We start from the raw sequence: 92,446 nt of genomic DNA on the forward strand, positions 1-92,446 counted from the left end.
GCGCATCGCACCCGGTCCCGCATCGGCCGACGGCATCGACGCGCTGCGCGCGAAGGCGGCTGCCGCGCGCGCGCCGCTGATCCTCGCGGGCGGCGGCGCGCTCGACGCGTCCGACGACGTGCGGTGGCTCGCCGAAGCACTCGATGCGCCGGTCGTGATGACGATCAACGGTCGTGGCGTGCTGCCGCCCGCGCATCCGCTCGGCATCGCGTGGTCGGCGTCGAGCGACGCGGTGCGCGCACTGATGCGCGACAGCGACCTGATCGTCGCGCTCGGCACCGAGCTCGGGCCGACCGATTACGACCTGTATGCGACGCGCAGTTTCTCGATGCCCGCGCGGCTCGTGCGGATCGACATCGATCCACAGCAGCTGTGCCGCAATGCGGTGCCCGCGCTGCCGTTGCTCGGCGACGTCGGCGAAACCCTGCGCGCGCTGCGGCGCGTATGGCCCGGCGACGCGAGCGCCCGTGCGGATCGCGACGGCATCGAACGCGCGACGAGGTGCCGTGCGGCGGCGCGACAGGAACTGAACGACGAAATGCACCGCGATCTCGCGCTGCTCGACAGCGTGCGCGACACGCTGCCCGATGCGGCGATCGTCGGGGATTCGACGCGCATCGTCTACGCAGGCAACGTCGGCTTCGCGGCGCCGCGCCCGCGCAGCTGGTTCAACGCGTCGGTCGGGTTCGGCTCGCTCGGCTACGGGCTGCCGGCCGCCGTCGGCGCGAGCCTCGGCGATGCGTCGCGGCCGGTGGTCTGCATCGCCGGCGATGGCGGATTCCAGTACACGCTCGCGGAGCTCGGCACGGCGGTGCAGCATCGTGCGCGCGTGATCGTCGTGCTGCTGAACAATGGCGGATACGGGGAAATCAAGCGCGCGATGGTCGATGGCGGGGTCGAGCCGGTCGGCGTGGATCTGCATACGCCGGATTTCGTCGCGATCGCACGGGCGTATGGATGGGGCGCGCAACGCGTCGAAGAGGGCGCTTCGCTGGCCAGGGCGCTCAGCGAAGCGGCGGCGCATGACGCACCGTATCTGATCGAGATTCGCGCGCGCTGAAAACGCGAACGGCCTCGCCATGCGAGGCCGTCGAGTGCGCCGCCGGGTTGCCGGCGGCGATGCTGCGTCATGCCACCGGCGCGCCGCGTTACGCGCGCTTGCGCGCCGTCTTCGGCGGCGGCAGGAACGTATCGACGATGCGCAGGCAGCTCGCCAGCGCGTCTTCCGCGGTAAAGGACGTCGGGTCGCGCGCAAGTTCGAGCCAGAACCCGTCGATCACGGCCGTCAGCGTCAGCGCGGCGAGATCGCTGTCGACGGTCCCGCCACGCACTTCCGCGATCTGGTCGAACAGTTTCTTCAGGGCTTGTCGGTAGCCGGCGTACAGCTCCTTGTGCGCCTTGCGGATCACCGGGTCGCTGTGGGCGACGCTCCAGAAGCCGAGCCACACCTTCACGTTCTTCGGCGCGAACACCGGCGCGGCGAAACACACCTTGATGATCGCGTCGAGCTTGTCCTCGGGGCCGGTTGCGTTCGCGGCCGCCGCGCGCGACACGTCGAGCAGGTCGGCCGCGAGCCGCTTGTAGGTCTGCGCCATCAGTTCGTCTTTCGACTGGAAGTGATGGTTGATCAGCCCGCGCGACACCTTCGCTTCCGCGCAGATGCGGTCGATCGTGGTTTCCGAATAGCTGTAGCGCGCGATGCAGCGCATCGTTGCGTCGATGATCGATTGCTGCCGCACCGCGGGCGTTTCGCGGATACCGCGGCCGCGGGTCTGAACCGGTGCGCTGCCAGGAGTCTTTTTCACGGAGTGACCTTACGGAATCGTCATGGCACCGATTATAGGGGAGTGTCGGACGCTTGTTCAATTACACCATCGAAAGCGGTGCGGAACCCGCGAAAACCCTTGCTCCAGGATGCTTGAAATCTGTTGAACCACCGTTCAACAGCGCCTATACTCGACTCCGCATGAGGTTGGTCGGCCATTCAACAAGACGCCGCGGTCCCGCACGGGACGGGCATGAGAATTCGACACAGGAGACAGCATGTTGGCGCGGGTGGAGAGCGTGAAGGCGGCCGTCGAGGCGCGCGTGCAGGTGACGGACCTGCACAAGCGGTTCGGCGAGCTGGAGGTGTTGAAGGGCGTGTCGCTGAGCGCGCGCGAAGGCGAAGTGATCTCGCTGATCGGCGCGAGCGGCTCGGGCAAGAGCACGCTGCTTCGCTGCATCAACCTGCTGGAGACGCCGACCCGCGGACGCATCGTGGTCGACGGCGAGGAGATCGGCCTGAAGGTCGACCGCAAGGGTCGCACGGTGCCGACCGATCCGCGCCAGGTCGAGCGCATTCGCACGCGGCTCGGGATGGTGTTCCAGAGCTTCAACCTGTGGGCGCACCGCACGGTGCTCGAGAACGTGATCGAGATGCCCGTGCACGTGCTGCGCGAACCGCGCGCCGAAGCGATCGCGCGCGCCGAGCAGCTGCTCGAACGCGTCGGCCTTGCCGACAAGCGCAACGTCTATCCCGCGTTCCTGTCCGGCGGCCAGCAGCAGCGCGTTGCGATTGCGCGCGCGCTGGCGATGCGGCCCAGGGTGATGCTGTTCGACGAGCCGACGTCCGCGCTCGATCCGGAACGCGTCGGCGAAGTGCTGAAGGTGATTCGCGATCTCGCGTGCGAAGGCCGCACGATGATTCTCGTCACGCACGAAATGGCGTTCGCGCGCGACGTGTCGAACAAGGTGCTGTTCCTGCACGAAGGGCGCGTCGAGGAGAGCGGCACGCCGGCCGAGATCTTCGACGCGCCGCAGAGCGAACGCTGCCGCCAGTTCGTCAACGCACATCGGCAACGCCACTGAACCGCGGGCGCGGCCCGCGCGTGCCAGTACGGCCGGCCGCCCCGATCCCTATCTTTCCTGCAAGGAGTCCGACCATGAAACGCGTCGCACGCAGTCTGCTGTGCCTGTTGAGTCTCGTCCTCGCGGCGCTCGCGCCGTTCGGTTCCGCGCACGCGTCGTCGGGCGTGCTGCGCTTCGGGGTCGCGGCCGAGCCCTATCCGCCGTTCCTGATGAAGAGCCCGACGGGCCAGTGGAGCGGCTTCGAGGCGGACCTGATCCGCGCGCTGTGCGACCAGATGAAGGCGAAGTGCGAGATCAAGGAAGTCGCGTGGGACGGCATCATCCCGGCGCTGCTCAGCGACAAGATCGACGTGATCTTCAACTCGATGTCGATTACGCCGGAGCGCCAGAAGGTGATCGCGTTCTCGCGGCCGTATTACGAGACGCCGGGCACCTTCGTCGGCGCGAAGAACCAGAAGCTCACGCTGACGCCGGACGGGCTGAAGGGCAAGGTGATCGGCGTGCAGGGTTCGACCGCGAACGCCGAGTTCATCAAGATGGCCTACGGCAAGTCCGCGACGGTGCGCCTGTACAACACGCAGGATGACTGCAACGCCGACCTCGTTGCCGGCCGCATCGACACGATGTATCTCGACCAGCTCGGCATTCTCGATTTCCTGAAGTCGAAGGACGGTTCGGCGTTCGAGCTGAAGGGCCCCGGCAGCGTGAAGATGGACCCGGCGATCTTCGGCTACGGTGTCGGCGCGGGGATGCGCAAGGCCGATGCACCGCTCAAGCAGCAGATGGACCAGGCGCTCGAGCAACTGCATGCATCAGGCAAGTACGCACAGATCGCGAAGAAGTATTTCCCGATCGACCTCTGGCCGCACTGATCGAGCGCACACGGGCGTCACGCACGGACGAGGAGGCGGCATGGACGGTTGGGGATGGGTGAGCTACCTGGGCATGGACCCGGACGGCTGGGGCGTCGCGCTCTTGCAGGGCGCGGGCGTGACGCTCGAGATTTCGCTCGGCGCGTTCGTCGTCGGCATCGTGCTCGGGCTGCTGGGTGCGGCCGCGAAGCTGTCCGGCGTGCACGTGCTGGAGCGGCTCGCGCAGGGCTACACGACGCTGTGCCGCGCGGTGCCCGAGCTGCTGCTGATCCTGCTGCTCTACTACGCGGGCACCGATGCCATCAACCTGCTGATGACGGCAGTCGGCGCCGGGCCGGTCGCGGTCAACGGCTTCGCGGCGGCAGTGATCGTGCTCGGCATCGTGCAGGGCGCGTATGCGGCCGAGATCATCCGCGGCGCGATCCTCGCGATCCCGTACGGGCAGATCGAGGCGGCGCGCGCATTCGGCGCGCCACCGTCGCTCGTGTTCCGCCGCGTGACGTTGCCGGCGATGGCGCCGTATGCGCTGGCCGGCTTCACGAACCTGTGGCTGATTCTCGTGAAAGACAGTGCGCTGATCAGCGTGGTCGGCTACAGCGAGCTGCTCTACACCGCGAAGCAGGCGGCCGGGTCGACGCGCGAGTACATGCACTACTACCTGATGGTCGCGGCCGTGTACTTCGCGATCACGTCGTTGTCCGGCATGCTGTTTCGCGAGATCGAGCGGCGTTTCGGCCGCTGGATGCCGGCATCGTGAGCCACGCCGGGTCTTCTCACGTCTTTTTCGACCGAACCGGATCAACGTCATGGATCTGAGCGTACTGTCTTCCTACGGATCGCTGCTGCTGATTGGCGTGCTGACCACCGTCAAGCTGCTCGTCATCTCGGCCGTGTTCGGCTTCGCGCTCGCGATCGTCGTCGCGTTCGCGCGGCTGTCGGGCAACCCGGTCGTCGCGCGCGTCAGCAAGGCTTTCACCGAAGTGATACGCGGCACGCCGCTGCTCGTGCAGATCTACCTGATCTACTACGGCGTCGGCTCGCTGTTCGCCGGCTGGCCCGCGCTGCGCGACAGCGTGCTGTGGCCGTTCCTGCGCGACGGCTTCTGGTATGTCGCGTTCGCGCTGGTGATCAGCGTCGGCGCGTATGTCGGCGAGGTACTGCGCGCGGGCCTGCGCGGCGTACCGAAGGGCGAGATCGAGGCGGCGCGCGCGATGGGGATGCGCCCGTCGATGATCGCGCGGCGCGTGTGGCTGCCGCGTGCGATCCAGATCCTGCTGCCGACGCTCGCGGGCGAGACGGTGATGCTGCTGAAATCGACCGCGCTCGCGTCGACGGTCGCGGTGATGGACGTGCTCGGCGCCGCGAACTACATCCGCGCGCAGACGCTGCGGACCTACGAGCCGCTGCTGGCGATCGCCGTGATCTACGTCGTGCTCGCGTTCGTGATCGAACGCGCGTTCGGCCGGCTCGAGCGGCGTGTGCCGGTACGCATGCCGCGGTGAACGAACCCTTGAAGATGCGGCGGCCGCTCGGGCGCCGCGCGACGGAGAACGCATGAACTATTCGAAGCTGGTCGATCGCCTGCAGGGCAAGCGCACGACTGCATGGGACATTCATTACGCGGCACAGGCGGCCGTCGCGGCGGGCGAGCCGGCGATCATCCTGAGCGTCGGCGATCCGGATTTCGCGACGCCCGACGTGATCGTCGAGCGCGCGGTGACCGCGCTGCGCGGCGGCGATACGCACTACAGCGAGGTGCGCGGCCGTGCGGAGTTGCGCGCGGCGATCGCGCGGGAGCATGCGAAGGCGTCCGGGCAGGCCGTCGGTGCCGAGCACGTGATCGTGACGGCCGGCGCGCAGAACGCGCTGTTCGCGATGGCGATGTGCCTGTGCGAGACGGGCGACGAGGTGATCGTGCCGGAGCCGATGTACCTGACGTACGAAGCGAGCGTGCGCGCGTCGGGCGCGACGCTCGTACCCGTGCCGGTCGATGCGTCGCGCGGCTTTCATCTCGACTTCGACGCGCTCGAAGCGGCCGTGACACCGCGCACGAAGGCGATCTTCTTCGCGACACCCTGCAACCCGACCGGCGTCGTCTTACCGCGCGCCGATCTCGAACGCATTGCGCAGCTCGCCTGCGAGCGGGATCTGTGGGTCGTGTCCGACGAGGTCTATGCGGAACTGACGTTCGAGCGCGACCTGGTCAGCATCGCGTCGCTGCCGGGGATGGCCGCGCGCACGGTGACGATCGGCAGCCTGTCGAAATCGCATGCGATGCCCGGCTGGCGGGTCGGCTGGGCGATCGGCCCGGCCGAGCTGATCGAACACGCGGAGCGGCTCGCGCTGTGCATGCTGTACGGGCTGCCGGGCTTCATCCAGCAGGCGGCCGTCACCGCGCTCGACAACAAGGCCGCGATCGTCGCCGACATGCGCGAGCTGTACCGGTGCCGCCGCGACCTGGCCTACGCGCGCCTGCGCGACGTGCCGGGGCTGCGTTGCCTGCTGCCGGAAGCCGGAATGTTCATGATGGTCGACGTGCGCGGCACGGGGCTCGATGCGCACGCATTCACGTGGGGATTGTTCCGCGCAAAGCAGGTCGCGCTGCTCGACGCGAGCGCGTTCGGCGATACCGCGTCCGGCTTCGTGCGCTTCGGCTTCGTCGTCGACGATGCGAAGCTGGCCGACGCATGCGAGCGCATTGTGGCATTCGTCGCGAGCCTTGGCGCGGATTCGCACGCAGTGTCGTGATGGGCAAGCCGAACCCGAGGGAGGACGGACGATGATCGAGGCGCTGGCATGGCAGGTGCCCGGCGACAGCGGGCAGCCGCTCGCGATTCGCGCGTGGCGGCTGTCGGGCGGCGACGGGCCGCGCGTGCATCTGCAGGCCGGCGTGCATGCGGACGAGATCGCCGGCATGCTCGTACTGCACCGCTTGCTCCCGCAGCTGTGCGCGGCGCACGATCGCGGCATGCTGCGCGGCACGGTGACGGTAGTGCCGCAGGCGAACCCGCTCGGGCTCGCGCAGTTCCGGCAAGGGCGGCTGCTTGGCCGCTTCCACGATGCGACGCAACGCAATTTCAACCGGCATTTCCATGAATCGGCCGCGGCGCGCCGGCCCGCGACGACATTCGCCGCCTGGCAGCGCACGTTGTTCGACGCCGCGTGCGGCGCCGATATCGTGCTCGACCTGCATACCGATTCCGAAGCGCTGCCGTACATGTACCTGCACCGCGATCTGTGGCCGGCCAGTCGCGATCTCGCGGCCGCGCTCGGCGTCGACGTCGCGATCCTGTGGGACGAGGACGACGACGGCGCGTTCGAAGGTGCGATCGCCGCGCACTGGGCGCGCAACGGCGGCCTGCGCGAGCGGCTCGTCGCGACCGTCGAGCTGCGCGGGCAATCCGACGTATCCGATGTACTCGCCGAGCGCGACGCCGACGGCGTGCTCGCGTTCCTGCGTGGCCGTGGCGTGATTGCGGAGCCTGTCGACGCGCACGACTGGCAGGGCGAGGCCGTGCCGATCGCGCACATGGAGACGGTGCTCGCGCCGGTGTCGGGCGTGCTCGTGTACGAGCGCGAACTCGGTGCGACCGTCGACGCGGGCGAGCGCATCGCGCGGATCGTCGCGCATCCGGGCATGCCCGGCAGCGAGTACGTGCTGGTCGCGCCGCAGGCCGGACGCATCGTCACGCGCAATCGCGAGCGGCTGGTCGCGCAGGGCGACGTCGCGCTGAAGCTGACGGGCTCGCGGCCGTCGGCGGGATGGTCGGGCGGCGCGCTCGATCCGTGATCGACGCTGCGCGCGACTATCCGCTTATTGAGAACTATCGAAATATTGCGTCCGGACTAACCCGCATCGCTGCGCCGAAATGACGTCGACGATACGGCGCGCCCCGCGCAGGGGCGCGTACACCCATCAAGCATCTCGCTTCCGACAGCGGCGCTACGCCCCGTACCGCTAGGGAAAACCATAGTGCCCGGGAGGCCGCCCTCGAAAGATCGAGTAAGCGCGCAGTCAGCTTCGCTGTTCAGAATCGCCGAACTCATTCAAAAAGCAAACCAGGAGACAGGCGATGCATGATGGGTTGGTGAAAAAGATCGAAGCGCATCCGAAGTATGCGCAGCTCAAGCGACGGCGCAATACGCTCGGTGTCTGCCTGACCGTGCTGATGCTGATCGTGTACTACGGCTACATCGCGCTGATCGCATTCGACAAGTCGTTCCTCGCGAAGCCCGTGAGCACCGGCGTGACGAGTGTCGGCGTACCGGTGGGCATGGCGGTGATCGTGTTCACCGTCGTCATCACGGGCATCTACGTGCGCCGCGCGAACAACGAATACGATCAACTGACGCAGGACATCTTGCAGGACGTCGCCCAATGAAGAAGACACTTTCGATGACGCTGGTCGCGCTGCTGGCCGCGCTCGTGTGCGGCGTGGCCGTCGCGGGCGGCGGCGATGTCGGGCAGACCGCCAAGCAGGCCACCAACACCACGGCCATCGTCCTGTTCGCGCTGTTCGTGGCCGGGACGTTGTGGATCACCAAGTGGGCGGCGTCGCGCACGCGTTCCGCCGCGGATTTCTACACCGCCGGCGGCGGCATTACCGGGTTCCAGAACGGCCTGGCGATCTCGGGCGACTACATGTCGGCGGCATCGTTCCTCGGCATTTCCGCGGCGGTGATGACGTCGGGCTACGATGGCCTGATCTACTCGATCGGCTTCCTGGTCGGCTGGCCGATCATCACGTTCCTGATGGCCGAGCGGCTGCGCAACCTCGGCAAGTTCACCTTCGCCGACGTCGCGGGCTATCGCTTCGAGCAGGGGCCGATCCGCAGCTTCGCCGCGATCGGCACGCTGGTGGTGGTGGCGTTCTACCTGATCGCGCAGATGGTGGGCGCGGGGCAGCTCATCAAGCTGCTGTTCGGTCTCGACTACTGGGTGGCCGTCGTGATCGTCGGTGCGCTGATGATGGTCTACGTGCTGTTCGGCGGCATGACGGCCACTACCTGGGTGCAGATCATCAAGGCGTGCATGCTGCTCGCGGGCGTGACCTTCATGGCGATCATGGTGCTCGCGCAGTACGGCTTCAGCCCGGAGGCGCTGTTCGCCCATGCCGTGGAAGTCAAGACCGCGATCGCCGCGAATGCCGGCAAGGCGCCGGACGACGCGACCCGGATCGGGCTGTCGGTGATGTCGCCGGGCGGGTTCATCAAGGATCCGATCTCGGCCATCTCGTTCGGCATGGCGCTGATGTTCGGCACCGCCGGCCTGCCGCACATCCTGATGCGCTTCTTCACGGTGCCGGATGCGAAAGAGGCCCGTAAATCCGTGTTCTGGGCCACCACGTGGATCGGCTACTTCTACGTGCTGATCTTCATCATCGGCTTCGGTGCGATCACGCTGGTGCTGACCAATCCGGAACTGGCCGACGTGGCCAAGGGCGTGATCAAGGGTGGCGCGGGCACGGCCAACATGGCCGCGGTGCTGGTGGCCAAGACGGTGGGCGGCGACGTGTTCTACGGCTTCATCTCGGCCGTGGCGTTCGCAACGATCCTGGCGGTGGTGGCCGGGCTCACGCTGTCGGGTGCGTCCGCGGTGTCGCACGATCTCTACGCGACCGTTTTCAAGAACGGCAAGGCCAACAGTGCCGACGAGCTGAAGGTGTCGCGCATCACGACGCTGGTGCTCGGCGTGATCGCCGTGCTGCTGGGCATCGCGTTCGAGAAGCAGAACGTCGCGTTCATGGTGTCGCTGGCGTTTGCCGTGGCGGCATCGGCCAATTTCCCGGTGCTGTTCCTGTCGATGATGTGGAAGGGCTGTACCACGCGTGGCGCGGTCATCGGCGGCTTCCTCGGGCTGGTTTCGTCGGTGGGGCTGACGATCGTGTCGCCGTCGGTGTGGGAGGCGACGCTTGGTTATCCGAAGGGTTCAGCGTGGTTCCCGTACACGTCGCCCGCGTTGTTCTCGATGACGATCGGCTTCGTGGGCGTATGGCTGTTCTCGGTCCTCGACACGAGCCTGCGCGCGAAGGCGGAGAAGGGCGCGTTCGCCGCGCAGCAGGTGCGTTCGGAAACGGGGCTGGGGGCGACGCGCGCCAGCAGCCACTAACCGGTCGTTAGCCGCTTCCGCCCGCCCCGGGGCCGACGATGCAGCCCATCGCATCGTCGCTCCCGGGGCGGGCGGAATCGTTTTCATCCGTCCGTCGAATCACGCTCCGGCAATAAAAAATCGCGAATTCGACTGAATTCGTCGATAATGCGCAAACGTTTTACGAAAGCCCGATTGCGGCTAATCAGCGGATTAAATAAATAAAAATAAAATATCCGAACCTGGAATTCAAAGGCCGCGCAGGACCGCCGGTCGAAGCCTCGTGGCACGAGGTTAACGGCAGATCCCGGCAATACTTTAGGGCGCTTTCGTCACAATTATTCATTTCATTTTTATCAATGAATGAATGATTTTCGGTCATCGGAGCGTCATACACCATCCCCGATAATTCGGCGCTCACATTCTTTCAATAGACCAAACGGCGATCGAAGCCGGATCGCTGCGGGGAGCTGTACTCATGACCATCCGTCATCGCATTACGCTGCTAGTCGTCCTGACGTTCTTCGCGCTGTCCGCGATCGGCATCTATGCCGTGTACCAGACGCGCAAGAGCGCATCCGAGGTACGCCAGGTCACCCAGGGAATCGTGCCGAGCGCGCTCGCGTCGGCGGATCTCGTCGCCGATGTGAAGAACATCCAGATCGCGACGATGACGCTCGTCTATGCGCCCGACGCGAATACCGCCGCGCAGGCGCGCGACGAGCTGAAGGCGAAGCAGGGCGCGCTGCGCGCCGCGCTCGACGGGCAGGCGAAGTCGGCGGTCGGCCAGGCGCAGGTCGGGCTCGTCTCGCAGGCGAAGGAGAGCGCTACGAACTATTTCGCGGCGATCGACGACACCGTGAAGATGAAGGCCGACGGCAAGCCCGAGATGGCGCAGGCCTACCTGTTCGCGAACGTCGCGCAGTATCGCGACGAACTCGAAAGCATCGTCGACACGCTGCGCGTCGAGAAGAACCGCCAGAAGGACGACGCGATCAGCGCGCTGAACGGGATGCTGTCGACCACGGCGACCGCGATCGCGGGCGTCGCCGGCACGGTCATCGTGCTGCTGACCGCGCTCGGCCTGCTGCTGTATCGCCAGATCACGCGCCCGCTGATCGGGATGCAGACGGCGATGAGCGAAATCGCGACGAGCCAGGATTTCACGCGCCGCGTGCCGGTGGGCCGGATGGACGAAATCGGCCATTCGATCGTCGCGTTCAACGGGATGATCGAGAAGATCCAGGAGAACTCGGCGCAGCTCAAGCAGAAGACGGCCGACATCCAGGCGATGCTGCAGAACATGCAGCAGGGGATCCTGACCGTCGTCGAGGGCGGCGTCGTGCATGCGGAGTATTCGGCGTACCTCGAAACCATCTTCGAGACGAACGACATCGCGGGCCGCGACCTGATGGCGCTCGTGTTCGACGACTCGAACATCGGTTCCGACGCCCGCTCGCAGGTCGATGCGGCCGTGCACGCATGCCTTGGCGAAGACAGCATGAACTTCGAGTTCAACGAGCACCTGCTCGTGAACGAAGTCGCGAAGCGGATGCCGGACGGCCGCGACAAGTGGCTCGACCTGAGCTGGTCGGCGATCACCGACGAGACCGACACGGTCGTACGCCTGATGCTGTGCGTGCGCGACGTGACCGAGATTCGCGAGCTGACCGCGCAGGCCGGCGAGCAGCAGCGCCGCCTCGAGATGATCGGCGAGATTTTGTCGATCAGCCAGGACAAGTTCCACGACTTCGTGCACAGCGCGAAGGGCTTCCTCAGCGAGAACGAGCGGATGATCCGCCAGCACGAGCGCGCCGATCACTCGATCGTCGCGGCGCTGTTCCGCAACATGCACACGATCAAGGGCAATGCGCGCACGTACAGCCTCCAGCACCTGACCAACATCGTCCACGAAGCGGAGCAGGCGTACGACTCGCTGCGCCGCGCGGACGGCGGCCCGGAGTGGAACCGCGACGCGCTGATGGACGACCTGGCCCGCGTACGCGACGCGGTCGAACATTACGCGACGATCAACGCGGTCACGCTCGGCCGCAGCGGCGAAGCGGTGCAGGGCGACGACTTCCTGATGGTCGAGCGCGCGCACATCAGCGAGAGCCTGCGCGTGCTCGACGGCGCCGATCCGGCGAATGCGTCCGACTGGCACGCGGCCCGGGATGCCGTGCGCCGCATGCTGAGCCAGCTCGGCACGCAGGGCATCGGCGATGCGCTCGGCGGCGTGATCGAGTCGCTGCCGTCGCTCGCGGCCGAACTCGGCAAGCCGGCGCCGGTCGTGCATATCGACAGCCACGGCCACCGCGTGCGCAGCGAAATCGCCGCGACGCTGAAGAACGTGTTCATGCACCTGCTGCGCAATTCGATGGACCACGGGATCGAATCGTCCGACGAGCGGCGCGCGGCCGGCAAGGCGGCGTCCGGCACGATCGACATCGCGGTCGGCGTGGGCGGCGGCGAGCTGTGGTTCGTGCTGAGTGACGACGGCCGCGGCCTTGCGCTCGACCGGATTCGCGGCATCGCACGCGAGCGCGGCTGGATCGACGCCGACCACGACGCGGCGCTGTCCGACGAAGAGGTGGCCGAGCTGATCTTCCGGCCGGGTTTCTCGACCGCGCAGACGGTGACCGAAGTGTCGGGGCGCGGCGTCGGCATGGACGCGGTGCGCAACTTCCTGAAGCGCGACGGCGGCGACATCGCGCTGCGTTTCACCGACGATCGCGTCGGCGCGCCGTATCGCGCGTTCGAGACGATCGTGTCGCTGCCGGCCCGCTTCGCGGCGGACGGTGCCGCCCAGGGCGTCGTGCACGAGCGTGCGCACAGCGCGGATATCGGCGCGGCGGAGTGACGACGTGATCGTGCAGGCGTGGATGATCCAGATGGCCGCCGCACTGGCGGGCGGTGTCGTCGTCGCCATCGTGGCGGCGGTCGTGTTTCGCGTGACGCGCAAGCGGCTCGTCGCGGCGCTCGAGCGCGATGCGGCGCAGTTGCGCGGCGCGCTCGCCGCAGCCGATGCGCGCATCGCAGACGTGAAGTCGGCGCATGCGGAGGCGGCCGACGCATGGGCGCAGCGCGAGGCGCAGCTCAAGGATGCGCTGGCGCGCGAGACGTCCGCCGCCGGCACGCAGCGCGACGCCATGCAGGCGCTGTCGGCCGATCGAACGGCGCTCGCGCAGCATGCAATGAAGATCGCCGACGAAGCCGCGCGCCTGCGCGGGCTCGCCGGCACGTTCGAGCGCTGGCACGAGCAGATGATCTCGCTGACCACGCAGAACCAGGACATGCGCGCGAAGAACCAGGAGCTGTCGGCGATCGTCGCGCACGTGTCGATCGTGTCGCTGAACGCGTCGATCGAGGCCGCGCGCGCCGGCGCGGCCGGGCGCGGTTTCTCCATCGTCGCGAGCGAGGTGCGCGGGCTGGCCGCGCGCTCGCAGCAACTGTCGAACAGCTATCGCGACAGCCTGAACCGCAACGATCTCGTGACGGCCGCGACGTTCCAGGACATCCAGGCCGGCGGCAAGATGATCACGGCCGCGCTCGCGACCGTCGAGACGCTGGCCGGGCAACTGCACGCGCGGATCGAAGGAGGCGCGGCGTGATCAGCGCGCAGGCGAAAGCGGGCTTCGAGCGGATTTTCTTCGACGCGGCGCGCACGCGGCTCGCATCCGGCGGCGCGTGCGACATCCGGCCGTCTGCCGGCCCCGCACACGACGGGCGGGATCACGCGCCCGCGAAGTCGCGCACGAAGCCGACGGTGCCCGAGCATGTCGCGGTGCTGACGATTTCGGCGCTGCATTTCCGCCTGCTGCTCGCCCTGCGCTTCAGCGACGACGACGCGACGCGCCGCTATTTCGCCGGCGCGACGGCGGGCACGAGCAGCCAGCGGCCGTTGCCCGAAGCATTCATGGAAGTCGCGAACCTGTGCTGCGGCGCGATCAACCAGGCGCTGACCGTGCCGTTTCCCGACCTGGGGATGTCGACGCCTTGTCTGCTGAGCGGATCGAGCATCGACTACCTGCCCGCGCTGGCGCCGAATCACGTGGCCGCCTACGACCTGACGCTCGATGGCGACGTGCGGGTCGGCGCGACGCTGTGCGTGTGCGCGAACGCGCCGGTCGATTTCCATGTGCCGGAAACGGCCACGGTGGATACCGGCGGCGAGCTCGAACTGTTCTGACCGACCCTGACCGACCATGAGGAAACCTTGAGATGACCTTGGATAAACCCGTCAGCAAGGTGCTCGTACTCGACGACAGTCGCGCGCACGCCGACGCGATCAAGCGCTTCTGCGACGAGCACAACCTGGTCGGCCTGACCGTGCGGCGCAACCGGCTGCTGAAGGTGCTGCGCTCGAACATCGACCTCGGCGCGATCCTGCTGGCCGAGGATTACGGCGGTTCGCCGGCCGAGAGCGCGATCATCGCGACGCAGATCGATGCGCTGCGCCCCGAGCTGCCGATCATCCTGCGCCGCGAATCGCTCACATCGCGCGACGGGCTGCCGGAGGCGCTCGCGCGCGTCGCATGCGCGGCCTACGTCGCGGACGACATGACGCCGCTCAAGCGCGCGATCGACGAATACCTGTTCGGCCGCGACTACCCGAACGCACTCGTGCGCGGCATCTCGGAGATCACCGAGGCGCGCATCGACAGCCTGTTCCCGGGCATGACGATCGAGCACGAAACGCCGTGCATCGTGCGCGACCAGATCATCTTCGGCGAAGTGTTCAGCCTGATCGCGCTCGAGAGCGCGTGGTGCCGCGGCTACATGCTGCTGCAGACGAGCGAGCAGCCGCTGCTCGACATGATCGGCGGCACGCGCGAAGACGGCCGCGCGCCGGATTTCCGCGACGTGAACAACGTGCTCGGCGAGCTGACCAACCTCGTCTGGGGCGCGTTCAAGAACCGCTATCTCGGCGACGCCGAGGCGCTGGCGCGCCACACGGTGCAGGTGCCGCTCGTCGTCAATCACAAGCAGAAGTTCATCTCGTTCGGCGGCGATTGCCCGCAGCTCTGCTTCAAGTACCGGATGACCGATCCGGCATCGGGGCGCTCCGTCTGTCTCGACCAGCGCTTCGTGTTCAGCCTGAGCTGGTCGCCGGAGGATTTCCGCGAATCAGTGCAGGACGTGGGGCCGATGGTCGAATCGGGTGAACTCGAACTGTTTTGAATACTGAAGTCAGCAACAAGGAAAGGAAGGGGAATACGACATGGCAAAGATTCTGGTGGTCGACGATTCGGGCACGGTGCGCGACGAGGTCGCGGGCTTCCTGCGCAATCACGGGCTCGACGTCGCGACGGCCGTCGACGGCAAGGACGGGCTCGCGAAGCTCAAGGCGACGCCCGGCGTGCGCCTCGTGATCAGCGACGTGAACATGCCGAACATGGACGGCCTGACGATGGTCGAGAAGATCCGCGGCGAACTGGCGAACGCGACGGTCAACGTCGTGATGCTGACGACCGAAAGCAGCCCGGCGATGAAGGAGCGCGGCAAAGCCGCCGGCGTGAAGGGCTGGATCGTGAAGCCGTTCAAGGGCGACGCGGTGCTCGACGCGCTGAAGAAGCTCGCGGGCTGACGCCCGTCGGGCCGCGGCGCACCCGCGACCGCCCGCGCATTCAGCGCTGCGGTTCGGGTTGCGCGGCTGCCGCACCGCCGGAAGCGGCCGGCACGCGTGGCGCGGGCGTCTGCCATTGCACGACGATCATCCCCGCGAAGATCAGCGCGACGCCCGCGATGCGGCCGGGTGTCGCGAGCCGCTGCGCGAGCCCCATCAGCCCGTAGTGGTCGATCAGCAGCGACGCGAGCATTTGCCCGGCGACGACGCAGACGATGAAGGTCGTCGCGCCGAGCCGCGGCGTCAGGATCAGCGCGAGCGTGATGTAGATCACACCCGCGAGGCCGCCGAGCCACATCCACAGCGGGCGCTGCAGCGCGTCGCCGACGAGCGGCGCGTTCGCCCGGGTGGCCAGCAGCACGGGCAGCACGGCGAGCAGGCTGACCGTCAGCGACGCGACGCTCGCCCACAGCGGGTGGCCGAGCGCGCGCCCGAGCGCGGCATTGCTGCCGCCTTGCAGCGGCACGAGCGCGCCGGCGACGAAGGCCGCGACGGTGAGCGGAAGGGTGGCGAAGGACAGGGAAGTCGTCATCTTGGTCGGTCGTGAAAGGATGTTGAAATGATTGTTGTCCATTAAGATCACGAATGGAAATTCGTTCTTCGGATGCTTCATATTCCTTCCATGAATAATCTGGCGCGTATCGACCTGAACCTGCTCGTGACGCTGCACGTGTTGCTGAGCGAAAAACACATCTCGCGTGCCGCCGTCCGGCTGCACCGCAGCCAGCCGGCCGTGAGCCACGCGCTCGCGCGGCTGCGCGAAATCTTCGACGATCCGTTGCTCGTGCGGCGCGCGGGCCGGCTCGCGCTCACCGCGCGTGCGAACGAACTGGTCGAACCGCTGAACGACGTCCTCGGCCGGCTCGGCGCGCTGATCGAGCCGCCGGCGTTCGATCCGTCCGCGGCCTCGCGCGTGTTTCGCATCGCGATGTCCGACTACGGCGCGCGGATCGTGCTGCCGGCGCTGGTGAAGACGCTGCGCGCCGACGCGCCGGGCATCGAGCTGATCGTGTCGCAGGCCACGCGCGAGGCGATGCGGATGCAGCTGATGGACGGCGAGGTCGATCTCGCGCTCGGCGTGCTGCCCGCGATGCAGCGCGACCTGCACGCGCAACCGCTGTTCGTCGAATCGTTCGCGTGCGTGGCCGATGCGAGCCGCCTACCGCGCCGCGGCGAACTCGCGCTCGATGCGTGGCTCGCCCGGCCGCATGCGCTCGTCGCGATGCGCGACGGGATGGACAACGAAGTCGATCGCGCGCTCGCGCGGCTACGGCGCGAGAGGCACATCGCGGTGATCCTGCCGTTCTGGGGTGTGGCGAACGACCTGATTGCCGGCACCGACCTCGTGCTGACCGTCGCGCGGCGCAACCTCGACCGCGTGCGCGACGATGCACGGCTGCGCGTGTTCGAGCCGCCGTTCCCGATCGATGCCTTCGAGTTCGCGCAGCACTGGCACGAGCGCCGGCACGGCGACGCCGCGCACATCTGGCTGCGGCAGACGATCGCGCGCGTCGCGAGCGGCGGGTAGCCGCGCGGGGTGGCCGGCGGGGCGCGCACGCAATTTACAGCGTGCCGCGATCTCCGTATCCTGCCGGATGCCGAGGGCGGCGTGCCTGCGCGACCTGCACAGCACGCACGGCATCCACAACAATCAGGAACGGGACACCTTCCCATGGCAATCAGGATCGATCGGGCGGCGCTCGTGCGCGCCGCATGCAACGGCCCGTATGAAGGCGTGACCGACGAAACGGGGCGCGGTGTGATGTACCGCTGCAAGACGCAGTCGAAGATCGACGTGTCGTTCTATCAGTCGCGTCCTTGAGGTGAACGGAATGGTATCTGGATCCGGCCGCACCGACGCGCAGCAGACGGAAACGCTGATCGCGAAGGGCGTCGTCTTTACCGTCGTCGGTACGTGCCTGCTGATCGGCGCTGCCCTGTACGCGCAGTCGACGCGCGAATTCCTGCGGACGTCGGTCGTCGTGCCGGGGCGCGTCATCAAGCTGAACGCGGGCCCGCATCATCCGGAGATCGCGTTCACGACGCTCGCGGGTGAGCACGTCGAATACCCGCAGGGCGGCGAGGTCAGCGTGGAGGATGGCGCGACGGTCGAGGTGCGCTACGCACCCGATGCGCCCCATATGACGGCGCGGATGAATACGTTCGGCGCGATCTGGGGTGGTGTACTGACCTTCGGCGGGATGGGCGCCGTCTTTTTCCTCGTCGGCGCCAGTCAACTGCGCTCGGGCGTGCGCGCGTGGCGCGGCGGGCGCAAGCGGACGTGACCGTGTGAGCCTGCTGCACCACGACTGGACGTCGCACGGAATGTGGAGGAGCATTTCATCACCACGGTGCCGGGAACGTGCACGCATCATCGCCACGTATTCGTGCCGCATCGAATCCTGCCGAACCCCATCGAGCGGAACATCATGAAATCCGATCAAGAGACTGCCGAGCCGATCCTGTTGCGCGACGCGCACGACGGCGTCGTCACGCTGCGGCTGAACCGTCCGCAGCAATTCAATGCACTGTCCGAGGCGATGCTGGCGAGCCTGCACGATGCGTTCGAGTCGCTGGCTGCCGATCCGCACGTGCGCTGCGTCGTGCTGGCCGCGGAAGGCAAGGCGTTCTGCGCGGGACACGACCTGCGGCAGATGCGCAGCAAGCCCGAACTCGATTACTACCGCACGCTGTTCGCACAGTGCAGCCGCGTGATGCTCGCGATGCGCGCGTTACCGGTGCCGGTGATCGCGCGCGTGCACGGCATTGCGACGGCGGCCGGCTGTCAGCTCGTCGCCGCGTGCGACCTGGCGATCGCGGCCGACACCGCGCGCTTCGCGGTATCGGGCATCAACGTCGGACTGTTCTGTTCGACGCCGGCCGTTGCGTTGAGCCGCAACGTCACGGCGAAGCGCGCGTTCGACATGCTCGTGACCGGGCGCTTCGTCGACGCGGCAACGGCCGCCGCGTGGGGCCTCGTCAACGAGGCCGTGCCCGAGGATGCGCTCGATGCGGCCGTTGCGCGCAAGGTCGCGGAGATCGTCGCGAAGAGCCCGGCCGCGGTGCGGTACGGCAAGCAGATGTTCTATCGCCAGCGCGAGTTGCCGCTCGACGAAGCCTATGCGTATGCGGGCGACGTGATGGCGCGCAACATGATGGAGGAGGACACGGGCGAAGGGATCGACGCGTTCCTCGAGAAGCGCAAGCCGACGTGGCGTTCGTAGTGCGTCACTGGCGGAGCGTGGCGAGTGAAGCGGAAGGGGCGTCACCCACGCCTTTCGCTCACACTGAAATGCAAACGGGCCGCCCGAAGGCGACCCGCAACCGAAGCGCACGTCAGGCGCCGCAACAGCGTGTGCGTCGCCGCTTCTCCGCCGGTCAGCGCCCGTAGCTCCCGGTCCGCAGCGTCGGCTGCTCGCTCGACGCACCCGGCGGCACGATCACGACCGGCACGCGGCGCGCGAGCGCGCACATCAGCTCGTAGCCGATCGTGCCGCTCGCTTCCGCCACGTCATCCACCTTCACCTGGTCGCCCCACAGCTCGACACTCGACCCGATGCCCGCGTTCGGGCACGGCGTGAGATCGACAGTCAGCATGTCCATCGACACGCGGCCGACGACGCGCGTCATCACGCCGTCCACCGCGATCGGCGTGCCGGTCGGTGCGTGGCGCGGATAGCCGTCCGCATAGCCGCACGCGACGACGCCGATCCGCATCGGCCGGTCGGCCGTGAAGCGGCGGCCGTAGCCGACGGTCTCTTCCGGCGACAGCGTCTGCACGCCGATGATCTTGCTCGTCAGCGTCATCGCGGCCATCAGCGGCGTATCGGCGATATCGCGCGCCGCACCCGTCGGCGATGCACCGTACAGGATCGTGCCGGGCCGCACCCAGTCGCGGTGCGCACGCGGATGCCACAGCACGGCGGCCGAATTCGACGTCGAGCGCTCGCCCGGAATCCCCGCCGTCGCCGCATCGAACTGGTCGAGCTGCCAGTCGACTTCGCCTTCGTCGGCGTTCGCGAAATGCATCATCAGCGTGATCTTGCCGATCGACGGCGCGCTCGCCGCGCGCTCCCATGCGGCACGGAAAACGGCGGGGCGGTAGCCGAGCCGGTTCATCCCGGAGTTCATCTTGAGCTGGATGTCGATCGGCTGCTGCGGCTTTGCGGCGATCAGCAGGTCGAGCTGCTCGTCGCAGTGCACGGCCACCGTCAGGCGGTGGCGATCGGCCAGCTCGACGTCGGCCGGCTCGAAGATCCCTTCGAGCAGCAGCACGGGCTTGTCCCAGCCGAGTTCCCGCACGCGCACGGCTTCGTCGAGATCGAGCAGTGCGATGCCGTCGGCGGCAGCGAGGCCCGGGTAGATCCGCTCGATGCCGTGGCCGTACGCATCGGCCTTGACCACGCCCCACACGCGCGATTGCGCGGCGGTGCGGCGGATGAAGTCGAGGTTGTGGCGGATGGCGTCAGGGCGGATATGGGCGACGATGGGACGGGGCATGGCGATGTCTCGGATCGGATGTCGTTCGGCGCGCGTGGCGGCGCGGGTTCGGCGGCCGGGCGCGACAACGCGCCGGGCCAGTGTTGAGCGCTATCTTATTGGTGTTCGACCAGTTTTAATTAACGTTTTTGTCGATGATTTGGTGGAAATTTTGGTGTCGAACCCGGTGCGTCGCGGCAGTCGACGGGCCGCGTCGCCGAGTCTCCCGTCTAGAAAACCGGTGCGCGAACAGCACGACGCAATGCTAAGCTCTCGGCGATCTTGTCATTGCTCAATGTAATCATAAAGGAGGAGACTTTTGATGACGACGTCCCAGCTGTGCCTGTTCATCGTGGCGCTGTTGCCGTTCCCGATGACGTTTCTCGCGAAGGCCCGCAAAGGCTACGACAACCGCACGCCGCGCGACTACCTGGCGAAGCTCGAAGGCTGGCGCGCCCGCGCGCAGGCCGCGCACCAGAACGCATGGGAGGCGCTCGCGCTGTTCACGGCCGCGCTGGTGGTGGCATGGCACAACGGCGCGAACGTGCATCGCGTCGACCAACTGGCGATGGCGTTCGTCGCGATCCGCATCGTCTACACGCTGATGTACCTGCTGAACTGGGCGTCGCTGCGTTCGCTCGTGTGGTTCGGCGGGATGGCGTGCGTGGTGGCGTTGTTTTTCGCTGCGCCGTAAGCGGCGCATGCGGGCGAGGCCGGTGCGTTACTTGCCGGTCGCGCCGCCCGTGCCGCGCACGAGACTGTCGTTGGATGCGGGCGCAACGATCGGGCCCGTGATCGGCGTTGCTTCCGCGTCCGCGTCCGCTTCGGCTTCGGCTTCGGCTTCGGCTTCGGCTTCGCGGCGCAGGAACGCGATCAGCGGATCGAGCAGCCGGTGCCGCGTCGACGGGTTGCGGCGCAGCACGAAGCGCCACGACGCGGCGCGTTCGAGGCCCGGCCTCAGTGGCACGAGGCGCCCGCTGCGCAGCTCGGGCTCGATCAGCGGCGCGCGGCCGAGCGCGATGCCCGCGCCGCCGACCGCCGCGCCGATTACCTGGCTGAAACTGCTGTAGCGGACGATCTTCGTCTCGAAGTCGCCCGGCAGGCCGAACTCGGCGGACCAGTTGCGCCAGTCGATTTCGGGGCTGTTTTCGTGCATCTCCTGAAGCAGCCGGGAGCGGCACACGTTCACGGAGGCATACGGATGCAGTTCGGGGCTGCATACCGGGAACACCGTTTCCTGCAGCAGGATGTCGTCGTCGGCCTGCAGCCGGTGCGCGGGCACGTGCACGATCGCCAGATCGACGCCGCTGCGCGCGAAATCCGGTTCGTCGTCGAGCACGACGGCATGCAGCGGCGTGTCGGGATGAAGTGACGAGAATTCCGCGAGGCGGCGTGCGAGCCACATCGCCGAAAACGGCGCGTTGGCGGATACGGTGAGCCGTTGCGCGGTGCCGCGAATCTCGGCACAGGCGTCGGTCAGCCGCGACAGCGCAACGCTGACAGCCGGCAGCAGGCGGGCGCCGGCCGGCGTGAGGCTGATGCCGCCGAGCCCCGTGCTGCGTTCGAGCAGCCGCGCGCCGAGCGATTCCTCGAGTGCGCGAATCTGGTGACTGACTGCGCTCGTCGACACGTTCAGCTCCGCCGCCGCGCGCGCGAACCCGCCGAGGCGGACGGCCGCCTCGAAAGCTCGCAATGCGCTGAGGGGAGGGAGGTGCGACATGCGGGGTATTGTAGTTGACTCAACACCCGTTGAAAAATCATCTTTTGCCGCGCACGGGCCGCGCGGGTAGCCTCGATCCGGTCAACAAAAAACATCATCGGACACGACCGGAGGGCTTCATGTATTTCGACCGACGACTATGGGCAATGATGGCGGGACTGCGCTGGCGGGTGGCCGCGGCCGTCGCGCTCGGCCTGCTCGCGATGGGTGTCGGGATTCTGCGTTTCGTCTTTCTCGGCCGCGTGCTGGCGCTGGTCTTTTCCGGCGCGCCGGCACGCAGCATCGGCGAAGCCGTCGTTGCAACGGCGGCCTGCGTGCTGCTGCGCGCGTGGCTCGACCATCGCCGCACGGTGCTCGCGCAGCACACGGCCGGGCGCGTGCAGGCCACGTTGCGCGCGCGGCTGTTCGACCGGATCGCCGCGCTCGGCCCCGCGTGGTTCAGCGGCGAACGCACGGGCGGCGTGATGCTGGCCGTCGTCGATGGCGTCGAACAATTGCAGACCTTTTTCGGCACCTACCTGCCGCAGCTCGTGATCGCCGCCTGTGCGCCGGTGATGATCTTCGCGGTGCTCGCGTGGTGGGACGTGCCGACGGCCGCGATCCTGCTGGTCGCCGCGCTCGTCACGCTCGCGTTGCCGCAGCTCGTGCATCGCGCCGACAAGCGTGCGGCGCTCGCGCGCTCGGCCGCGTTCAAGGCGTTCGGCGAGGAGTTTCTCGACGCGGTGCAAGGCTTGCCGACGCTGAAGGCGTTCGGGCAAAGCACGGCATTCGGCGCGAAGCTGGCCGCGAAGGCGCGCGCGCTGTCCGACAGCACGTTCTGGGTGCTCGCGCTCGGCCTGCTGACGCGGCTCTTCACCGATCTCGGCACCGGCCTCGGCGCGGCCGCCGCGATCGCGGTCGGCGCGTGGCGCGTGCGGCACGGCGACATGAGCCTCGAGGCGCTGCTGATCGTGCTGATGGCCGGCAGCGAAATCTTCCGGCCGCTGCGCGACCTGCGTTCCGTGCTGCACCAGGGGATGATCGGCCAGTCGGCGGCGAATGCGATCCACGCGCTGCTCGACGCGGATAGCCATGCACCGGCCACCGACGCGCCGCGTGTAACGGGACTGCGGCCGGAGATCGCGTTCGACGCCGTCAGCTTCGCGTATCCGGGGCGTCGCGCGGACGCGCATGCGGCACTGAGCTTCTCGGTTCGCGAAGGCGAGACGGTGGCGATCGTCGGATCGAGCGGCGCGGGCAAGTCGACCATCGTGCGCCTGCTGCTGCGGCAGCACGATGCGCAGGGCGGCGCGATCCGCATCGGCGGCCGCGACGTGCGCACGCTCGATGCCGGCCAGGTGCGCGAGATGATCGCGGTCGTCGCGCAGGATGCGACGCTGTTCGACGGCAGCGTGGCCGACAACCTGCGGCTCGGCCGCCCCGACGCGAGCGATGCGGACATGATCGCCGCCGCGCGCGCGGCCAACGCACACGATTTCATTGCGGCGCTGCCCGACGGCTACGCGACGCGCATCGGCGAACGCGGACTCATGTTGTCGGGCGGCCAGCGCCAGCGCCTCGCGATTGCCCGCGCGCTGCTGCGCGATGCGCCGATCCTGTTGCTCGACGAGGCGCTGTCGTCGGTCGACGCGGAGAACGAAGCGCTGATCCAGCAGGCGCTCGACCGGCTCACGCGCGGGCGGACCACGCTCGTGCTCGCGCACCGGCTGTCCAGCGTGATCGGCGCCGATCGCATCCTGGTGCTCGACCAGGGGCAGGTGGTCGACGAGGGCACGCACGCGGCGCTGATCGCGCGCGACGGCCCGTATCGCCGGCTGATGGGGCCGCAACTGGAAGCGGTCGCCGAATCGGTCGGTGTGGCGGCGACGGCCGGCGCGACCGCGCGCGCGTCGTCGGGCCCGCAGGTGCGGCCGTTGAACGACGATGCGGCGGAGATCGGCTGGCCGGAAACCCTGCAGACGCTGTTGCGCTTCGTGCGTCCGTGGACGGGCAAGGTCGTGCTGACGGTGCTGTTCGGGATCGGCCGCGTGCTCGCGTTCATCGGCGTCGGCGTGATCGGCGCGCTGGTGGTCGGTGCGGTACCTGGCGGCCACGTGAGCCCGACGCTCGTCACCGCGCTGCTCGTGATCGCGCCCGTGGCGGCCGTGCTGCACTGGCTCGAATCGTGGCTCGCGCACGACATGGCGTACCGGCTGCTCGCGGAAATGCGCATCGCGCTGTTCGCGACGCTCGAGCGTCTCGCGCCGGCCGGGCTGCTGCGCCGTCGTTCCGGCGATCTCGTGTCGCTCGCGACGCAGGACGTCGAGACCGTCGAGTATTTCTATGCGCACACGCTGGCGCCGGCGTTCGTCGCGGTGCTCGTGCCGGCTGCCGTGCTGGTGCTGCTCGCGTCGGTTGCCTGGCCGCTCGCGCTCGTGCTGCTGCCGTTCCTGCTGTGGGCCGGGCTCGCGCCGGTGCTGGCGCGGCGCGACGTCGACCGGCTCGGCACCGGCGCGCGCGAAGCGCTCGGCCAGCTCGGCGCGCACCTGACCGAAACGATCCAGGGGCTCGCGGAGCTGACCGCGTTCCAGGCCGTTGCGCGCCGGCGCGCAGCGTTCGTGGCCGAAGTCGACGCGTACCGCAAGCAACGCGCAAAGCTGCTCGACGATCTGTCGGCGCAAAGCGCCGCGCTGGAAGTCGCGAGCGGGCTCGGCGGGCTGGTCGTCGCGGCGCTTGGTGCGCTGCTGTGCGCACGCGGCTGGTTTCCGCGCGAGTCGTTGCCGCTGCTGGTGCTGGTGGCGGTGGCCGCGTTCATGCCGGTGGCCGAAATCGGCCAGGTCGCGCGCCAGCTCGCCGACACGATCGCATCGACGCGCCGCTTGCGTGCGCTGGAGAAGGAGCCGGTGCCGGTGACGGACGGCACGCATGCGATGCCTGCCGATTCGGCGGTGCGTTTCGAGGCCGCGTCCTTCACGTACCCGGGCCGCAGCGTACCCGCGATCGACCGCGTGAGCTTCGAGGTGCCGCCCGGCAGCACGGTCGCGCTGGTCGGTGCGTCGGGCGCCGGCAAGTCGACGGTCGCGAGCCTGCTGCTGCGCTTCTGGGATCCGCAGCAGGGCCGCGTGACGCTCGGCGGCGTCGACCTGCGCGACCTGCGGCTCGACGACCTGCGGCAGCACATCGCGCTGGTTGCGCAGGATACCTACCTGTTCAACGACACGCTCGAAGCGAACATCCGGCTCGCCGCGGGCGATGCGTCCGACGCGGACGTGCAGCGCGCGATCGACCATGCGGCGCTCGGCGACTTCGTCGCGCGGCTGCCGGACGGACTCGCGACGCGCGTCGGCGAGCGCGGCGTGCAGCTGTCGGGCGGCCAGCGCCAGCGTGTCGCGATTGCACGCGCGTTCCTCAAGGATGCGCCGGTGCTGATCCTCGACGAAGCGACGTCCCATCTGGACACGATCAGCGAGCAGCAGATCCGCGCGGCGCTGGAAGACCTGATGACGCAGCGCACGTCGATCATCATCGCGCACCGGCTGTCGACCGTGCGCAATGCCGACCTGATTCTCGTCATGGAGCACGGCGGCGTGATCGAGGCCGGACGGCATGCGGACCTGATGGCGCGGCAGGGCGCGTATGCGCGGCTCGTGTCGCATCAGGCGAGCGGGGTGGCGGCGTAAGCGACGCTGCATCGGAGGCGCGCGGCCGGCCGGCGGGGCCGCGCGCATTCCGCAACATGCGTTGAACCGCGCCGGCGATTGCCGGCGTTGCGGGGGCGGCCGCACCGGCACGGCACGACGCCGCGCCGAAGCGCCGACGATCCGCGCCGACAAACGCGCCGACAAACGCGCGGCGGCGGCAGTTGTCCGGCCAGTCGCGCCGTCATGCTCCTCTCGCGCGTGATGTGCCGTTGACGGCAAACCCTCCCGGCCAGTCCCCAGTCACTGCCAACTGCCCATCAGACGCCGCCGTCGGCCGGCGCAGCGCGACCCAGCCCGGCCGCTTCGCCCCGGAGCCGCTTTCCCTTTCCTCCGATTTATCCGCCCCGCGCGCCGCGGGTTTGTCTCGATGCATTTATCCGTTGCGGACTTTTTTGTTGTCGTAGTATCGCCATTGACAACACTTGTTGCACTACGGTCTAATTCGACATCGCATGTTGCGGTGCGGCTTGATGTCGTCGTTCCGCCGGCCGGCTGGCCGGTCACATCGCTCAATCATGCGGAGAGAAACCATGAGTCGCCGTTCCTTCCTGAAAGCCGTCGCGGTCGTTGCCGTGCTCGGCGCCAGCCTCGCGCACGCGGATACCAAGACGCTCGTCGTCGGGACCGACACGTCGTTCATGCCGTTCGAGTTCAAGCAGGGCGACAAGTACGTCGGCTTCGATCTCGACCTGTGGGCGGAGATCGCGAAGGACCAGGGCTGGAAATACACGATCCAGCCGATGGATTTCGCGGGCCTGATCCCGGCGCTGCAGACGCAGAACATCGACGTCGCGCTGTCGGGCATGACGATCAAGGAGGAGCGGAAGAAGGCGATCGACTTCTCCGCGCCGTACTACGACAGCGGCCTCGCGGCGATGGTGCAGACCGGTAACACGACGATCAAGTCGATCGACGACCTGAACGGCAAGGTGATCGCCGCGAAAACGGGCACCGCGACGATCGACTGGATCAAGGCGCACCTGAAGCCGAAGGAGATCCGCCAGTTCCCGAACATCGACCAGGCCTACCTCGCGCTCGAAGCCGGCCGCGTCGACGCGGCGATGCACGACACGCCGAACGTGCTGTTCTTCGTGAACAACGAAGGCAAGGGCAAGGTGAAGGTCGCGGGCCAGCCGGTCAGCGGCGACAAGTACGGGATCGGCTTCCCGAAGGGCAGCGCGCTGGTGCCGAAGGTCAATGCGTCGCTCGTGAAGATCAAGGCCGACGGCCGCTACGCGCAGATCTACAAGAAGTGGTTCGGCGCCGAGCCGCCGAAGATGTGAGCGTGACGCCGCAACAGTGCGCGGCCGAGTGGCCGCGCCGGTCTTGATTCGAACGGGGAGCGACAAGTGAATTTCGATTGGTCGGCGATCTGGGCGGCGTTGCCGGACCTGATGGACGGGGTCCGGTTGACGGTGTTCATCGCATTTTTCGGGCTGGTGGGCGGCTTCATCGTCGGGATGGTCGCGGGCATGTTCCGCGCATACGGACCGAAGGCGATGAACGTGCTCGCACAGGTTTATATTGAATTGATTCGCGGCACGCCGATCGTCGTGCAGGTGATGTTCCTGTATTTCGCGCTGCCGCTGCTCGCGCATATCCGCATCGACGGCCTGACGGCCGCGATCATCGCGATCACGGTGAATTCCGGCGCGTATCTCGCGGAAGTGGTGCGCGGCGCGCTGCTGTCGATCCCGAAGGGGCTGACGGAAGCGGGGCTCGCGATGGGCCTGTCGATGCCGCGCGTGCTGCTGAAGATCGTCGGGCCGCTCGCGTTCCGGCGGTTGATTCCGCCGCTCGGCAACCAGTGCATCGTGAGCCTGAAGGACACGTCGCTGTTCATCGTGATCGGCGTCGGCGAGCTGACGCGCAAGGGACAGGAAATCATCGCGGGCAATTTCCAGGCGGTCGAGATCTGGAGTGCGGTGGCCGTCATCTACCTGATACTGACCGGCGTGATGACGCTGACGCTTCGGCTCGTTGAAAAGCGCATGAGGATTCTATGAGCATGATCGAATTCCAGAACGTGTCGAAGAGCTTCGGCCATGTGCCGGTGCTGAAGAACATCGACCTGAAGATCGACGCGGGCGAGGTGGTCGTCGTGGTCGGCCCGTCGGGCTCGGGCAAATCGACGATGCTGCGCTGTATCAACGCGCTCGAGAAAATCACCGGCGGCGAGCTGCTGGTCGACGGCCAGAGCGTGCGCGGCAACGCGACGACGATCCGCAACATCCGGCTCGAAGCCGGCATGGTGTTCCAGCAGTTCAACCTGTTCCCGCAAATGACCGCGCTCGAGAACGTGATGTTCGGGCCGATGCAGGTGCGCGGCGCGTCGCGCGCCGACGCACGTGACCAGGCGATGGCGCTGCTCGACAAGGTCGGCCTCGAATCGCGCGCGAATCATTACCCGTCGGAGCTGTCGGGCGGCCAGCAGCAGCGCGTCGCGATTGCGCGTGCGCTCGCGATCCGGCCGCGGCTGATGCTGTTCGACGAACCGACGTCGGCGCTCGATCCGGAATTGCGCCACGAAGTGCTGAAAGTGATGCAGGATCTCGCGACCGAAGGCATGACGATGATCGTCGTCACGCACGAGATCGGCTTTGCGAAACGGGTCGGCACACGCTTGCTGTTCATGGATCAGGGCGGGATTGCCGAGGACGGCCATCCGGTCGACCTGATCGACCGGCCGCCGACGCCACGCCTGAAGGAATTCCTGAAACACGTGTCCTGAACGAAACCGAAATACCGACATGCCGCTTTCCCTTTCCCCCGTCATCGCCGGCGCGCCGTTCGACATCGGCGTGCGCCTCGGCGAGCTCGCCCGCCCCGTGTTCGACGAATACATGCAGCAGAGCAGCGCGTGGCAGGCCGTGCGCCGCTGGCGCGGCCATCCGTTCGTCGCCGCGCTGCGGCAGGCTGCGCTGGCCGCGTATCCGGATCTCGTCGCGGAGCTGGACGGGATCGCGGCGGGTGTCGGCTGGCCGGCCGAGGACATCTTTCTGTGGAACTGCCGTGGCGAGCTGATCCACAACGCGCCGGACGGCTGCACGACGCTTGCCGCGCGCGACGCGGCCGGCACGCGCTGGATCGCGCACAACGAGGACGGCGATCCGTACCTGCGCGAGCGCTGCCTGCTCGTCGACGTGCAACCGGCGGGCAAGCCCGGCTTCATCAGCTTCTATTACCCCGGTTCGCTGCCGGGCCATACCTTTGCCGCGAACCGCGCGGGCATCGCGCAGGCGATCAACAACCTGCGGATCCGCACGCCGGCAGCGGGCGTGCCGCGGATGATCCTCGCGCGCGCGGTGCTCGATGCGACGTCGCTCGACGCGGCGGCCGACGTGCTGCGCGGCCATGCGCGCGCGAGCGGCTTTCATCACACGCTGGGCGCGACCGGCGATGCGCGGCTGCTGAGCATCGAGGCGAGCGTCGCGCGCTGTTCGGTGGTCGACGTCGCGCGGCTTACGGGGCATGCGAACCATCTCGTGCACCCGGGCTGCGACGCGGAAGCGCAGATCGTCACGCAATCGTCGGCCGACCGCCAGCGTCGCGTCGATGCGCTCACGCCCGCCATCGACGCGATCGACGAAGCCGCGCTGCTGCGCGTGCTCGGCGATCGCGCGCCGGAAGGGCTGCCGATCTACCGCGACGATCCGGCCGACCCCGACGACGAGAACACGCTGGCCACCGCCGTGTTCGCGATCGGCGCGGCATCGATCGATTTCACCGTTCACCAACATGGCACGCAGCGTTTCGCGACGCGCATCGTGCCGTCCGGACGCGCGCACGACGCGTCCTGATCCATGAGGCAACGCATGACGACCGTTTTCCATCGCGCTCCGCGCGCCACCTTGCCCGTTGCCGTCGCAGGCGACGGTATCGAGATCATCGACTCGACCGGCAAACGCTATATCGACGCGTGCGGCGGCGCGGCCGTTTCGTGTCTCGGCCACAGCAACCAGCGCGTGATCGACGCGATCAAGCGGCAGGCGCAGCAACTGGCATACGCCCATACGTCGTTCTTCACGACCGACGTGGCCGAGGAACTGGCCGACCGGCTCGTCGACGCCGCGCCGGCCGGCCTCGAACACGTGTATTTCGTGTCGGGCGGCTCCGAGGCGGTCGAGGCCGCGCTGAAGCTCGCGCGCCAGTATTTCGTCGAGAAGGGCGAGCCGCAGCGCCGCCATTTCATCGCGCGACGCCAGAGCTATCACGGCAACACGCTCGGCGCGCTCGCGATCGGCGGCAATGCGTGGCGGCGCGAGCCGTTCCTGCCGCTGCTGATCGAGGCGCACCACGTGAGCCCGTGTTATGCGTACCGCGACCAGCAGGCGGGTGAAACCGACGAAGCGTATGCGCAACGCCTGGCGGACGAACTCGAGCAGAAGATCGTCGAACTCGGCGCGGAAAACGTCGCGGCGTTCGTCGCGGAAACGGTGGTGGGCGCAACGGCCGGCGCGGTGCCGCCGGTCCGCACGTACCTGAAGAAGGTTCGCGCGGTGTGCGACAAGTACGGCGTGCTGCTGATCCTCGACGAGATCATGTCCGGGATGGGCCGCACGGGCTACCTGTACGCGTGCGATGAAGACGGCGTCGCCCCCGACCTGCTGACGATCGCGAAAGGGCTCGGCGCGGGCTACCAGCCGATCGGCGCGACGCTCGTCAGCGACCGCATCTACCGGACGATCGTCGACGGTTCGGGTTTCTTTCAGCACGGCCACACGTACCTCGGCCATGCGACCGCATGCGCGGCCGCGCTCGAAGTGCAGCGCGTGATCGCCGAAGAGCAGCTGCTCGACAACGTGAAGGCGCGCGGCGAGCAACTGCGCGCGTCGCTGCGCGAGCATTACGGCGCGCATCCGCATGTCGGCGACGTGCGCGGCCGCGGGCTGTTCGTCGGTGTCGAGCTCGTCCGCGATCGCGACAGCAAGGCGACGTTCGATCCCGCGTTGAAGCTGCATGCGGCGGTGAAGCGCGAGGCGATGCAGCGCGGCCTGATGGTGTATCCGATGGGCGGGACGATCGACGGCGTTCACGGCGATCACATCCTGGTCGCGCCGCCGTTTATTTGTACCGCGCAGCAGATCGATACGATCGTCGAGCGGCTGTCGGGCGCGATCGGTGCGGCGCTCGCGTCGGCCGGCGCGTGACCGCATTCATCGAACCTAGTCCGGACTTCGCCATGACCAACAGATTGCCTCCGTTCGATCCCGCATCGGCCACCGATGAGCAGAAGGCCGTGCTGGCCGACATTCTCAATGGCCCGCGCGGCAACCTGAACGGGCCGTTTCTCGGCTGGATCGCGAGCCCCGAGCTGGCTCAGCACGCACAGAAGCTCGGCGCGTTCTGCCGCTATCGCACGGGCCTGCCGCTGCGCCTGTCGGAACTCGCGATTCTCGTGACGGCCGCGCGCTGGCGCTCGCAGGCCGAGTGGCACATCCACCATCCGATCGCACTCGAGGCGGGCGTGCCGGCCGCGACGGCCGACGCGATCCGGCGCGGCGTCGCACCCGCATTCGAGTCGGACGACGATGCGCTGATCCATGCATTCGCGAGCGAGCTGTACGACACGCGGCGCGTGAGCGATGCGACGTTCGCGCGTGCGCAAGCGCGCTTCGGCCACGAGACCGTCGTGAATCTCGTTGCCTTGCTCGGCTACTACGCGCTCGTCGCGATGACGCTGAACACGTTCGGCATGCGCGCGGAAGGGCAGACCGAATTGCCGTTTCCGGAGTGATCCCCGTGCGTTGATCGTGCGGGAACAGTGGAGGCGATACGTCTGACGAATGGGTTGCCGACCTGTTCCGGCACAATGCAACCAAATGTATTCATGCGGGATCGACGGCCGATCGCCGCGTATGATGGCTTGTTCACGTCGACATGAGCGGTGAGCAAGCATGACGAGTACCCGCAAGACCTTGATGATCGCCGGTGGGCTCCTGGTAGCCGCGGCCGGCACTGCCTACGTGATGCTCCTGCGTGCGGATCACCGCGCGATCGAAGATGCCGGCATCGGCGATTCGGCCGCGCCCGTTGCCGCGGCGCCCGCGGGCAACGATCACGCCGTGCAGGGCGCCATCGCGCCGCCGGCCCCGGCCGCCGCAATGGCACCGAAACAGGCGGCTGTCGCGCCGTCGCCACCCGCACCGGCGCCTTCTGCGCCGGTCGCCACCGCGCGCGTCAACGCAGCGCCCGCCGTGCCGGTCGTCAGCGACAAACCGCAACCGGTGACGAAGCCGGCCGCACCGCCGCCGAAGGTCAACGTCGTGACCGTCGATGCGCAGGATTCGACCCCATCTTCGCCGCCGCCGGCCGCCAAACCCGTGCAGCAGGCCGCACCTGCACCCGCACCCGCGCAGGTCACGCAACGCGCGTCGCGCAAGCGCGACGGCCTCGAACGCCACGCGGCCGCAGCACCCTTCGCAACGAAATCCGAAACGCCGGAGACCGCCGCGCTCGTCAGGGAGTCGGCGAAACTCGACCCGTCGTTGCCGCCGCCGTCGATGTCATCGGTGTCGTCGATGCCGGCGAGCACCGGTTCGTACCGGCAGGGCGGTTCGTCGTCCGGCGCGAATCCGGTGGCGGCCGCGATGACCGAGCAACTGGTCAGGCAGTCGAGCAGTTTCAAGTCGACGGCGCCTGCGCCAGCGGACGGCGGCCCGACCGCGACCAAGTAACCGCGAACGCCTTCGGCATAAAAAGGGCCCCGCACGCCGACCAAAGCATGCGGGGCCAAGAGAGACAAACTGTTGTGCCGACGGGCTGACGCGCGTTACGCGGCGACGGCTTCCTCGGCCTGGGGCTGCGCGGCGGCAACCGGTGCAACGTCCTGACGAATCAGGTGGTCGAACGCGCCGAGCGATGCCTTCGCGCCTTCACCCACGGCGATCACGATCTGCTTGAACGGCACCGTCGTCACGTCGCCGGCCGCGAACACGCCCGGTACCGACGTCGCGCCGCGTGCATCGACGACGATCTCGCCGTGCTTCGACAGTTCGACCGTACCCTTCAGCCATTCGGTGTTCGGCACGAGGCCGATCTGCACGAACACGCCTTCGAGATCGATGCGCTGCGTGGCACCCGAGCGCAGATCCTTGTAGACGAGCCCGTTCAGCTTGCTGCCGTCGCCGGTCAGCTCGGTCGTTTGCGCCTGCGTGACGATCGTCACGTTCGGCAGGCTGCGCAGCTTGCGCTGCAGCACTTCGTCCGCACGCAGTTGCGCGCCGTATTCGATCAGCGTGACGGCCTTCACGATGCCGGCCAGGTCAATCGCGGCCTCGACACCCGAGTTGCCGCCGCCGACCACCGCGACGCGCTTGCCCTTGAACAGCGGGCCGTCGCAGTGCGGGCAGTACGCGACACCGCGGTTGCGGTATTCGCGCTCGCCCGGCACGTTGATTTCACGCCAGCGCGCGCCGGTCGCGAGGACGATCGTCTTCGCCTTCAGCACCGCGCCGTTCGCGAGGCGGATCTGGTGCACGTCGCCCGGAATCAGCGCGTCGGCGCGCTGCACGTCCATGATGTCGACGTCGTACTGCTTCACGTGCTGTTCGAGCGCGGTCGCGAACTTCGGCCCTTCGGTTTCCTGCACCGACACGAAGTTCTCGATCGCCATCGTGTCGAGCACCTGGCCGCCGAAACGCTCGGCGACGACGCCCGTCGCGATACCCTTGCGCGCCGAGTAGATCGCCGCCGCCGCGCCTGCCGGGCCGCCGCCGACGATCAGCGTATCGAACACCGGCTTGGACTCGAGCGACTTCGCGGCACGTGCGCTGGCGCCCGTATCGAGCTTCGCGAGGATTTCCTTCACGCTGCTGCGGCCCTGGCCGAACGACGCGCCGTTCAGGAACATCGTCGGCACGGCCATGATCTGGCGCGACTCGACTTCACCCTGGAACAGCGCACCGTCGATCGCGACGTGACGGATGCGCGGGTTGATCAGCGACATCACGTTCAGCGCCTGCACGACTTCCGGGCAGTTCTGGCACGACAGCGAGAAATACGTCTCGAACGCGTAGTCGCCGTCGAGTGCGCGGATCTGTTCGATCACGTCGTCGTCGAGCTTGATCGGATGGCCGCCCGTCTGCAGCAGCGCGAGCACGAGCGACGTGAATTCATGGCCCATCGGGATGCCGGCGAAGCGGATGCCGGCCGGCTTGCCGGGCTCGCCGATCGAGAACGACGGCTTGCGCTCGGCGTCGTCGCGGCGTTCGGTCACGGTCACGCGATCCGTCAGCGACGCAATCTCGTTCAGCAGCGCCAGCAGTTCCTGCGATTTCGCGCTGTCGTCGAGCGAGGCGACGAGTTCGATCGGGCGCGTGATCTTTTCGAGGTACGCTTTGAGTTGGTTCTTGAGATTGGCGTCGAGCATGGCGTTTCGGATTCCGTATTAATGATTCTGGTCGGGCACGTCGTGCCGGAGGAGGGCGCGGGCCGCATGCCGCGGCGGCCCGTCATCGGGAGGCTCGCGCGCCTCGTGCGAGGCGCGCGGCGCGATCGTCAGATCTTGCCGATCAGGTCGAGCGACGGGATCAGCGTTTCCGCACCCGGCGTCCACTTCGCCGGGCACACTTCACCCGGGTGCGCCGCGATGTATTGCGCCGCCTGCACCTTGCGCAGCAGTTCGCCTGCGTCGCGGCCGATGCCGTTGTCGTGGATTTCGCACAGCTTGATCTCGCCTTCCGGGTTGATCACGAACGTGCCGCGCAGGGCCATCCCTTCTTCCTCGATCAGCACGTCGAAGTTGCGCGACAGCGTGAGCGTCGGGTCGCCGATCATCGGGTACTTGATCTTGCCGATCGTGTCCGACGTGTCGTGCCATGCCTTGTGCGTGAAGTGCGTGTCGGTCGACACGCCGTAGATTTCGACACCCAGCTTCTGGAATTCCGCGTAACGGTCGGCGAGGTCGCCCAGTTCGGTCGGGCAGACGAACGTGAAGTCGGCCGGGTAGAACACGACGACGGACCACTTGCCCTTGAAGTTCTCTTCCGAGACGGGCACGAAATCGCCATTGTGGTAAGCGGTTGCCTTGAACGGCTTGATTTGGGTGTTGATGATCGGCATCTGGACAATTCCTTTTCGTCAGTGGTGAGTGGAGTGTTGCCAGTATCCGGGTTCACCCTGAGCTTGTGAAATTGCTTGTTTCAATCCGGGGCATCGGGATTTTCTATCTGCTTCCGGCCCTTGATTGGGTGGGGCGGGCGCCGAAGGTGATTCGGGCGGCACGGGCTGTACGTGCCTTCACCATTCCGAGCGGAGGTCCTCCTGGCTGGCGATCTCGCGCCCCTTCCATAGACCGAACACATTGTTGACAAGTGTGTGTTCGTGTCGCGCGATATAGGCGTCGATTGCGTCGCCGATGATCTCGGCGGGGGAGCGGTTCTTGTTCGCCGCGATGATGGTCAACGCGGCATGCTGGTCAGCTGACAGGTCGACCGGGATTGTGCTCATGGCAACCTCCGTTACTCGACGAGTCATCATCGCTATCCGGCCCTGCAAACGCAAGATCGCAGCCGATCCGGAGCGAATGCCGATTCCCGGTTCATAGGCGGGCATACCCCCTCAAATCCCCGCCATCTTCCTCAACCACGTCGCCAGCCGCCTCGCCCCGTCCGGCATGTCCGCGTCCTCGCGCGTGCACAGGTAGTAATCACGCCCGTCGTCGAGCACGTGATCGAACAGCTTCACGAGCTCGCCATTCGCCAGCTCGCGCTCGACCAGCGGCGCGCGCAGCAAGGCCGCGCCGAGATCCGCGCGCGCGGCGCTCAGCGTGAGCTGGCCGTCCTCGAACATCGGCCCCACCGCATGCGACACATGCTTCACGCCCGCGCCCTGCAGCCAGTTGACCCACGTACTGCGATCCTCGTCGTGCACGAGCGGGGCGCGCGCGAGATCGGCCGGCGTGCGGAACGGCCCATGGCGCTTCAGGAACGACGGGCTGCACATCGGCACCATCGCGCCCGGCAGCAGCCGTTCGCAGCGGTAGCCGGGCCAGTCGCCGGTGCCGAAGCGGATCGACAGGTCCGATGCATCGCTGCGGTAGTTGCGGTGATGCGCGTACAGCACGGTCACGTCGACGTCGGTGTTTTCGGCCAGGAATGCGTGCAGCCGCGGAATGAACCAGCCGATGCCGAGCAGCGGAATCAGGCTGACGGTGATCTGCCGCAGCGACGAGCGGTCGCGCACGAAGCGCGTCGCGCTGCGCAGCACCGAGAACGCGGCGCTGATCGAGCGGTAGTAGTCGCGGCCTTCGTCGGTGAGGGCGAGCAGCCGGCCCTCGCGCACGGTCAGCGGCGTCTGGATGAACGCTTCGAGCAGCTGCAGCTGATGGCTGACCGCCGACGGCGTGATGTCGAGCTCGCCCGCCGCCGCCGTGACCGACCCGAGGCGTGCGAACGCTTCGAACGCACGCACCGCGCGCAGCGGCGGATCGTGCGGCAATTGTTCGATATTTTTCATGTGTCGAATTTTATCGAAAAGTCAGGGTAAGCGACAACATGAAAATACCCTGTATTTACAGTGATGTAGGTTAATGTGTCGGGAACGGCATAAGCATCCAACAATTGGGTATTTGGGGTTTAGGTGCTCAATATTTAATATTTTTCATGTTTTGATCCGATTCACCGATCCCCGCACATGAAAATCGCTTTTATCCACGCCAGTCTCGCATTCTCGGCGGCCGCCCTGGTCGCCTCCGTTCCCGCGTTCGCGCAATCCGCGCCGCAGACGATCCTGATCGGTCTCGCCGCGCCGCTCACCGGCCCGTCCGCGCGGATCGGCAAGGATCTGCAGAACGGCGCGCAACTCGCGATCGACGACGCGAACGCGAAGCATCCGACCATCGGCGGCAAGCCGGTCGTCTACAAGCTCGTCGCGGCCGATGATCAATCCGATCCGCGCACGGCCGTCGCGGTCGCGCAGCAACTCGTCGACAAGCACGTGATCGGCGTCGTCGGCCACTGGAACACGGGCTGCAGCGTGCCGGCGTCGCGCGTCTATCGCGATGCGGGCATCCCGCAGATCGCGCCGGCGTCCACCGGCCATCAATACACGCAGCAGGGCTACGCGACGGCCTTCCGCATCATGGGTCACGACGATGCGGGCGGCAATTTCACCGGCGCGTATGCGGTGAAGACGCTGAAGGCGAAGCGCATCGCGGTGATCGACGATCGCACGTCGTTCGGCTCGGGGCTCGCCGACCAGTTCATCAAGGGCGTGGAGGCGAACGGCGGCACGATCGTCGATCGCCAGTACGTGAACGACAAGACGACCGACTTCAGCGGCGTGCTGACGGCGATCAAGGGCAAGCGCGCGGATCTCGTGTTCTTCGGCGGCCTCGATGCGCAGGCCGCACCGATCTCGCGCCGGATGCGCCAGCTCGGCGTGAACGCGCCGCTGCTCGGCGCGGGCGGCTTCGTGAGCCAGACCTTCCTGTCGCTTGCCGGCAAGGATGGCGACGGCGTGACGGCGCTCGAGCCGGGCCTGCCGCTCGACCGGATGCCGGGCGGCAAGGCGTTCGACACGCAATACCAGGCGCGCTTCCGCGCTCCGATCGAACTGCATGCGCCGTTCGCGTACGACGCGGCCGCCACGCTGATCGCGGCCGCGCAGAAGGCCGGTACGACGCAGCCGGCGAAACTGGTCGCGGCGGTGCGTGCGATCGACCGGCCCGGCGTGACGGGGCGGATCGCGTTCGACGCCGAAGGCAACCTGAAGGATCCGGCCTTCACGATCTACCAGGTGCGCGGCGGCAAGTGGAGCGTCGTCGACGTGCTCGGCGGCTCGCGCACCGCGACCAAGTAAGCGACCCAGCGCGACACAGCGCGAAACAGCGATAAAACGACGAAGACGATCCCCATGACCGAAGCCACCCAGACATCCGCCGCCGCACCCGAGGACACGCGCCTCGGGATCCTCGCGCGGCGCCGCATCGAAGCGGAAATCATCAAGCCGATCTACGAGATCATGAAGCGCGAGTTCGGCGCCGAGCGCGCGCAGGCCGTGATTGCGGAAGCCGTGCGCGGCGCGGCGGTCGACGCCGGCCGCACGTTCGCCGCGCAGGAGCCTGGCGGCACGAGCGTGAAGTCGTTCATCGCGCTGCAAGTGTTGTGGGAGAAGGACGATGCGCTCGACGTCGAGGTGCGGCGCGCGGACGACGCGCATTACGACTACGACGTGCATCGCTGCAGCTACGCGGAGATGTATCACGCGATGGGGCTCGGCGAGATCGGGCACCTGCTGAGTTGCGCGCGCGACAGCTATTTCATCCAGGGCTATGCGCCGGACATCGCGCTCACGCGTACGAGCACGATCATGCAGGGCGGCAAGCGCTGCGATTTCCGTTACGCGCTGCAGGCCGCGCCGGAGAACGGCGATGCGTGACGACGACACGATTGCTGAAAGCGTGAGCGCGCCGCGCGTCGACAGCGACCGCCTGTGGGCGTCGCTCGACCGGATGGCGCAGATCGGTGCAACACCGAAGGGCGGCGTCTGCCGCCTCGCGCTGACCGATCTCGATCGCGCGTCGCGCGACCTGTTCGTGCAATGGGCGCAAGACGCCGGCTGCACGGTGCGCGTGGACCAGATGGGCAACGTGTTCGCGCGCCGCGCGGGGCGCAACCCCGACGCCGCGCCGGTCATGACCGGCTCGCACGCCGATTCGCAGCCGACGGGCGGCCGCTACGACGGCATCTACGGCGTGCTCGGCGGGCTCGAAGTCGTGCGCGCGCTGAACGACGCGGGCATCGAGACCGAGCGCCCGATCGACGTCGTGATCTGGACCAACGAGGAGGGCTCGCGCTTCGCGCCGGCGATGGTGTCGGCCGGCGTGTTCTCGGGCGTCTATACGCTCGAATACGGGCTGTCGCGCACCGATAGCGCAGGCAGGACGATCGGCGAGGAACTGGCGCGGATCGGCTACGCGGGCGCCGAGCCCGTCGGCGGCTATCCGGTGCATGCGGCGTACGAACTGCATATCGAACAGGGCGCGATTCTCGAACGGGCCGGCAAGACGATCGGCGTCGTGACGGCCGGGCAGGGGCAGCGCTGGTACGAGGTGACGCTCACCGGTGTCGACGCGCATGCGGGCACGACGCCGATGGAATTCCGTCGCGATGCGCTGGTCGGCGCCGCACGGATGATCTCGTTCGTCGAAGTGCTCGGCCGCCGTTATGCGCCGTACGCGCGGGCGACCGTCGGGATGATCGAGGCGCGGCCGAACTCGCGTAATACCGTGCCGGGCGGGTGCTTCTTCACGGTCGAATTCCGCCACCCCGATGACGCGGTGCTCGACGAGCTCGACGCGACGCTTCGCGCGGAACTCGCACGTGTCGCCGACGAAACGGGCCTCGGTGCGCAGGTCGAGCAGATCTTCACGTATGCGCCGATCCCGTTCGCGCCGCGCTGCATCGACACAGTGCGTGATGCGGCGCAGGCGCTCGGGCTGTCGCACATGGATATCGTGTCCGGCGCCGGTCATGACGCGTGCTATGTCGCGCGCGTCGCGCCGACGGGGATGATCTTCGTGCCGTGCGTCGACGGGCTGAGCCACAACGAAGCCGAAGCGATTACGCCCGAGTGGGCGGCGGCGGGCGCCGACGTGCTGTTGCGTGCGGTGCTGCGGAGCGCGCAGGAACGCTGAGCCTGAGGGAGACGGTCGTGGTCCGGCGCGAGGGTGTTCGCCGGGCCGGGCCGCGTCGCGTTCCGCCTGACGTCGCGCACGCCCGGTTCGCGTCAGCCCGTCGGCGATTGCCGATCGATGTATCGCCGCATCACATGGAACGCAATATCGGTGCGCCCCGGCATCGTGATCGTCGCGTCATCGGCTGCGAAGCCGAGTTTTTCATAGAACCGGTACGCGGATTCGCGTGCCGTACACCACACGAGTGCAGCCCCGTGTGCTTCCGCGTGCCGTACGCACACCTGCACCAACAGACGCCCGAAGCCCATGCCACGGACGGCAGGGTGGACGGCCATTCCGCGAAGCCGCCATGCCGGTCGCGCAGGATCGTCGTCGCGCACCTCCTCGCAGAGCGACGCGACGGCGACGATGCCCGACGCGTCGCGTACGCCGACGTGCAGCGTCGTCGGCGCATGGTCGCCGGCCAGCGCGCTCGCATCCAGATCGCCATTCAGCAGGATCATCGCGCGGAGCGGGTGCGTCTGCGCGGCATCGATCGGTGCGATGGTGAACAGCGTGTCGCCTGACGTCATCAACGTTCCTTGAGTCATTCGATTCAGCCGCGCGTTACCGAGCGGCCTTGCGCCGCGCCATATAAGCGAGATACGCGACGATCTGGTCGAGTTCGCGGTCGCTCAGTTGATCGGGCGGAAACGCCGGCATGCTGCGGCCCGGCCAGTCGCGCACCGAAGCCGGGTTGCGGATATAGCGGCGCAGCGCGGCGGGCTGGAAGTAGTCGACTGGATTCATCGGCGCGTTCAGGTCGGGGCCGGCATGGCTGCTGCCCGCGCCGTCGAGGCGGTGGCACGCGAGGCATTGCATGACGAACAGGTGCTGGCCCGCGCGAGCCGCATCGTTCGCGGGCAACGCGGCATCGACGGCGAGCGACGGCCAGCGCGCGAGCGGCGACGACTCGATCGTGATGCGCACGATCTGGTACGGCCACTGCTCGCCGCGCACCGACGACGCGTCCGGCCCGAGCCAGACCAGGTAGAACGGCCCGGCGCTGACCGGCTTGCCGGGCAGCTTCGGCCACGGATGCGCCGGATCCTCGATCGCGAGCCACGGGGTGGCGCCGGCCGGCGTGCGGCGGCGCACGAGCTCCAGCGGCAGTTGCGCGGCGAAGCCGTCGGCGGCACGGGTTTCGAGCACGCCGTCGGCCGGCAGCCTGTCGCCGAGCAGCGCGGCGAACGGCACCGCGCGGAACGTCATCGGCCGGCCGTATGCGATGTCGCGCGGCACGTGGATGTCGGCGGCATCGGGGCGCGCGAGCAGCGTCTGCCGGGTGAGGGCGCGGGCCGTGCCGTCCGTCTCGAGTTCGAGCGCGGACTGGGCCGACGCGCGTTGTCCGATCAGGCAAACCGTCAGCAGCAAAAGCGAAAACCACTGGCGCTTCAGCATTCGTTCTCCGGGTAAGGGCGTTCCGGCGGCGACAGGAGGCGGACGCCGCGGCCGATGGAAGGAATCGGGCGACAGTCTATCCGGTACGCGCGGCGCTGGCGACTGCGGCGCGAGTAGGGGGGCGGCCGATCATGATCGGGCAAGCCGCCGGCAGCGCGCCTGGCAGTCGGGCTGCGCGAAGGATGTGGCATGGCGCGGCGTGGTTTGAGCGCGAAGGAGCGGAAGAGGCGGGAGCGCTGGAGCGCGGGGAGCGGGGCGGCGGGCAGGCCGGGACGAGAGCATGCAGGCCGCGTTCACGGTGATCCTGCCCGTTACCACGCCGCCGTCAATGGCTCGAGCAAGGCACGGCGCTCTTCGGCGTCGGCGTTTCCCGGGCCGGTTCGAAATCGGCTTCGCGCGTGCCCGACGGCGTCAGCGACACGAAATGCATCGCCGTGCCGTTCCCGGGGAAGCCGGCGATACCGGTCGAACCCCACGGAATCGGCGAACGCTGCACGCCGCTCACTGAAATGCCCGCCGGCCCGAGCGCCAGCGTCAGCAGCCGCCCGTCGCGGATCGGTACGTACGCATGCGTGCCCGACACCCCGATGCCGGATTCGCGCACCGACGCCGGCAGGCAGTCGAGCGTCGCCGTGCGGCGGCCATCCGGCGCGATCAGCATCGCGACGCCGCGATCGTCCGCCGTCGTCGTGACGACGATGAAGCGGTCGATCTCCGGCACGTAAGCCGACGAATACACGTAGTACTGGATCGCGTCGTTCAGCGTCCCCAGCTTGTCCACCTTCGCCGTGACCGGGTCGAACATCGCGTATTCGAGCGTCGCGTCCGTGCTCCCTTCGATGTATTTCTGCCAGACGAGCAGCGCGGTGTGCGGCGAGCCCGCGACGACGGGCCACCACTCGCGGCGGCGCGGCGCGACCGCGACATGGTTCAGCATGCGGCCGGCGGCGTCATAAGTTTTCACGTACACGCCGTTGCCGGTGCCGAGGTTGTCGACGCCGCCGCCGTCGATCCAGTCGGCGGAATAGAACACGACGAAGCGGTCGGCCGCCGTGGCGACATGTCCCGAGTGGCCGCCCGATTCGACGTCGTTCGGATAGGGCTTGATCGGCTTCAGGTCGCGGCGGTAGACGCCGTAGCGCTGGCTGACTTCCTGCGGCGCGTTCCAGCCGTCCTCGAACGTGACGAAGATGTCGCCGCGAGCGTTCTGCGCGATCGACACGGGCTCCTGCGCCTCGGGGCGGCTGATGAACGTGCGGACGTGCAGCAGGTTCGGCTTGCCGGGCAGCCATTCGCCGACGTACACGTCATGCGGCCAGCTGCCGCCGCGCATCGCGCCGCGCGGCACGGTCCCCGAGCTGCTGAAGAACACCCAGCGCTTGCCGTTGCCGGCGTCGGCCACGCCGATGCCGTGCATGAAGCTGCGCGGATCGACGGCCGGGTGAGACGAAGGGGCGCCCTGCACGGTGACCGTATGCACGACCGGCGTGGCGGCGAAGGCGGGCGGCATCGCCGTGACGATGCCGCATGCGCCGCACAGCACGGTCGCGACGCACCGCGCGACCGCCTGTGCCGGGCGCGTTCGCCCGCTCATTCGACGGTCACCGATTTCGCGAGGTTGCGCGGCTTGTCGACGTCGGCGCCGCGCGCGCAGCCGACGTGATAGGCGAGCAGCTGCAGCGGAATCACGTTGACGATCGGCGACAGCACGTCACCCGATTCGCGCACGCGGATCAGGTGCGTGTCGCGGTCGGCGTCGATCGCGAGCTGGTCGCCGGCCAGCACGTAGAGCCGTCCGCCGCGCGCGCGTACCTCGGCCATGTTGGATTTCAGCTTCTGGAACAGGCGGTCGTCCGGCGCGATCGTGACGACCGGCATCGCGCTCGTGACGAGCGCGAGCGGGCCATGCTTCAGTTCGCCGGCCGCATAGCCTTCCGCGTGGATGTACGACACTTCCTTGAGCTTCAGCGCACCTTCCATCGCGATCGGGAAGTGAATGCCGCGCCCGAGGAACAGCGCGTTCTCGGTGCGTGCGAACTTCGTGGCCCAGCCCATGATTTGCGTTTCGAGCGCGAGTGCATGACCAATGCGCTCGGGCAGCGCATGGAGCTGCTTCAGGTGCAGCGCGACCTGCTTCGCGTCGAGCCGGCCGCGCAGTTGCGCGAGCGTCAGCGTCAGCACGAACAGCGCGACGAGCTGCGTCGTGAACGCCTTGGTCGACGCGACGCCGAGCTCGATGCCGGCCCGCGTCAGGAACCGCAGCGGCGCGTTGCGCGCGATCGTGCTGGTCGCCACATTGCAGATCGCCATCGACAGTTCCTGGCCCATGTCGCGCGCCTGCTCGATCGCGCCGATCGTGTCGGCCGTCTCGCCCGATTGCGAAATGCCGACGACGAGCGTGCGCGGATCGGCCACCGTCTCGCGGTAGCGGAATTCGCTGGCGATCTCGACCTGGGCGGGCACGCCCGCGATGGCCTCCAGCCAGTACTTCGCGGTCAGCCCCGCGTAGTAGCTGGTGCCGCAGCCGAGCAGCAGCACGTTCCTCACTCGCGACAGCAGCGCGCGCGTGCCGTCGGTCGCGTCGAACAACGCAGGCGATATCGTGTCGATGCCGTCGAGCGTGCTGGCGATCGCCTTCGGCTGCTCGAAGATCTCCTTCTGCATGAAGTGCTGGTACGGGCCGAGCGCGGCGTCGTCTTCGCGCGCCTTCACATGGCACAGCGGGCGCTGGGCCTCGTGCCCGCCCGAGTCGACCACGGCGATCCGGTCCGGCGTGATCAGCGCAACGTCGCCGTCTTCCAAGTAGACGAAGCGGTCGGTCAGGTCGCCGAGCGCCGCGCAGTCCGACGCGAGGTAGTTCTGTTCGGCGCCGATGCCGATCACGAGCGGCGAGCCGGCGCGCGCGGCGACGAGGCGCTGCGGCTCTTTCGCGCTCAGTACCGCGATCGCGTACGCGCCGTGCAGCCGCTTGACGGCGCGCACGACCGCGTCGAACAGGTCGTCGCGATAGAGGCTGTGGATCAGGTGCGCGATCACCTCGGTGTCGGTCTGGCCGCGAAACGTATAGCCGCGCTCCCGCAGCTCCACGCGCAGCGCGTCGTGGTTTTCGATGATGCCGTTGTGCACGACCGCGATCGTGTCGCCGGACATGATCGGATGCGCATTCATTTCGGATGGTGCGCCGTGGGTTGCCCAGCGCGTATGCGCGATGCAGGTCTGCGCTTCGAGGCCCAGCGTCAGCACGCGGGCCTGCAGGTCGGTCACGCGCCGCAACGTGCGTTCGCTGCGCAGGCGGCCTTCGTCCTGTACGGCAATGCCGCACGAATCGTAGCCGCGATACTCGAGCCTGCTCAGCGCATTGACCAGTTGCGGCACTTGATTGTTCAGGCCGCTTGCTCCGACGATTCCGCACATGTTTCACCTCGTCCACAAAGGTTGCCGGGCTGCCGGCAAAGTGCGGCAGCGCGGTATCTGGAGTGGCGCCGCGTCGCACGAATGACATCCCGTGCGCAGCGACGCGGCTCCGCTGACCTACTCGCGGGGCTGCGGCCCCGCGTGGGCTACCCATTCGATGTCGGAAATCGAGCCGTTCGCGTCGTGCGACGCGACGAGAATGCGCGTCGTGCGCCGCGCGCCGCGCCGGCGGGCGCTTGCCAGCACGGTCGGCGGCACCGAGCGCACCTTCGCGCTGGCCGAGCGCCGCAGTATCTTCGATACGCGCAGCCGGTAGGCCAGCGGATGCACGACGCGTCCGGCGATCAGCCACATGACGATGGTGCCCGCGATGAGCGCGATGCTGGTCGCGTAGAACACCATCTGTTCGATCGGCATCTCGGCCGGATTGAACGGCAGCAGGTAGCGGTACGTGTAGATGCAGATCGATGCCCACACGGCCCCCACCAGCGCCGGCCGCAAGAGCCGGAACCAGACGATCAGCACGGACCCGATGATGCGGCCGCGCTCGGCGATCATTTCGCGCGGTGCGCGCAGGGAAAGGTCAATAATCGGTGCGTTCTTCATGTTGAATGCCTCGGTCGGGGCTGACCCATACGGCCCGCTTGCCGCGGCCCCGCAGCACGACGGCTGGCAGGGCGACGACGGTGGTGATCATGCTGATCAGCCAGAAGGCGACGGGATACCAGATGGTGTCCAGGAAATACATCAGGAGTTTTTCGTCGTAACGACGATCGATCATGCTGCCGATGATCAATTGCAGGATGCAGGTGGCGACCAGCAGCATGCCGTGCCAGTGCGGCACGACCGATACGTGCCAGTCTTGCGGCAGCGGGTACACGACGTTGACGAGCGCGAGCAGCAGGATGAACGTCATCGAGTACGCCCATGCGATGCCGATCAGGTATTCGGCGAACAGCGGCCACATCATCATCTGCGTCGGTCGCGCGAGCGAGCCCGCGTACTTCATCAGCACCTGGATGCCACCCTTCGCCCAGCGCAACCGCTGCCGGTACAGGCCCTTCACCGTCTCGGGCATCAGGATCCAGCTCAGCGCGTGCGGCTCGTACACGACGCGCCAGTCGCGGCACTGCAGCTTCCAGCTGATGTCGATGTCCTCGGTCAGCATGTCCGAGCTCCAGTAGCCGACGTCGGCGAGCGCGGTCTTGCGGAACATCGTGATCACGCCGGATACGGTGAAGATGCGGCCGTACACCTGTTGCGTGCGCTTGATCAGCCCGACGATCGACGAGAATTCGCCGACCTGCATGCGGCCGAGCAGTGACGTGCGCGTGCGGATGCGCGGGTTGCCGGTCACGGCGCCGACGCCCGGATCGGTCAGGAAATGCTCGAGCATCCAGCCGATCGCGTCATGCGCGAGCAGCGCATCGCCGTCGATGCACAGCAGGTATTCCGCGTTCGACACGGCCGCCGCGGTCGTGAGCCCGACCGCCTTGCCTTCGTTGCGCGCGTGATGGATCACGAGCAACCGCGGGATCTCGACGGCCAGCTCGTTGAGGATCTCGCCGGTGCGATCCTTGCTGCCGTCGTTGACCGCGATGATGTCGTAGTTCGGATACTGCATCCGGTCCAGGTGGCTGATCACGCTGCGCGCGTTCGCGGCTTCGTTGAAGCAGGGCACGACGATCGAGATCTTCGGGATCCCGCTCGACGCGATCGTCCGCGCGGACATCTCGCGGCCTTCCTCGAGCAGGAAGTAGTGCACGACGCCGCCGATCATCCACAGGTACGACATGAAGAACGGGTAGTAGAAGACGAAATCCTGCAGGCGCTGGATGATGCTGTGGGTGGTCATGGCGTCTTGGTTCCCTGCGTATGCTGTTGCATCAGCGCGTTGATCGAGGTCGGGTCGAGGCGGGACTTCAGCGACATCACGTCGCGCATCACGTTGAGTTCCGGCTGCCCGTTCAGGAAGTTGTCCGGGTAGTAGCCGAAATTCACCGCGCCTTCGCTGCGCAGCCGCCGCATCTGCGCGAGCAGCGTGCTGGCCGGCACCTGCTTCTGTGCGTGCCAGTCGTACGACTGCAGTTCGAACACGGTGCGCTGCAGCCCGCGCTGCTTCGCGCGCACGGCTTTCACGAGCTGGTCCAGCCAGCCTTCGGGATCCTTCGCCTGCTCCATGTACGGCATCGCCATCAGCGCGACGTAGTCGTAGCTGGCGAGGAAATCGTCGTAGTTTTGCGCGTACCACGCTTCCGATTCGGGCTTGAGCACCGGCATCGCGAAGATGTTGCGCGCGGTCAGCACGTCGCCCACGTTCTGGTGGGCGAGCACGATCTGTTCCAGCTGCTTGGTCATGTCGATCAGGTAGCGCGACTTCTGGCGCGTCCAGCGCTTCAGCAGCTCGGGGTTCTCGCGGATCTTGCCGACGTCGGCCGGCAGCCCCCACTGCGAATAGATGCGCAGCGCATGCCGGCCCGCATCCTCGTAGTCGTCGAGCACCGCGTCGTCGCTGAACAGGATGCCGCTGAACGAAGCGTGCTTGCTGAGATCCTCGTAGACCTGCTGGATCATCAGCCGTGCTTCCGGATCGAACGGGCTCAGCCGGAACGTGCGCGTGCCGTTCTCGCGAGCCGGCGCGCCGCCGTAGGCGCTCACGGCCTCGAGCCCGCGCAGCTTGTCGGCCGGCGGCCGGAACGCGAGCACCGGCATCCACGCGTACACCTGCACGTTGGCGCGTGTGTTGAGCTGCCACGCGGCGCGCGAGAACAGGTCGGAGCGCATCGGCAGGTGCCGGTTCGGGAAATACACCGCCTCGGCCACACCCGTGCCTTTCGGGTCCGCATAAGCCTGCAGGTATACCGATTTCGGCTGCATCCGGTAGATGCGCTCGATCAGCTTGCCGAGATTCGTTTCCTGCCGTGCGGGATCGGGATCGTAGACCTGGTCGAGGTCGACCTGCACGATGCGCTCGGGCACGTCGACGTCGCCGCGGTTCGACGCCGGTTCGCGCATCGACCGCTCGAACCCGCCGATGTCGACGTCGTACATCATCAGGATCCGCCGCAGCCGGTCCAGCGGCACGTCCGGCGTATTCGGGCCGGCATCGAGGCTGAACTGGATGTCCATCCCGAGCGACGTCGAGATCTGGCGCACCGGCTGGTTTTCCGCGCCGTATGGCCACACCATCGAGCGTGCGACGATGCCCGTGCGTTCGCGGATCTGCCGCACGCAAGTCTGCAGGTCGTCGTGCACGCGTGCGTGGAATTCGGCGTCGGTTTCATAGCGCTTCTGGTCTTGCAGGTAGAGATGCGACGTGGTCGCCGGCAATTCGTTGCCCTGCGGATTCGCGACCGCGCCGTGATGGAGGTTGTGGGTGTGGCAACCGAGCTCGACGTACGGCGACTGGCCGAGCTTCTTCACCTCGTCCCACGACAGGAAATAGTCGCGCGGCACCTGAACCTTGTCGCTGATGCGGATCGGCGTATCCGGCGGTGTGTCGATCCACGCGGTGACGAGGCCCATCACGGCCGGATACTTGAAGCGCTCGAGCAGCGGCAGCACTTTCGTGTAGTGGCTGCGAAAGCCGTCGTCGAACGTGAGCAGCACCGAGCGCGGCGGCAGCGGCTTGCCGCCGTGCCGCGACTCCTCGATCTGCTTGACCGTAATGGTGTGGTAGTTGTTGGTCTGCAGCCACGAGAAGATGGCGGTCAGCGTGCCGGTATCGACCGCGAACGCGTCGACCATCGCCGTACCGGAGTTGAACGTCTGCATCAGGTTGTCACGCACGTCATGCATGCAGATCACGCGAAACGTCTTGCCGTCGGCCGGATCGGATGGCGGTAGCAGGTCGATCATCTTGGCATTGGTCACGCCCGGAAACAGCGAACAGGCGGCAAATGCGCCCATGCATCCGCACATGAAGGTCCGTCTGGATTGCAGCATTGCTCGATCTCCTTGCTAGAACGGCAGGTTGACCGACATGAAGCCGGTTTCGGAGCGTTCGCGCTGGCCGTCGTACGCGTGGCTGCTGACCTCGACGCCGTAACTCAGCGTGATGTCGTGCTTGAACGTCCACGCGTGCTCGAGGCGCGCGCTCCACAGGGCGCTGGTGCCGAAGCCGCGCTCGTTGTACATGCCGCCGGACACCGAGACGCGCTGCTGCAGCCCCATGTCGCCCTTCTTCCACAGCGTCAACTGGTGCATGACGGTCGCCGCGGCCGCATAGTCGCGGCCCGGGCTGAAGTAGGGCGCGTTCGTGCGCGTGTTGCTGTCGGTGCCGAGATCCAGCGATACGTTGACCTGCTGGTTGGCGGTCGTGTACACGCGCTGCGTGGCGGTTGCCGCGATCTCCTGGTGGAAGTTCGAATCGCTGTAGCGGCTCACGCCGTAGCTCAGCTTGACCTCACGACGGTCGTTCTGGCGAAACACGACCGACACGTTCGCCGAGCGGCCCCAGATGTGCGCGGCATACGCCTTCCACGGCAGCGAGTTGTCGTTGGAGTCGAGCCCGCCGGAGACTGTCCAGTAGTCGTTCAGCGCGTACGCGATCGATCCGCGGCCGCCCGTGCGTCCGTCCCCGCCGAGCGAGCGTGTGACTTCGCCCAGCACGGTGAGCGGCCCGTGCCGGTAGTCGCCGCCGATGCCCGTGCGCGTGCGGCTGACGCTGCCGCTGTCGGTTTGCGCATGGCCGTAGAACGTGTGCGCGAAGACCCGCCAGTTGTCGCCGAACGGTTGCGAATAGAGGTAGCTGTCCGACGTGAAACTGTTGTCGGCCAGTGCGCTGTTGCCGTGCTCGAAGCTCAGGTCGGTGGTGAACACCGGGCTGCGGTACGCCTTGTAGTCGCGCTTGAAGGTCCGCACGGCGCCGCTGTCCGGGAACGTGTTGTCGAGGGTCTGGTCGACGCTCTTCGCGGTCGCGTAGTCGTCTGCCGTGAGCGATGCGCGACCGAGGCCCGCGAGCATCTCGACGCTGTCGGGGTGGTCGGTCAGCGACGCGCGATACATCGCGATCGCCTGGCGCGGATGCGCCTGGCCGGACACCGCGTCGGCGTGCGCGGCGCGCACCTCCGCGTTGAACGGCACCTCCTTCTCGAGCTCTTCGAGTGCGGCGATCCCTTCATCGGGGTGACCCGTGAAGATCAGGTATTGCGCACGCAGCCGGTAGTAGCGCAGATAGTCGCTTTCTCCCGGACCGACGTTGGTCACCTGCTTGGCCGGCGGCAGCGTCGCGCCCATGTCGTCGAGCGCCTTCTTGGCGTCCGCCGCGCGTCCCTGGTCGACGTACGACCAGAACAGCCCTTCGCGCAGTTCGATCGGACGCGTGCGCTCGCCGTACTGGAAGCCGCGGGTCGCGCGATCCGTCGGCGACGCGGTCGCCTGCTTCAGCGCGCGCTGGTACACGGCATTCGCCTTGCCCGGTTCGCTCAGGTACAGGTAGGCGTCGCCCACGGCTGCCAGCGCGTCGATCGAGATTTCCGCGTTGGACGGAATCGTCTCGAACGTCGCGACGGCCTGCTTCATGTCGCCGCGTGCCGCAAGGGCGATCGTCCGGTCGCCCGCGAGCGCGGTCCTGACCGGCGTGTACTCGGGCGTGGCCGGCATCCGCTTGTCGAGATCGTCTGCCGCGCGCAGCGCGTTGTCGATCCCGTCGAAGCGGTCGGAACTCGTCATCGAGCGCGACTTGTCGCGTCCGCCGCGCACCTGCTGGCGAATCGACAGTTCTTCCAGTTGCGCGATGTCGACGGCGGAGAACGCATCGGGCCGGGCCTTCGCTTCCTCGAGCGCCTTGACCGCGCCGCCGCTCGCCGCGAGGCCGAACACGTCGTTGCGCACGGTCTCGACGTCGGCGGTACGCAGGTTCGGCGCCTGGGCATTCGGCTTTTCGACGTCGGGTCCTTGCGATCGCTGTGTCGGCTCGCCGGGTAGCTGGGCGCCGGGCGTCTGCGAGTTCGGCCCCGGAGACGACGGCGGCGGCGAGCCAGGCATCTGGGGAACGGGCGAGGGCGAGTTCGGCATCGGGGTGCCGGAGGCCTGCGCGGTTTGCGTCGGCGCGAGCGGCGGCGTGGCGGGTGCGGCTTGTTCGATCTTCGGCGGGGTGTCCGAAGGCGGCGCGATCGGCGCCGGCGAAGGGGAGGCGGAAGTGTCGGACATCGTCGACGCTTCGGGTGGGCGGGCGTTCTCGGCCTGCGCAAGCAGCATCGGCGCTGTCGGTATCTGCGCGACCGGCGTCGGCGTATTTGCCGTATCCGCCGTATCCGGCGATCGCGCATCCGGCACCGCGGCGCTCGATCGCGGCGCCTCCGGTTCCACCACGACCGTGGTCGGCATGGTCGGCTGCTGCGGGTTCGATGCCTGCGCGATCTGCATCGATTCGTCCGAAGCCCGCGCGATCGGCGTCGTCGCATGAGGTGGCGGGGCGACTTCGGCCAGGGCAATCTGGATCGACACGACCGTCGGCTGTCCACCGCGCGGCCCCGCATCCGGGGCGCCGTGGGTTCCGGCGAATTCGTTGACGCGGCCTGCTTCCGGATCGCCGTCGGCGGAGAAGCAGGGGCTGGACGCGACGAGCAGCAGCACCAGCGGTGCATGCAGGAGGAGCCGTCGGTTGGACGGCGCGACGGTGGTGAATTGTTGTTTCCGATTGTTGTCCACGAGTTGTCTCCTGTTGGCACGATCACATCAGTTGGCCGCTTGACGACGCACGTCTTCGCACGTCGCGCGGCCGGGCTGCGAGGGCCCGGTGATGCGGACCCGGCTTACAGCCGGTTGCGGATCGCCTGACCGAGCAATGCACGCGATTCGCTGTTCTTGGGGTCGATCGCGAGCGCCCGGCTCGCGTTTTGTTCCACACAGTCCCATTCGTCGATTACCGCGCACGAGCGCGCCTTCGCCAGCGCACGCGCGCTTTCCAGCTCGGCGTGCGTGATGCTTGCCGTCTGCATCCGCATGGTGTCGGTGCCATACGGCCGGGGCCTGGGCGCGAAGTCCATACGCCTGCTCGTGCCAGCCAGCGCTTCGGCACGCTGCGCACGGTGCGCGGCGCCGTGCCGCGTGGCGGCGCGACCGTAGGCCGATGGATGCGTACCGGCCGCGAGCTTCACGGGCGGCACATGCGCCGACTGCCGGAGTTTCGCGACGGCACGGGGGGCGGGTTGCGGCGCGGCTTCCGGTCCGGCCGCGAGCGTGACGGGCGGCACGGTGGATAGCTCGGGCGCAGCCGACGTCGACGCGACCTGCGGCGCCGGTGCGGGCGGCGCGGCCTGCGTGCGTGTCGGGGCCGGCCCGGGCTCGGCCGATGTCCCGGACGTACCGGTTGCGGTTGCGCGCGAGGCAAGGGTCATGATCGCGTTGCGGGTTTTCCCCACGGCGGTTCCGATCGCGCCGGAGATGTCGTGCGTCACGCTCGCATGACCGACCGTCGTGTCCCGTTCGGCGTACGCGAAGATGCCGAAGATCGCGGCGAATGCGACGAAGCTGAGCGCCGCGTTCTTTCCGGGACCCCAGGAGGGTTTCGGCTGGTGGGCGGGCGAGTCGTCCTGTCGTTCTGCACGAGTCATTCATGTCTCCTCGATTCGATACGTTGTGTTGTAAGACGTGATGGGGTGCGCTCAGGTGGCGCTCACCATTTCAACTGCGTGGTCAGCACCCCCGTTTCGACGATCGCGAACTGGGTCGCTCCCTCATAGGTTCCTTCGACCCGGTAGCTCGCATCGGGCACGCTGAACAGGCAACGCGACCCCGAGGCATTGAATTCGACGAGTACGCGGCCATGTCGCCGCAGGCGCACCTGGACGTTGGCGAGCGGCTGCCCCGTCTTGGCGGAAGCAAACGACACGCCCAGGTTGTACGGCCGCCCGTCGGGCGGCAGCGGCGCGGTACCGTCGATCCGCGCATCGCCGCAGATATACGAAATGACGTAGCGATCCGCACCCGGACCGGACGCGGTGGCGGCGGCGGACGCGGGTGGCTGGGACGTGAGCGTCTGGGCCGTTGCATTCATGCAGAGCGTGCAGATGAAGACGCCCAGCAAAGGGCGAGCATGCTGTCGAAACGAGGAAGACATTGCAACCTCCCGTCCGGAATCAATTGCGAGCATTTATTCCGAGTCAGATTTGCCAACGTTCTTTTTGCGACACGCTATTGATACACGATGGTTTTTGAACCAACAACCGCGTGTGGCCTGAATGGGACGGCGTTAAATATCCTATTTAAATAGGATAACGACGGATTCGTATGACTTCTCTTAACTATGAAGAAAGTCGATATTGCCGAACATGAAAATTGCTATTCGGTAGCGATGATCCTGCACGCATTGAATCACGTCAGACGTATCGACATTCATGCCGAAAAATAACGACTGATAAAAGGAATTTTTGCGACTGTGTCTCAGGGAAATTGATATCGAACCAGATACAGGTCGCACAATATGAAATGCGAGGGAGGCGTTGTTGGTATTTTAGATTGTTACAGGTAAATCGAAACTTTTAATTTGTTCTGTAACAGGGTATTTCCGCCCAGATAATCAGACGTAAAATGCCCGTGTACTATGCCGGATGTAAAAAGTTCATCGTCGGAATGCAAACGATTGCGATTCGTCTGATATCGATTGCACGTCCGGAGCGGTAATTATTCAGGCTAAAGCGGGATCGTTGTTTGCTACCGGAGAGCGGGGCGCGTTCGCCGGGAAGCGGCGCGGTGCGAATGCCTGCGCACACCCGATTGTCGCGAACCGGACTTGCGTTCGCGTCGTTCGCGGGAACGACGCGAACGCGGCGATCAGCGGCTGCCGCCCGCGCTGCGTCGTGCGATGCGCATCGCCGGTGCGGCCGCGGGTTCGGCCGCGCCGGCTGCACCTTCGACCGCCGCGCGCGGCCGGTTCATGATGTAGGTCCACAGTTGCTCGGCCGCGAGCCCGCGCTTGCGGGCCGACCGGTACAGGCGGATTTCGAGCTCGGTGATCCAGTCGCCGGAACCCGCGCACACGAGCGTGCCTTCCGCGAGTTCCTTCGCGACGCAGCTTTCCGGGAGCCAGCCGATCCCGTGCCCGGCCACGACCATGCCCTTCAGCGCCTCGGACATGTGCGTCTCGAAGCACCGGTGCAGGACGTACGGCTCGGTGGCGTTCAGCAGCAGCATCTCGACGATGTTGCCGAGAAATGCGCCCGACGAATACGCGAGCAGCGGCAGCGGCGCATCGGGGGTGCCCGGCAGCTGGAACACGGGCTTGCCGCGCGCATCGGGTGACGATACGGGCAGGATCCGTTCGACGCCGAGGCTGACGAACGGGAAGTGGTTCGGGTCGAGCACGATCGGCAGCTGCGGATGATGATAGCCGAGCAGCAGGTCGCATTCCCCTTCGACGAGCTGCTGCACGCCTTCCGGCACGTTCACCGCGTTGACGCGCGCGGTGACGTGGCCGACCTCGCCGTTGAGCTGCTTGAGCCATTCGGGAAACAGCGTGAAGACGAGCGTATGGGCCACCGCGAAACGCACGACCTGATCGCTGGCCGCGAACTGGTCGTAGCCGTTCACGAGATTGCGCGCCGCATACATGCTGCGCAGGATGTCCGCGGCGAGCCCGCGGAACATCTGGCCGGCCGGCGTCAGCGTGATCGGGTTGATGCTCCGGTCCACCAGCTTCGCGTCCATCCAGGTTTCGAGTGCGGCTATTCGTCTGCTGAATGCCGATTGCGTGAGGTGCCGGTTACGCGCGGCCCGGGAAAAGCTCTTGGTATCCGCCAGGCTCAGGAAATCTTCCAGCCACTTTGCTTCCATTTCGATCTTCGCTTTTTATAGTCGGGCGCCTGAAAGGCGGCGGCACCGTTTGCTGCACGAACGTTCTAGCGTACCGCGCATCGCGCCGGTCGGCCCGATGTTTTTTTTCGATGGGTGTCAGTCGAAATATGCATGGGCGTTGTCGGCGGGATTAAGGCTGCATAGCGTTGAGGTGCCGGACCCGACTAACCGGACAGTTCATCGCGTCGAACTGCCGGTGCGGCCGCAGACGGTACTTCCCCCCAGGGCCGGTTGCGCCGTGCGCGTACCGGCCCGCCTTCCCGTCCTTTCGTTCCGGTGGTCCGAGGCCCGGGCGGGCCGCTTTTTTGTGCAGTGCAGATTGCACATTCGTGACACGCGGGGGAACTATGTTCGAAAGACGCGGCGCAGCATGAACCGTGCGCGCCGGCGACGCACCGTCGTCGCCCGTCGCGTCGGGCGCTGCACCGCGATGGTGCGCAATGCCGCGCGGGCGTGCCCGGCGCGGCGCGAAAACGGGGGGATATCGAGGGGATCGAGCAAGGCACGTTCCTTGCAAAGCATTCGTTACGCCGGTCCGGCATGCGCAATGCCGGGGAAAACGATCGATGGAGAAAAGATCGATGAAGCCATTCGATGAAATGCTGCAATCCGGCGACATGGTAAGGGCGCCCTACGCGCGCCTGAAGCAGTGGCTCGACACGCAGAATCCCGCGAGCCTCGCCCAGAAGGCCCACGATGCGGAAGGCGTGTTCCGCAAGACGGGCATCACGTTCGCCGTCTACGGCGACGCGGAGGCCGCCGAGCGGCTGATTCCGTTCGACATCGTCCCGCGCATCATCTCGGGCGCCGAATGGAGCCGGCTGTCGCTCGGCATCGAGCAGCGCGTGATGGCGCTCAATGCGTTCCTCGACGACATCTACCACCGCCAGGAAATCGTGCGCGCGGGCATCGTGCCGAAGCACCTGATCGCGCACAACGAAGCGTTCATCCCGGAGATGATCGATTTCCGGCCGCCCGGTAACGTTTACACGCACATCATCGGCGTCGACATCGTGCGCACCGGCGAGAACGCGTTCTACGTGCTGGAAGACAACGCGCGCACGCCGTCCGGCGTGTCGTACATGCTGGAAAACCGCGAGACGATGATGCAGCTCTTCCCGGAGCTGTTCCAGCAGGTGAAGGTGCGCCCGGTCGAGACCTATCCGCAGATGCTGCGCCAGTCGCTCGCGGCCGTGTGCCCGCCGGGCGGCAACGCCGACAACCCGACCATCGCCGTGCTCACGCCCGGCATCCACAATTCCGCGTACTACGAACATTCGTTCCTTGCCGACCAGATGGGCGTGCATCTCGTCGAGGGCAGCGACCTGCAGGTGATCGACGGCCGCGTCGCGATGCGCACGACCGAAGGCTTCCAGCCGATCGACGTGCTGTACCGCCGCGTCGACGACGCGTTCCTCGATCCGCTCACGTTCCGCCCCGACTCGGTGCTCGGCGTCGCGGGGATCATGGACGTGTACCGCGCGGGCAACATCACGATCGCGAACGCGCCCGGCACCGGCATCGCCGACGACAAGGCGATCTACTCGTACATGCCGGAGATCGTCGAGTTCTACACGGGCCGCAAGGCGCTGCTGGAGAACGTGCCGACCTGGCGTTGCGGCGAAGCCGACAGCCTGAAATACGTGCTCGACCATCTCGACGAACTGGTCGTTAAGGAAGTGCACGGCTCGGGCGGCTACGGGATGCTGGTCGGGCCGTGCGCGTCGAAGGCCGAACTCGAAGCCTTTTCCGCGAAGCTGCGCGCGCGCCCCGCGAACTACATCGCGCAGCCGACGCTCGCGCTGTCCACGACGCCGATCCTGACCGAAGCCGGCCTGGCGCCGCGCCACGTCGACCTGCGGCCGTTCGTGCTGGTGTCGGACCGGATCCGCATCACGCCGGGCGGGCTGACGCGCGTCGCGCTGAAGGAGGGATCGCTCGTCGTCAACTCGAGCCAGGGCGGCGGCACCAAGGACACCTGGGTGCTGGCCGACTGAGCCGGACGCGACCGCGCGCCCCGCGACCGGGGCGCCAACCGAACGAAGACGGAGTGGACACGAGATGCTTCTGGGACGTACTGCAAGCGGTCTCTACTGGATGTACCGCTATATCGAGCGCGCGGAGAACATCGCGCGCATCGTCGATGCCGGGCTGCGGATGGCGCTCACGCGCACGTCCGACGCGCCGGCCGAATGGTCGTCGGTGCTCGTCAGCTCGGGCACGGACGACGGCTACCGGCAGAAATACGACGCGTATGCGGCCGATACCGTGACCGACTACCTGCTGCGCGACCGCGACAACCCGTCGAGCGTGTTGTCGTGCATCGAGGCCGCGCGCTCGAACGCGCGGATGGTGCGCACGGCGCTCACGCGCGAGGCATGGGAGAGCGTGAACGGCGCGTGGCTCGCGCTGCGCCGCGCGCTCGCGCAGCCGGTGCCGGAGAGCGAGCTGCCGAACGTGCTCGACCAGGTGAAGCGCGAAACCGCGCTGATCCTCGGCAGCTTCTACAGCACGATGCTGCGCAACGAGATCTTCGATTTCGCGCAGATCGGCGCATTCATCGAGCGCGCGGACAACACCGCGCGGATCATCGACGTGAAATACCACCTGCTGCTGCCGTCGGTGTCGCACGTCGGCACGATCCTCGACAACTACCAGTGGGAGACGATCCTGCGCTGCGTCGCCGCGCACCGTTCGTACCGCTGGGTGTACGACGTGCAGTACAAGCCGATGAACATCGCCGACTACCTGATCCTGAACGGCCGCATGCCGCGTTCGCTGCGCTATTGCTACGGGCGCGTCGTGTCGAGCCTGAACCTGCTCGCGAAGGATTACGGTGTGACACACCCGTGTCACGACACGGCCACGAAGATCCTGCAAATGCTGTCCGACACCTCGGTCGAGCGGATCTTCAAGAGCGGCCTGCACGAGTTCCTGACCGACTTCATCGGCCGCAACAACAGCCTCGGGCTCGAAATCGCCCAGGCTTACAACTTCGACTGAGACTTGCCATGCGACTCGCCATCCGACACATCTCGCGTTATCAGTACGACGATCAAGCCACCCATGCACTGCAACGGCTGCGGCTGCGCCCGCAGTCGGGCCCCGGGCAGACGGTGCGCGCGTGGCAGGTCACGATCGACGGCGTCGAGCCGTCGCTGTCCTACGCCGACGGGCTCGGCAACCGGATCGACCTCGTGCGGCACGACCGCGGCGCGAAGGCCGAGATCGTCGTCGTCGCGGCCGGCGTCGTCGAGACGCAGGACCGCGCGGGCATACTCGGTCATCCTGAAGGCTATGCGCCGCCGTGGATCTTCGAGCGCGAAACGGCGCTGACGAAGGCGGGCGACACCGTGCGTGCGCTGGCGCAAGCGCTGCCGATCGAGCCGCACAGCCTCGACGCGCTGCACTGGCTGATGACGGAAGTGCACGACCGCATCGCGTATGCGCCGAACCTGGCCGCCGACGCCCCCGTCGACGCCGAAACCGCGCTGCAAAGCGGCGAGGGCACGAGCCGCGACCATGCGCATGCGTTCATCGCGGCCGCGCGCGTGCTGAAGATTCCCGCGCGTTATATCTCGGGCTACGTGCTGGCGGACAGCGCGATGCAGCGCATCGCCGACGCGAAGCAGAACGCGGGCGACGTCGAGGAGGAAGAAGCGCTCGCGCTGCAGAGCGGCGAGGGCATGCAGCAGGTGCTCGGCGCGTCGCATGCCGCACAGTCGCAGTCGCAGGGGATGCCGCAGCCGGCGCACGGTGCGCAGCCGCAAGCGGCCGGGCTGATGCAGCAGCCGGCCGGCCATGCGTGGGCCGAGGCCTATGTCGAAGGGCTCGGCTGGGTCGGGTTCGATCCGTTCATGAATCGCTGCCCGGACGAGCGCTACGTGCGCATCGCGGTCGGCCTCGACTATCGCGACGCGCAGCCGGTGACGGGGCTCGGCGCGACGGCCGTCGGTGTCGAGATCAGCGTCGTGCAGACGCCCGAGCTCGTCTGACCTCGCGCACGCTTTCGCCGAATCCGCCAGGCCGGGGTGCCGCGTCGCATCGAGCGCGACGCGGCGCGCGGCCGGCCCAACCCGAACCGAGCTCCCATGTCCATCCACGTCGCGCTGCATCACACCACCCGCTATCGCTACGACCGGCTCGTCAACCTCGGCCCGCAGGTCGTGCGCCTGCGGCCCGCGCCGCACTGCCGGACGCCGATCCTTGCGTATTCGATGACGGTCGAGCCCGCGCAGCACTTCATCAACTGGCAGCAGGACCCGTTCTCGAACTATCTCGCGCGGCTCGTGTTTCCGGAGCGCACCGAGCACTTCGAGATCACGATCGATCTCGTCGCCGAGATGTCGGTGTACAACCCGTTCGACTTTTTCCTCGAAGCCAGCGCGGAGCAATACCCGTTCAGCTATGACGACGCGCTGAAGACCGAGCTCGCACCGTATCTCGTGTGCGACCCGCAGACGAGCGCGTCGCCGCTGTTCCGCGCGTATCTCGACGGCGTCGACCGCACGCCGGCCGGCACCGTGAACTTCCTCGTCGCGCTGAACCAGCAACTGCAGCACGACATCGGCTATCTCGTGCGGATGGAGCCGGGCGTGCAGACGCCCGAGCAGACGCTCGAACTGGCCTCGGGTTCGTGCCGCGACAGCGCATGGCTGCTCGTGCAGCTGTGCCGTCATCTCGGCATCGCCGCGCGGTTCGTGTCGGGCTACCTGATCCAGCTCACGCCCGACGTGAAATCGCTCGACGGCCCGAGCGGCACATCGGTCGACTTCACCGACCTGCACGCATGGTGCGAGGTGTACCTGCCCGGCGCCGGCTGGATCGGCTTCGACCCGACCTCGGGCCTGCTCGCCGGCGAAGGCCACATTCCGCTGGCCTGCACGCCGCAGCCGACCAGCGCCGCGCCGGTCGAGGGGTTGATCGACGAGTGCGAGGTGTCGTTCGAGCACGAGATGACCGTGACGCGCGTGTACGAATCGCCGCGTGTGACGAAGCCGTACACGGAATCGCAGTGGGACGGCGTGCTGGCGCTCGGCATGCAGGTCGACGGCGCGCTGGCGGCCGGCGACGTGCGGCTCACGCAAGGCGGCGAGCCGACCTTCGTGTCGATCGACGATCGCGACGGCGCCGAGTGGAACACCGACGCGCTCGGCCCGACCAAGCGCGGCTACGCGACCGAACTCGTGCAACGGCTGCGCGCCGAATACGGCGACGGCGGCTTCCTGCATTTCGGGCAGGGCAAGTGGTACCCGGGCGAGCAACTGCCGCGCTGGGCGCTGTCGATCTTCTGGCGCGCGGACGGCCAGCCCGTGTGGCACGATCCGTCGTTGTTCGCCGACGAGCGCGAGCCGTCCGCCTATACGACCGACGACGCAAAGCGCTTCATCGATGCGCTCGCCGCGCGGCTGAACCTGACCGGCGAATTCATCCGGCCCGGCTACGAGGACGTCTGGTACTACCTGTGGCGCGAGCGCCGGCTGCCGGTCAACGTCGACCCGTTCGACTCGCGTCTGGACGACGAGCTCGAACGCGCGCGGCTGCGCAAGGTGTTCGAGCAGCAGCTCGACAGCGTGGTCGGCTACGTGCTGCCGGTCAAGCGCGCGGAAGACGCGCGGGGCCGCCATCGGCCCGGTCTCGACGGCCCGCGCTGGCAGACGGGCCCGTGGTTCTTCCGCGACGAGCGGATGTACCTGATGCCCGGCGATTCGCCGATGGGCTATCGGCTGCCGCTCGATTCGCTGCCGTGGGCGAGTCGCGCCGACTATCCGTATCTCGTCGAGCGCGACCCGTTCGCGCCGCGAGACGCGCTGCCGGATGCCGCTGCGATCCGCGCACGCTACGCGGCGCCGGCCGATGTGCCGCGCTACCTGTCCGGCGTGCATCGCGAGGCGTCCGCGCAGACCGTGATGCAGTGGCGCGACGACGGCACGGCCGGCAATGGCCGGCCGGCCGCGCGCGACCCGGGTCGCCTCCCCGAGCGCTTCGAATCGGCCGCGTGGATCACGCGCACCGCGCTGTGCGTCGAAGTGCGCAACGGCATCCTGTACCTGTTCATGCCGCCGCTTGCCGCGCTCGAGGATTATCTCGACCTGCTCGGCGCGATCGAGCTGACCGCGCACGCGCTGGGCGTGAAGCTCGTCCTGGAAGGCTATCCGCCGCCGCGCGACGCGCGGCTGAAGATGCTGCAGGTGACGCCCGATCCCGGCGTGATCGAGGTGAACATCCATCCGGCCAGCAACTTCGGCGAGCTTGTCGACCACACCGAATTCCTGTACGACGCGGCGTGGCAGTCGCGGCTGTGCAGCGAGAAGTTCATGGTCGACGGCCGCCATGTCGGCACGGGCGGCGGCAACCACTTCGTGCTCGGCGGCGCGACGCCGGCCGACAGCCCGTTCCTGCGCCGCCCGGACCTGCTCGCGAGCCTGATCGCGTACTGGCACAACCATCCGTCGCTGTCCTACCTGTTCTCCGGGCTCTTCATCGGGCCGACGAGCCAGGCGCCGCGCGTCGACGAGGCGCGCAACGACCAGCTTTACGAACTCGACATCGCGTTCGCGGAGATCCAGCGCAACAAGCTGCTGTTCGGGCAGGACATGCCGCCGTGGCTCGTCGATCGCGTGCTGCGCAACCTGCTGATCGACGTGACCGGCAACACGCACCGCAGCGAGTTCTGCATCGACAAGCTGTATTCGCCGGACTCGTCGACCGGCCGGCTCGGCCTGCTCGAACTGCGCGCGTTCGAGATGCCGCCGCATGCCCGGATGAGCATCGTGCAGCAACTGCTGCTGCGCGCGCTGGTCGCGCGTTTCTGGGCCGCGCCGTACACGACGCCGCTCACGCGTTGGGGCACCGCGCTGCACGACCGCTTCATGCTGCCCGCGTTTCTTCAGATGGATTTCGACGACGTGCTGACCGAACTGCGCGACGCCGGCTTCGCGTTCGATCCGGCGTGGTTCGCGCCGCACTTCGAATTCCGCTTCCCGCTGTTCGGCCAGATCGCGGTGAACGGGATGCAGCTGTCGCTGCGCGGCGCGCTGGAGCCGTGGCACGTGATGGGCGAGGAGGGCGCGCCCGGCGGCACGGTGCGCTACGTCGATTCGTCGGTCGAACGGCTCGAAGTGCGCGTGACGGGGCTGAACGACAACCGGCACGTCGTGACGGTCAACGGCCGCGCGCTGCCGCTGCAGCCGACCGGCACCGTCGGCGAATACGTCGCGGGCGTGCGCTACAAGGCATGGTCGCCGCCGTCCGCGCTGCATCCGACCCTCGGCGTGCACGCGCCGCTCACGTTCGACATCGTCGATACGTGGCTGCAGCGCTCGCTCGGCGGTTGCCGCTACCACGTCGCGCATCCGGGCGGGCGCAACTACGCAACGTTCCCGGTCAATGCATACGAAGCCGAGAGCCGCCGGCTCGCGCGCTTCGTCGAGATGGGGCATACGCCGGGGCGGATGGATGTCGCGGCTGCCGCGCCGAGCCGCGAATTCCCGTTCACGCTCGACCTGCGGCGGCCGTGACCGGACGATGACGAGGCGGATGACGATGCGCGGTTCGCGATACCCGGCGGTTTCGGTCGCTGGCGGCCCTGCCGGAATGCTAGGATGCGGGCAGATTGCGGCCGCGCGCCGCAGCCCGCCACCCGGGTGGCGGCGCGCGTGCGCGGCCGCACCCTGACGACGGAACGACATCGTGCCGCCCATTGACCTCGATCATCTCGCCGCCCTCGACGCGATGCCCACGCTTTTCGATACCGGCGCGCAGCCGGACGCCGCCGAACTGGCCGCCGCGCTCGCGGCGCCGGCCGTTGCCGGCCGCTATGACGAACTGCGCGGCAGCGCGGCCAGCCTGCACGCGCCTGCGCTCGCGCCCGCGTGGCGCAGCTTCTTCACGTCGATCGGCAGCGACGGCGTGGCCGACCTCGACCGCCGCGCCGACGCGCTGCACCGGCGCATGCGCGAGAACGGCCTGTTCTATCAGTTGCACGAGCAGCGCGCCGGCGACGGCGCGGTCGGCCCGTGGTCGCTCGACCTGCTGCCGCTGATCGTCACGCCCGAGGACTGGGTCGGGATCGAGCGCGGCGTGCTGCAGCGCGTGCGGCTGCTCAACGCGACGCTGGCCGACCTGTACGGGCCGCAGACGATCCTCGAGCGCGGGCTGCTGCCGCCCGCGCTCGTCACCGGCCATCCCGGCTATCTGCGCGCGATGCGCGGCGCACGTGTGCCGGGCGATACCTGGCTGCACGTCGTCGCGTTCGACCTCGCGCGCGGCCCGGACGGCCAATGGCGGATCGTCGCGCAGCACACGCAGGGCGCGGCCGGGCTCGGCTACCTGCTCGAAAACCGGCTGATCGTGTCGCGGCTCTTTCCGCGCGGGTTTCGCGGGCTGCGCGTGCAGCGGCTCGCGTCCGCGTACCGTGCGCTGCTGCAGAGCATGCAGTCGCTCAGCCCCGCCGCGAAGAATTCGCGGATCGTGCTGCTCACACCGGGGCCGCACAGCGCGACCTATTTCGAGCATGCGTATCTCGCGCGCTACCTCGGTCTCACGCTCGTCGAAGGCGGCGACCTGACCGCGCGCGACAACCGCGTGTTCCTGAAGACGCTGAGCGGGCTCGAACCGGTGCACGGCATCCTGCGGCGCGTCGACGATGCATGGCTCGATCCGCTCGAACTGCGGACCGATTCGATGCTCGGCGTGCCGGGGCTGCTGCAGGCGGTGCGCGCGGGCAACGTGCTGCTCGCGAACGCGCCGGGTTCGGGCTTCCTCGAATCGCCGGCGATGCTCGGCTTCATGCCGCGTCTCGCGGAAGGCCTGCTCGGCGAAACGCTGACGCTGCCGGCCGTGCATTCGTGGTGGTGCGGCGAGGCGGCCGCGTGCGACGACGCGCTGCCGCAGCTCGCGCGCGGCATCGTCAAGGCATCCTATCCACCCGACGTGCAGGAAGGCGGCGCATTCGAGCCGGTGATCGGCGCGCGGCTCACGCAGGCGCAACTGGCGGAATGGCGCGCGCGGATTCTCGCGCGGCCCGAACACTACACGGTGCAGGCCGATCTGCCGCTGTCGCAGGCGCCGACCTGGCCGCGCCACGACGCGCCCGACAGCAACGGCGGCGCGCGCATCGTGCCGAAGCCGGTGCTGCTGCGCGTGTTCGCGCTCGCCGACGGTGCGCAGCGCTGGCGGCTGCTGCCCGGCGGGCTGTCGCGGGTCGGCACGCGCGACACGCTGTTCAACGCGCCGATGCCGCGCGGCGGCAGCACCGTCGATACGTGGGTGATGACCGAGGGCATCGTCGATTCGACGACGCTGCTGCAGACGCACCTCGGCCCCGACGATCTCGTCGAGCGCCCGCGCGCGATCGCGAGCCGTGCGGCTGAAAACCTGTTCTGGCTCGGCCGTTATACCGAACGCGCAACCAACCTGATGCGCCTCGCGCGCGCGGCGCTCGAACGGCTGCGCGGCGAGGACGATGTCGACAGCCCCGCGCACCTGGAACTGCTCGACACGCTGTGCCGCGACACGGGCCTGATCGCGGCCGATGCGCCGAACGCCGTCGATGCGCCGCGTGCATTCCAGCACACGCTCGCGACGTCGCTGACGCGCGGCGCGGATCGCACGTCGGGCATTGCGTCCTGCCTGTTCGGGATGCGTGGCGCGGCCGCCGCGATCCGCGAGCGACTGTCGAGCGATCAGTGGCGTCTGATCGACGACGCGACCCAGCTGTTCGCGGACAGCGCGGGCCAGCCGGAAGCCGAGGAGCAGATCGGCAACGAGGCACTGCAGTTGCTGGAGCGCCTCGGCCTGCTGCTCGGCGCGATCACGGGCGCGCAGACCGACAACATGACGCGCGACGACGGCTGGCGGCTGCTGTCGATCGGCCGGCAGATCGACCGGCTGGACTTCCTGTGCAGCGTGCTGAAGGCGGCCTTCGACGAAGGCGCGGTGCACCGGCAGGACGGCTTCGAGCTCGTGCTGGAACTGTTCGACAGCACGATCACGTTCCGTTCGCGGTTCCAGCGCGGCTTCGACGTCGCGCCGCTGCTGTCGCTCGTCGTGCTCGATACCGACAATCCGCGCTCGCTCGGCTGGGTCGTGCAGGCGCTGCGCGGCCGGCTGACGAAGGTCGAGCGCAGCGAAGGCTATGCGCTGTCCGAGCTGGCCGAGACGATTCCCGACGTCCCCGCGTGGTCGCTGCACGAGCTGTGCGAGACCGCCGACGGCGGCCGGCACGACAAGCTGCTCGAGGCGCTCGACACGACGGTGAAGGCGGTGTGGGAACTGTCGAACCGGATCGGCGAGCGCTATTTCAGCCACGTGCGCGAGGCGGGCAGGACGTTATGGTGACGACGAAAGGCGCGGCGAAAGCGCCGCACGGTTCCGGTCATACGCGGAACGCATCGGCACCGGTATCTGCGCCGGCTGCGGGTGCGCCAGGCCGGTTGCTGCGCGTCACGCACGACACCGAATACCGTTACGCGGCGCGCGTCGAATCGGCGCAGCACCAGGCACGCCTGCAGCCGCTCGTCACGCCGCGCCAGCAGGTGCTGTCGTTTGCGCTCGACATCGATCCCGCGCCGGAATCGGTCGGGACCGAGATCGACGCATTCGGCAACGCGCGCGCGTCGTTTGCGTTGAACCAGCCGCACGATGCGCTGCTCGTGCGTAGCCGCAGCACGGTACGCGTGACGCCGCCGGTGTGGTCACGCGGTGCGCGCGGCGAGCCGCCGCCCGCCATCGCGAAACCCGACGCGAAACAGGCGATGGCGTGGGAAGCGGTGCGCGACCGCTTGCGGTTCCGCGCGGGGCAGCCTTACGACGCGGCGAGCGAATTCGTGTTCACGTCGCCGCATGTTGCGTGCGATCCCGAACTCGCCGCGTATGCAGCGTCGAGCTTCACGCCGCAACGGCCGCTCGTGCAGGCCGCGTGGGAGCTGATGCGGCGCGTGCATGCCGATTTTGCGTATACGCCGAACAGTACCGACATCACGACGTCGGCGCTCGATGCACTGCGGTTGCGCACGGGTGTGTGCCAGGATTTCGCGCACGTGATGATCGGCGCGCTGCGCTCGCTCGGGCTGGCCGCGCGTTACGTGAGCGGCTACCTGCTCACGCAGCCCCCGCCCGGGCAGCCGCGGCTGATCGGCGCCGACGCGTCGCATGCATGGGTCGAGGTGTACGACCCGGCGTGGCCCGAGGACAACGGCTGGCTGCAGCTCGACCCGACCAACGATCGCGCGCCGGGCGACGACTACGTGATGCTGTCGATCGGCCGCGACTATGCGGACGTGACGCCGCTGCGCGGCGTGATTCGCGGCGGCGGCGCGGATCAGGAGCTGAAGGTCGGCGTGACGGTGGAGCCGCTGGAGTCAGAAAGGGACGTGTAAGGCGTTGTGTGTTTTTTGTTATCATGCCCTATTCAAAAAAAGGGCATGAATAAAATGCGCATTGTTTCCGGGGTGTTGGGTTGCGTCAGCCTACTGTTCATCGTCGTGGCCATGATCGGTTTGATCTGGCCTTCCTTCTTCAGAAACAAGACGGGCGCAGTGCCAAAGCGCGCGCCACTGTTCTTCGGCGGCATATTGGCGGCGATATTGACGGTGATCGTGGCCGCTCTGGTCCACCCGGGGCAGGACGACGCGGGCAAGGCCGCCGATCACCATGTAGGGGATGTCGCCGTCGACGCAGCGTCGAGCCCGGGCACCGCAGCCGCACCGCCCCTGTCGCTTGACCTGACGCCGCAGCAGTTTCGCAGCAACTACAATCGCCGGGTTTCCACGGCGGGCGGCAAGGACGCGCTCGCGGAAATCGAACTCGTTCACGATACCGTTTATGACGGTTTTCAGCAGTCGGTCGGCCGCAGCCTCAAGTTGGCCGGTGTCGTCAACAAGTCCGACGGAACGCTTCGCGAACTCGTGATCCACATCGGCGTTGATGAGCCGGGGGTGATGCTGAAGTCCGTCGCTACCCTTGTCACGATCGCGGCAGCGGTCAAGCCGGCCGCTACTGCGGAACATGACGATACGGAAACCGTCGTGAAGGTGATCCAGCTCGCCATGGAAGGTCGAAAGGAATCCAAAATGATCGAGCGTAGCGTCGGAAAGCTGCGTTACTCCGCGGTCGCGAACGAAACCGACGGCCTGCTGTTCTCGATCAGCCCGCGGTAGGCTCACGCCCCATCGGCGTAATCGGTTAACCGTGCATCAAAGGTCGACGGCGGCCAAGCGAGAGGTTTCGCTGCCGCCGTCGGCGCCTTAAGTCTTCGTTAATACTGTACGCCTAGCATGGTGTTGTCGGCGAACGGTTTGGACCCCGTCCTTTCGGCGGCACGCGCGAGCGTACCGACGTCACGGCACCGCGCCATTTCTCTGCAACGGCGGCAGATCATGATCAAAAATTTCGACTACACGCTCGGCAGCGAGACGATTGCACTCTGCGCGAGCTTCGGTGCGGGGCCGGCGTGGCGCCGCGTGCTCGTGAGCCGCGCGGATTCGATGGAGACGCTGGTGGTGCTCGACGCGCGCGGCTTGTCGGGCTTGCTGAAGGTGGCGACCGAAGCGCCGGAAGGGTTGCTCGACGATGCGATCCGCAAGGTCGGCGACGAACAGCTCGTCGAGCGGGCGATCAGCGGCAAGGCGATCGTCGAAGCGGCGCTTTGACAGGGGCGGTGCGTGAGCGTGCCGGCAGGCACGGCCGCACGCACCGCGTTGCATAGCGTCGATTACGCGGCGAACCGGTCCGTCGCCGCGATCAGCGCCTCCAGGATCCCCGGCTCGTTGTACGCATGCCCGGCGCCGGGCACGATCTGGAAAGTCGCATCCGGCCACGCCTTCGACAATTCCCATGCGGTGCGCGCGGGTGTCGCGACGTCATAGCGACCCTGCACGATCACGCCCGGGATGCCCGCGAGGCGATGCGCGTCACGCAGCAGCTGGCCTTCCTCGACGAAGCCCTTGTTCACGAAGTAGTGGTTCTCGATTCGCGCGAACGCGAGGGCGTAGTGACCTTCGGCGAAGTGCGCGGCGAGTTTGGGGTCGGGCAGCAGCGTGATCGTGCGGCCTTCCCATATGCTCCACGCGCGTGCGGCTTCGAGCTTCGCGGCTTCGTCGGTGCCGGTCAGCCGGCGATGGTAGGCGGCAATCAGGTCGCCGCGCTCGGCTTCCGGAATCGGTGCGACGAAGTCTTCCCACAGGTCGGGGAACAACCACGATGCGCCTTCCTGGTAGTACCACAGCAATTCCGCGCGACGCATCGTGAAGATGCCGCGCACGATCAACGCGCTCACGCGTTCGGGGTGGGTTTCCGCGTATGCGATCGCCAGTGCGCTGCCCCACGAACCGCCGAACACCAGCCATTGCTCGGCGCCGACCATTTCGCGCAGGCGTTCGATATCGGCGACCAGATCCCACGTCGTGTTGTTCTCGAGGCTCGCGTGCGGCGTCGAGCGCCCGCAGCCGCGCTGGTCGAACAGCAGGATGTCGTAGCGCTCGGGATCGAACAGGCGGCGATGGTCGGGGCTGCAGCCGGCGCCGGGGCCGCCGTGCAGGAACACGGCGGGCTTGCCGGCCGGGTTGCCGCAGCGCTCCCAGTAGATGCGGTGGCCGTCGCCGGTGTCGAGATGGCCGTGGGCGTAGGGTTCGATCGATGGGTACACAGGCAGGCTCCGGGTAAGGGGCGACGGGAGGCGGACGACGCGCGGGCTGGTGTGCGGGCGGGGGGCTACGGATATTGCACCGCCGCAAAAATCGTTGTGTTGGCATCGGACCGGCCGCCGCCGGACAAGGCTTGTCATTATGCCCATTCGCCGCCCCCGGCGTCGGCTCGTTCCGGCGTGCGAGGCCGCCGGTGTCGCCCCGGAGATTTTTGAAGTAATTTCATTCCGATATTTTTCATACAAAATCCCGGCGGCATATCGGCGTGCCGAAGCGGGGGCGCCGGCGTGCTGCCCATCCACCGTGCCAACGGAAACCAGCCGATGAACCATCGCGTCACGCAGTTGACCGGGTTGCGCGCCGTCGCGGTCGCGATGGTGGTGGTCGGGCACGCCGAGCACGTGCTGCCCGGCGGCTACACGGGCTGGTACGCGCCGTTGCGGCTGATCGCCGACGGGCGTCTTGGCGTGCTGATCTTCTTCGTTCTCAGCGGTTTCCTGATCACCAACGTGCTGCGCGCCGAGTTTGCACGCACGGGCGGCATCGCGCTGACGTCGTTCTATGTGCGTCGCGCGTTGCGGATCTGGCCGGCCTGCTACGTGTATCTCGCGGCGGTCGCGATCGTGGCCTTCGCCGGCTGGTTCGACGTCGACCGCCGGCAGTGGCTGTATGCGGCGCTGCACCTGTGGAATTATTCGGCGTGGTTCGGGCTGACCGGCGACAACGCGCTGCATCCGGACGGCGCGTGGCATCTCGGCCATTTCTGGTCGCTCGCGCTCGAGGAACAGTTCTACTGGTTCTGGCCGCTGTTGTTCGTGTATGGGATGCGCCGCGGCGGCACGCGCTGGCTGGCCGCGTTGATCCTGGTCGTGCCGCTGGTGCGCGCTGTGACGTATTTCGTTGCGCCTGCGCTGCGCGGGCAGCTCGGGATGATGTTGCACACGGGCGTCGATCCGATCCTGATCGGCTGTTATGTGTCGCTCAATCGCGAGCGGCTTGAAGCCTGGATTCGTACGTGGCGCGGCGAGACGCGCATCGTGACCGCGATCATCGTCATCGTGCTGATCGGCATGCCGCTCGCCGAACATCGGCTCGGCGGGTTCTGGAATGCGACTTACGGCGTGACGGTTGAAGCCGCGTTGATCGCGATCGTGATCGTCGTGCTGAATTTCCGTAACGAGTTCTGGTGTGCGCGGTGGTTGCGTGCGCGGCCGGTTGTGTTCGTCGGCACGATCTCGTTCAGTCTTTATCTGTGGCAGCAGCCGTTTGCGAATCCGGATCTACAGGTTCCGCATGCGTTTCCGCTTGGGATCGTGTGGGCGCTGCTGGCTGCGACGGCCAGCTATTTCCTCGTCGAGAAACCGTTCCTGCGGTTGAAGGATCGCTATTCGGCGCGCGAGGCGCGACGCGTGCGCGACGAAGCGCTGCTCAGACCGGCGTCGCCGGAGTGCATCGAGACGAATGCGGTCGTCAAATAGGACAGTGCGGAGATTGTCCGATCGGACCAACATTGCTGCGTGGATCGGCTACGATCCCGATGCTATTTTTGGGCATCGCCGGATGCCGTGGGTTGCATAGCGCTCCCGGCAATCGACTGGATTGATCCACTTGCGGAGACACGTTTCATGCTGAAAAACTGGCGGCAGTTCCTGCCGAAGATCGGGCAAAGCATGAAGGACATCAAGGAACTGAGTCCTTCGACGATCGATGGTTACCGGATGCTGCATCAGGCCGGCGCCGAAACCGGCAACCTGGACGCGAAGACGCGCGAACTGATTGCGCTGGCCGTGGCTGTCACGACGCGATGCGACAGTTGCATCGCGAACCATGTGAAGAAGGCGATCGAACTCGGCGTATCGAAGGCCGAGCTGACCGAAGCGCTGGGTGTCGCCGTGGCGATGAACGCCGGCGCGGCGCTGGCGTTTTCTGGGCGCGTGATGGACGCGTACAACGACCTGTCGGACGCGCGCTGACGCGCCGCGTTATTTCACTATCGAAGGCGGATACCAGAAGTTCCGGTACATATCGATCCCGTACGACTTGCCGTCGTAGCGGACGATCGTGCGGACCGGGCGCTTGTCCTTGCGCTGGGGTGGATCGACACGCGCGGTGATCGACAGGTCGGCGAATCCGTGGCTCCGAAGATCGGGCCGAATGTGGTGGAGTAGGCGGGCGGGGCGCAGTCTTACTTGAAGCGTTTCTGGGAAGCGGGTGAATACCAGAAGTCGCGGAACATATCGATTCCGTATGACTTGCCGTCGTATTTGACGATTGTGCGCACCGTACGTTTTCCCGTGCCGGAGTCTTTGTCGTCGTCGCTTTCCATAGTGGCGACGTGCGCCGTAATCGACAGATCCGAGAAACCGTTGTGCGATGTCTTTTCGACGGCAATCGTCATCCGGGCGGACTCGCTACGCAGGTCGCGGGTATCGGGGACGCACACGGGGCCGGTGACAGCGACCCAGCCCTTGAGATTGGTACCGAATACAGGACGGATGCGGGCGCCGTCGCGAATCCACAGCGTCAGTTCGCTCTCGGGGTAGGCGTCTGCACAACTCGGCCTGCGTGCGCTGCTCGTGAACACGACGCCGAACGCGCGAACATCAGGCGACAGCCTGTAGGGTGCCGTGTCGATGCGGTAGCTGTTCTCGTTGATCTCCGTTACGGCATCTTCCTGAACTACCGACCGCTCGGCCGCCACGACCTTGCCACCCTCGACGAGCGCGACGACCTGTAGCTTTTTGCTCTCGTCAGGGTTCTTGCTTTTGGGCAGCGAATCGAACGCGACGGCCGCGATCGTCGTTTCCGGTGCATTCGGCATGGCCTTGCAAGCCGACGCGACGACGAGCCGGTCCGCGTCGCGCGTGGCAATGCGTGCGCTCGCGATACCGGCCCAGCGGGCGATGGCTGTAACGGTTTCGTCGCTGCAGGACTGGCTGTCGGCGGCGTGAGCGAGGGAGGCGGCGGCGAGCGTCAGCAGCGGAGCAAAACGAACGATTCTTGCGGGCATGAGGAGAGCGCTTTTTACGGATTGTCGTGGATCCCGCTTAACGGCCCGGAACGAACATCGTCAGAACCGCCACGTCGTCATGGGTGTCACGGTCCATATGATTGCTTCTCGACAAACACCAGGAAAAGTGGCACGGACGAGCATTCGAGGGAAAGGCCGCCAGACTGACGACATTGGATTGAATGTTAGCAACATTGCGCGAAGCAAGGCCTTCTATCGCGTGGCGGCCGTCGCTTCCACTTCATTGATCCCGACGACGATGAACTGGCCGTGTGGTTAGCAGACGGGGCGCCCGAGTAATTCAGACAAGAACCGGTAAGCGATGATGATATCCGCCGCCCCAAAGATCTCTAAAGCCGAGGTGATTTGAGGCGAGCGGGCGTTGGGGCTCCTTGCCGAACCATGCTCGGGACTTTCATCTGGACGAATTGTTTTGAGTTTGACAAAGTGTCTAGCAACGGCCAAACTACCCGGCATGCCAAGGAAACCCACTGGACCGAGCATGCCGAAGAAGCGGGTGCTCGTCGACGAGCCCGTCGTCGATCCATGGCTCATGCCGGGCGACGTGATCGAGGTGATGCGCGAGGCGTTCGAACTGCACGGACGCGCGCGGGCCGCGTGTTTCACCCCCCAACGTCATAGCCATGATCGCCTTGTTTCTGCAGCGAACGGGTATGTACCAAAGCGGAGTCGGAAAACGTGAAATCGCACTATGTCGAGCCGCTCAGCGGCGCCACCTATCCTTTGGACGTGCCTCGGTGGTGTTCGGACGACCGCAGGCCGCTCCTGATCTCGCCGCTGGCTGGCATTTCCCGGGACGACATCGACCGACGCTTGCGCTCCCAATGGCGCTATCGCGCGTCGCTTCCGGTCGAGATCGTGTCCCCCATCTCCATGGGGGAAGGGTGCACCCCATTGATCCAGAAGACGTGGGGCGACCACCGGCCGCATTTCAAACTGGAGTGGTTCAGCCCCACCAGCAGCTTCAAGGATCGCGGCACGACGGTGATGCTCTCGATGTTACGGCAACAGGGTATCGCGTCCGTTCTGGAGGACAGTTCGGGCAACGGCGGCGCGTCGGTGGCGGCGTATGGCGCGGCAGGCGCGATGCGCGTGAAAATTCTGGCGCCCGCCTACGCGTCGCCCGCGAAGATCGCCCAGATGCGCGCCTATGGCGCAGAGGTACAACTGGTCGATGGGCCTCGACAGGCGTGTGAGGACGAAGCCGTCCGGCAGTCCGCGAGCATCTTTTACGCCAGCCACAATTGGCAGCCATTTTTCCTCGAAGGCACCAAGTCGATCGGTTACGAGATCTGGGAAGACCTCAACTTCCAGGCGCCGGACAACATCGTCATGCCCGCAGGCGCGGGCAGTAATGTACTCGGCTGTTATCTGGCGTTCTCGGAACTGATGCGCGCGGGTCAGATTCACAAAATGCCGAGGCTCTTCGTTTGCCAGCCATTGAACTGCTCTCCTATCGATGCCAGCTTCCAGGCGGGCGTCACGACACCCGTTCCGCGCGAGGTTCGAAAGACGGTCTCCGAGGGGACGGCCATCGCCCATCCTCTGCGGCTGGCGCAAGTGGTCAACGCCGTCCGAGGGACGGGCGGCACGACCGTGGCCGTGGAAGAAGAAGCCATCGTCGAAGCGCTCAGGCGGATTGCGCGACTGGGCCTTCTGCCGGAGCTGACTTCGGCCACTGCGGTTGCAGGATTTGACCGACTCGTCCAGCTTGGGGCGATTCGGGCGCGAGAGGAAACGGTTGTCCTGCTGACGGGCACGGGTATCAAGAACGCCGAAGCCATCGCGGATATGTACTCGCGAATTGGCGACACGCCGGTATAAAGGCCCCTTCATGAAAATCGGACTCCTGAATTGCGGCGGGACCATCACGGAAAGCTACCAAAGTGATGGGACGATCGAGCGTTTATTGGCACGCGATCTGATCGCCTTGAGCGGTCAGGCAGACTGGATCGGGCATGACATCGATCCTGTCGATAGCTGCGATCTGACTTTCGCGTCAATGTGCCGGGCGCGTGACGTCATGCGGCAGGATCGCGGGAGCGAAGCCTTCGTCATGTGTTGCGGCACCGACGCAATGGAAGATGTCGCCTATGCTGCCGCGCTGCTTTTTGATCGTGACAGGCCGGTCGTTTTGACCGGCGCGGCGATCCCCGGCGGCAATGCCAATGCCGATGGTCCGCGCAATCTGGCGGATGCTGCAAATCTGGCACGCGCCATGCCGAAGGGTGCGAGCGCCCTCGTGGCCTTCGCGGGACGGATTTTCGATCCGGTCTCGATCGTCAAGGTATGGCCGCAGGCCATTCAGCCCTTCGGACCGGAAACGGCGATCCGCGGCTCCATCGAGGCCGACATTGTCACGCTCACAGGTTCGGGCGCCGTTGACGACAGTTACGCGGAACTCGATGTATCCGACCTCGGCGCCTGCGTGGCGATCGTCATGGAGACCTTCGGGGCGCTCGTGGGCTTCCCGGATATCTCCGAACTCGACGGTATTGTCGTGGCGGGCAAGGGCGCAGGGGGGTTCTCGGCGCAGTCAGAGAGACTTCTGGGCGAAGCCGCGATGCATATCCCCGTCGTGCTGTCGACACGCTGCGCCCATGGTTTCCGGGTCAATCCAGCCGTCACCAAGTATGCCTATGATCGCGCCCACAACCTCGGCCTGACCACGGCAGGTTACGACGGTCTGAACGCATCGAAGGCGCGCATTCGACTCATAGCCGAACTGGGTCGCGCCAATCGCAGCGGACAGGCCGGGCGCTGATCAGCGGACGCGGCTATTCAACGCGTTCAGCAAAGATCCAGCCGGTGCGGTGCCGGCGCGGGGGCCGGGTGGCTCCCGCGTCAGCCCCGCTTCGATCACATCTTCTCGACCTCCAGCAGGGTCCGCTTGCCTTTCACGTATTTGTAGAGCGAGATGGTGCTGTTCGTCAGGTCGCCATGCTCGTCGAACCGGATATTGCCAATCAGCGTGTTCAGATTGGTCGTGGGCATGGCGGACAGGATGCCGGCGCGCGTGACCGAGTTGGAGCGTTTCATCGCATCGACGATCACGTAGACGGCGCTGTATGCAACCGGCGAGTAGACCACCGGATCGTGGCCGTACACGGCCTTCAGTTCCTTGGCGAACGCGGCGCTGCCCGCCATCGCGGACAAATCGCCGCCCGCGACCGAACAGACCAGATTGTCGGCGGCGTCGCCGGCCAGCCGGGCCAGGTCGGTCGTGCAGACGCCGTCGCCCGCCAGGATCCTCGCGCGGAGGGCCAGTTGCTTGGCCTGCTTGGCGAAGGGGCCGCCGGTAGCGTCTTCGCCGCCGTACATGATGGCATCGGGGCGCTCGGCCTTGATCTTGGTCAGGATGGCCTTGAAGTCGGTGGCCTTGTCGTTGGTCGCATCGCGCGACAGCACCTGGATGCCTTCTGCCTTGGCGGTCTTCTCGAACTGATCCGCGAGACCCTGGCCGTAGGCCGTGGCGTCGTCGACGATGGCGACCGTCTTGACCTTCTGGTTCTTCGCGTACTTCGCGAGGGCGGGGCCCTGCTGGGCGTCGGTGCCGATCACGCGGAAGGCGGTCTTGTAGCCTTGCAGCGTGTACTGCGGGTTGGTGGAGCCCGGCGTGATCTGGGTGACGCCGTTGTCGCGGTAGATCTTGGACGCGGGGATGGACACGCCGGAGTTCAGGTGGCCGATCACGGCCACGACGCCGTCGTCGACCAGCTTCTGCGCGACATTCGTACCGATCCTGGGGTCGGCCTGGTCGTCCAGCGATTCGATCTCCAGGACGACCTTCTGGCCGCCGATGACCAGATTGCCGGCCTTGTTGATCTGCTGGGCGGCGAGCTTGGCGCCATCGGCCGCATCCTGACCCATGTGTGCAATGTTGCCGGTCAGCGGTTCGGCGCTGCCGATCTTCACGATCACGTCGGCGAGCGCGGCTTGACCGTAGACCATGGCAACGCAGGCGAGCGTCAGCGCGGCGTCGATGGGTTTGAGTTGAAGTTTCATATGCTTGAGCCTCTTGTGGAACTGGGTTGCTGTTGAAAAATGCATACGGCGTCTCCTATCGAAGTCACGACATCGGCGACATTTCAAATGTGAGTATTCGTCAGAGCAGCCCATCACCAGAGGGCAAACTGATTAGCATTGCATAGCGTTTGGATCGGGAGCCCGATCGCCCGTCAGCGGTCCGCCTGTCCCATGGACTCCTCGTTCTAGAAAGATTATCTAGAATTAAATAAAATGTATTGTAGGGGTAAACGCGTAGTCTCTAGCTTGCATCGACCAGAGGCTGAACGACTTACTGGCGTGATATGTGAAGTTGCCGCGCCAGCAGTGCGCACGGCTATCGGCATCTCGGGACTGAATGCGACCGGGATGACGCGAAGTCTCGAAGACCCCGAAGCAGCCACTCAGACCGCCAAGTACGAGCGGCCGATGTGGGGCGACGGAGTCAGCCGGTCGATGCAACAACCAGCCGCCGCTGTCAGCCAAACGTCGCCGATGGGTTGTTCAGCGTGCCCCGGTGCATCGCGAACAACAAAAAAGGCCCTTGCGGGCCTTTTCGTAGATGAAGACACGGACAACGCTTACCGCGTCAACGCCGTAAATCCCTCCAGCAACCGCTCGACATCAGCCGTCTGAATCGCGCCCATCGTCGAGATCCGGAACAGTTCCTTCGACAACCCGCCTTGCCCCGCGTAGATCACGAAGCCACGCGCCTTCAGCCCGTCATGCAGCGTCTCGTACGTCACACCTTGCGGCAACCGATACGCACGCAGCACAACCGACGATTCACCTTCCGGCAACACCAGCGGCATCCCGCGCGCCGCAAGCCCGGCTTGCGCCTGATCAGCCAGCGCCTTGTAATGCGCATGCCGCGCACGCCAGCCGCCGGCTTCGTCAAATTCGCGCAGTGCCTCGACAAGCGCGTAATACGCGTGCACGGAAGGCGTGAACGGCGTATTGCGCTGGTCCTGCAGCTTCGCGAGACGGCCGAGGTCGAGGTAGTACGTACGGCTTGCGGCCTTCGCGAGCGCGCTGCGGCGCACGATCACGAACGCTGCGCCCGGCACGCCGTGCAGGCACTTGTTCGCGGTCGCGGCAACGGCGTCGATGTCGCCGCCGGCGAAGTCGATCGCTTCCGCACCAAAGCTGCTGACGCCATCGACGAGCATCTTCACGCCACGCGAACGGCAGACTTCCGCGATCGAGCCGAGGTCGTTCAAGCGGCCCGTCGTGGTTTCGTGATGAATCACGGCGACATGCGAGTAACCGCCCGCGTCGAGCTTCGCACCAATCTGCGCGAGATCGGGCGCCTGCATCCACTCGTGCTTCAGCACGTCATGAGCGATCCCATACTGCGTCGCGATCTGCGTGATCCGCTCGCCATAAACACCATTCTCGATCACGAGCAGCTTGCCGTCTTTCGGCACGAGCGCCGCGATCATGCTTTCGACAGCGGCCGTGCCCGAACCGGTCATCAGCACGGCGGCCCACTCAGCCGGATCGAGTTCATACGCAGCGACGAGACGCGCACGTGCCTCATCCTGCAGATCGAAGAATTCGCTTTCGCGATGGCACAGATCGGGTTGCAGCAGGCTGCGGCGCACGCGTTCGGTGAGCGTGACCGGGCCGGGGTTCAGCAGCAGCATCAATGGGCTCCTTCAACGTGGGCTTCGGTCTGCGCGGCGCCGATGTGCCGCATCAGACGGGTCTTGACCTCGACCGGCGTAACGGTCGGGCGGGGCAGGCCGTCGGGCACGCCGGTGCGGATCGCGAGCCGCACGAACTGCGTACCGTCGGCCGGCGCGGCCAGTGCCGTATCGAGCACGTCAAGCGTATCGCCTTCGACCGCCGACGCATACCCGCACGCGGCAGCCACGCCCGCGAATGACACATGCTGCGATACCGTGGCCTGGCCGCCCGTCGATTCGTGCGCGCCGTTGTCGAGCAGCACGTGCGTGAGGTTGGCGGGGCCGTAGGTGCCGAGCGTCGCGAACACGCCCATGCGCATCAGCGCGGCGCCGTCGCCGTCGACCGCGACCACGCGCAGATCGGGGCGCGCGAGCGCGAGACCGAGCGCGAGCGGCGTCACGCAGCCCATCGAGCCGACCATATACAACTGGTTCGGGCGATCGTCGATCGCATAGAGTTCGCGGCCGCAGAAGCCGGTCGACGCGAGCACGACGGTCGAATCGACCGGCGTGTGCGCGATCACGCGCTGCAGCGCGTCCTGGCGGGTTGGCCACGCGTCGGCCGACGCAGCGCGCGACGACGCTTGCGCGGCGACATGCGCACGCGGCTTCGTGGCCGGGTTGGCCTTCAGCTCATACGGTGCGACGCTGCCTTTCTGCATCACGAGCGCGTACGGGCGGCCCGTCGCGTCCATGTGCGCGATCGCGCGGTCGAGTGCCGGGCCGACCTGTTCGGGGTCGGTCGGGAACGTCTCCCACGGGATCTCCATCGTGTCGAGCATCGCGGGCGTGATCGGGCCCATCAACGCGTGCTGCGGCTCGTCGGCCACGCCCGGCTGGCCGCGCCACGTGACGATCAGCAGTTGCGGCAGGCGGAATGTCCACGTGAGCGACGTGAGCGGGCTCACCGCGTTGCCGAGCCCCGAGTTCTGCATCATCGCGATCCCGCGCTTGCCGCCGAGCGTCGCGCCCGCGATCAGCGCGACCGCGTCGCCTTCGTTCGCGGCCGACACGTAATTCAGCGTCGGGTCCTGCAGCACGTAATTGATGAACGGCGTCAGGTACGAGCAGGGCACGCCCGCGTACCAGTCGAAACCGCGCTCGCGCGCGGCCTCGACGAACTGGGCCGCTTCGATCATTGCGCGCCCCCGTTGCCGGCACCCGGTTCGGACAGCGGCGTCTGGCCGTGCGCGAAGTCGCCCGCGCGGCGGAAATCTTCGAGGTCGTTGACGCCGCGCCAGTGGCCGTGCACGTACTGCACCTCGATCTTCTCGCCGGCGGCGATCAGTTCGTTGAGCAGCGACGGGATGTCGAGCGTGTCGAAATCAGGACGCGCCTGCAGTGTCGCGAGCATCGCCTTCAGGCGGTCGACACCGGCGCCGCGCACGTTCAGCAGGCCGATCCAGCGGCCGTGCGGCGTGCCTGCGGCGACGTCGCTCGATACGCGTTGCAGGTACGTCTTCTGGCCGAACAGGCCGCGATCGTCCTCGGCCGAGCAGAGTGCGAAGTCGCGCACGCTCTGGTTGGTCTCGGTGAGCGACGAATCGACCACCACGCTGAATTCGGCCTCGCTCTCCGCGAGGTCGCGCACGATGTAGCTGCGGAACAGCAGGTCGCCGTACGAGATCACGGTGTCGCCGGTCAGGCGGTCGGCTGCGCAGGCGAGCGATGCGAGTTCGCCCGTCTGTGCATGGCGCTCGTTGACGACGAGCTTGATGCCCGACGTGTCGATCGCATCGGCGCGATAGCCGCCGACCACGGTGATGTCGTTCACGCCGTGCGTCTTGAAGCCGTCGACGAGCCAGCGCAGCAGCGGCTTGCCGGCGACCGGCAGCATGACCTTCGGCTTGTCTTCGGTCACGGCTTCGAGGCCCTTGCCGCGGCTCGCGGCGAGCACGATCGCCGCATTCGACGCGCGCGACGACGACGACAGGTAGATACGCTCGGCCGCCGAGTACTCGTCGGCGTCCTGCAGGCGGAAGATCTCGTTGACCGATGCAACGCGGTCTTCGACGTTGATCAGCGTTTCGCTCTCGTGGATCTCGCGTGCGGTCGCCTGCATCGCGGAGGCCGACGCGCGGATCAGATGGTTCGCCCAGATCACGGTGCTGATGCCGGCCTGGCGGAACACGTCGGTCGGCGTGCTGTAGTACTTGGTCGGCACGATCACGAGCGGCGCCTTGCCGCTCCATTCACGCGCGAACTGCAGGATCTCGTCCGGACGCGACAGCTTGCTGTGGATCAGGATCGCGTCGGCACCGGCTTCCGCGTACGCGTTCGCGCGGCGCAGCGCCTCGTCCATCCCCCAGCCGGCGATCAGCGCTTCGACACGCGCGACGATCGAGAAGTCGGGGTCGGTCTGCGAATCCTTGCCGGCCTTGATCTTGCCGCAGAACTCGTCGATTTCAGCGAGCGGCTGGCGCTCGCCGCCGATGAAGCTGTTGGTCTTCGGGAACTGCTTGTCCTCGATACAGACGCCGGCGATGCCGCGCTGCTCGAGCTTCTTCACGAGGCGGCGCACGTTGTTGAAGTTGCCGTAGCCGGTGTCGCCGTCGAGCAGGATCGGCAGGTCGCTCGCGTCGGCCATGAATTCGAGCACGTCGACGACCTGGGTCCAGCTCGCCTCGTTGTTGTCACGCACGCCGAACTGCGCGGAGATCGCGAGGCCCGATGCCCAGATGCCCTTGAAGCCGGCTTCGCGGACGATCCGCGCGGACAGGCCGTTGTGCGCTTCCATCAGGAATTCGAGGTCGCTGCTGACGAGCATGCGGCGCAGGCGTGCGCTGCGCGATTCGGTGAAATTGGGTTCGCGTGCGTTCATCGTGCGACTCCTGCGGTGGTGCGTTGAATCAGGGGGAGGATTTCTTGCGTGGCGCGAGCGACGTCGTTCGGGAAGTCGATCTCGATCCACGGCGAGCCGGTGACGTCGGCGACGTCGAACGAGTGACCGCCTTCGAGCAGCAGGTCGCGCACGGCTTCTTCGTGCGGCATGTTCGCGCGGCCGCTGTCGACGTAGCCCGCGACGATCGTCGCGAGGCGGCGCGCGGTACCTTCGGTGAAGCGGAAGAAGCCGACCGATTCGCCGATCGTGTCGTAGTCGAGGTCGACCGCGAGCTGCTTGCGCAGCTCGACCGGCACGCCGTTCTTCAGGCACAGCTTGACGGGCTCGTCGCCGGCTTCGAAGTCGCGATCGATCAGCAGGCGGTCGACCGCCTTGTCGGCATCGGCCACCAGCGCGTGCAGGATGTTCTCGTCATACAGCACGTCGGCGTCCATCAGCAGCACGTCGCCGCCGCGCGTCATCGCATCGGCGACGGTATGCACGGTCAGCACGCTGCCGAGGTCGTAGCGGTCGTTGATCACGATCTCGGCCTGGCGGCCGAGGCGCTTCAATTCCTGCTCGACCTTCTCGTGCTGGAAGCCGAGCCCAAGCACGATCTCGTCGACGCCCGCGGCATCGAGTACGCGCAGATGGCGCTCGAGCAGCGACACGTCGTCGAAGCGCAGCAGGCACTTCGGGAACTGCGCCTCGGGCGGTTGTTGCAGGCGCAAGCCGAGGCCTGCCGCAAGAATGATGGCTCGCATGGGTTCTCCAACCAAAAAGCCGGCGGATCTGAACGATCAGTCGGCGAGCGGCTGCGGCGCACGGCGCCGCTGCCAGTTTCTTTCACTGAAATGCAGATAGAGCAGGCCGGGCAGGCCGAGCGCGAGTTCGCGCGCGCGTTTCGCAAGCGACAGCGCGAGCGCCGCGTCGGGTGGCAGTCCGACCAGCGGCGCGAGGAGCAGGTAGCCGCCTTCCTGCGCGCCGAGCGAGCCCGGGATCGCGAAGGCTGCGCCACGAATGGCCTGGCCGACACTCTCGAGCAGCAGCGCGTCGAGCCAGCTCACCGGATGCCCGAGGAAGTGCAGCGCGAGCCACACTTCCGCGGTGCCGACGATCCAGCCGACGAGACTCAATGCGAACGTCTTCGCGACCTTCGCACGATCGCGGTACAGCGCACCGACCGCATCGTCGATCGCGTCGGCGCGGGTGGCCAGCGACGACCAGTCGCGCGGGCCGAGCAGCTTCGACGCGAGGCGCAGGCCGCGGCCGAACAGTCCGCGCCGCTGCGCCGCATAGAACGCGATGGCGAGGGCGCCGAGCACGCCGGTGGCGATCAGCGCGGGCGTGCGCAGATACGCAACCGATTCGTGCGTCGCATACAGGCTGAACGCGGCGATGCCGATCAGCGCGAACGCCATCTGCGCGAGCGCCTGCATCGTCGTGCTGACCGTGACGGCTGCCGCCGCGTCGGCCATCCGCGTGCCGCGCTGCGCGAGGTGGCGCACCATCAGCACGGGGCCGCCGATCTGCCCGGCGGGCAGCAGGCTGTTCACCGATTCGCCGACCCAGCGCGCGCGCAGCGCGTTGCCGAGTTCGGCGCCCGGCTGCCCGCGGCGGAACATCACGGAGATCGCGACCGCGTCGATCGCGAGCGGCACGATGTGGAACGCCGCGACGAGCGCGAGCCCCCAGCCGGCCGCGAGGAACGTGGACGCCACGGCGCCGACGCCCTGCCAGGCCAGCAGTGCGATGAAGAGTGCGGTCCCGAGGGACAGCAGGATGAGGCCCGCGCGTGTCATGACCCGCTCGTGCGTCGCGTCGCCAGTTGCTTGAACACCTGGCGGAAACCGAAATACGCGATCGCGTCCTTCATGTTCGAGATGAAGCGCTTCCACGGCCGCATGCCGGGGTTCGTCACGTATTCGAAGGTGAGCGACACACGCATCTCGTTCTGGCCGAGCGGCGTGATGCGGTGGCGCAGCTTGTCGCCGTCGAACAGCACGATGCCGCCGTCGGCGATCTGGACGGAGCCCGGTTCGTCGGCCACGTCCGGATTGCGCGTGTGCAGCTCGTAGTCGAGCCGGCACGACGATTCGTCGATCACGCCGATCAGCAGCGTGTAGCGGCGGCCGTCGTAGTACGACGTGTCGTAGTGCCAGCCGATGTGGTCGCCGGGCTTCGTGTAGTAATACAGCGCGTACGCGTGCGGATCGTCGTCCGGCGACAGCATCAGCTTGTCGCCCGTGACTTTCTCGAGGAACGAGATCAGCGCCTTCGAGCGATACAGCTCGGCGATGTACGGTGCCTGCTCGTCGATCGTATGGCGGCTCACGCTGCCGCCCTGCTTGTGGCCGGGCAGGTAATTGCGGTTCAGGCCGGCCTGCATCGCGCGGGCGGCGTCGGCCAGCTTCGCGTGCGCGTCGGCCGGCAGGAAGGTGTCGAGATAAAGGAACGAGCCCTGGCGCGTGTAGTCGCCGCGCAGGCGGTCGAGGTCGAGCTGGCCGACGCGGTCGGCCACGGTGCGATCGGGGTCGGCTGCGGCCGCGCGCACGGGCGCGGGGCGTGCCGGGCTCAGCACGGAATCGTCGCGCGTGCTAGGAGTCATTTGGAAGCCTGGATTTCGGTTGGGTTCTGCGCAGCGGCCGGGTTCTGCGGGAGGTTGCCGCGCCGGACGATGCGCCACCAGTCGAACACGACCCACGCGGCGAACAGCGGGGCGCCGATCGACGCCGCGAGCAGGAACGGCTCGACGCCGTCGAACAGCGTGACGAGCGGCAGCAGGTACAGCACGTCTTCGGTCTCGAAGCCGCCGGCGAATGCCTGCTTGGTGCCGGCCTTGCCGGCGAACGATTCGATCCGCATGCGCAGGAAGAAGATCAGTGCGACGGCCGCGCCGGCCACCGCGCCGAGCAGCACCGGCGACGCGGCCATCTGGCCACCCTGGGCGACGATGCCGACGCCCATGCTGACGAACAGCGCGACCGTGACGAGCGCGTCTGCCGCGAGGTCGTAAAAATGACCGATCTTGCTGGATTTCCCGCTGATGCGCGCGAGCTCGCCATCGGTGTGGTCGACGAAGTTCGACAGCACGATCAGGAACGCGCCTGCATTGCTCCAGCCGAAGCCGCCGTGCGCGAGGCACCAGGCGCCGGCGAGGCCGATCAGCAGGCGAACGGTAGTGAGGTGATTCGGGGTGACAGGCGTGTCGACGAGCGGTCGGACAAGCGAGCGCGCCAGCCGCGCATCCCAGGTGCGTGGCAGGGGCGGTTCGGAACGTGTGGCGGTTTTTCTTTGGTCCATCGGCGAAATATATACGGAATTGTAATTTGGTGCTTTTTATTCGATCAATGTCCTGACATGAGGGAGTGTTACCGCGTCTTGCGGCGATCGGCCGGCCGAAAAGCGCGTGCGCGAAAGGGCGGCCAGACGAGGCTGCGGCATCCGTATTCCAGTGTGGTTCGCGTCGCGCGACTGTCAAGGACGGACGGGCCTCACAGGCCTGTGCGGCGGTGCTTTTCGCGCTTCCCGATGCGCGTCGCGCGGCGCGTGCTAGCTTGACGTGAGTCAGGTCGGGACAAGCCGCATCGGGTGACAATTGGCCGCGCCGGACGGGCGTCGATCATTGTCGATCCGCAGGCGATAAATTGCCGTTGAAATTCGTCGATTGATACGCGTGAGTTGTCGATCGGTGACCGTCTTTCTGTCCGATGCTTTCGCGCACCTTTCGTGTGCATCCGATTTAAACGGTGCGCCTGTCACAGAACGGTCGTTCGATACCCGGCAAATCCGGCAAGGATCTTTTGCATTTAGCGGACATTTCGCGGCGATTGCCTCTGCGATACTGCGACCGTGCCTGTGGTGCCGGCCGCCCCTCGCGGCCCCAAGGGCTTCATGTCGCTCAGGAGACACCCCCCGCGACGTCAACGACAGACCCAAGCGTCAGAAACCAGCCATGTCTTCATCACGCATCCTCGCTCCCGCCCTGCGTTCGCTCGTCCGCACCGCCGACGAAGCCGCCGCGCTGATCCGTCCCGGCATGACCGTCGCCATGAGCGGCTTCACGGGCTCCGGCTATCCGAAGGCCGTCCCGGCCGCGCTTGCCGCCCACATCGACGCGGCGCACACGCGCGGCGAGGACTTCCGGATCAACGTGCTGACGGGCGCGTCGACCGCGCCGGAACTCGACGGCGCGCTCGCCCGCACCAACGGCATCTCGATGCGCCTGCCGTACCAGTCCGACCCGACGTTGCGCGACAAGATCAACGGCGGCGAAGTCGACTACCAGGACGTCCACCTGAGCCACGTCGCGCAGTACGCATGGTTCGGGCTGTACGGCGATCTCGATGTCGCGATCGTCGAAGTCGCGGGCATCCGCGAGGACGGGCTGCTGATTCCGTCCGCGTCGATCGGCAACAACAAGACCTGGCTCGAACGCGCGAAGCACGTGATCCTCGAAGTCAACTCGCGCCAGCCGCTCGGCCTCGACGGGATGCACGACGTCTATTACGGCACCGCGCTGCCGCCGCACCGCAAGCCGATTCCGCTGACGAAGAGCGACGACCGGATCGGCGAGCCGTACCTGCGCTGCCCGGCCGACAAGATCGTCGCGATCGTCGAGACGGATGCGCCGGACCGCAGCAACGCGTTCTCCGCGCCGGACGCGACGTCGAAGCAGATCGCGCTGCAACTGATCGACTTCCTGCGTCACGAAGTGAAGCGCGGCCGCCTGCCGGAGAACCTGCTGCCGCTGCAGTCGGGTGTCGGCAACATCACGAACGCGGTGCTCGCGGAACTCAGCTCGGCCGGCTTCTCGCACCTGACCGCGTACACCGAAGTGATCCAGGACGGCATGCTCGACCTGCTCCAGGACGGCACGCTGGACTTCGCGTCGGCCACCGCGCTGTCGCTGAGCCCGGCCGCCGTGCAGCGCTTCGCCGACGAAATCGCGACGTTCCGCGAGAAGATCGTGCTGCGCCCGCAGGAGATCAGCAACCATCCGGAACTCGTGCGCCGGCTCGGCTGCATCGCGATGAACGGGATGATCGAGGCCGACATCTACGGCAACGTGAACTCGACGCACGTGATGGGCACGAAGATCCAGAACGGCATCGGCGGCTCGGGCGACTTCGCGCGCAACGGCTACCTGTCGTGCTTCATGTCGGCGAGCACCGCGAAGGGCGGCGCGATCTCGCGGATCGTGCCGATGGCGAGCCACGTCGATCACACCGAGCACGACGTCGCGGTGGTCGTCACCGAGCAGGGCCTCGCGGACTTGCGCGGCCTGTCGCCGAAGCAGCGCGCACGCAAGGTCATCGCGACCTGCGCGCATCCCGACTACCGGCCGATGCTCGAGGATTACTTCGAGCGCGCGTCGCGCGAAAGCTTCGGCAAGCATACGCCGCACCTGCTCGCCGAGGCGCTGTCGTGGCACGAGCGCTATGTGCGCACGGGCACGATGAAGGCCTGACGCGGAGCGAAGCAAGCGGGCGCGCGCTCTGCGTGCGCCCGTCAATCCATCGCCGCGTGCGCGATCTCCACGCTCGCCGCTTTCTGTGGCGGGCGGATCAGCAGCAACAGCGGAATCATCAGCAGCGTCGCGACGAACATCAGCTTGAAGTCGTTCAGGTACGCGATCATCGACGCCTGCTGGTTGATCGTGCCGTCGAGCAGCGCGATGTCGAGGCGGCTGCCGGCCATCGCCTGCACGGCCGGGTTGAACGGCGTGATGTGGGTCGCGAGGTCGGCATGGGCGACCTGCGTGTTGCGCGTCATCAGCGTCTGCACGATCGAGATGCCGATACTGCTGCCGATGTTGCGCATCAGGCTGTAGGTGGCCGTGCCGTCCGCACGCAGGTCGGGCGGCAGCGTCGAGAACGACAGCGCGCTCAGCGGCACGAACACGAGCCCCAGCCCGAAGCCCTGCACCACGCCCGGCCACACGATGTCCGCTTCGGACAGCACGACCGTGTACTGCATCATCTGCCACAGCGCGAGCGCGGAAATCGACAGTCCCGCAAGCAGCAGCATCCGCGCATCCACATATTTCAGCAGCCTGCCGACGAACAGCATCGCGATCATCGTGCCGGCGCCGCTTGGCGCGGTGACGAGGCCCGTCGTCGCGACCGGGTAGCCCATCAGGTTCTGCAGCATCGGCGGCAGCAGCGCGCGTGTCGCGTACAGCACCGCGCCGACCACGAAAATGAACAGCGTGCCCGTCGCGAAGTTCGGGTCGCGCAGCAGTTCCGACTTGAAGAACGACGCCTTGCCGACGGTCGCCGTATGCACGAGGAAGAACGCGAAGCTGAGCGCCGCGACGATCGCCTCGATGCGGATCTCGTACGCGCCGAACCAGTCGAGTTGTTCGCCGCGGTCGAGCATCGCCTGGAACGCGCCGATCGCGAGCGCCAGCGTCGCGAAGCCGAATGCGTCGAACTTCACATGCGGGCGCGGCGCGCGTGCGGGCAGGAAGGTCATCACGCCGGCGAGCGCGAACGCGCCGATCGGCACGTTGATGAAGAACACCCAGCGCCAGTTGTAGCTGTCGGTGAGCCAGCCGCCGAGCGTCGGGCCGAGGATCGGGCCAACCATCACGCCCATTCCCCAGATCGCCATCGCCTGGCCTTGTTTCTCGCGCGGATTGATGTCGAGCAGGATCGACTGCGACAGCGGCACCAGCGCGGCGCCGAACACGCCCTGCAGCAGACGCGCGCCGACGATCTGCACGAGCGTCTCGGACAGCCCGCACAGCGCCGACGCGACCGTGAAGCCCGCGATCGACACGATCAACAGCCGCTTCACGCTGAGCCGGTCGGACAGCCAGCCGGTGAGCGGCGTCGCGATCGCCGCCGCGACGATATAGGAGGTCAGCACCCACGTGATCTCGTCCTGCGACGCGGACAGCGTGCCCTGCATGTGCGGCAGCGCGACGTTCGCGATCGTGCTGTCGAGGGTCTGGATCAGCGTGGCGAGCATGATCGACAAGGTCAGCATCGGCCGGTTCAGGGCGGGCGAGGCGGGGGCGTCGGCGGCGGGGTTCAAGCGGGTGTCTCCACGGGGCGGTCGCCGTGAGCGGCGATCCGGTATGGCTGGAATTATAAGCACGCTTATTATATATCCGCTTATCGCCGAGGCAGGGCCGGCTTGACCCCTATAATCGCCGCATGGACAAGACTTACGAGAACCGGATCGGCTATCTGATCGCCGATGTCGCCCGCCTGAACGGACGCCTGTTCGACCGGCGCGCGAAGCGGATCGGGCTGACACGGGCGCAAAGCCGCGTGCTCGCGTACCTGACGTGGAAGGGCGAGATGAATCAGGCGCGCCTCGCCGAATGGCTCGAGATCGCGCCGATCTCGCTCACGCGGTTGCTCGACCGCATGGAAAGCTATGGCTGGATCGAGCGCATCGCGAACGACGACGATCGCCGCGCATTCGTGATCCGGCTGACCGACAAGTCGCGCGAGATCTTTCCGCAGATGCTCGAGGTGGGTGACACCGTCGCCGACGATGGGCTGCGCGGCTTCACGCCCGACGAGCGCGATACGCTGGTGCGGCTGCTCGGGCGCGTGCGCCACAACCTGATCGATTGCGGCGGGGAGTGATGTGGCCCGCCATGCGGGCGGGCCGGATGAACGACTTGAAAACACCGGGTGGCAGCACGCGATCACGCCGCGTTTGCCCGCATGCCGACATGCGGCGTTGTCATCGCGGTACCCGGCGCGGCCTTCGTCCGGCCGGCACATGACGATGCGCCCGTCGTGCTCGACGAAGCGCTTGCATGGGTGTCGACGTTGGCTCGGTTGAACCGACGCTACCCGTTACGGTCTTGCCGAGTCGATGTACTCAACGGGCCAGCGCCGCGAGCGTGAACGCCGCCAGATAAAGCCCCACCCCGTACGACAGATGCGTGATGAGACTGCGCCGCCGCGCGACGCCCGGGTTAGGCGTGCGCGACGCCGCGATGCCGAAGCCGAACGCAGGCTGCATCACGAAGAACGGCGCGACCACGCTGGCGAGGCCGGCGACGAGCGCGGGGAGCGGGGTCGGCGTGCCGATCCATTCCGGGCCCGCGATCGCGACGGGCAGCGCCGCGAACGCGATGCCGATCGCGTAATGCGCAATCCAGCCGAGCGCGCGTTCGCCCGGCACGGGTGCCGCGGCACCGATCGACACGTGCCGGAACCGGCCTTGCATCATGTGACCGATCCAGCGGCCGACCAGCGCGTAGTCGAGCGACGGAATGCCGAATGCACGCCGCCGGAACAGCGTCCATAGATCCATCACGAGCGTGGCGCCCGCGCCGATCAGCAACAGGTTGAGCAGGACGTCGGGCAGGCTCATCGCGACCCTCCGCGGAGCAGGGCAAAGGCTGCGCGGTGCAGCGGAATACAGCATGGTTTCAGCGGTTTCATGGCGATCCGGGCTTGTCTTCATGGCGTCGAACGACTATCTTGCAACTTCAAGTTCACTTGAGGTCAAGCATGAGCCGGCTGGACATTGCAGAGGTGGCGCGACGCTCGGGACTGCCCGCGTCGACGCTGCGCTACTACGAGGAAAAAGGGCTGATCGTCCCGACCGGCCGCCACGGGCTGCGGCGGCAATACGACGAGTCGGTGCTGGAGCGCCTGGCGCTGATCGCACTGGGCCGCGAGGCCGGTTTTTCGCTCGACGACATCCTCGCGATGGTCGGCACGGACGGCCTGCCTGCGATCGATCGCGCGAAGCTCGACGGCAAGGCCGACGAACTCGACCGCACGATTCGCCGTCTCGGCGCCGTGCGCGATGCGTTGCGGCATGCGGCCGTGTGCCCGGCATCGAACCATCTCGAATGCCCGTCGTTCCAGAAGCTGCTGCGCATTGCCGCGCATCGCCATCCGGCGCGCCGCACGAAGGCGGAAGGTGGGTAGGCGGCGAGTCGTTCGGTGCCAGACATCGCAAACAGGAACAACGGGGTTGCAGCGTGTGGATTTTGCTTGTGTTTCCTGCCGCGTATGCGGCATCGAGGGTCGCGCCGCATTACGGGGTGCTCGCCGGGCTCGCGACGGTGGCCGTCGTGATGGTGACGCCGCCCGTGCTGTTGGCGTTGGGAATGGATTGGGTGACACGGCGGCGCGGGGGTGTTGAACCGCCTGTGGCGACCTCACCGGCGGTACAGACCGATAGTCTGGACGACGAACCGGTTGACGGGCCCGATGACACGCCTGATATGCCGCTTCGATACGGAGAGCATGCCCGATTCAAGCAACTGGTGCTGATTGCCGACACCGGGCGGCCCGAGGTCACGCGCCGTTTCTACGACAAGGCGAAGCAGGCGATCGAAGCGTACGTGGATGTCGAGTCGGGGCGCGACGGTTCGGGCGCGGCGATGGTGTCGACGGCCGACCTCGCCCCGGCAGACGGCTTGCCCGCCGCGCCGCCGGACGAAACGCTGACCGTGTTCGTGTCGAACGACGGTGCGTGGTCGGGGTTTCGCGTCGGCGACGACAGCTTCCGGTTCCGCCACGGCGCAATCACGAGATTGCGACTCACGCACGTGATGCCGGTTCGCTGGAACGGCGACTACATGGTGACGTTCTGGTTCGACGTGCCGAAGCGGGAGCACAGGACCGATTACAACGCGTATTCGACCGGGTTCGATCTCGGGGTGAACCGTGCCAGCCGCCATTCCCGCTCGCTCAACCAGGCCTTTCGCCAGATTGCGTCGGTGCTCGACGTCCCGTTCGACGTCGACGAGATCGGCGACGACTGATTTATCCCGCGTAATACACGCGGCATTCCTGCTCGCGCCCGCGCACGATGCGCTTGCCGGCGAGCGAGCCGTACGTTTCGGTGAAGACGGTGCGCTGATGCTCGCGTTGCAGGGCGTCGTAGAAATAGAGCGACACCCAGTCTGTCGGGCGGGACGCCTCCGGCGTGCGCATCGCGGCGTGCAGGCACAGCGCGGTGAAATGCCAGCCGCCCTTGGTCATGTGCATCACGGGCAGCGGCACGGTGTCGTCCGCATTCGGGCGCCGATGCGCGGTGACGCGTTGCACGACGCCAGGCGTCGGCAACACGCCCGCGGCGGCCTTGTTGCGGTACAGGCGGTCGATGTAGAGCAGCAGTTCGACGGGCGGCTCGGTGCCGCGACCGGCGTCCTGCACGTGGCCCTGCCAGCGCCGGCGGCGGCTCAGCACGTCGTCGAGCGCGGTGCGGATGCCGGCCGCGCGCCGCGGGCCGACGCCCGAGATCGTTTCGAGCTGGCCGTTGCGGGCCGCGCGTTCGAGTTCCTCGAGCGTATCGATGTGCAGCAGGTCGTGAATGCGCAGCGCGAGCGCGTGGCCGATGCCCGGCACTGCTTCGAACGCGGACGTGCGTTCGGCGTCGCCGCACAGCCGGTCGAGCTGGCGCCAGCGCCCCGTCACCAGCAGCTCGGCAATTGCCTGGGCGACGCCCGTGCCGACTTCGGGCAGCATCCCGAGCGCATCGACGCCGCCGGACTCGAACAGGGTGCGGATGTCGAGGTCGAGCGCGTCGACCGTCTCCGCCGATGCGCGGTATGCTGCGACCCGGTACGGATTCGCGCCCTGGTCAGCCAGCCGCTGCGCCGCCTCGCGCAGGCAGGCCGCGATATGCCGGTTTTCCTCAAACGTTTGGCTGACGGTCATCTGCATGGCGAGGGACCTGGGGACGCACAAACGGAATGGACACGGCTAAAGATGCGCCGGTCGGCTTTTCATCATTGTCACGACACGCGATGAAGAAAACTTGACGCACGTCAATGGCAAACGTAGCACAGGTTCGAAGCGCACGGTCGTGCCGGAAAGCGGCACGACCGTGCGTCGCGTGACGCGGTCACGCGTCGAGGAACGATTGCGCATTTTCGGCCTCGGCGGCCGTGCGCAACGCGGCGAGCGCCCGTTTCTCGATCTGCCGCACCCGTTCGCGCGACATGCCCGCGTCCTGCGCGATCGCGTCGTAGGTATCGGGCTCGGCGCCGCCGAGGCCGAACCGCCGGCGCAGCACGTCGGCCTCGGCCGGCGTGACCGACCGGAGCAGCGACCTCACGCATTCGCGCATGCGGGTGTCGGCCAGTTGCTCGAACGGGCTGGCCGACGCCTGGTCCTCGATCAGCTCGACGAGGCCGGTGTCGGCGTCGGGCAGCGGCGCGTCGAGCGACACGGGCTCGGCAGGCAGCGCGAGCACCGCGCGCAGCTTGTCCTCGTCGAGGCCGGTTTCGGCCGCGAGGTCGGCCGGCGTCGCCCGGCGGCCCATGCGCTGCCGAAAACGCAGCGCATGCCGCTGTACCCGCTGGTACTGGTCGCCGACGTGCACGGGTACGCGGATCGTGCGGGCGCGATCCGCGACCGCGCGCGCGATCGCCTGGCGGATCCACCAGGTCGCATAGGTCGAGAACTTGAACCCGCGCCGGTATTCGAATTTCTCGATCGCGCGCATCAGGCCGAGGCTGCCGTCCTGCACGAGATCGGGCAGGTCGACGCCGCGGTTCATGTACTTGCGCGCGATCGACAGCACGAGCCGCAGGTTCGCCTCGAGCATCGCGCGCGTGGCGTCGCGCACTTTCTGCTGGCCGTCGGCAAGCGCTGCGGCGAGCGCCCGTCGCGCGACCGTGTCGAAGCAGGCGGCTTCGCCCGCCGTGGCGCCATGCGGCGCGGACACGAGCGTGCGCACGACGCCGCTCGCGTCGTCGACGGCCGGTGCGACCCACGTGATCGAGCCGAGCAGGGCGGCGACGTGGTTGCGTGCGTCACGGTATTCGGCCGAACGGAAGCCCTGCGCGTGCAACGCGCCGCGCAAGGCTGCGACGGCCGCCTGCAGCGCGTCGTAGCTGGCCGGCGCAGGCGTGTCGCCGGCGTCGTCGTCGGACGATCCGGCTGCGCTGGTCGAAGCCGTTGCGCGATGACGTGCAAGCAGCGCGTCGACCGCCGCCGGATAGCCGGCGAGCGCGTGCAGGATCTGGTGGCGACCCGTCTCGATCTCGCGCGCCAGCACGATTTCGCCTTCGCGCGTGAGCAGCGGCACCGCCTGCATGCGGCGCATGTAGAGGGCGAGCGGATCGGTCGATGCGCTCGTGCCGCGTGCGAGGTCGCCGAGCATCGCGCGGCCTTCGTCCAGCGCATCGCGATCGACGTCGACAGGCGCCGAACCGGCGAACGGCGCAGGCGCGGCCGGCTCGTCGAGCACGGCGATGCCGATGTCGGCGAGCGCGGCGCGCACGACGTCGAGCGCGTCGGGACTGTCGCTTTCGGGCGGCAGCGCGTCGACGAGGTCGGCGTGGGTCAGATAACCCTGTTCGCCGGCGAGCGCCAGCAACTGGATGATCGGATCGAGCGGCGTGTCCGCCCGGGGAGTGGGCCGTGGCGTAGTCATGTCGATGGCGGCGTGAGCCGCGTTCCTGTCTGGGCGGGCCGAAGTCCGCTGGTTTCGGGCCGCCGGTTGCTCGCGAACCCTCGTCCGCGCCGGCCAGCCTGACATCGTTCAAGTTGAGGGCATTTGCGCGAACTTCAACGCGAGCGCGGCAAACGTGCCAGCACGCGGCGTGCCCGCGCGCCCGTCCGGTGCAGGAAACAAAAAGTAACTGATCATACCGAGCGGAAATCTGCAGGGGACGTAAGCTAGAGTCAGGCGCGCGCCCGGCGGCGACGCGCGGATTCTGCCGGAGCAACACATGACCCCGATTCCTGCTGCGAGGTGTGCGGTATTTGCATTGACGACCCTGACCTTCGGCGGCTGTTATTACACGAGTCCGTATGGCTATGCTCCGTACTATGCACCGGCGCCGGCCACGCTGACGCAGCGCGAGATCCCCGTCACGCCGGCTGCACCGGGCACCACTGCGCCGGGCTCGGCTGCGGCGGCGGTCGCGCCGCCGGTGGTCGACCCGGCTCCCGTCTATGTCGCGCCGGCCTATCCGCCGCCGTATCCCTATCCGTATCCGTACTATGCCCCCGCGTATTACCCGGGCTGGTACGGCTGGGGCGCACCGGCGATCTCGGTCGGCTTCTGGGGCGGATGGGGCGGCGGCTGGCGTGGACGCGGCGGGTACGGGCATCGTCCGTGGGGCGGCGGCCACTGGGGTGGCGGCTGGGGCGGGCATCGGCATTGACCGGCGCGCGGCGGCACCGTGCGGGAGAGCATCATGAGGAACACGATTGTCCGAAGCCTGTGCGTCGTCCTGCTCGGCCTGGCGGCTGCGCCAGGTATTACACAGGCACAGAGCACCGGCTACACGAATTCGCCGGCCGAACTGTTCGCCGGGCCTGCGCCCGACTATCCGGTCGTCGCGCAGATTCCGCCGGGCACCGCGCTGGACGTGTTCGGCTGCCTGAGCGACTACACGTGGTGCGACGTCGCGCTGCCGGGCGTGCGCGGCTGGATCGACGCGCAACTGATCGACTATCCGTACCAGGGCGGTTACGCGCCGCTGCTCGAATATGGCGCGATCATCGGCGTGCCGATCACGGGGTTCGCGATCGGGGCGTACTGGGATCGCCACTACCGTCACCGGCCGTGGTTCCACGACCGCGATCGGTGGGAACACCGCGCGGAACCGCGGCTCGGCCCGGGCGGCGTGCCGCCGGGACAGGGGCGCCCGCAACCGGGCGGGCCGCCGCAGGCCGCACCGGGCGGACCGCCCCCCGTGCATG

At 67.1% G+C, this 92,446-nt stretch carries 83 protein-coding genes and 1 pseudogene; 50 read left to right on the forward strand and 34 right to left on the reverse strand.

Annotated features, from left to right (window positions below; genetic code table 11):
- A partial coding sequence (locus F3J15_RS14825; RefSeq protein WP_166891963.1) for a thiamine pyrophosphate-dependent enzyme occupies nucleotides 1-1,060 on the forward strand: 1,060 nt, incomplete at its 5' end.
- Between the two features lie 88 nt (nucleotides 1,061-1,148).
- Here the strand turns inward: F3J15_RS14825 and F3J15_RS14830 are convergent.
- On the reverse strand, nucleotides 1,149-1,805 hold the full coding sequence (locus F3J15_RS14830) for a TetR family transcriptional regulator C-terminal domain-containing protein (RefSeq protein ID WP_345891504.1): 657 nt from the start codon (nucleotides 1,803-1,805) through the stop codon (nucleotides 1,149-1,151).
- Between the two features lie 238 nt (nucleotides 1,806-2,043).
- On the opposite strand from F3J15_RS14830, the gene F3J15_RS14835 reads away from it, so the two are divergent.
- From F3J15_RS14835 to F3J15_RS14895, 13 genes are all read left to right on the forward strand, one after another.
- Nucleotides 2,044-2,850 (forward strand): ATP-binding cassette domain-containing protein, encoded by an 807-nt coding sequence (locus tag F3J15_RS14835; protein ID WP_089486063.1) that lies wholly within the window; start codon nucleotides 2,044-2,046, stop codon nucleotides 2,848-2,850.
- 74 nt (nucleotides 2,851-2,924) lie between these two features.
- Nucleotides 2,925-3,722 carry a transporter substrate-binding domain-containing protein gene (locus F3J15_RS14840; RefSeq protein WP_089486062.1) on the forward strand — a complete coding sequence of 266 codons (798 nt, stop codon included), beginning with the start codon at nucleotides 2,925-2,927 and terminating at the stop codon, nucleotides 3,720-3,722.
- A gap of 40 nt (nucleotides 3,723-3,762) precedes the next feature.
- Complete coding sequence (locus tag F3J15_RS14845; protein ID WP_166891965.1) at nucleotides 3,763-4,479, forward strand: ABC transporter permease subunit; 717 nt, start codon at nucleotides 3,763-3,765, stop codon at nucleotides 4,477-4,479.
- Nucleotides 4,480-4,528: 49 nt separating this feature from the next.
- Nucleotides 4,529-5,224 carry an ABC transporter permease subunit gene (locus F3J15_RS14850; protein ID WP_166891969.1) on the forward strand — a complete coding sequence of 232 codons (696 nt, stop codon included), beginning with the start codon at nucleotides 4,529-4,531 and terminating at the stop codon, nucleotides 5,222-5,224.
- 52 nt (nucleotides 5,225-5,276) lie between these two features.
- A complete protein-coding gene (locus F3J15_RS14855; RefSeq protein WP_166891972.1) occupies nucleotides 5,277-6,470 on the forward strand; it encodes an aminotransferase class I/II-fold pyridoxal phosphate-dependent enzyme in 1,194 nt (397 codons plus the stop codon).
- A 31-nt stretch (nucleotides 6,471-6,501) separates the two neighbouring features.
- Nucleotides 6,502-7,512 (forward strand): succinylglutamate desuccinylase/aspartoacylase family protein, encoded by a 1,011-nt coding sequence (locus F3J15_RS14860; RefSeq protein WP_166891976.1) that lies wholly within the window; start codon nucleotides 6,502-6,504, stop codon nucleotides 7,510-7,512.
- A 283-nt stretch (nucleotides 7,513-7,795) separates the two neighbouring features.
- A complete protein-coding gene (locus F3J15_RS14865) occupies nucleotides 7,796-8,104 on the forward strand; it encodes a DUF485 domain-containing protein (protein ID WP_069251268.1) in 309 nt (102 codons plus the stop codon).
- Complete coding sequence (locus tag F3J15_RS14870) at nucleotides 8,101-9,831, forward strand: cation acetate symporter (RefSeq protein ID WP_069251269.1); 1,731 nt, start codon at nucleotides 8,101-8,103, stop codon at nucleotides 9,829-9,831. The genes F3J15_RS14865 and F3J15_RS14870 overlap by 4 nt, the downstream gene beginning before the upstream one ends.
- A gap of 457 nt (nucleotides 9,832-10,288) precedes the next feature.
- Nucleotides 10,289-12,670 carry an MCP four helix bundle domain-containing protein gene (locus F3J15_RS14875; RefSeq protein WP_166891979.1) on the forward strand — a complete coding sequence of 794 codons (2,382 nt, stop codon included), beginning with the start codon at nucleotides 10,289-10,291 and terminating at the stop codon, nucleotides 12,668-12,670.
- A 22-nt stretch (nucleotides 12,671-12,692) separates the two neighbouring features.
- The gene (locus F3J15_RS14880; RefSeq protein WP_166892126.1) at nucleotides 12,693-13,421 is read left to right on the forward strand and encodes a methyl-accepting chemotaxis protein; all 729 of its coding nucleotides are present in this window, start codon (nucleotides 12,693-12,695) and stop codon (nucleotides 13,419-13,421) included.
- Nucleotides 13,418-13,999, forward strand: a complete 582-nt coding sequence (locus F3J15_RS14885; RefSeq protein ID WP_166891983.1) for a hypothetical protein — start codon at nucleotides 13,418-13,420, stop codon at nucleotides 13,997-13,999. Before F3J15_RS14880 ends, F3J15_RS14885 begins: the two co-directional genes overlap by 4 nt.
- Nucleotides 14,000-14,031: 32 nt before the next feature.
- The gene (locus F3J15_RS14890; protein WP_166891986.1) at nucleotides 14,032-14,991 is read left to right on the forward strand and encodes a chemotaxis protein CheX; all 960 of its coding nucleotides are present in this window, start codon (nucleotides 14,032-14,034) and stop codon (nucleotides 14,989-14,991) included.
- Nucleotides 14,992-15,031: 40 nt separating this feature from the next.
- The gene (locus F3J15_RS14895) at nucleotides 15,032-15,397 is read left to right on the forward strand and encodes a response regulator (protein WP_031401467.1); all 366 of its coding nucleotides are present in this window, start codon (nucleotides 15,032-15,034) and stop codon (nucleotides 15,395-15,397) included.
- A 40-nt stretch (nucleotides 15,398-15,437) separates the two neighbouring features.
- On the opposite strand, the gene F3J15_RS14900 is transcribed toward F3J15_RS14895, so the two are convergent.
- Nucleotides 15,438-15,968: a DMT family transporter gene (locus F3J15_RS14900; protein WP_166891988.1), complete on the reverse strand. Its 531-nt coding sequence runs from the start codon at nucleotides 15,966-15,968 to the stop codon at nucleotides 15,438-15,440.
- Nucleotides 15,969-16,058: 90 nt separating this feature from the next.
- On the opposite strand from F3J15_RS14900, the gene F3J15_RS14905 reads away from it, so the two are divergent.
- The 4 genes from F3J15_RS14905 (at nucleotide 16,059) to F3J15_RS14920 (ending at nucleotide 18,660) form a co-directional block, all read left to right on the forward strand.
- Nucleotides 16,059-16,964, forward strand: a complete 906-nt coding sequence (locus F3J15_RS14905; RefSeq protein WP_166891991.1) for a LysR family transcriptional regulator — start codon at nucleotides 16,059-16,061, stop codon at nucleotides 16,962-16,964.
- A 144-nt stretch (nucleotides 16,965-17,108) separates the two neighbouring features.
- On the forward strand, nucleotides 17,109-17,258 hold the full coding sequence (locus tag F3J15_RS14910; RefSeq protein WP_166891994.1) for a hypothetical protein: 150 nt from the start codon (nucleotides 17,109-17,111) through the stop codon (nucleotides 17,256-17,258).
- 10 nt (nucleotides 17,259-17,268) lie between these two features.
- Nucleotides 17,269-17,721 carry a DUF3592 domain-containing protein gene (locus tag F3J15_RS14915; protein WP_166891997.1) on the forward strand — a complete coding sequence of 151 codons (453 nt, stop codon included), beginning with the start codon at nucleotides 17,269-17,271 and terminating at the stop codon, nucleotides 17,719-17,721.
- A 144-nt stretch (nucleotides 17,722-17,865) separates the two neighbouring features.
- Nucleotides 17,866-18,660 carry an enoyl-CoA hydratase gene (locus F3J15_RS14920; protein ID WP_166892000.1) on the forward strand — a complete coding sequence of 265 codons (795 nt, stop codon included), beginning with the start codon at nucleotides 17,866-17,868 and terminating at the stop codon, nucleotides 18,658-18,660.
- A 154-nt stretch (nucleotides 18,661-18,814) separates the two neighbouring features.
- Here F3J15_RS14920 and alr read toward each other — a convergent pair whose 3' ends face one another.
- On the reverse strand, nucleotides 18,815-19,936 hold the full coding sequence (gene alr / locus F3J15_RS14925; protein WP_166892003.1) for an alanine racemase: 1,122 nt from the start codon (nucleotides 19,934-19,936) through the stop codon (nucleotides 18,815-18,817).
- A 301-nt stretch (nucleotides 19,937-20,237) separates the two neighbouring features.
- Here alr and F3J15_RS14930 point away from each other — a divergent pair, with 301 nt between their 5' ends.
- Nucleotides 20,238-20,609, forward strand: a complete 372-nt coding sequence (locus F3J15_RS14930; protein ID WP_166892006.1) for an MAPEG family protein — start codon at nucleotides 20,238-20,240, stop codon at nucleotides 20,607-20,609.
- A 27-nt stretch (nucleotides 20,610-20,636) separates the two neighbouring features.
- Here F3J15_RS14930 and F3J15_RS14935 read toward each other — a convergent pair whose 3' ends face one another.
- The gene (locus F3J15_RS14935) at nucleotides 20,637-21,635 is read right to left on the reverse strand and encodes a LysR family transcriptional regulator (RefSeq protein ID WP_166892009.1); all 999 of its coding nucleotides are present in this window, start codon (nucleotides 21,633-21,635) and stop codon (nucleotides 20,637-20,639) included.
- A gap of 119 nt (nucleotides 21,636-21,754) precedes the next feature.
- Between F3J15_RS14935 and F3J15_RS14940 the strand changes: the two genes are divergently transcribed.
- The 8 genes from F3J15_RS14940 (at nucleotide 21,755) to F3J15_RS14975 (ending at nucleotide 31,992) form a co-directional block, all read left to right on the forward strand.
- The gene (locus tag F3J15_RS14940; protein ID WP_166892012.1) at nucleotides 21,755-25,294 is read left to right on the forward strand and encodes an ABC transporter ATP-binding protein; all 3,540 of its coding nucleotides are present in this window, start codon (nucleotides 21,755-21,757) and stop codon (nucleotides 25,292-25,294) included.
- A gap of 551 nt (nucleotides 25,295-25,845) precedes the next feature.
- Nucleotides 25,846-26,598 carry a glutamine ABC transporter substrate-binding protein GlnH gene (gene glnH, locus F3J15_RS14945; protein WP_166892015.1) on the forward strand — a complete coding sequence of 251 codons (753 nt, stop codon included), beginning with the start codon at nucleotides 25,846-25,848 and terminating at the stop codon, nucleotides 26,596-26,598.
- A 66-nt stretch (nucleotides 26,599-26,664) separates the two neighbouring features.
- Complete coding sequence (gene glnP / locus F3J15_RS14950) at nucleotides 26,665-27,321, forward strand: glutamine ABC transporter permease GlnP (RefSeq protein WP_069251284.1); 657 nt, start codon at nucleotides 26,665-26,667, stop codon at nucleotides 27,319-27,321.
- Entirely contained in the window at nucleotides 27,318-28,046 is a 729-nt protein-coding gene (gene glnQ / locus F3J15_RS14955) for a glutamine ABC transporter ATP-binding protein GlnQ (protein ID WP_011547980.1), read from the forward strand. The genes glnP and glnQ overlap by 4 nt, the downstream gene beginning before the upstream one ends.
- Nucleotides 28,047-28,065: 19 nt before the next feature.
- Complete coding sequence (locus F3J15_RS14960) at nucleotides 28,066-29,115, forward strand: C45 family peptidase (RefSeq protein ID WP_166892018.1); 1,050 nt, start codon at nucleotides 28,066-28,068, stop codon at nucleotides 29,113-29,115.
- 15 nt (nucleotides 29,116-29,130) lie between these two features.
- The gene (locus F3J15_RS14965) at nucleotides 29,131-30,465 is read left to right on the forward strand and encodes an aspartate aminotransferase family protein (protein ID WP_166892022.1); all 1,335 of its coding nucleotides are present in this window, start codon (nucleotides 29,131-29,133) and stop codon (nucleotides 30,463-30,465) included.
- Between the two features lie 32 nt (nucleotides 30,466-30,497).
- On the forward strand, nucleotides 30,498-31,052 hold the full coding sequence (locus F3J15_RS14970; RefSeq protein WP_166892024.1) for a carboxymuconolactone decarboxylase family protein: 555 nt from the start codon (nucleotides 30,498-30,500) through the stop codon (nucleotides 31,050-31,052).
- Nucleotides 31,053-31,212: 160 nt separating this feature from the next.
- Complete coding sequence (locus tag F3J15_RS14975) at nucleotides 31,213-31,992, forward strand: extensin (protein ID WP_166892027.1); 780 nt, start codon at nucleotides 31,213-31,215, stop codon at nucleotides 31,990-31,992.
- A gap of 95 nt (nucleotides 31,993-32,087) precedes the next feature.
- Here the strand turns inward: F3J15_RS14975 and ahpF are convergent, their stop codons facing one another.
- From ahpF to F3J15_RS14995, 4 genes are all read right to left on the reverse strand, one after another.
- Nucleotides 32,088-33,686, reverse strand: coding sequence for an alkyl hydroperoxide reductase subunit F (gene ahpF, locus F3J15_RS14980; protein WP_166892030.1), 1,599 nt, complete (start codon nucleotides 33,684-33,686; stop codon nucleotides 32,088-32,090).
- Nucleotides 33,687-33,814: 128 nt separating this feature from the next.
- Nucleotides 33,815-34,378: an alkyl hydroperoxide reductase subunit C gene (ahpC, locus tag F3J15_RS14985; RefSeq protein ID WP_166892033.1), complete on the reverse strand. Its 564-nt coding sequence runs from the start codon at nucleotides 34,376-34,378 to the stop codon at nucleotides 33,815-33,817.
- 177 nt (nucleotides 34,379-34,555) lie between these two features.
- Nucleotides 34,556-34,870: a hypothetical protein gene (locus F3J15_RS14990; protein ID WP_240158781.1), complete on the reverse strand. Its 315-nt coding sequence runs from the start codon at nucleotides 34,868-34,870 to the stop codon at nucleotides 34,556-34,558.
- A gap of 6 nt (nucleotides 34,871-34,876) precedes the next feature.
- Nucleotides 34,877-35,773 (reverse strand): LysR substrate-binding domain-containing protein, encoded by an 897-nt coding sequence (locus tag F3J15_RS14995; protein WP_166892036.1) that lies wholly within the window; start codon nucleotides 35,771-35,773, stop codon nucleotides 34,877-34,879.
- A 177-nt stretch (nucleotides 35,774-35,950) separates the two neighbouring features.
- Between F3J15_RS14995 and F3J15_RS15000 the strand changes: the two genes are divergently transcribed.
- The 3 genes from F3J15_RS15000 to F3J15_RS15010 are packed head-to-tail and all read left to right on the forward strand — an operon-like array spanning nucleotide 35,951 to nucleotide 38,954.
- Entirely contained in the window at nucleotides 35,951-37,117 is a 1,167-nt protein-coding gene (locus F3J15_RS15000; RefSeq protein WP_166892039.1) for a branched-chain amino acid ABC transporter substrate-binding protein, read from the forward strand.
- 54 nt (nucleotides 37,118-37,171) lie between these two features.
- Nucleotides 37,172-37,696, forward strand: a complete 525-nt coding sequence (locus F3J15_RS15005; protein ID WP_089442806.1) for an L-2-amino-thiazoline-4-carboxylic acid hydrolase — start codon at nucleotides 37,172-37,174, stop codon at nucleotides 37,694-37,696.
- The gene (locus F3J15_RS15010) at nucleotides 37,689-38,954 is read left to right on the forward strand and encodes a Zn-dependent hydrolase (protein ID WP_166892041.1); all 1,266 of its coding nucleotides are present in this window, start codon (nucleotides 37,689-37,691) and stop codon (nucleotides 38,952-38,954) included. The genes F3J15_RS15005 and F3J15_RS15010 overlap by 8 nt, the downstream gene beginning before the upstream one ends.
- Nucleotides 38,955-39,046: 92 nt before the next feature.
- Here F3J15_RS15010 and F3J15_RS15015 read toward each other — a convergent pair whose 3' ends face one another.
- The 8 genes from F3J15_RS15015 to pgaA form a co-directional block, all read right to left on the reverse strand.
- Nucleotides 39,047-39,526 carry a GNAT family N-acetyltransferase gene (locus tag F3J15_RS15015; protein ID WP_166892043.1) on the reverse strand — a complete coding sequence of 160 codons (480 nt, stop codon included), beginning with the start codon at nucleotides 39,524-39,526 and terminating at the stop codon, nucleotides 39,047-39,049.
- Between the two features lie 34 nt (nucleotides 39,527-39,560).
- Entirely contained in the window at nucleotides 39,561-40,394 is an 834-nt protein-coding gene (locus tag F3J15_RS15020) for a cytochrome c (protein ID WP_166892046.1), read from the reverse strand.
- Between the two features lie 325 nt (nucleotides 40,395-40,719).
- Nucleotides 40,720-41,988 (reverse strand): hypothetical protein, encoded by a 1,269-nt coding sequence (locus tag F3J15_RS15025; protein WP_166892049.1) that lies wholly within the window; start codon nucleotides 41,986-41,988, stop codon nucleotides 40,720-40,722.
- Nucleotides 41,985-43,808: a glutamine--fructose-6-phosphate transaminase (isomerizing) gene (glmS, locus tag F3J15_RS15030; protein ID WP_166892052.1), complete on the reverse strand. Its 1,824-nt coding sequence runs from the start codon at nucleotides 43,806-43,808 to the stop codon at nucleotides 41,985-41,987. The genes F3J15_RS15025 and glmS overlap by 4 nt, the downstream gene beginning before the upstream one ends.
- A 117-nt stretch (nucleotides 43,809-43,925) precedes the next feature.
- Nucleotides 43,926-44,414, reverse strand: coding sequence for a Biofilm PGA synthesis auxiliary protein PgaD (locus tag F3J15_RS15035; RefSeq protein ID WP_089447450.1), 489 nt, complete (start codon nucleotides 44,412-44,414; stop codon nucleotides 43,926-43,928).
- Nucleotides 44,392-45,663: a poly-beta-1,6-N-acetyl-D-glucosamine synthase gene (pgaC, locus tag F3J15_RS15040; RefSeq protein WP_166892055.1), complete on the reverse strand. Its 1,272-nt coding sequence runs from the start codon at nucleotides 45,661-45,663 to the stop codon at nucleotides 44,392-44,394. Before pgaC ends, F3J15_RS15035 begins: the two co-directional genes overlap by 23 nt.
- Nucleotides 45,660-47,750 (reverse strand): poly-beta-1,6-N-acetyl-D-glucosamine N-deacetylase PgaB, encoded by a 2,091-nt coding sequence (gene pgaB, locus F3J15_RS15045; protein WP_166892132.1) that lies wholly within the window; start codon nucleotides 47,748-47,750, stop codon nucleotides 45,660-45,662. Before pgaB ends, pgaC begins: the two co-directional genes overlap by 4 nt.
- Before the next feature lie 18 nt (nucleotides 47,751-47,768).
- Nucleotides 47,769-49,643: a poly-beta-1,6 N-acetyl-D-glucosamine export porin PgaA gene (gene pgaA, locus F3J15_RS15050; protein WP_345891503.1), complete on the reverse strand. Its 1,875-nt coding sequence runs from the start codon at nucleotides 49,641-49,643 to the stop codon at nucleotides 47,769-47,771.
- Between pgaA and F3J15_RS38220 the strand changes: the two genes are divergently transcribed.
- Complete coding sequence (locus F3J15_RS38220) at nucleotides 49,636-50,217, forward strand: hypothetical protein (protein WP_345891502.1); 582 nt, start codon at nucleotides 49,636-49,638, stop codon at nucleotides 50,215-50,217. The two genes, pgaA and F3J15_RS38220, sit on opposite strands and share 8 nt — an antisense overlap.
- A gap of 349 nt (nucleotides 50,218-50,566) precedes the next feature.
- Here the strand turns inward: F3J15_RS38220 and F3J15_RS15055 are convergent, their stop codons facing one another.
- The 3 genes from F3J15_RS15055 to F3J15_RS15065 all read right to left on the reverse strand — a co-directional run bounded on the left by F3J15_RS15055 (nucleotide 50,567) and on the right by F3J15_RS15065 (nucleotide 53,585).
- Entirely contained in the window at nucleotides 50,567-51,367 is an 801-nt protein-coding gene (locus tag F3J15_RS15055; RefSeq protein ID WP_166892061.1) for a hypothetical protein, read from the reverse strand.
- A gap of 62 nt (nucleotides 51,368-51,429) precedes the next feature.
- Entirely contained in the window at nucleotides 51,430-51,873 is a 444-nt protein-coding gene (locus tag F3J15_RS15060; RefSeq protein WP_166892135.1) for a hypothetical protein, read from the reverse strand.
- Between the two features lie 713 nt (nucleotides 51,874-52,586).
- Nucleotides 52,587-53,585, reverse strand: a complete 999-nt coding sequence (locus tag F3J15_RS15065; RefSeq protein WP_069251304.1) for a LysR substrate-binding domain-containing protein — start codon at nucleotides 53,583-53,585, stop codon at nucleotides 52,587-52,589.
- Nucleotides 53,586-54,187: 602 nt separating this feature from the next.
- On the opposite strand from F3J15_RS15065, the gene F3J15_RS15070 reads away from it, so the two are divergent.
- From F3J15_RS15070 to F3J15_RS15105, 8 genes are all read left to right on the forward strand, one after another.
- Complete coding sequence (locus F3J15_RS15070) at nucleotides 54,188-55,603, forward strand: circularly permuted type 2 ATP-grasp protein (RefSeq protein WP_069251305.1); 1,416 nt, start codon at nucleotides 54,188-54,190, stop codon at nucleotides 55,601-55,603.
- Between the two features lie 64 nt (nucleotides 55,604-55,667).
- Complete coding sequence (locus F3J15_RS15075) at nucleotides 55,668-56,609, forward strand: alpha-E domain-containing protein (RefSeq protein WP_069251306.1); 942 nt, start codon at nucleotides 55,668-55,670, stop codon at nucleotides 56,607-56,609.
- A gap of 8 nt (nucleotides 56,610-56,617) precedes the next feature.
- Nucleotides 56,618-57,601, forward strand: a complete 984-nt coding sequence (locus F3J15_RS15080) for a transglutaminase family protein (protein ID WP_166892064.1) — start codon at nucleotides 56,618-56,620, stop codon at nucleotides 57,599-57,601.
- 96 nt (nucleotides 57,602-57,697) lie between these two features.
- On the forward strand, nucleotides 57,698-61,126 hold the full coding sequence (locus F3J15_RS15085; protein WP_166892067.1) for a transglutaminase family protein: 3,429 nt from the start codon (nucleotides 57,698-57,700) through the stop codon (nucleotides 61,124-61,126).
- A 214-nt stretch (nucleotides 61,127-61,340) separates the two neighbouring features.
- Nucleotides 61,341-63,947, forward strand: a complete 2,607-nt coding sequence (locus tag F3J15_RS15090) for a circularly permuted type 2 ATP-grasp protein (protein WP_166892138.1) — start codon at nucleotides 61,341-61,343, stop codon at nucleotides 63,945-63,947.
- Nucleotides 63,941-64,987 (forward strand): transglutaminase family protein, encoded by a 1,047-nt coding sequence (locus F3J15_RS15095; protein WP_166892070.1) that lies wholly within the window; start codon nucleotides 63,941-63,943, stop codon nucleotides 64,985-64,987. The genes F3J15_RS15090 and F3J15_RS15095 overlap by 7 nt, the downstream gene beginning before the upstream one ends.
- 45 nt (nucleotides 64,988-65,032) lie before the next feature.
- Nucleotides 65,033-65,767: a hypothetical protein gene (locus tag F3J15_RS15100; RefSeq protein WP_240158778.1), complete on the forward strand. Its 735-nt coding sequence runs from the start codon at nucleotides 65,033-65,035 to the stop codon at nucleotides 65,765-65,767.
- Between the two features lie 219 nt (nucleotides 65,768-65,986).
- The gene (locus F3J15_RS15105; protein ID WP_166892073.1) at nucleotides 65,987-66,259 is read left to right on the forward strand and encodes a hypothetical protein; all 273 of its coding nucleotides are present in this window, start codon (nucleotides 65,987-65,989) and stop codon (nucleotides 66,257-66,259) included.
- A 62-nt stretch (nucleotides 66,260-66,321) separates the two neighbouring features.
- Here F3J15_RS15105 and pip read toward each other — a convergent pair whose 3' ends face one another.
- Nucleotides 66,322-67,254, reverse strand: coding sequence for a prolyl aminopeptidase (gene pip, locus F3J15_RS15110; protein ID WP_166892076.1), 933 nt, complete (start codon nucleotides 67,252-67,254; stop codon nucleotides 66,322-66,324).
- A 321-nt stretch (nucleotides 67,255-67,575) separates the two neighbouring features.
- Here pip and F3J15_RS15115 point away from each other — a divergent pair, with 321 nt between their 5' ends.
- Both F3J15_RS15115 and F3J15_RS15120 read left to right on the forward strand, forming a co-directional pair.
- The gene (locus tag F3J15_RS15115; protein WP_166892079.1) at nucleotides 67,576-68,730 is read left to right on the forward strand and encodes an acyltransferase; all 1,155 of its coding nucleotides are present in this window, start codon (nucleotides 67,576-67,578) and stop codon (nucleotides 68,728-68,730) included.
- A gap of 150 nt (nucleotides 68,731-68,880) precedes the next feature.
- The gene (locus F3J15_RS15120) at nucleotides 68,881-69,225 is read left to right on the forward strand and encodes a carboxymuconolactone decarboxylase family protein (protein WP_166892144.1); all 345 of its coding nucleotides are present in this window, start codon (nucleotides 68,881-68,883) and stop codon (nucleotides 69,223-69,225) included.
- A 9-nt stretch (nucleotides 69,226-69,234) separates the two neighbouring features.
- Here F3J15_RS15120 and F3J15_RS37760 read toward each other — a convergent pair.
- Both F3J15_RS37760 and F3J15_RS15125 read right to left on the reverse strand, forming a co-directional pair.
- A pseudogene (locus F3J15_RS37760) lies at nucleotides 69,235-69,390 on the reverse strand (multidrug ABC transporter ATPase); the annotation flags it as partial.
- Nucleotides 69,391-69,437: 47 nt separating this feature from the next.
- A complete protein-coding gene (locus F3J15_RS15125) occupies nucleotides 69,438-70,262 on the reverse strand; it encodes a multidrug ABC transporter ATPase (RefSeq protein WP_166892082.1) in 825 nt (274 codons plus the stop codon).
- A 502-nt stretch (nucleotides 70,263-70,764) separates the two neighbouring features.
- Here F3J15_RS15125 and F3J15_RS15135 point away from each other — a divergent pair.
- From F3J15_RS15135 to F3J15_RS15145, 3 genes are read left to right on the forward strand one after another with little or no spacing between them, the layout of a single operon-like run.
- Nucleotides 70,765-70,965, forward strand: a complete 201-nt coding sequence (locus F3J15_RS15135; protein WP_166892085.1) for a PIN domain nuclease — start codon at nucleotides 70,765-70,767, stop codon at nucleotides 70,963-70,965.
- Nucleotides 70,962-72,107: a threonine synthase gene (locus F3J15_RS15140; protein ID WP_166892088.1), complete on the forward strand. Its 1,146-nt coding sequence runs from the start codon at nucleotides 70,962-70,964 to the stop codon at nucleotides 72,105-72,107. Before F3J15_RS15135 ends, F3J15_RS15140 begins: the two co-directional genes overlap by 4 nt.
- 10 nt (nucleotides 72,108-72,117) lie before the next feature.
- Nucleotides 72,118-73,047: an asparaginase domain-containing protein gene (locus tag F3J15_RS15145; RefSeq protein WP_166892090.1), complete on the forward strand. Its 930-nt coding sequence runs from the start codon at nucleotides 72,118-72,120 to the stop codon at nucleotides 73,045-73,047.
- Between the two features lie 95 nt (nucleotides 73,048-73,142).
- Here F3J15_RS15145 and F3J15_RS15150 read toward each other — a convergent pair whose 3' ends face one another.
- From F3J15_RS15150 to F3J15_RS15185, 8 genes are all read right to left on the reverse strand, one after another.
- The gene (locus F3J15_RS15150; protein ID WP_240158796.1) at nucleotides 73,143-74,234 is read right to left on the reverse strand and encodes a branched-chain amino acid ABC transporter substrate-binding protein; all 1,092 of its coding nucleotides are present in this window, start codon (nucleotides 74,232-74,234) and stop codon (nucleotides 73,143-73,145) included.
- A gap of 635 nt (nucleotides 74,235-74,869) precedes the next feature.
- A complete protein-coding gene (locus tag F3J15_RS15155) occupies nucleotides 74,870-75,934 on the reverse strand; it encodes a 2-aminoethylphosphonate aminotransferase (protein WP_166892095.1) in 1,065 nt (354 codons plus the stop codon).
- Nucleotides 75,934-77,115: a phosphonopyruvate decarboxylase gene (gene aepY, locus F3J15_RS15160; RefSeq protein WP_166892098.1), complete on the reverse strand. Its 1,182-nt coding sequence runs from the start codon at nucleotides 77,113-77,115 to the stop codon at nucleotides 75,934-75,936. The genes F3J15_RS15155 and aepY overlap by 1 nt, the downstream gene beginning before the upstream one ends.
- Nucleotides 77,112-78,797, reverse strand: a complete 1,686-nt coding sequence (aepX, locus tag F3J15_RS15165; RefSeq protein ID WP_089432528.1) for a phosphoenolpyruvate mutase — start codon at nucleotides 78,795-78,797, stop codon at nucleotides 77,112-77,114. Before aepX ends, aepY begins: the two co-directional genes overlap by 4 nt.
- Entirely contained in the window at nucleotides 78,794-79,561 is a 768-nt protein-coding gene (locus tag F3J15_RS15170; protein WP_166892101.1) for a phosphocholine cytidylyltransferase family protein, read from the reverse strand. Before F3J15_RS15170 ends, aepX begins: the two co-directional genes overlap by 4 nt.
- Nucleotides 79,562-79,597: 36 nt before the next feature.
- The gene (locus F3J15_RS15175; protein ID WP_166892104.1) at nucleotides 79,598-80,599 is read right to left on the reverse strand and encodes an HpnL family protein; all 1,002 of its coding nucleotides are present in this window, start codon (nucleotides 80,597-80,599) and stop codon (nucleotides 79,598-79,600) included.
- Nucleotides 80,596-81,405 (reverse strand): 2OG-Fe(II) oxygenase, encoded by an 810-nt coding sequence (locus F3J15_RS15180; protein ID WP_069251321.1) that lies wholly within the window; start codon nucleotides 81,403-81,405, stop codon nucleotides 80,596-80,598. The genes F3J15_RS15175 and F3J15_RS15180 overlap by 4 nt, the downstream gene beginning before the upstream one ends.
- Nucleotides 81,402-82,100: a CDP-alcohol phosphatidyltransferase family protein gene (locus F3J15_RS15185; protein WP_089442772.1), complete on the reverse strand. Its 699-nt coding sequence runs from the start codon at nucleotides 82,098-82,100 to the stop codon at nucleotides 81,402-81,404. The genes F3J15_RS15180 and F3J15_RS15185 overlap by 4 nt, the downstream gene beginning before the upstream one ends.
- A 652-nt stretch (nucleotides 82,101-82,752) precedes the next feature.
- Here F3J15_RS15185 and F3J15_RS15190 point away from each other — a divergent pair.
- A complete protein-coding gene (locus F3J15_RS15190; protein ID WP_069251323.1) occupies nucleotides 82,753-84,267 on the forward strand; it encodes an acetyl-CoA hydrolase/transferase family protein in 1,515 nt (504 codons plus the stop codon).
- Between the two features lie 41 nt (nucleotides 84,268-84,308).
- On the opposite strand, the gene F3J15_RS15195 is transcribed toward F3J15_RS15190, so the two are convergent.
- The gene (locus F3J15_RS15195) at nucleotides 84,309-85,838 is read right to left on the reverse strand and encodes a DHA2 family efflux MFS transporter permease subunit (protein WP_166892107.1); all 1,530 of its coding nucleotides are present in this window, start codon (nucleotides 85,836-85,838) and stop codon (nucleotides 84,309-84,311) included.
- Between the two features lie 122 nt (nucleotides 85,839-85,960).
- Here F3J15_RS15195 and F3J15_RS15200 point away from each other — a divergent pair, with 122 nt between their 5' ends.
- Nucleotides 85,961-86,401 (forward strand): MarR family transcriptional regulator, encoded by a 441-nt coding sequence (locus F3J15_RS15200; protein ID WP_047850156.1) that lies wholly within the window; start codon nucleotides 85,961-85,963, stop codon nucleotides 86,399-86,401.
- A gap of 241 nt (nucleotides 86,402-86,642) precedes the next feature.
- On the opposite strand, the gene F3J15_RS15205 is transcribed toward F3J15_RS15200, so the two are convergent.
- Nucleotides 86,643-87,140: a DUF2938 domain-containing protein gene (locus tag F3J15_RS15205; RefSeq protein ID WP_166892110.1), complete on the reverse strand. Its 498-nt coding sequence runs from the start codon at nucleotides 87,138-87,140 to the stop codon at nucleotides 86,643-86,645.
- A 140-nt stretch (nucleotides 87,141-87,280) separates the two neighbouring features.
- Here F3J15_RS15205 and F3J15_RS15210 point away from each other — a divergent pair, with 140 nt between their 5' ends.
- Nucleotides 87,281-87,706, forward strand: a complete 426-nt coding sequence (locus F3J15_RS15210; RefSeq protein ID WP_166892114.1) for a helix-turn-helix domain-containing protein — start codon at nucleotides 87,281-87,283, stop codon at nucleotides 87,704-87,706.
- Nucleotides 87,707-87,822: 116 nt separating this feature from the next.
- Nucleotides 87,823-88,548 (forward strand): hypothetical protein, encoded by a 726-nt coding sequence (locus tag F3J15_RS15215; RefSeq protein WP_166892117.1) that lies wholly within the window; start codon nucleotides 87,823-87,825, stop codon nucleotides 88,546-88,548.
- A gap of 1 nt (nucleotide 88,549) precedes the next feature.
- Here F3J15_RS15215 and F3J15_RS15220 read toward each other — a convergent pair whose 3' ends face one another.
- Nucleotides 88,550-89,452, reverse strand: coding sequence for a helix-hairpin-helix domain-containing protein (locus tag F3J15_RS15220; protein ID WP_069251328.1), 903 nt, complete (start codon nucleotides 89,450-89,452; stop codon nucleotides 88,550-88,552).
- 181 nt (nucleotides 89,453-89,633) lie between these two features.
- A complete protein-coding gene (locus F3J15_RS15225; RefSeq protein ID WP_166892120.1) occupies nucleotides 89,634-91,169 on the reverse strand; it encodes a sigma-70 family RNA polymerase sigma factor in 1,536 nt (511 codons plus the stop codon).
- Nucleotides 91,170-91,467: 298 nt separating this feature from the next.
- Here F3J15_RS15225 and F3J15_RS15230 point away from each other — a divergent pair, with 298 nt between their 5' ends.
- Both F3J15_RS15230 and F3J15_RS15235 read left to right on the forward strand, forming a co-directional pair.
- Complete coding sequence (locus F3J15_RS15230; RefSeq protein WP_089447480.1) at nucleotides 91,468-91,905, forward strand: hypothetical protein; 438 nt, start codon at nucleotides 91,468-91,470, stop codon at nucleotides 91,903-91,905.
- 33 nt (nucleotides 91,906-91,938) lie between these two features.
- A partial coding sequence (locus F3J15_RS15235; protein ID WP_345891962.1) for an SH3 domain-containing protein occupies nucleotides 91,939-92,446 on the forward strand: 508 nt, incomplete at its 3' end.

Source organism: Burkholderia sp. Ap-955, assembly GCF_011753045.1.
GTDB classification, from domain to species: Bacteria; Pseudomonadota; Gammaproteobacteria; order Burkholderiales; family Burkholderiaceae; genus Burkholderia; species Burkholderia lata_D.

Excerpts from the sequence above, each read along its gene's own strand:
- F3J15_RS14835 (WP_089486063.1), top strand. The coding sequence starts at position 2,044 with ATGTTGGCGCGGGTGGAGAGCGTGAAGGCGGCCGTCGAGGCGCGCGTG.
- F3J15_RS14840 (WP_089486062.1), top strand. The coding sequence starts at position 2,925 with ATGAAACGCGTCGCACGCAGTCTGCTGTGCCTGTTGAGTCTCGTCCTC.
- F3J15_RS14845 (WP_166891965.1), top strand. The coding sequence starts at position 3,763 with ATGGACGGTTGGGGATGGGTGAGCTACCTGGGCATGGACCCGGACGGC.
- F3J15_RS14850 (WP_166891969.1), top strand. The coding sequence starts at position 4,529 with ATGGATCTGAGCGTACTGTCTTCCTACGGATCGCTGCTGCTGATTGGC.
- F3J15_RS14855 (WP_166891972.1), top strand. The coding sequence starts at position 5,277 with ATGAACTATTCGAAGCTGGTCGATCGCCTGCAGGGCAAGCGCACGACT.
- F3J15_RS14860 (WP_166891976.1), top strand. The coding sequence starts at position 6,502 with ATGATCGAGGCGCTGGCATGGCAGGTGCCCGGCGACAGCGGGCAGCCG.
- F3J15_RS14865 (WP_069251268.1), top strand. The coding sequence starts at position 7,796 with ATGCATGATGGGTTGGTGAAAAAGATCGAAGCGCATCCGAAGTATGCG.
- F3J15_RS14870 (WP_069251269.1), top strand. The coding sequence starts at position 8,101 with ATGAAGAAGACACTTTCGATGACGCTGGTCGCGCTGCTGGCCGCGCTC.
- F3J15_RS14875 (WP_166891979.1), top strand. The coding sequence starts at position 10,289 with ATGACCATCCGTCATCGCATTACGCTGCTAGTCGTCCTGACGTTCTTC.
- F3J15_RS14880 (WP_166892126.1), top strand. The coding sequence starts at position 12,693 with ATGATCCAGATGGCCGCCGCACTGGCGGGCGGTGTCGTCGTCGCCATC.
- F3J15_RS14890 (WP_166891986.1), top strand. The coding sequence starts at position 14,032 with ATGACCTTGGATAAACCCGTCAGCAAGGTGCTCGTACTCGACGACAGT.
- F3J15_RS14895 (WP_031401467.1), top strand. The coding sequence starts at position 15,032 with ATGGCAAAGATTCTGGTGGTCGACGATTCGGGCACGGTGCGCGACGAG.
- F3J15_RS14900 (WP_166891988.1), bottom strand. The coding sequence starts at position 15,968 with ATGACGACTTCCCTGTCCTTCGCCACCCTTCCGCTCACCGTCGCGGCC.
- F3J15_RS14905 (WP_166891991.1), top strand. The coding sequence starts at position 16,059 with ATGAATAATCTGGCGCGTATCGACCTGAACCTGCTCGTGACGCTGCAC.
- F3J15_RS14910 (WP_166891994.1), top strand. The coding sequence starts at position 17,109 with ATGGCAATCAGGATCGATCGGGCGGCGCTCGTGCGCGCCGCATGCAAC.
- F3J15_RS14915 (WP_166891997.1), top strand. The coding sequence starts at position 17,269 with ATGGTATCTGGATCCGGCCGCACCGACGCGCAGCAGACGGAAACGCTG.
- F3J15_RS14920 (WP_166892000.1), top strand. The coding sequence starts at position 17,866 with ATGAAATCCGATCAAGAGACTGCCGAGCCGATCCTGTTGCGCGACGCG.
- alr (WP_166892003.1), bottom strand. The coding sequence starts at position 19,936 with ATGCCCCGTCCCATCGTCGCCCATATCCGCCCTGACGCCATCCGCCAC.
- F3J15_RS14930 (WP_166892006.1), top strand. The coding sequence starts at position 20,238 with ATGACGACGTCCCAGCTGTGCCTGTTCATCGTGGCGCTGTTGCCGTTC.
- F3J15_RS14935 (WP_166892009.1), bottom strand. The coding sequence starts at position 21,635 with ATGTCGCACCTCCCTCCCCTCAGCGCATTGCGAGCTTTCGAGGCGGCC.
- F3J15_RS14940 (WP_166892012.1), top strand. The coding sequence starts at position 21,755 with ATGTATTTCGACCGACGACTATGGGCAATGATGGCGGGACTGCGCTGG.
- glnH (WP_166892015.1), top strand. The coding sequence starts at position 25,846 with ATGAGTCGCCGTTCCTTCCTGAAAGCCGTCGCGGTCGTTGCCGTGCTC.
- glnQ (WP_011547980.1), top strand. The coding sequence starts at position 27,318 with ATGAGCATGATCGAATTCCAGAACGTGTCGAAGAGCTTCGGCCATGTG.
- F3J15_RS14960 (WP_166892018.1), top strand. The coding sequence starts at position 28,066 with ATGCCGCTTTCCCTTTCCCCCGTCATCGCCGGCGCGCCGTTCGACATC.
- F3J15_RS14965 (WP_166892022.1), top strand. The coding sequence starts at position 29,131 with ATGACGACCGTTTTCCATCGCGCTCCGCGCGCCACCTTGCCCGTTGCC.
- F3J15_RS14970 (WP_166892024.1), top strand. The coding sequence starts at position 30,498 with ATGACCAACAGATTGCCTCCGTTCGATCCCGCATCGGCCACCGATGAG.
- F3J15_RS14975 (WP_166892027.1), top strand. The coding sequence starts at position 31,213 with ATGACGAGTACCCGCAAGACCTTGATGATCGCCGGTGGGCTCCTGGTA.
- ahpF (WP_166892030.1), bottom strand. The coding sequence starts at position 33,686 with ATGCTCGACGCCAATCTCAAGAACCAACTCAAAGCGTACCTCGAAAAG.
- ahpC (WP_166892033.1), bottom strand. The coding sequence starts at position 34,378 with ATGCCGATCATCAACACCCAAATCAAGCCGTTCAAGGCAACCGCTTAC.
- F3J15_RS14990 (WP_240158781.1), bottom strand. The coding sequence starts at position 34,870 with ATGCCCGCCTATGAACCGGGAATCGGCATTCGCTCCGGATCGGCTGCG.
- F3J15_RS14995 (WP_166892036.1), bottom strand. The coding sequence starts at position 35,773 with ATGAAAAATATCGAACAATTGCCGCACGATCCGCCGCTGCGCGCGGTG.
- F3J15_RS15000 (WP_166892039.1), top strand. The coding sequence starts at position 35,951 with ATGAAAATCGCTTTTATCCACGCCAGTCTCGCATTCTCGGCGGCCGCC.
- F3J15_RS15005 (WP_089442806.1), top strand. The coding sequence starts at position 37,172 with ATGACCGAAGCCACCCAGACATCCGCCGCCGCACCCGAGGACACGCGC.
- F3J15_RS15010 (WP_166892041.1), top strand. The coding sequence starts at position 37,689 with ATGCGTGACGACGACACGATTGCTGAAAGCGTGAGCGCGCCGCGCGTC.
- F3J15_RS15015 (WP_166892043.1), bottom strand. The coding sequence starts at position 39,526 with ATGACGTCAGGCGACACGCTGTTCACCATCGCACCGATCGATGCCGCG.
- F3J15_RS15020 (WP_166892046.1), bottom strand. The coding sequence starts at position 40,394 with ATGCTGAAGCGCCAGTGGTTTTCGCTTTTGCTGCTGACGGTTTGCCTG.
- F3J15_RS15025 (WP_166892049.1), bottom strand. The coding sequence starts at position 41,988 with ATGAGCGGGCGAACGCGCCCGGCACAGGCGGTCGCGCGGTGCGTCGCG.
- glmS (WP_166892052.1), bottom strand. The coding sequence starts at position 43,808 with ATGTGCGGAATCGTCGGAGCAAGCGGCCTGAACAATCAAGTGCCGCAA.
- F3J15_RS15035 (WP_089447450.1), bottom strand. The coding sequence starts at position 44,414 with ATGAAGAACGCACCGATTATTGACCTTTCCCTGCGCGCACCGCGCGAA.
- pgaC (WP_166892055.1), bottom strand. The coding sequence starts at position 45,663 with ATGACCACCCACAGCATCATCCAGCGCCTGCAGGATTTCGTCTTCTAC.
- F3J15_RS15055 (WP_166892061.1), bottom strand. The coding sequence starts at position 51,367 with ATGACTCGTGCAGAACGACAGGACGACTCGCCCGCCCACCAGCCGAAA.
- F3J15_RS15060 (WP_166892135.1), bottom strand. The coding sequence starts at position 51,873 with ATGTCTTCCTCGTTTCGACAGCATGCTCGCCCTTTGCTGGGCGTCTTC.
- F3J15_RS15065 (WP_069251304.1), bottom strand. The coding sequence starts at position 53,585 with ATGGAAGCAAAGTGGCTGGAAGATTTCCTGAGCCTGGCGGATACCAAG.
- F3J15_RS15070 (WP_069251305.1), top strand. The coding sequence starts at position 54,188 with ATGAAGCCATTCGATGAAATGCTGCAATCCGGCGACATGGTAAGGGCG.
- F3J15_RS15075 (WP_069251306.1), top strand. The coding sequence starts at position 55,668 with ATGCTTCTGGGACGTACTGCAAGCGGTCTCTACTGGATGTACCGCTAT.
- F3J15_RS15080 (WP_166892064.1), top strand. The coding sequence starts at position 56,618 with ATGCGACTCGCCATCCGACACATCTCGCGTTATCAGTACGACGATCAA.
- F3J15_RS15085 (WP_166892067.1), top strand. The coding sequence starts at position 57,698 with ATGTCCATCCACGTCGCGCTGCATCACACCACCCGCTATCGCTACGAC.
- F3J15_RS15090 (WP_166892138.1), top strand. The coding sequence starts at position 61,341 with ATGCCCACGCTTTTCGATACCGGCGCGCAGCCGGACGCCGCCGAACTG.
- F3J15_RS15095 (WP_166892070.1), top strand. The coding sequence starts at position 63,941 with ATGGTGACGACGAAAGGCGCGGCGAAAGCGCCGCACGGTTCCGGTCAT.
- F3J15_RS15100 (WP_240158778.1), top strand. The coding sequence starts at position 65,033 with ATGAATAAAATGCGCATTGTTTCCGGGGTGTTGGGTTGCGTCAGCCTA.
- F3J15_RS15105 (WP_166892073.1), top strand. The coding sequence starts at position 65,987 with ATGATCAAAAATTTCGACTACACGCTCGGCAGCGAGACGATTGCACTC.
- F3J15_RS15115 (WP_166892079.1), top strand. The coding sequence starts at position 67,576 with ATGAACCATCGCGTCACGCAGTTGACCGGGTTGCGCGCCGTCGCGGTC.
- F3J15_RS15125 (WP_166892082.1), bottom strand. The coding sequence starts at position 70,262 with ATGCCCGCAAGAATCGTTCGTTTTGCTCCGCTGCTGACGCTCGCCGCC.
- F3J15_RS15135 (WP_166892085.1), top strand. The coding sequence starts at position 70,765 with ATGCCGAAGAAGCGGGTGCTCGTCGACGAGCCCGTCGTCGATCCATGG.
- F3J15_RS15145 (WP_166892090.1), top strand. The coding sequence starts at position 72,118 with ATGAAAATCGGACTCCTGAATTGCGGCGGGACCATCACGGAAAGCTAC.
- F3J15_RS15150 (WP_240158796.1), bottom strand. The coding sequence starts at position 74,234 with ATGGTCTACGGTCAAGCCGCGCTCGCCGACGTGATCGTGAAGATCGGC.
- F3J15_RS15155 (WP_166892095.1), bottom strand. The coding sequence starts at position 75,934 with ATGCTGCTGCTGAACCCCGGCCCGGTCACGCTCACCGAACGCGTGCGC.
- aepY (WP_166892098.1), bottom strand. The coding sequence starts at position 77,115 with ATGATCGAAGCGGCCCAGTTCGTCGAGGCCGCGCGCGAGCGCGGTTTC.
- aepX (WP_089432528.1), bottom strand. The coding sequence starts at position 78,797 with ATGAACGCACGCGAACCCAATTTCACCGAATCGCGCAGCGCACGCCTG.
- F3J15_RS15170 (WP_166892101.1), bottom strand. The coding sequence starts at position 79,561 with ATGCGAGCCATCATTCTTGCGGCAGGCCTCGGCTTGCGCCTGCAACAA.
- F3J15_RS15175 (WP_166892104.1), bottom strand. The coding sequence starts at position 80,599 with ATGACACGCGCGGGCCTCATCCTGCTGTCCCTCGGGACCGCACTCTTC.
- F3J15_RS15180 (WP_069251321.1), bottom strand. The coding sequence starts at position 81,405 with ATGACTCCTAGCACGCGCGACGATTCCGTGCTGAGCCCGGCACGCCCC.
- F3J15_RS15185 (WP_089442772.1), bottom strand. The coding sequence starts at position 82,100 with ATGGACCAAAGAAAAACCGCCACACGTTCCGAACCGCCCCTGCCACGC.
- F3J15_RS15190 (WP_069251323.1), top strand. The coding sequence starts at position 82,753 with ATGTCTTCATCACGCATCCTCGCTCCCGCCCTGCGTTCGCTCGTCCGC.
- F3J15_RS15200 (WP_047850156.1), top strand. The coding sequence starts at position 85,961 with ATGGACAAGACTTACGAGAACCGGATCGGCTATCTGATCGCCGATGTC.
- F3J15_RS15205 (WP_166892110.1), bottom strand. The coding sequence starts at position 87,140 with ATGAGCCTGCCCGACGTCCTGCTCAACCTGTTGCTGATCGGCGCGGGC.
- F3J15_RS15210 (WP_166892114.1), top strand. The coding sequence starts at position 87,281 with ATGAGCCGGCTGGACATTGCAGAGGTGGCGCGACGCTCGGGACTGCCC.
- F3J15_RS15220 (WP_069251328.1), bottom strand. The coding sequence starts at position 89,452 with ATGCAGATGACCGTCAGCCAAACGTTTGAGGAAAACCGGCATATCGCG.
- F3J15_RS15225 (WP_166892120.1), bottom strand. The coding sequence starts at position 91,169 with ATGACTACGCCACGGCCCACTCCCCGGGCGGACACGCCGCTCGATCCG.
- F3J15_RS15230 (WP_089447480.1), top strand. The coding sequence starts at position 91,468 with ATGACCCCGATTCCTGCTGCGAGGTGTGCGGTATTTGCATTGACGACC.